Consider the following 110,636-nt stretch of genomic DNA (forward strand, 5'->3'; position numbering starts at 1 on the left):
CACCTCCCCCCACGACCGCGCCCCGGCCGCCGACCCCGTCTGGGCCAGGTCGCCGACGACGGTCAGCGACTTCGCCGGCACCCGCCGCATGATCATCCGCCAGGCCATCGCCGACAGCTCCTGCGCCTCGTCCACGATCACGTGGCCGTACGCCCACGTCCGGTCCGCCGCCGCCCGGTCGGCCGTCGTCAGCCCGAGCCCGTCGTCCGCGTGCCGCTCGGCCAGTACGTCGGCCCGATCGAAGATGCCCTCCTCCAGCACCCCCGTGCTCTGCAGCACCTCCAGCGCGTACAGCTCCTCCGACGCCAGCTCCTCGGACGCCCGCCTGGTCGCCACCCGGCGCTCCGAGTCGTCCTCGCCCAGCAGCTCGGCCGCCTCGTCCAGCAGCGGCACGTCCCCGGCCGTCCACGGCGCGTCCACCGGGCGGACCAGCTCCTGCCAGTCCAGCCCCGACGGCGCCACCGACCACAGCGTCTCCGGCGAGGCCAGCACCTCCGAGATCAGCCGCCGCGGCGTCAGCTCCGGCCACAGGTCGTCCACCGCCCGCCGGATCCCCGGCTCGCCCCACAGCCGCCGCGAGGCCAGCTCCAGATCCAGCTCGTCCAGGTCGCCTTCCAGGTCGAGCGGCTGCGACAGCTCCGGCTCGTCCTCGATGACCAGTTCCTCGATGTGCAGCGACTCCTCCAGCGCCCGCGCCTCGGCCTTGGCCAGCTCCTTGAGCAGCTCGGTGACGTACAGCTTGCGCGCCATGTTGTGCGGCAGCCGCACCGCCCGCGCCCGGTCGCGCAGCCGCACGCACGTCGCGTGCGGCACCCGCAGGTTGAGGCCGTCCAGCTCGACCACCAGGTCGCCCTCGGGCGCGCGCTGGCGCAGCTCCAGCGCGCGGGCGACCACGTCGGCCATCCGCGCGTCGCCCTTGACCACCGCCGTCGCCGGCCCGTCGGCCGCGCTCGCCCGCACCCCCGGGAACATCTCCCCAACCGTGGTCATCACCACCTGCGTCTCCCCCAATGCCGGCAGCACCTGGCTGATGTAGCGCAGGAACATCGAGTTGGGGCCCACCACCAGCACGCCGCGCCGCTCCAGGGTGTCGCGGTGGGTGTAGAGCAGGTACGCCGCCCGGTGCAGCGCCGCCACGGTCTTGCCGGTGCCCGGGCCGCCCTGCACCACCAGCGCTCCCTGCAGCGAGGCGCGGATCACCCGGTCCTGCTCGGTCTGGATGGTGGCCACCACGTCGCCCATCCGGCCCGTCCGGCCCCGGCGCAGCGCCGCCAGCAGCGCCGCCTCGCCGACGAGCGCGCGCCGGTCGCCGTCGCTCATCCCCTCCAGGTCGAACACCTCGTCGTCGATGCCGACCACCGTGCGGTCCTTCAGGTGCAGGTGCCTGCGGCGCACCAGCCCGCCCGGGTCGGTGGCCGTGGCCACGTAGAACGGCCGCGCGGCCGGCGCCCGCCAGTCGATGAGGACCGACTCGTGCTCCTCGTCGCGCAGCCCGATCCTGCCGACGTACGTGCTCTGCCCCGCGCCGTCGTCGATGCGGCCGAAGCACAGGCCCCGCTCGACCGCGTTCAGCTGGGCCAGCCTCCTGGCCTGCTCCGAGGCCATCGCCTCGCGTTCGACCATCGCCTGGCGGGTGCCGCCGGCCCTGGCGTACACGTCCCGCAGCGCCGCCTGGGCCCGCCCCCTGGCGACGTCGAGCCGGCCGTACAGCCACGACACAGTACGCTGTTCGCTGTCAAGGGCTTCCGCAAGACCATCTTGACGATTAGCCATTCGCTGGTATACTCCTAACGGGAGGCTTGTGAAGCCTTTGCCTAAATTGGGCAATCGAGCTTAACGCCGTACGTGCGTGCGCGCAATCTCCTCATTGGGTTATTCGGGCAGCATGCCGGAAGGTGCCGGGATCGCCGGGAACGGGTTGTCCGGCAGCAGGATCATCCGCCGTCCCCGCCCCACCGCCTCCAGATGCAGCAGCGCCGTGCCGATGCCCGCCGCGCCCGCCATGTACCCGGTGTCCGCGCTCACCACGCCGGGACGTACCCGTTCGAAGGCCTGGTACCACCGCAGGCCCCCGCCGTCGCCGCTCGCCCTGCCCGCCAGGTGCTCGCCCAGCGTCCGGGCGAAGCCCAGGTACGCCTCCCGCCCCGTCACCGCCCACAACCCGACGAACAACTCCACCAGCCCTGCCAGCCCGCAGCACTGGCAGGCCGTGTCCCACAGCCCGGGCACCCGCCGGCCCGGCACGCCGCTCGTCACGATCCCCGTGGCCAGCCGCTCGGCCCACTCCAGGTCGGCCGGGTCGCCCCCGGCCCGGTACAGCTCCACGAACATCCGCGCCACCCCCGCGGAGCCCGAGCAGAACCCCAGGTAGTGCAGCCCCCGCCCCTGCGGCAGGTGGTGCGGCACCAGCGCGCGCCGGCCGCTCAGCGCGCTGACCGAGCGCACGAAATCCGCGCCCCTGCGCGCCGCCTCCAGGAACCGGGCATCCCCGCTCACCCCGTACAGGCGGGCCAGCAGGAACGCCGTCCCCGCCGTACCGGCCAGGAAGCCCGGCGTGACCGCGTCCGCCGGCAGGCCCTCGCAGTCGCCGAAGCGGTGCCCCGGCACCGCCAGCCGCGCCGCCCGCAGCCCCGCCTCGGCCGCCAGCTCCGCGTACGACGGCACCCCCAGCATCGAGGCGCCGTGCAGCAGCGCCAGCACGACACCGCCGTCGCCCCGCTGCGCCGGATCCCCCGACCAGCCGGGACCGCCGTCCATCGGCCGCGCCGCCCGCGCCACCCGGTCCAGCGCCGCCAAGGCCGCCTCCTCGGCCACGCCGTCGCCCAGCACCCACCCGGCCTCGCACAAGGCGACCGCGATCCCGCCCAGCCCGTGGTGGAACGTCACGTCGCCGACCCCGGGCCCGGCTTCGACCAGGTAGCGCACGCCCGCCCGGGCGTCCTCCAGGTACTCCTCCCGCCCGGTCGCGGCGGCCAGCTCCAGGAAGAACAGCACGATGCCGGCCGCGCCGCCGTACAGGGAGGCGGGCTCAGGCGTCAGCGCGGAGCGGCCCCGCGGGTCGGGGTTGCCCACCCAGTGCCGCGCCCGCGCGTCACCCGCGGCGGCCGTCCTGATCCACCGCGCGGCCCCGAGCGCGGCACTCAGCGGGGCTCCGGCGGACGCGCGGGTCGGATCCAGGCTCATGACGCACCCGAGGGCTCTTCCCGATCAGTGAACGACCTCAATTCTCCCCCATCCCACCCCGCCCGCCAATCGGCCGGTTCTTGTGGTACCCCATCACCACGCCTGGCCGATGTCGCCGTGGACCCTGCGGTAGGCGTCCTTGACCCGGATCCGGTCTCCGTCGAACTCGAACAGGTCGCAGCCGGCGAGCGCTACGGCGCCAAGCGCATGTGGATCACCGCCGTGGCGCTGTTCACGGTGGGCTCGGCCCTGTGCGGCCTCGCCTGGTGCTGCCCGCGCTCATCGGCTTCCGGCTGCTCCAGGCGCTGGGCGGCGGTCTGATCTACGGCTTGTCCCTGGCGGGCGAACACGGCGGACCAGGATCGTCCGTCGCCACCACCGTCCTCGGCGCCGGGCTGCTGCTGATCGGCGGTTACGTCATCCACGCGCTGCGGGCCGGCGACGCGGCGATGATCGACGTGCGGCTGTTCGCCCGCCGTGGCTTCGCGGCGGCGACCGCGACCTCGTTCCTGCTCGGCGCCGCGCTCTACAGTTCCATGGTCCTGCTGCCGCTCTTCTACCAGCAGGTTCATCACACGGACGCGTTCCGTACCGGCCTGCTCCTCATCCCGCAGGCGCTCGGCGCCGCCGTCGGCGCGTTCGCCGCAGGACGACTCGCCCACCGTTACGGCGCGCGCGCCGTCGTAGTCACCGGCCTGCTGCTCATGGCCGCGGGAACGGCCGTGTTCACCCAAGCGGGCGCGGGACCGGCGGCGTGGTCACTGAGCGTGTCTCTGGTGGTCCAGGGGCTCGGTCTCGGCAGCGTGATGGGCCCGACGATGGGAGCCGCCTACGCGTCCGTCGACGAGCGGGAAACGCCGCGGGCCGCGAGCGCCTTGAACGTCCTCAACCGGATCGGTGGATCACTGGGCACCGCGATCTTCCTGATCGTGCTGGAGAATCAGCTCTCCGGCGCCCACGCCGGTCCCGAGTCCGCGTTCGGCGTCACGTTCGGCTGGGCGCTGGCCCTGGCAGTGCTCGCCCTCGTCCCCGCGGCGCTGTTCCCCCGGAGGAGAACGTCGCCGTCCTGATCCGGCTACTTCGGTCCCGCGCTTCCGCGATCCTGTCGCAGGGATCGGAGCACCGCATGGATGGACGGCCGCCGGTCGGCATCGGTGCGCCACACCGCGTAGATGTGGCGGGTCAGGCGTGGCCGCACCTCGACGAAACGGACGCCATCGGGGACGGGGTCACGGCCGAGTCTGGGAATGATCGCCACACCGAGGCCGGCGGCGACGAGGGCCAGTTGGGTGTGGTGTTCGCCGGCGGTGTAGGCGATGTCCGGTTCGGCCCCGCGAGAACGCAGCGTTTCCACCAGCCAGGAGTTGCAGATCCAGCCGTCACTCCAGGTGATCCACGGCTCGCCGGCGAATCGCTCGATCTCCACGGTGGTCCGCGAGGCCAAGGGGTGCCCCTCCGGCACCGCGATGTCGGCGACGTCGTCGAGCAGCCTGGCCCTGCTCAAGTTGCCGGGCAGGGACAGGGGAGAGTCCCACCAATCCTGGACGATGGCCATGTCCAGATCGCCGCGGCTCACCCCCGGCACCGCTTCGTGCGGCTCGCACTCCTGCAACATGATCCGCAGCCGCGGGTGATCACGACGGAGATCCCGCAGCGCGGGCGGGGCCAACCCGCGCGCGGCCGTCGCGAAGGCGGCCAGCGTCAGCTGCCCGGCGACGACGCCACGGCAGGCCTCCAGGTCCGCCTCGGCCCGTTCGGCCAGCGCCAATATCTGCCCCGCGTGGACGGCGAGCAACTCGGCGGCCTCGGTGAGACGCACGCCGCGGCCCTTGCGCTCCAGCAGGCGCTGCCCGACCTCTTGCTCCAGTTTCGCCATTTGCTGGGAGATCGCCGAGGTGGTGACATGCAGGATGTCCGCGGCCGCGGTGACCGACCCGTGGGTGGCGATCACGTGCAGAGTACGAAGCCGATCCAGATTCAACATCTTAGCAATGCTACGCAATACGTCGCAGAAAGAGTCGCTTGTCCTTTGTAATTGCGTACGGCAAGGTGCTGGCTATGGCTGACGAGACCATTGACATCGGTGGAGACCTGTCCGTGCGCCGGCTGGGGTTCGGCGCGATGCGGCTGACGGACTGGGGGCCGCCCAAGGACAGGCCCGCCGCGATCGCGGTGGCGCGGCGAGCCGTCGAGCTCGGCGTCACCCTTGTCGACACCGCCGACGCGTACGCCCTGGGCGCCAATGAGGAACTGCTCGCCGAGGCGTTGCACCCGTACCCATCCGGCCTGGTCATCGCCACCAAGGCGGGGCAGAGTCGCCCGGGGCGCGACCGTTGGAAGCCGCTGGGCCGCCCGGAGTACCTCATCCAGCAGGCCGAGCTGAGCCTTCGCCGCCTCCGGCTGGAGCGGATCGAGCTCTTCCAGCTTCATCGTGTGGACCCCCAGGTCCCCTTCGCCGAACAGCTGGGGGCGCTCAAGCAACTGCGGGACGACGGCAAGATCCGCCACATCGGGCTGTCGGAGGTCGGCGTCGCCCAGCTTGAGGAGGCCCGCCGGACGGTGCCCATCGCCAGCGTGCAGAACCTCTACAACCTCGCCGACAGGCGGCACGAGGACGTGCTCGACTACTGCGAGGCCGCGGGCATCGCCTTCATCCCCTGGTTTCCGGTGGCCGGCGGAGCGCACGCCCTCGCTGGAGGACCGCTTGCCCAGGTCGCGCAGCAGATCGGTGGCACTCCCGCGCAGGTGGCACTCGCCTGGCTGCTGGCCCGCTCACCCGTCACCTTGCCGATCCCCGGCACCAGCTCCGTCGTGCACCTGGAGGAGAACATGGCGGCCATGGACATCAGGCTGACCGGTGAACAATTCGGCCGCCTGGATGCGGTGTGGCGCGAGGCTCAGAGCCTGGAGCCGGCCGGTTGACCGGTCCGTTCGCCTGGCGAGGACACGGGCGGGCTGTTCATGGGCGGGCTGCCCGCCGAGCCCGGCCGATCCAGGCCTGTCTACGCGGGGTGGAGCTCCGCCAGGCCGAAGCCGAGGTGGCTGTACAGCTCCAGCTGGTCGTAGTACTCGCGGTGCGAGATGATCTTCCCGTTCTCGACGAACGTGGCGCAGGTGGCCCGGACGGTGATACGGCGGCCCGTTCCCGCGATCTCTCGCCCGTCGGGCAGCAGCAGGGGGCCCTTGTGGGTGCCGGTGTACGTCCATTCCGTGACGGCGGGGTTCTCGCAGTCGCCGAGTTCGTACCAGGCCGTCATGTGGAAGTCGGGGAACGCCTTGAGAATCTGCTCGTGGAGCCACGCGATCTGGTCATGTCCTTCCGCGACGCCCGCGGGCGAGACGTACACGGCGTCCGGACTGTAGCAGGCGAGCACCCTCGGCAGGTCGTGCGCATTGACCGCGTCGGCCAGCTGGTGTTTGAGAGCCCAGAAGGTGGACATGGGGCCTCTGAAGTGGGTCGGGGTCGTAGGTTGACCACTCACGTTACCGAGAGGCAGGTCAGCCGTCGGTCATGGCCGCGTGAGATAGGGGCCAAGGCGGCATATGCCCGATCCATCCGCGGTCGTCGTTCCGAGTGCTGCCGCGCGTACACTCTGTGACCTGGGGTTTTGCCGGCGGCGAGGCGGCCGGCGGTGCCGAGACGGGGCCCGCGGCAAGGTGATGGCGACAGAGACCAGCAGGACTCGGTCGGGACAGGTTCATGGTCTACCGGCCGAGGCGGCCGGTTTCGTGGGACGTCGACGCGAGATGGCCGACGTCAGACGCCTCCTGTCCGGCTCGCGGATGGTCACGCTGACGGGGGTCGGCGGGGTGGGGAAGACCCGGCTGGCCATTCGCGTCGGCACAACGCTGCGGCGGGCGTTCCCGGACGGGGTGTGGCTGGTGGAGCTGGCCGATCTGCGGAGCCCGGAGTCGCTGGCCGCCGTCGTCTGCGAGGCGCTGCAGATTCGCGATCGCTCCGCGCGACCGGCACTGGAGCTGCTGATCGACCGGCTGCGCGACAAGCAGACCCTGCTGATACTGGACAACTGCGAGCATCTGCCGGCCGACTGCGCGGTGATGTGCGACGCGCTGTTGCGTTCCGCTCCTGGGCTGCGGATCCTGGCGACGAGCCGGAAGTCCTTGGGGATCGACTCGGAGCAGATCGTGGAGGTCCCGCCGCTGACGCTCCCGAACGCCGGCACCGCCCGGGCCGACGGCTCCGACGCCGTTCAGCTCTTCGCCGAACGCGCCCAGGCCGCGATGCCCGGCTTCGCCGTCACCGATGCGAATCGCGAGGCGGTGGAAGGGATCTGCCGGCGGCTCGACTGCCTGCCCTTGGGCATCGAGCTCGCGGCGGCCCACCTGCGGGGACTGTCGGTGCGGCAGCTGCTGAGCCGGCTCGACGACCGGTTTCGGCTCTCGGCCTTCGGGTCGCGGGCCGTGCTGCCTCGCCATCAGACGCTGCGGGCGCTGATCGACTGGAGCTACGCGCTGTGCACCGACGCCGAGCGAGCGTTGTGGGCACGCGTGTCGGTGTTCGCCGGCGGGCTGGATCTGGAGGCCGCCGAACAGGTGTGCGCGGGAGACGGCATCGCCCGCGCAGATGTCCTCGACCTGGTGGCGGGCCTGGTCGACCAGTCGATCCTCATCCGGGAGGAACACCCGGGTCACGTCCGCTACCGTCTGCTGGAGACCATCCGCCAGTACGGACGTGAACGCCTGACCGAGTCCGGGACAGAGACGGACTTTCTCCGCCGCCATCGCGACTATTTCCAGGATCTTGCCGTCCGCGGCGAACAGGAGTGGTTCGGTCCTGATCAGCTGGCCTGGTTCACCCGGCTGCGGGCCGAACACGGCAACATTCGGGCCGCGCTGGAGTTCTGCCTCTGGGAACGAAGTGACGCCGCGGCCAGGGCCGGGATCCCGATCGTCACCTCGCTGCCCTCGTACTGGCTCGCGTCGGGCCTGTTGCACGAGCCGCGGCGCTGGCTCGACGGCCTCCTGGCCGCCGCCTCTGCACCGACCCCGGAACGCGCCATCGGATTGTGCGTCAACGCGTGGCTGGCCATCGTGCAGAGCGACCTGACGAAGGCGGACGAGCTGCTGGCGCAGGGCCGGGTCCTGGCCGACCGGCTCGGCGATCCGATGGCCACGGCTCATGCCGCCTTCGTTTCCGGCCATGCCATGCTGCTGTCGGGGCGCGATCCGGGGCAGGCCGCGGCGTTCTTCGCGGGCGCGCTGGACCGCTACCGGAGCCTGGGGCACCGTGAGTTCACGGCCAAGGCGCTGTGTTTTCAGGCCCTGTCGCTGTCGCTGCTCAGGCGTTCCGACCAGGCGGCCGCGCTGTTCGAGGAGTCACAGCGGATGTGCGAGGCGCACGGCGACAGCTGGCTCATGGCTTCCCTGCTGGCCGTCTACGGGGTCGAGCTCTGGCGGCAGGGCGACATGAGCCAGGGCCGCCGTGGAACGCCGGAGCATCCGGCTCAAACAGCCGTTCAACGACCTGCCGGTCATCGGCATCAGCATCGAGGTCCTGGCGTGGGTCGCCGCTGACGGCCGCGAGGATCGACGCGCGGCCCGCCTGCTGGGGGCGGTGCGCGCGCTCTGCCAGGTCTTCAGCCGCACGCCGATGAGCGGAAACCTGCTGCCGGTGATACACGGAGCGGACGCTGTCGACACCTCGACGATGGCCCTGACCGCCCGCCGATTCCTGCAGCCCGAGACGTCGTTTCTCGTGGCCTCTGATGACCCTTGGTGCGACTAGTGGTGACGTCGCCCTCCTCGATGGTGAGCGCCGTTGATGAGTGGTCAGGTGGGGAAATCGGTGTCGCGGCCGAGGGGCTCCAGGCGGTCGAGTTCGTCGAGGCGGGCGCGCAGCTTGGCGCGGATGCGGTCGAAGGAACGGGCGCCGAGGGGAAGCCGCAGCGGCGGGGTGTCCAGGTTGACGGCGGCGACGATCGCACGGGCGGCGCGAACCGGGTCGCCCGGCTGAGCGCCGTGCTGGGCGACGAAGGTCGCCTTGGCAGGTTCGATGACGGGCCGGTAGTCGTCGATGGGAGCGGCCCAGCGGAACGAGCGGCCGGCGAAGTCGGTGCGGAACGGGCCGGGTTCGACGATGGTGACGCCGATCCCCAGATGCTCCAGCTCGGCGGCGAGCCCCTCGGAAAGTCCCTCCAGCGCGAACTTGGTCCCGCCATAGGCGGTGCCGCCCAGCATGGTGGTCACGCCGCCGACCGAGGACATCTGCACGATGTGCCCGGATCGCTGGGAGCGCATGGCCGGCAGCACCGCGCGGGTCACGTCGATGGCGCCGAAGACGTTGGTGTCGAACTGGCGCCGCAACTCCTGATCGGTGATCTCTTCCAGGGCGCCGCGCATGGCGTATCCGGCGTTGTTGACGAGCACGTCGATCCGGCCGAACGCCTCCAGCGCGGCATCGACGGCGCGGCGGACGGCGGCCGGATCGGTGACGTCCAGGTTCAGGGCGAGGACCCGGTCGGCCGCCTGCTCGGTCAGGCCGGTGAGGGTGGCGCGGTCGCGCGCGGTGGCCACCAGCCGGTCACCGTGCTCCAGCACGACGTGGGCGAGCGCTCGGCCCAGCCCGGTGCTGGTGCCGGTGATGAACCACACCTTGCCGGAAGAGGCTGAGGTGGTCATGTGAGGGTCCTTTCCAGGTCGTGATCGGGCGGGGTGAGCATCCCGGTAGACTTTGCTTTGGGACTCAAAGTTTGAGACTCAAAGCAAAGTAGCTTGATACTCAAAGGACGTCAAACGTGAGACCTGACCCCACACCCGCAGGCGACTCGGTCGCCGCCGAGATCGACGCCTGGATCTCCCAGATGGCCGACGCCGACCCCGTCACCGAGGCCGCCCGGCAGCGCATCGGCCGCATCTCCCGCCTGTTCGAACACCTCCTGGCCGACGTCGCCACCGCCAACGACCTCACCCCCGGAGACTGGACCGCCCTGTCGGCCCTGCAACGCTCCGGCCCGCCCTACGAGCGCACCCCCAAGCAACTGGCCGACGAACTCGGCGTCACCGCCGGGACCATGAGCGTGCGCATCGACCGCCTCAGCAAGGCCGGGCTGGTCGAGCCCGTCCCCGCCGTCGACGGCCGCAGCCGCCCGGTCCGCCTCACCGAGCTGGGCCGGCGGCGCTGGAGCCAGGCCACCCGTGACCGCACCACTCGCGAACGGCGCCTGCTCACCGACGCATTGGCGTCCGACGACCTCGATCAGCTCAATCGACTGCTCGCCCGACTGCTGGCCCGCCTGGAGGACGAGTTCGGCCCGGCGCCTCGCCATCAACAAGCTCGGTAAATGTCCGGTCGGCGACGTGTGCGGTCCCATCCAAGAGGCTTCAACCGCTGCTTCCCGCACCACCGGCGGCTGGATTCCCGGGAGTGAACGCACCCTCTGGGATCGGGCGACGGCGTGCTTCGCCGGCGATGGCCTGCCGGAGCCCCGCGTCGTGCCGCTCCGGGCCGTGGACAGGAGCCGGAAGGGGACGGCTCTCGGTCCTGAGAGTCCGCCTGACACCACTCACTGCGCCCCGAGACGCCCAGCCGCGTCCCGCCCGAGTTCACCCAGACCATCCCGGTCACGCCGACCGCCAGAATCTGGAACACGAACGCCGGCATGAGCATCCCCGTGCCGGCCACCGCCCCGGTCTGCCCGAGGGTGCGCGGCAACGAGAAGGCCCCGGCGCCGACCATCGAGCCGGCGACCATGGCCGTCAGCATCGTCAACGGGAGCCGGCTGGTCGCGGGCGCGTCAGTGGTAGTCATGGCCGCACGGTCATTCCGCCTGGGAGCCGCCCCGCGCAATCCTTTGCCGAACGATGTGCCGGCGGGGGCCAGCTGGTGGTGGCCATGGCCCGCTCGACGCGGTCGTACCCCTCGGGTGCTAGCTTGGCCGATCATGTCTGACTATCTGCGGGAGCTGTTCTCCCTCGACGGCCGGCGCGCCCTGGTGACCGGCGGCAGTTCCGGCATCGGGTACGCCATCGCCGAGGCGATCGGCCGGGCCGGAGCCGAGGTCGTGCTGGTGGCTCGCAGGGAGAGCGAGCTCGACAAGGCCGTCTCCCGCCTGAGTGAGCACGGCGTCACCGCCTCGTGGATCAGCGCGGACCTGGCGGACCGCGACGACGTCCGGCGCGTGTGCGCCACGGCGGGCGATGCCGACATCCTCGTCAACGACGCCGGCAACAACATCCGCAAACCCATGGCCGACCTCACCGTCGAGGACTACGAGCGCACCATCGCCGTCAACCTCACCGCCCCCTACCTCCTCGGCCAGCACTTCGGGCCGAAGATGGCCGCCCGTGGCTGGGGCCGCATCATCAACCTCGGCTCCCAGCAGTCCATCAGCGCCTTCGGCGACAGCGGCGCGTACGGCACGGCCAAGGCCGCCATCGCCGGCCTGACCCGCTCCCAGGCCGAGGCGTGGTCGGATCGCGGGGTGTGCGTCAACACGATCATCCCCGGCTTCGTGCTGACCCCGCTGACCGAACCCGCCCAGGCCATCCCGGGCCGCGTCGAAACGCTCGCCGCCCGCCACATGGTCGGCCGCAACGGCGTGCCCGGGGACTTCGCGGGCGCGGCCGTCTTCCTGGCCGGGGACGCCTCCGCGTTCGTCACCGGGCAGATGCTCTTCGTGGACGGGGGCTTTTCCGTCCACTAGCCTCATCCGGCGCCGAGGACTCACCCCAGGGGGAACGGCCGTCGCGGAAACGGCGTCTTGCGGCCGGCCCATCGCGGGAACCGTCCCCCCGAAACCGCCCGGCCCTCGCGCAGGCGAGCCCGCCGTGGGCCGCTGCGGCCGTGAAGTCCAGCGGGCCTCGGAGGTGCGGCTGGGAACGAAGGCTGGGTGGTCGGGCGGGTCTTTACTTGCGGCGGATCCGGCGCAGCCCCACCCCTTCGCGCCAGGAGTCCATGACGATCTCGTCGCCCTCGACCCGCGTCCACACCACCTCCGTCAGCTCGATCCGGAACAGGTGCGACTCCTCGCCCGGCAGCCCGAACGACGCCAGCACCTCCCGATCGGTGATCTCCACGGCCCGCCCGGCCAGCTTCACGTCGCCCTCCCACGACGACGGATCGTCCCCCTCAGGGGCGCTGGAGGTGACGTGGATCGCCATCCGCGGGTCACGGCGCAGGTCGGACGCCTTGACCGCCCCCGGCATCGACCCCGTCCACAACTCGCCGTCCCGGAAGCTGGTCTCGATGCCGCTGACCCGGGGCGAGCCGTCCTTGCGCAGCGTGGCCAGCACCTTGTGCCGGTATGCCTCCAGCAGCCGCCGCGCCACCCCGGCCAGCTCCGCCGCCTGCTGCTCGAACTCCTGCCAAGAAGCCATGGCCGCCATCATGCCCGCCGCCACCGACAGAACACCGACAGAACGGGCGACGCCGAGCGCGTGCCCAGGGTCCCGTGGTCAGGCGCGGCGGCGGGCGCGGTAGGCGCTGGCCTTGGCGCGGTTCTGGCAGGACAGGCCGCAGAACCGGCGCGAGGCGTTCCTGGTGACGTCGAAGAAGACCAGCTCGCACCCGCCCGCCTCGCAGGTCCGCAGCCGCCGGCCCTGGCCGACGCCGATCACCATGGCCAGGGCCGTGCCGGCGTCGGCGGCCCAGGCGTCGACCAGGTCCGCGCCGGGGCCGTGGAAGGCCAGGACGGGCGGGTCGCCGTGCAGGTTGGGCACGGCCGCGTGGCGCACCAGGGCCGCGTTGAGGGCGGCGACGTCGCCGGTGAAGGCCGGGTGGAGCTCGGCGGCCACGTCCGCGAGCCGGTCGGCGTCCGCGCCGGTCAGCGCGCGGCCGGCGGGCCGCCCCTGCCGGTCGAACGCCGCCTCCAGCGCGGCCCGGCGGTCGGCGGGCGGGTCCACCGGGCGGCCGCGGGCCTGGGTGACGGCCAGCTCGTTCACCAGCAGGACGGCCAGCTCCGCCCACCTCCCGACATAACTGTCTATTTGCGATTGACCAGTGATGCGCCAAGCCTCTATCGTCACTGGCATAGCTTACCTAGACAGTGAGGGATTGCGATGAGCGCATCGTCCAGACTTGCCCGCCGCATGTGGCACCAGCTTGAGCCGATCCACGCGGTGCTCTACTTCTCGCCCCAGGCGTTCGAGGAGGCGGGCGCGCTCGGTTACGACGTGGAGTCGCGCTGGCCGAGCTATTTCGCCTACCGCACGGCCCCGCTCGGGCGCGCCGGCAGCCGGCTGGCCACCGCCGCGTACTACAGCTTCAGCCCGCGGATGATCGCCGAGCACATGCCCGCCGTGTGGGAGGTCGCCTCCCCCGAGCGGGTGCTCGAGGCCCGGATGACCGCCGTCGACCGCACGTACCGCGCTCTGCTGGGCGACAAGGTGACGGCGGACGCGGCGGTGGAGGCGGCGGAGCTGGCCAGGCGGGCCGCCGAGAGCGTGAGCGTGGCCGGGCGGCCGTTGGCCGCGGCCAACCTGGACCTGCCCTGGGCCGACGAGCCGCACCTGGTGCTGTGGCAGGCCGCCACCGTGCTGCGCGAGCACCGCGGCGACGGCCACCTGGCGGCGCTGCAGGCCGCGGAGCTGGACGGTTGCGAGTCGCTGGTGTCGTTCGCCGCGATCGGCGCCGCCCCCGCGGCGAACTTCGCCGGGCGCGGCTGGAGCGAGCAGGAGTGGGACGCGGCCCAGGAGCGGCTGGCCGCCCGCGGGCTGGCCGGCCCCGACGGGCGGGCCACCGAGCGGGGGCGGGCGCTGCGCGACCAGGTCGAGCGGATGACCGACCAGCTGGCCGCGGAGCCGTGGCGGCTGCTCGGGGAGGAGCGCGCCGAGCGGCTGGCCCGGCTGGCTTCGCCGTTCCTCGGCGCGGTCTTCGAGGCCGGGCTGCTGCCGATGACCAGCACCCTCGGCATCGCCACCGTCAAAGCCCCCGACTAGTCGAATCCGGGGGCCGGCTGCCAGAGGCTGATCTCCGTGCCCTGGTCGTCGGTGCAGGTGCAGCCGCGCCCCGACTTGCTGTCGTACAGCTCGCCGGTGCCGCCGCCCAGTTCCCGCACCCGCTCGACGGCCGCGTCGATGTCGGTGACGTGGTAGTAGATGTTCGGCTGCGAGGAGGGCCCGCGCGCGACGAAGCCCATCGGCACGGCGGTGTTCGTGACGTGCAGGTACGTCTCGTGCTCGCGCCTGAACTCCCAGCCGAACAGCGCCCCGTAGAAGGCGGCCGCCCGATCCAGGTCCGCCACGGACAGCGTGTAGTAACCCAGCTCGACACTCATGTACGAACCTCCGCAATAATTGCCTCTAGCGTTAAGGGTTAACAGCTTAACGGAAGCAGGTAACAATTAACACCAACGTTAACGAAATCGACGCGACGCTGGCCGCGCTCGCCGATCCCACCCGCCGCAAGGTCATCGACCTGCTGCGCGAAGGCCCGCGACCGGCCGGCGAGCTCGCGCAGGCCGTCCAGATGAGCGCCCCCGCCCTCAGCAGGCATCTGCGCGTGCTGCGGGCGGGCGGTCTCGTGCAGGCGGAGGCCGGCGGCGCCGACGCCCGCCTGCGCCTCTACACGCTGCGCCAGGAGCCGTTCACGGCGCTGCAGGCCTGGCTGGACCAGGTGCAGGCGTTCTGGGCCGAGCAGCTCGGCTCGTTCAAGGACCACGTGGAGCGCAGCCGGTGAACTCGGTCCAGGCCAGCGTCACCGTGCCCGTCGACCCGGCGACCGCGTTCCGGATCTTCACCGACGAGATCGACAGCTGGTACGTGCGCGGCCGCCACAGCTGGGTCGACCCGGCCCGCGCGGTCGCCATCCGCTTCGAGCACGGCTTCCTGCGCGAGCTGTGGTCCGACGGCGGCCACGTCGACACCGGCAGGATCCTCGCCTGGGAGCCGCCGCGCCGCCTCGTCTGGGCCGACCTGCTCAACGAGGACGGCCGGATGGAGATCGAGGTGGCCTTCAGCCCGGTCGAGGGCGGCACCGAGGTGCTGCTGGAGCACCGCGGCCTGGACACGCTGCCCCCGGACGTGGCCGGGCGCATCCGGCGCGGCTACTCCTGGAACATCGCGCTGCGCTGGTTCGCCGGCACGTGGGCGGGCTAGCGGCGGCCGTACTTCTTGTGCACGGCCTGCTTGCTCACCCCGATCGCGTCGGCGATCTGCGCCCAGGCCAGCCCCGCCACCCTGGCCCGGCGCACCTGGACCGCCTCCAGACGCTCGATCTCGCGGCGCAGGGCGGTCGTGGCGTGCAGGGCCAGCAGCGGGTCGTCGTCCTGCGCCTGCCGAAGGAGGGTCGCCAGGTCGTTCGTCATGCCCTAAAGGTAGTCCAGGAGCAGCCGGTTGATCTCCTCGGGACGTTCGAGGGCGGGCAGGTGCCCGGCCCAGTCCAGCTCGACCAGCCGCGCCTGTGGCAGCTCGCCGGCCAGGTGGCGGGCGCTCTCCCGGAAGTACGGCAGGTCGTGGGCGCCGGCCACGACCAGCGCCGGCACGTCGATCTCCGCCGGCGTGAACTCCTTCTCGACCTGCGACGGCTCCGGGTCGGCGGCCAGCTGCACCTCGAACGCGTGCCGCTGCATCTCCACCACGCGCCCGAACGTCTCCCGCGACGCCTCGGGCCCGAGCAGGGTGCGCGCGTTCAGCTCCGCCGCGCCCTCGACGTCGCCCGCCTCGAGCAGGCGCCCCTCCTCGTCCCAGTACGCCCGCAGGTCCGGCGTGGGCGCCAGGTCGGAGAGGGGGTTGAGCAGCACCAGCCGGCCGGCGAGCCCGGCCGCCGCCAGCTCCAGCGCGACCCGGCCTCCGCCCGACGAGCCGACCAGCGCCGCCCGGCTCACCTCCAGCGCGGCCAGCAGCCGCGCCACGTCGTCGCTGTCGCTGTACGGGCCGTCCGACCGGTAGGGGCTGCGCCCGTACCCCCGGAAGTCCACCGTGATCACCCGGAAGCGCTCGGACAGGGCCTCCACCTGCGCGTCCCACATGCCCGAGTCGACCGCCGGCGAATGCAGCAGCACGACGGGCTCGCCCGAGCCCCGCTCGGAATGCCAGATCGTCATCGTGACTCCACCGCCAGCCGCACGCCCAGCCCGATCAGCACCACGCCGGAGATCTGCTCCAGCCGCCGGCGCACCGCAGGCCGTCCCAGCACCGCCTTGGCCCTGGCCACCGTCCAGATGAGCAGCCCGTACCAGGCCAGGTCGACCAGCACCCACACGACGGCCAGCGTCGCGAGCGTGACCGGCACGTTCTGCCCCGGCGCGACGAACTGCGGCAGGAACGACATCGCGAACACCGCCGCCTTCGGGTTGGCCAGGCACGTCCCGAGGCCCGCCAGGTACGGCCCGCGCCAGCCCGGCACCACCGCCCCCTCGACCTCGGTCGTCGGGGTGCTCTTACGGGCCTGCCACAGCGCCTGCGCGCCCATCACGACCAGCACCACGGCGCCGACCACGCGCATCACGTCATAGGCCAGCTGCGAGGCCACCAGCAGCGCCGACAGGCCGAAGGCGGCCGCCAGCCCCCACAGCAGGATTCCGGTCTCGTTGCCCAATGTGGCGGCCATGCCGGAGCCGCGGCCCGCGCGCAGCGTCTGGCGAAGGATGATGGCCGTGCTGACCCCGGGCGCCATGGCCACCAGGACGCACGCGCCCACGAAAGCGAGAAGATACATGCGCGGCATGTTCCCAGAAACCGCGCCGGGAAGTCTCCTGATTATCGGCCTACTCGTACAGTTTGCGCAGCTCTGCGACCGCCTCGCCCATCAGCGCCCGCAGCTCCGGCGGCCCCAGCACCTCCACGTCGGCCCCCATCCGCAGCAGCAGCCAGCGCGCGTGCGTGATCGACTCGATCGGCACCGTCAGCGTCAGCCAGCCCTCCGGATCGGGCTCGCCGGCCGCGGCCAGCGCGGCGCCGACCACGTCGGAGCCCATCGTGTACGCCAGCAGCTCACCCCGGCCGGGAGCGAGCCTGATGACGGCCTCGGCGGTGTACATCCGCTCGCGGAACTCCTTGGCGTAGCCCTGCCAGAACTCGCCCAGGTCGAACCCCTCGGGCCGGGGGAAGCGGCCGGGCAGCGTCTCCACGGTCAGGATCCGCGCCACCCGGTAGGTGCGGGCGCTGCCGCCCGGCGGCGCGGCCACCATGTACCAGGAGCCGCCCTTGAGCACCAGCCCGTACGGGTGGATCACCCGGTCGACCTCCTGCTGCCCCCAGCGCCGGTAGGTCATGTGCAACGGCCGCTGGTCCCACACCGCCTCGGCCACCTCGCTCAGATGCGGCACGTCGTCGGCCGAGCGATACCAGCTCGGCACGTCGAGCAGGAACCGCTCGCGCATCCGCGAGGCCTGCGAGCGCGGCTCGGGCGGCAGCGCGGCCAGCAACTTCAGCTCCGCGGTGGCGGCCACCTCGGCCAGCCCCAGCTGGGCCGCCGGGCCGGGCAGCCCCGCCAGGAACAGCGAGGAGGCCTCCTCCGCGGTCAGCCCGTTGAGCCTGGTGCGGTAGCCGTCGAGCAGCTGGTAGCCGCCCGCGGGCCCCCGGTCGGCGTAGACCGGCACGCCGGCCGCCGACAGCGCCTCCACGTCGCGGTAGACCGTGCGGACCGACACCTCCAGCTCCTCGGCCAGCTCCGGCGCGGTCATGCGGCCGCGCGACTGCAGGAGCAGGAGCAGCGAGAGCAGGCGGCTGGCACGCATGGCCCCATTGTAGGAAAGCGGCCTGCGGGAAAGCGGCCGTTCAGCGGGCGGCGTACTCCTCTCTGGAGGACATCACCTGGGGCATGCGCCCCTCCACCCACTCCAAGAGCGGGATGAGCCGCTCGGCGGCCTCCCGGCCCAGCTCGGTGAGGCTGTACTCGACCTTGGGCGGGATCGAGGACTCGGCCACGCGCAGCACCATGCCGTCGCGTTCGAGCGCGTGGAGGGTCTGGGACAACATCTTCTCGCTCACCCCGTCGACCCGGCGGCGCAGCGCGTTGAAGCGGTAGGGCCCCTCGTACAGGGCCACGAGCGCCAGGATCGCCCAGCGACCGGTGATCGTCTCCAGCACCGAGCGCGAGGTGCACCGGCGCGAGAAGACATCGGCCACCAGCTCTTCGAACTCCTCCATGGGAACCAGCGTACGCGTTCGTGGGTACTTTCTGATAGAAAGTACTAACCAAAGCGCTGGTACTGAATAGGAGAAATCATGATCGTGGTGACCGGAGCCACCGGACAGCTGGGCCGGCTGGTGATCGAGGAGCTCAAGAAGCGCGTCCCCGCCGAGCAGGTCGTCGCCGCCGCGCGTACCCCGGAGAAGGGCGCCGACCTCGGCGTCGAGGTGCGCCAGGCCGACTACGACCGGCCCGAGACGGTCAGGAGCGCGCTGAGGGGCGCCACCAGGGTGCTGCTCATCTCCGGCCTGGACCCCAACCGCCTGCAGCAGCACTCGACCGTCGTGGACGCCGCCAAGGAGGCCGGGGCCACGCTCGTCTACACCAGCGCGCCCGGCGCCGACACCACCGAGGCCCTCCTGGCCGCCGACCACCGGGCGACCGAGGAGTACATCAAGGCGTCCGGGGTGACGTACACGATCCTGCGCAACAACTGGTACAACGAGGTCTACGCGCCGGCGATCACGGCCGCCCCGCAGCTCGGCGCCGTGCACGGCGCCGCCGGCGACGGCCGGGTGGCCTCTGCCTCCCGCGCCGACTACGCCGCCGCCGCGGCCGCCGTGCTGACCGGCGAGGGCCACGACGGCAAGGTGTACGAGCTGTCCGGCGACACGACCTGGACCCGGGCCGACCTGGCCGCCGAGATCGCCGCGGTCACCGGCAAGGAGGTCGTCTACCAGGACCTGCCGAAGGACGAGTACGCGGGCGTGCTGGCCGGCGCCGGCCTGCCGGTGCCGTTCGCGGAGATGATGGCGGACGTGGACGTCAACATCGCCCGCGGCTGGCTCTCCCACACCCCCGGCACGCTGCGCGACCTCATCGGCCGCCCCACCCAGCCGATCGGCGAGTACGTCCGCTCCCTCCTGGCCTGACCCCGCGGCGCGCCGTCAGCCGCCGAACTGCTGCCACGCCAGCCTGGCCACCAGGGCCACCACGACGCACAGCAGCACGATCCGCACGAAGCCGGTGCCCCGCTTGAGCGCCATCCGCGCGCCGAGCTGGGCGCCGGCCACGTTGCACACGGCCATGCCGAGCCCGAGCCCCCAGTTCAGGTGCCCCTGGAGCCCGAAGACCACCAGCGCCCCGAGGTTCGTCCCCACGTTGATGATCTTGGCGGACGCGGAGGCCGAGACGAAGTCCAGCCCGAGGATGGTGGTGAAGGCGATGATGAGGAACGTTCCCGTGCCCGGCCCCATGATGCCGTCGTAGAAGGCGATCCCGACCCCGGCCACCGCCACCGCGGCCAGCACCCGGCCGCGGGTCCGCAGGTGCGGCACCGGCACGGCCCCGAGCGCGGGCCTCAGCGTCACGAACGCGGCCACCCCGAGCAGCACGACCATGACGACGGGCCGCAGCACCTCGGCCGAGATCGCCGCCGCCGCCGACGCCCCGAGCCCGGCGCTCAGCACGGCCAGCCCGGCGCCGGGGAGCGCCACCTGCCGATCGATCTTGGTGGAGCGGGCGTACGCGACGGCCGCCGAGGTGGTGCCGAAGATCGACGACAGCTTGTTCGTGGCCATCGCCTCGACCGTGGGCAGCCCCGTCATCAAGATCGCGGGGAGCTGCACCAGCCCGCCCCCGCCCACGACGGCGTCGACCCATCCCGCCCCTGCCGCCGCGACCAGCAACACCAGGACCTGCTCCAGCGGCACGCCACTCCCCCGATTTCCCCCAAGAAACCCCAAGAGTGTACAAGTCGCACAGCAGGTGGCCTTGAGGGAGGGGTGACGTCAGGGGATCCGGGAGCCGAACAGCACCGCCGCGCCCGCCACCAGCAGCCCGGCCAGGATCGCGGCCACGATGAACCACTGGGTGATCTCCTGGTTGACCAGCTTGTAGCCGAGCGAGGTGCCGATCTGCTCGTAGACCTCGCGCAGCTCGCTGCCGGACTCGGCGGTGTAGGCCCGCCCGCTGGTCCCGTCGGACAACGACTGCAGGGTCTGCTTGTTGACCGGCACGTTCACCGGGCGGCCGTCGATGTTGACGGTGCCCTCCTGGGTGCCGTACGCGATCGTGGAGACCGGCACGCGGGCCTGCTGGGCGGCGTCGATGGCCTCGTTCACGGACCTGCCCGAGGTGTTGTCGCCGTCGGACAGCAGCACGATCGCGGCCGGCGGCGGGTCGGTCGCGGCCTGCTGGTCGAACGAGCGCAGCGAGTCGAGCGAGTTGAAGACGGCCTCGCCGATCGCGGTGCCCGGGCGGGTGGTGAGGGTGCCGATGGAGGTGACCACGGCCTGGTGGTCGGTGGTGGGCGAGATGACGACGTTGGCGGAGCGGGCGAAGGACACCACGCCGACGTTGAAGCGGTCCGGCAATTCCCTGACGAACGCCTGGGCCGCGGCCTTGGCGGCGTTGATCCGGTCGGGCTGGACGTCGTCGGCGTCCATGGACAGCGACACGTCCAGCGCGATCATGATGGTGGCGCGGTCGCGCGGCACGCGTACCTGGTCGGCGGGTTTGGCGGCGCCGACGACCAGGAGCGCCATCATGAGGAGGAACAGCGCGGGGCCGACGTGGCGGCGCCAGCCGGGGCCGGCGGGGGCGACGAGGTCGAGCAGGGCCAGGTTCGTGAAGCGCACGGTGTAGCGGCGCCGGGCGAACATCGACACGATGTACCCGGCCACCAGCAGCCCCACCAGCAGGAACAGCCAAAGCCAGCCGGGGGCCAAGAAAGTCACGTAGGTCTCCTGTGGGCGAGATGGCTCATGCGGCGCTGGCGGAGGACGAACTGCGCGATGTCGAACACCCAGTCCCGGTCGGTACGCAGCACGAGGTGCGCGATGCCGGCGCGGCGCAGCGCCACGCGGGTGCCCTCGCGCTGCAGGGCGGCCGCCTCCGCGTACGCTTGCCGAACCTTGGGTGAAAGATGCACTTCGCGTACTTTCCCGCTCTCGGGGTCGGTGAACGCGACCCGCCCCACGTCGGGCAGCTCCAGCTCGCGCGGGTCGATCACCTCGACCGCCAGCACCTGGTGACGGGCGGCCAGCCGCCTGATGGGGCGCTCCCAGGGGCGTTCGGCGTCGGGGTCGAGGCTGGGGCGGGCGTCGAGGAAGTCGGAGACGATCAGCCGCACTCCGCGCCGCCTGCGGCTGGCCGACAGCACCTCGATGCCCTCGGCCAGATCGGGCGCGTCGGGCACGATCCGGCCGCGCGGGGCGTCCATGAGCGAGTGCAGCAGCCCGTAGAGGGCCGGGCGGCCGGTGCGCGCGGGCATGCGGTGCACGTACTCGTCGTGCAGCACCAGCGCGCCGAACCTGTCGCCCAGCCTGCTCGACAGGAACCCGATCGCGCCGACCGCCGCGACGACCAGGTCGCGTTTGTCGGTGTCGGCGGTGCCGAAGTCCATGCTGGGCGACAGGTCGGCCAGCGCCCAGGTCTCCAGCTCGCGGTCGGCGATCAGGTCGCGTACGTGCGGGACGGTCGTGCGCGCGGTGACCGCCCAGTCCATGCGGCGCACGTCGTCCTCGCCGGGCACGTACACGCGGCTGTCGCCGGCCTCGCTGCCCGGCCCCGGCAGCAGCCCCCGGTGGGCGCCGTGCAGCAGCCCGTCCAGCCGCCGGGTGACCGTCAGCTCCAGCCGCCTGAGCGCCTGTTCGGCCGTGTTCACAGGCCGCTCACCGGTTCTGGTTCCAGACGACGAGGGGCGGGGGCACGGCTTGCAGGATCTGTTTGACGACCTGCTCCGGGTCGACGCCGTCGGCCAGCGCGTCGAAGGTGAGCATGAGCCGGTGCGACATCACGTCCACCGCCACGTCGCGTACGTCGTCGGGCAGCATGTAGTCGCGGCCGCGCAGCAGGGCCAGCGCCCGCCCGGCCGAGACCAGGCCCAGCGTGGCCCGGGGGCTGACGCCGATCTCGATGGTGTCGATGAGGTCGGGCAGGCCGTAGTCGGCGGGGCTGCGGGTGGACATGACCAGCCGCACCACGTAGTCCGCGACGAGCTGGTGCACCGAGACCTGCTCCGCCGCCTCCTGCAGGGCCAGCAGCTTGTCGGGGTCGAGCACCCGCTCGGGGACCGGCGGCTTGACGCTCATCCGGTGGAGGATCTCCAGCTCCTCGTGCGCGCTGGGGTGCGGCACCCGTACCCGGAACAGGAACCGGTCGCGCTGCACCTCCGGCAGCGGATAGACGCCCTCGGACTCGATCGGGTTCTGGGTGGCGAGCACGATGAACGGCCTGGGCAGCGGATGGGTGACGCCGGCGAGGGTGACCTGCCGCTCGGCCATCACCTCCAGCAGCGCGGACTGGACCTTGGCGGGGGCGCGGTTGATCTCGTCGGCCAGCAGGAAGTTGACGAACACGGGGCCGAGCTCGACATCGAACTTCTCGTTGGAGGGGTGGAAGACGCGGGTGCCGATGATGTCGCTCGGCACGAGGTCGGGGGTGAACTGGATCCGGGCGAACGTGCCGCCCACGACAGTGGCCAGGGTGGAGGCGGCGAGGGTCTTGGCGACGCCTGGGACTCCTTCGAGCAGGCAGTGCCCGCGGGCCAGCAGGGCCACGATGAGTCTTTCGACCATGTGGTCCTGGCCGACGATGACACGCCGGACCTCGTCGAGACTTTGACGCAGCAGTGCCGCGTCGTTTCCGCCTGGCAACTCTTCGGCGACGCTCATGACGCCATTCCACCAAACGCGCCGCAAACGTGCACGACGCCACGTCTGTGCTTTCATGGCAAACGTGGCAAGTCCCCTGCAGTACGGCGATCCACCCCGGCTGGGACCTTACGTGGTCCAGGCCCGCCTGCACACTGCCCCGGCCGGCTTCGTGTACCTCGGCCAGGCACCCGACGGGCGCGCGGTGTCCGTCGCCGTGCTCACCCGAGGGGCCGCGCTCGACGCCGCCGCCCGTGACCGGTTCGTGACCGCGGTCAGGGAGGCCAGGGGCGAACGGTCCGGATTCCGCGGCTGGCTCGGACGTTCTGGGCGGTCGCGGAGCGCGGTGCTGGACGACACGCCCGACGTGCTCGCCTTCGACGGCGGGCACGCGCCCTGGGTGGCGGTCCCGTACGTGCCCGGCCGGCCCGGGGCCGAGCGTTTCCTCGATCCCGTCATGGTGGGCGGGACGTTCATCGGCGAGGCGCACGGGCCCGACTTCGTGCCGTACTGGCTGACCGACCGCGCACCGGCGCTGCCCGGCCCGACGCGGCAGCGCAGGCCGCTCACCGAGACCCGCAAGCGGGTCCTGATGGCCGCGCTGGCGCTGGTGTTGCTGCTGATGCTGGTGACGGCGATCCTGCTGCTGCTGTTGCTGGGCCGGCGCGACAGCGAGCCGCAGCCCCGGCAGCTGCCGCCGACGGTGTTCGTGCCGACGCCGCCGCCCACGCCGGCCAGCCCCGAGCCGCGGCCCTCGCCGTCGACGTCGCCCTCCCCGTCGGAGAGCGGGCAGGTCACGCCCGGTCAGACCCCGGGCGACGAGATGGGTGAGGAGTCCCCGCTGTTCCATTAGTTTGAGCCTGACGTAACAGGAGGCTTTAGCTTCCGCGGCATGGAATTCATCGTTCACGACACCCTCACGCCGATGACCGCCCTGCTGCGCGAGCCGCTCGAACGGCGGCCCGGCGCGCTGCGGGACATCCTGGAGCCGACGCGCTCGGAGATCCCGATGCCCGGCGACATCGTCGACATCCATCACCAGGGCGGCGGCTTCCGCGTCGACGCCGACGACCCGCGCTACCTGCCCGCCGTGCAGCGCATGATCGACGCCGACGTGCTCGGGCAGGTGCGGCGGGAGCTGGAGCGCGCCTCCGACCGGCTGCGTGACGCCAAGCAGCGGGAGTCGGTGCAGGTCATGTTGATGTTGGGCGATCCGGACAACGAGCACCTGATGAAGGTGGGCGGCGGCTACTACGGCATGGGCGGCTCGCCCGGCTGGCTCTACCTGCTGGCCTGGCCGTCGGACGAGGTGATCGGCCGGATCGGGCATCTGGCGGTGCACGAGTTCCACCACAACGTCCGCTACACCAACGTCGAGTGGAACCCGATGACCGTGACCGTGGGCGAGCACGTGGTGGCCGAGGGGCTGGCCGAGGCGTTCGTTCGGGAGCTGTCGGGGGCCGAGGCCATGGGGCCGTGGTCGTCGATGGTGAGCGGGGAGGCGTACGAGCGGGCGTACGAGCTGATCATGGCGGACTTCTCGCTGGCCGGGATGCAGCACACGTCGAAGTACGTGGTGGGGGACAGCGTGGCGCGCATGTTCGGGCAGGAACCGCGCGGCATCGCCGACATGGCGGGGTACGCGGTGGGACTGCACCTGGTCGACCGGGCCCTGGCCGCCACCGGCCTCACGGCCACGGAGGCGACCGTGCTGCCCGCGGCCGAGCTCCTGCGCCGCGCCGCCATCCACCCCTGACCTCGTCGCCCGCCCCCGAAGGACCCCACGGGGCCCCTCGGGGGGCGCCGTCTCAGCGCGGTGAGACGAAGCCCGACTCGTACGCGGCGATCACGGCCTGGGTCCGGTCCCGGGCGCCCAGCTTGGCCAGCACGTTCCCCACGTGCGTCTTGACCGTCTCCTGGCTGACGACCAGCTCGGCGGCGATCTCGTGGTTGGACAGGCCCTTGGTCATCAGCCGCAGCACATCGCCCTCACGGCCGGTCAGCCGGTCGATCCCGGCCACCCGTCCCGGGCCCGGGGACCGGCGCCCGGCCAGCGCCCGGATCGCGGCCGGGAACAGCAGCGACTCCCCCGCCGCGACCAGCTTGACCGCCTTGATCAGATCGTCCGGCCTGGTGCGCTTGAGCAGGAACCCGCTGGCCCCGGCCCGCAGCGCGTCGTAGACGTAATCGTCGTTCTCGAACGTGGTCACCACCAGCACCTTCGGCGGCGCGTCCAGGGCCAGCAGGCGCTCGGTGGCCTGGATGCCGTCGAGCGCGGGCATGCGGACGTCCATGAGGACGACGTCGGGCCGCTCACGGCGGACCAGGGGCAGGACGGCGGCACCGTCCGCGGCCTCGCCGACCACGGTCAGGTCCGGCTCGGCGTCGATGATGATCCGCAGTCCGGCGCGGATGAGGTCCTCGTCGTCGGCGATCACGACTCTGAGCGTCATGGGCTCGACCGTAGCGGCAGACGTACCGTGACGCTCCATCCGGCCTCCGTGGGGCCCGCGTCCAGTTCGCCGCGCAGCAGCCGGACACGCTCGCGCATCCCCGTCACGCCCCTGCCTCCGGGGCCGCCGCCGGTCCCCCGTCCCGGGTTGGTGACCTCGAGCCTCAGGTCGTCGTCCTGTACGGCGGCGGCCAGGCGTACGGGGCCGTGGCCGTGCTTGATGGCGTTGGTGAGCGCCTCCTGGAGGATGCGGTACGCCTCCCTGGAGACCACGGCGGGCACGGCGGACAGGTCGCCCACCTCCTGCCGCACCTGAGCGCCCGAGGCGGCGACGAGCTCGTCGAGGTCGGCCAGCGTGGCCTGCGGCGCCCTGCCCCGCCCCGGATCGCCATCACTCCGGGAGCCACCGGCCCGGTCGTCTTCGCGGAGCACTCCCAGGACGTGGTCGAGGTCCTCCAGGGCGGTGCGGGCCGACTGCTCGATCGCGGCCAGGGCCCTTCTGGCGATCTCCGGGTCACGATCGAGGACCCGCCCCGCGGCGGCGGCCTGCAGGGTGACGACGCTGAGCGCGTGCCCGACCGAGTCGTGCAGCTCGCGGGCCAGCCGGTTGCGTTCGGCGAGCGTACGGGCCTGCTCTTCGGCGGCGGCCAGGCGTTCGGCCGGGGTGGGGCCGAGCAGGACGGGAGCCAGCCTGGCCAGCAGCTCGCCCGCGCCCGCCACCGTCGCCACCAGCGCCCCCAGCAGCGCCAGCCCGCCCAGCGGCCACAGCACCGCGGGCCATCCCGGCTCCACGACGACGCCGATGACCGGGGTCGCCCGCCCGGCGAACGGCAGCGCGAGCGTGACCAGCGTGAACGGCACGATGGCCAGCGTGGAGCCGCTGAGCAGCCCGCCGATCGCCAGGTGCAGGGTGAACCAGGCGGCGGTCCTGCGCCGCTCCTGCCAGGTGCGGCCCGCCTGCCTGGGCGGGGTCTCGACGTGCGCCCCGAGCAGCCCCTGCGCCGCGTTCACCTCCAGGGCCCGGATCGGCAGGAACAGGCCGGTGACGGCCACCACCGGCAGCACCGCCACGAACACGCCGATCTGGATGGGCAGCAGCAGGTTGGCGCTCTGGCCCTGCCACTGGGCCGCGATCAGGACGCCGGTCATCATGTACGGCATCAGCAGCGCGCCGCCCAGGACGAGGCACGCCCATCGGCGGGGCAGGTTCCTTCTCACATCCGCGATTGTATGTCGATGGATATTCGCTCTCGGTGGAATGCGCCCTTAGAGAAATGCGCCCCCAGCGAAATAATTCCAGAATTCACACCCGCCGGGTCTAGCGTTTTTCTCGGAAATACCCAGCACAGAAAGGCGACCGGCGATGACGGAGACCCAGCGTGCGGCCTGGCCAGACCAGCTCAGCCAGCGCCTGCTGAAAGAGCGGATCGTCGTCCTCGGCCAGGAGGTCGACGACGAGATTTGCAACCGGCTCTGCGGGGAGCTCCTATTGCTGGCGGCCGAAGACCCACACCGCGACATAACGCTTTACATCAATTCGCCGGGCGGGTCCGTGACCGCCGGGATGGCGCTCTACGACATGATGCAGTTCATTCCGTGCGATGTGGCGACGGTGGCGATGGGGTTCGCCGCCTCCATGGGGCAGGTGCTGCTGACGGCGGGCGCCAAGGGCAAGCGCTACGCCCTGCCCAACTCCCGCGTCGTCATGCACCAGCCGCTCGGCGGCATCGGCGGCTCGGCCAGCGACATCCAGATCCAGGCCGACAACATGCTCTACACCAAGCGCCGGATGGCCGAGATCATCGCCCACCACACGGGCCAGCCGCTGGAGCGCATCCAGGCCGACTCCGACCGCGACCGCTGGTTCACCGCCCAGGAGGCGCTGGACTACGGCATCGTCGACCACATCGCAGAAGGGATGAACTGATATGAGCGGCCGCTATGTGCTGCCCTCGTTCACGGAGCGCACGTCGTACGGCATGAGGGAGATGAACCCGTACAACAAGCTCTTCGAGGACCGGATCATCTTCATCGGCGCCCCCATCGACGACACCGTGGCCAACGACGTGATGGCGCAGCTGCTCACGCTCGAATCGCTCGATCCCGACCAGGACGTCAGCCTCTACATCAACTCCCCCGGCGGCTCGTTCACCGCCATGATGGCCATCTACGACACCATGCAGTACATGCGGCCGGAGGTCCACACCGTCTGCATCGGCGAGGCGTCCTCGGCCGCGGCGGTCCTGCTGGCGGCGGGCTCGCCCGGCAAACGCGCCGCCCTGCCGCACGCCCGCGTCCTGCTGCACCAGCCCCACACGGAGGGCGGCCGCGGGCAGGGCAGCGACCTGGAGATCCACGCCAGGGAGATCCTGCGCATGCGCGACCAGCAGGAGGAGATCCTTTCCCGGCACACGGGGCGGGGGATCCTGGAGATCAGGAAGGACATCGAGCGGGATCGGATCTTCACGGCGGAGCAGGCGCGCACGTACGGGCTGGTGGACGACATCTACGCCTCCAGAAAGCGCACCCTGACCCCCACCCGCTGACCACCACCCCTCCCCCGGCCCCCGCCCCAGGCGCACAACCAAGCACCGAAACCCAAGGCTGGAGCCGGGGGCCAGGGGTCCGGGCCGGAGGTAGGGACCCGAGACCGGGAGCGGGGTGATGGTACCGGCGGGGTCGCCTCCGAAGGCCCCGCGTCCGAACACCCCACATCTCCGGCCGACGCGCCGTGAGGCGGGGTGCCCCACGGCGGCGGCGGTCATGGTCGCGGCAGGAGCTTCAGGGTCGTGGCTCGGGCCTGGGCGGCGACCATGGGCACCACGTAGGTGCTGCCGTAACGGTGGTATTTGGTGCGGTACGCCGCATCGATCCGGTCGTTGACGCCCGGATCGTTCTCCTCGGCCAGGGCGACGTCCTTGTCGATGCCGCCGGCGGTGATGTGGGCGTGGTGGCCGGCCCGGGCAGTTCGGTACCAGGCCCCGTCGCCGCCTCGGTAGGAGCGGATGTAAAGATCGTCGCCGTCACGGACGACCCAGATGGGCACCGGTGTGCGCGGCGTGCCGTCGTCGCGGACGGGCGCGATCCGCAGCTCCTCCGCGGTGCCGATACGGGCGAGCTCGTCGCTGGTCCATGAAGTCATGACGGATGTCCTTTCCTTCTGGTGGTGCGTGGCGGCGGGTCACAGGCCGGTCATGCGTTCCAGGTGTTCGGGATAGCGGGCGCCCTGGATGTCGATCTTCGCGGCGGCGTCGTCGATGTGTTCGAGGTCGTCGGTGGTGAGCTCGACGTGGGCGGCGGCGACGTTCTCCGCCAGTCGCTCCGGCCGGCGGGTGCCGGGGATCGGGACGATCCAGGGCTGCTGGGCCAGCAGCCAGGCCAGCGCGATCTGTGCGGGTGTGGCGCCCTTGCGCCGGGCGATGGCGCCCAGGAGATCGACGAGCGCCTGGTTCGCCTTCCTCGCCTCGGCGGCGAAGCGCGGGATGCTCGCGCGGATGTCGGCGCGGTCGAAGGTGGTGGCCGCGTCGACGGTGCCGGTGAGGAATCCTTTGCCGAGCGGGCTGTAGGGGACGAAGCCGATGCCGAGTTCTGCCAGGACCGGCAGGACCTCCTGTTCGGGCCTGCGCCACCACAGGGAGTACTCGCTCTGCACGGCGGTCACGGGCTGGACGGCGTGGGCGCGGCGGATGGTGCCGGCGGCTGCCTCGGACATGCCGAAATGCCGGACCTTGCCGTCCTGGACGAGCTCCTTGACCGCTCCGGCGACGTCCTCGATCGGCACCTGCGGGTCGACGCGGTGCTGGTAGTACAGGTCGATCACGTCGACGCCGAGCCGCTGGAGCGAGCCGTCGACGGCGTGCCGGATGTGCTCGGGCCGGCTGGACAGCCCGGTCTGGCGGCCCTCGGCGTCGAACGCGAATCCGAACTTGGTGGCGATCACGACCTGATCGCGGACGGGGGCCAGGGCTTCGCCGACCAGTCGCTCGTTGCGGAACGGCCCGTAGACCTCGGCGGTGTCGAACAACGTGACGCCGCGCTCCACCGCTGCCCGGATGAGCGCGATCATCTCCTGCCGGCTGCCGGGGTTGGGGCCGTAGCTCTGGCTCATGCCCATGCAGCCGAGGCCGAGCGCCGAGACCTCGAGATCACGGCCGAGAGTGCGCCTGTCCATGGTCAACTCCTTCCTCGATCGTTTCACCGCTGATCATGATCATCTGTCGCATCGCCGTCCGTACGTCCCGTCGTCGCTGTGAGGGCGGGTCCGAGCAGCCGGCTTGCGGCTGCGGCGGCCAGCGTGGCCGCGGCGGCAATGAGCAGGCTGGTACGCAGGCCGTGCAGGAAGCCGGCCGGTTGGGCGAGCAGCGCGCCGAAGACCGCGACGGCCAGGGCACCGCCGACCTGCCGGCTGGTGTTGAACACGCCGCCGGCGACCCCGGCACGGTGGGTTGGGACGGCGTCCAGCAGGGCGGCGGTCATCGGCGGCATCACGAGCGGACCGCTCAGTCCGATCGGGACCATCAGGGCGGCCAGGGCCCAGACCGGGGTCGAGGCGGGCGCGAGGGCGAGGATCGTCAGGCCCGCCGTCATGAGGGCCAGGCCGGTGGTGATGAGTGCCCGCGTGCCGATCCTTTCGGTGATGCGCGCGCTGAAGAGGGTCAGGATGGCGCCGACGAGCATCATCGGGGCGAACGTCGCTCCGGCGGCCAGGGCGGACAGGCCCCGCAACTGCTGGAGGTACAGGCTCATCACGAACGGCAGCCCGTAATAGCCGACGACGAACGCGAAACCGACGACGACGCTGACCGTCGCGGTCCGGGAGGCGAACAGGTCCAGCGGCACCATCGGGTGGGTGCGGAGCGCCTGGGCCGCGAGGAAGGCGGCGAGCGCTACCCCCGCCACCACGAACGCGGCGATCACCCGGGGCTCGGCGAACCCGGCGGCGCCGGCCTCGATCGCGCCGTAGGTCAGCCCGCCCATCGCCAGGACCGCGCTGACCTGGCCCGGCCAGTCGAAGGGGACGCGCCGGTGGGGCGAGCGTTGCGTACGGGCGAGCAGGATCAGGGCCGCCGCGGCGACGGGCAGATTGATGAAGAAGATCAGCCGCCAGCTGAGCATGGTCAGCAGTCCGCCCAGGACGGGGCCGCACGAGGAGGCGACGGCGCCGCCCATCGCCCACACCGCGACCGCCCGTCCCCGCCGGACCGCGTCGGGGTAGGCGTGACCGATCAGCGCCATCGAGGAGGGCATCATCACGGCGGCCGCCGCGCCCTGGACGAGGCGGGCGACCACCAGCGCGCCCAGGTTCGGCGCCAGACCGCAGGCTGCCGAGGCGAGGGCGAAGATCGTCACCCCGATGCCGAAGGCGCGGCGCGCACCGACGCGGTCGGTCAGAGAGCCGGAGGACAGCAGCAGCGCGGCGAACATCAGCGTGTAGCCGTCGACGACCCACTGCAGCCCGGTGATGCCACCGCCGACGTCGTACCGGATCGACGGCAGGGCGACGTTGACGATGACCGCGTCGAGGGTGATGACGAAGAAGCCGAGCACGGCGGCGGCCAGCGCGCGGCCGGCAAAGGCCCGCGGCCGGTCGGCGCCGGCGGCGATGGTCGGGCAGGCGGTGCGCGCGGTGGGCATCAGCGGTGATCTCTTCGCAAGGCGGAGCGGGCAACTGGACGGGCTGCTCAGGGCTGCGGCCACACCGTGACGGGCGAGCCGTACATTGATGGCGGGGCCAAGGCGGGCAGCCGCTCCTCAGGACCTGGGCATCAACCAGGAAACCGCAGGTGGGCGCGGTGAGGGAGTCCCTGTCGTTGCCTGTACTGGCAGAACACCCCACGCCGGGTTTGAACCGGCCGGATGCATCCCGTACGACGACGAGCCCTGCACCGCTCCCGCGACGAACACCCGGCCCCGGACGGCCGCCGCGCTTCTGGGTGCCCGCGTTGTTGAACACCGCGTCCGGCAAGGTCTTCACCGTCGTGTCCACCATGGCGGCGGCAGCACGTACGACCGGCACCAGCCGGAAAAGAGCCGATGAGACAGCCGCAAAGAGTTCCTGCTGTTCCCTGTACTGGCAGAACACCCCACGGCACCGAGATCCGGCCTACCCTGCGAAGACATGGACAACCGCAGTGAGGTTCGCGAGTTCCTGATCTCGCGGCGAGCCAAGATCACCCCGCGGCAGGCCGGGCTGCCCGCCTACGGCGGCCACCGGCGCGTCCCCGGGCTGCGCCGCGAGGAGGTCGCCATGCTCGCCGGCGTCAGCGCCGAATACTACGCCCGCCTGGAGCGAGGCAATCTCAGCGGCGTCTCCGAAAGCGTCCTGGAATCCCTCTCCCGCGCCCTGAAGCTGGACGAAGCCGAACGCGCCCACCTGTTCGACCTGGCCCGAACCGCCAACGCCGGCCCCCGCACCCGCCGTCGCCCCACCCAGCAGCAGATCCGGCCGGGCATCCAGCGCCTCCTGGACTCCATGACCGACGCGGCCGCCTATGTCCGCAACGGACGCCTGGACATCGTGGCCGCCAACCGGCTCGGCCGGGCCCTCTACGCGCCCGTCTTCGACGATCCGGTCCGGCCCGTCAACCTCGCCCGGTTCCGCTTCCTCAACCCCCGCGCCCACGACTTCTACCCCGACTGGGACGAATCCGCCCACACGACCGTGGCCCTGCTGCGTACCGAAGCAGGCCGCGACCCCTACGACCGGGCACTGACCGACCTCGTCGGCGAACTCGCCACCCGCAGCGAGGAGTTCCGCGCCCTGTGGGCCGCCCACAATGTCCGCCTGCACCACACCGGCGTGAAGAACTTCCACCACCCCGTCGTCGGCGACCTCAGCCTCCCCTTCGAAGCCATGCCCCTGCCCGCCGACCCCGGCCTGACCCTCACCGCCTTCAGCGCCGAACCCGGCACCCCGGCCCACGACGCGCTCACCCTCCTCGCCAGCTGGGCCTCCACGCTCGAACAGACCGAACCAGCCCGCGAAAGCGACCAACCCCGCACCACGGACGCCTGACCCGCGCCGACCAAGAACCAGCCCCCACCCGTGGCAGACCCACACCACGGACGACGCCTGACCCGCGCCGACCAAGAACCGGCCCCACCCGTACCCCCGAATGCGCCGCGCCGTTTCCTGCGTATTCCGGCTCACCTCCCTTGGGGCGGTGATCCGAAGTGTTCCGGACAGCCGCGACGGCCGGGCACCGGTCGGCCGCGTGCGTCGGGGATCCGGGCCGGTCCGGTAACGTTTTGCGACGTGGCCCACTACTTCTCCGAACAGCCGAAGGCAGCGAGCAAGCCGGGCTCCGTCGACCTGGTCCTGCCCGATCTGCACCTGCGGCTGGAGACCGACAGCGGCGTGTTCTCGCCGGAACGGGTCGACGTGGGCACGCGCATCCTGCTGGAGACCGTCCCGCCGCCACCGCAGGAGGGCGATCTGCTCGACCTGGGCTGCGGGTACGGGCCGGTCGCGCTGACCATGGCCTCCCGGGCGCCTGAGGCGACCGTGTGGGCCGTCGACGTGAACCGGCGCAGCCTGGAGCTGACCGCCAGGAACGCCCAAGCCGCCGGCCTTTACAAAGTACGGTCAGCACATATCGATGAAGTACCAGATGACGTGAAATTTCGGGCAATCTGGTCTAATCCTGCGATCCGTATTGGGAAGCAGGCCCTGCACGACATGCTCACCAGGTGGCTGACGCGGCTGACTCCCGACGGCGTCGCCTACCTGGTCGTCCAGAAACACCTCGGCTCGGACTCCCTGCAGCGCTGGCTCGGCGAGCAGGGCTGGCACGCCTCCCGCGAGGCCAGCCGGGCCGCCTACCGCATCCTGAAGGTGACCCGATGAGAAGGCAACTGCGCCCCACCGACGTCAAGCGGCTCAACCGCACCTGGCGCAGGAACACCCAGAACCGCCTCGCCATGATCATCGAGTCGGTCACCGGCCCGTTCAACATCGGCTCGATCTTCCGCAGCGCCGCCGCGTTCGGCGTGGACGAGATCTGGCTCGCCGGCAACGCCACCCCGCCGACCAACCCCAAGGCGGGCAAGACCGCGCTCGGCACCGAACGCCTGGTCACCTGGCACGAGCCGATCCTGGCCACCGAGGCGGTCAAGGCCGCCAAGGCGGGGGGCTACACCGTGCACGCCATCGAGCTGACCGCCGAGGCCGTGCCGCTGCACCGCGCCGACCTGGGCCGCGACGTGTGCCTGGTGGTCGGCAGCGAGGACCACGGCTGCTCCCCCGCGCTGCTCGAGGCCGTGGACGGCGTCTGCTACATCCCGCAGGTCGGGCGGGTCGGGTCGTTCAACGTGGCGGTGGCCGCCGCCATCGCGCTGTCCGAGGCTCGCCGCCAAGAGTGGGAGAATCTCCTCGAACCGTAACCGAACCGTTCACCCACGGAAGGCATACTCAGGACGTGCTGAGCCGTCGATTCGCCTTTCTCGACCATCCGGGCCCGCTGGCCTTCGCACATCGCGGAGGCGCCGCCGAGGGCGCGGAAAACTCCATCGCGGCCTTCGAACGGGCGGTCGGGCTCGGCTACACCTATCTGGAGACCGACGCGCACGCCACGTCCGACGGCGTGCTGCTCGCCTTCCACGACCACACGCTCGACCGGGTGACCGACCAGCGGGGCCGCATCTCGGAGCTGCCCTACCGGGCGGTCAGGCAGGCCCGCATCGGCGGGGTTCACGAGATCCCGCTGCTGGAGGACCTGCTGGGCACCTGGCCCGAGGTCCGCTTCAACATCGACGTCAAGGAGGCCGCCGCCATCGCGCCGCTGGCCGAGGCGATCCGGCGTACCAACTCCTATGACCGCATCTGCCTGACCTCCTTCTCCGACGAGCGGCTGACGCTGGCCAGGGCGGCGATGGGCAGGGAGGTCTGCTCGGCGCTCGGCCCGCGCGGCGTCGCCGCGCTGCGCGCCGCCGCGTCCACCTCCGGCTACGGCCGCCTGCTGGCCCGCCTGTCACGCGCCGGCGTCCCGTGCGCGCAGGTGCCGGTGGGCTTCCGCGGGCTGCGGGTGACCACCCGGAGTCTGGTACGTACGGCGCACGCCATCGGCATGCAGGTGCACGTGTGGACCGTCAACGACCCCGTACGCATGGAACACCTGCTCGACCTGGGCGTGGACGGCCTCATGACCGACAACGTCTCCGGTCTGCGTACCGTCCTGGAGCGCCGCGGCCAATGGCATCCCGGCAGTTTGGCCGCGTGACCCGGCCGGACGGCCCGGGCTCCGCGGCACGAGCGAGCATCCAGAGCACGGCGTACCAGCCCAAAGAAGCCAAGAAAGCCCCATAAGCCTGCAGGCCGGGCCGCCCGGCCGCATAGGAGCGACTCGACACCATGCCCGTACCCGCACCCCCCGCGGCCCTCGACGACTCCCCCGCAGCCCGCAGGCGCGAGCAGCGCGGCTGGTACTTCTACGACTGGGCCAACTCCGCCTTCTACACCACGATCATCTCGGTCTTCCTCGGCCCGTACCTCATCCCGGTCGCCAAGACCGCGGCCTGCGCCAAGGACTTCCCGAACATCGTCTCCGGCACGTGCGTGGCCGACTTCGACAAGCTGGTCGACAGCAACCCGGGCCTGGGGTACGTCGACGTGCTCGGCGCCGACATCAGGCCGGCCGCGTTCTTCGCGCTGACGCTGACGATCGCGGTGTTCCTGCAGATCGTGGTGCTGCCCGTGGTGGGCGCGCTGGCCGACCACACCGGGCGCAAGCGGGAGCTGCTCGGCGGCTTCGCCTACGTCGGGGCGCTGGCCACGATGGCCCTGTACTTCGTCGAGGGCGACCGCTACATGCTGGGCGGGGTGCTGTTCATCCTGGCCAACCTCGCCTATGGCTCCTCGGTCGTGGTCTACGACTCGTTCCTGCCGCAGATCTCCACCCCGGCCGAGCGCGACAGGGTGTCCTCGCGCGGCTGGGCCATCGGCTATCTGGGCGGCGGCCTGCTGCTGGCTCTCAACCTCGTCCTCTACACCCAGCATGAGGCCCTGGGGGTTGCCGAGGGCATGGCGGTGCGCATCAGCATGATGTCGGCCGGCCTGTGGTGGGCGATCTTCACGATCATCCCGCTGCTGCGGCTGCGCAACCGTCCCGTGCCCGCCCACGAGACCACGGCGCTGCGCTCGGTCGGCGGCAGCTTCCGCCAGCTCGGCCGCACCCTGGCCGAGCTGCGCCGCTATCCGCTGACGCTGCTGTTCCTGGTGGCGTACCTGATCTACAACGACGGCGTGCAGACGGTGATCGGCAACAGCGCGGCCTTCGCCTCCGAGGCCCTCAAGCTCGACAAGACGGTGCAGATCACGGCCATCCTGATGGTGCAGTTCGTGGCGTTCTTCGGCGCGCTGCTGCTGGGCCGGCTGGCCCGCAGCATCGGCACCAAGCGCGCGGTGCTGGCCAGCCTGGTGCTGTGGACGGCGATCGTGGTGGCGGCGCTGTTCGTCCAGGAGGGGCAGGAGCTGCAGTTCTACCTGATGGCGTTCGCGATCGCGATCGTGCTGGGGGGCACGCAGGCGCTGTCGCGCTCGCTGTTCTCGCAGGTGATCCCGAAGGGGCGGGAGGCCGAGTACTTCAGCCTGCTGCAGATCAGCGACAAGGGCTCGGCGTTCATCGGCTCCTTGACGGTCACGATCGCGCTCAATCTGAGCAACAGCTACCGGATCGCCATCGTCTCCATGATCATCTTCTTTATCATCGGCTTCGTCCTCCTGGCCCTGACCAACCTCCCCAGAGCGATCCGCCAAGCCGGAAACGAGGTCCCCGACCGCATCTGACCCATCCCCCGGGCAAACCCTTCGCGCCCGCTCGCTGAGAGTTCAGTCGCTTGGGTTGTGTGGTGGATCGGGGCTGGAGTCAGGCAGGGGTTCAGAGCTCGGGTCGGCCGGAGCGTCGGGGCGCGGGCCGAGCTTGTGGGCGATCCAGAAGGCCGTCCCTGCGAGGGCGGCCGTGCCCACGATGGCGAACAGCACCCACCACCCCCGATGAGCGTTGCCATACGAGTCGCCGGTGGTGCGCCCGGCATCGGAACCCGGCACGCCTGTACCATCCGGCGTGCCAGTACCGCCTGGCGCGCCCGTACCGCGCGGCTGGGATCCGCCCGGGGGCAACCAGCCTCCGTCGCCAGGTGAGGCTGGTGAGCCGCCGGTATCGGGCAGAACGGACGAGCCGCCGTCGCCGGGGCGAGTCGCCGCGTCGTCAACATCGTGCGAGGGCGGCCATCCCTCGGCTCCATCGAGGGACGACCAGCTTCCATGGCCCTCAAGCGGCCCCCAAGCCCCGCCGTCCGACGACCAGCCCCCGCCGTCCGACGACCAGCCCATGCCGTCTGACGACCAGCCCATGCCGACAGGCAGCGAGCCTCCCCCACCAGGCGACCAGCCTGCGGCACCAGCCGGCGAGCCTGTGCCGGGCTGCGCGGTCGAGCTGTCGGAGTGGCCAGGTCCTTGGGGAAGCATGGCGGCGTCTCGAGACGGCGAGTCCACGCCGGAGGGCGGCACCCCGTGGGACGGCGTCTGTGAGCCGCCGGCGCCGCGTTGCGCGGGCCCGCTCCCGCCTTTCCAGGTCGGTGAAGTGGCGCCAGCTGACGCCTGTGATTCCGGTCCGCCTCGGGGGTGTAAATCCGACCCGCCTCGCGCCAGTGAGCGTCCGTCGCGCTTCTGCGGCTCTCCGCCGGCACGCGGTGGTGACGGACCTGCGATGCCCCGGAAGGTGCGTGTCCCGTCATCGGTGCCCGAGGGCCCGGGGCCGTGCGAGGCACTCTGCCCTTCGCCGCCCCCCAACCCGCTGGAGGCGGACGGTTGCGCCTCCGCCCCACCCTGTGATCGTCCGTCGTCCGAGCGAGGCTGCGAGCCCTTGCCTGGTCTTGAGCTCCCGCCTGATCCGGCGCCTGGGCGGTCCCTCTCCGGACCCGTGCGCGCCGCTTTGCCGTCCCCATCGTCGCTCTCCCCGTCATCGTCATCGCCCCCGTCGCCATCCGCGGAGGCGGCGGCGGCCTGGACCGTGCCGAGCGGCGTCGCCGCCAGGGCCTCCCGCCGTCCTGGTAGCGCCGCCGTGGTGCCCAGGACGAGCGCGATGGTGACGGCCAGCAGGAGCCATCGTGGTCCCCGTCTCATCGGCGTCTCCCGTCGGTAGGTCCCGTACGCTGCCGGTTCTCAGCCTGCGGGCCTACGATGGCGCCTTCGTTAGCGGCGGATGAGAGATCTCTCATCGACAGGCGGACGCCCGCTCCTGGAAGCCGTCCAAGGCGGCACACCAGTCACGGCAGTCCGGGCGGCTCTGATCGCTACAGCCAGGGGCTGGCGCAGGCATGGCGGTGCGGCCAGTGATCTGGTCACGGCACCCCGGGACGCCTTCCGGGTGCAACGGAGCGGCCGACGTCCTCGTCACGACGTTCGGGGGCTCAGGCCGGTCACGGCGGTGCAGTGGGGAGCTCGCCGCAGCGGACGGCGGCATGCCCGGTCACCACAGTACGGCCGGTGGGATGGTCACGGCAGACGGCGGCGTGCCCGATCACCACAGTACGGCCGGTGGATGGTCACGGCGGACGACGGCGTGCCTGGTCATGACGGTGCTGCGAGGAGCATGGTGCCGGGGCCCTGGGCCGCTCCAGGGCCGCGTACGGCTGAGACCGTGTCCGCGGTGGCCTCGCCACCGCAGTGTGGGCAGGTGACGACGGGGGTGAAGCGCTCGCCGCAGGAGTGCACCAGGAGCGCGGGCGGGCCGCCCGGGGGCGTGGACCAGCGGTCGCCCCAAGCCATCAACGTCAGCAGGGCCGGCACGATGTCGCGGCCCGCCTCGGTGAGAACGTACTCGTGGCGCACAGGACGCTCCTGGTACGGCCGCTTCTCCACCACGCCGGCCGCCACCAGATGCTCCAGGCGGCGGGTCAGGAGGTTGCGCGAGATGCCCAGGTCCTCCGCCAGGTCGTCGAACCTGCGCAGGCCCAGGAACAGGTCACGCAGGATCAGCGGTGTCCACGGCTCGGCGACCACGCCGACGGCCTGGGCGATGGAGCAGTGCATCTCACCGAACCTGTTCATGGACCCAGGATAGTGGGTTGATAAAGTGAACCCATGACAGTTCACATTCAGGACTCACCCGCTGCCGCCTACCGCCGGGCCGGCGAGGCACACGACGTCGATGCTCTCGTCGCCACGCTGGCCGACGACGTGGTCTTCCGCTCGCCGCTCAGTGCCAATGCCGCCTTTCAGGGCAAGGAGCAGGTACGGGAGCTGTTCTCGGTCGTGTTCGGCGTGCTGTCGGACCTGCGCTATCAGAGGGACATCGGCGACGAACGTACGCGGGCCCTGACCGCGACCGCCCGGCTGGGACGCCAGGAGATTCACGAGGCGGCGCTGGTCGAGGTGGGCGAGGACGGGCTGATCAAAGAGATCACCATGTGGATCCGGCCCCTGCCGGGGCTGACGGCGATGATGGCCGCGCTCGGCCCCGGCATGGCGCGCACCACCGGCAAGCCGGGCCTCCCCTGGCTTGTTGCCGCCGCCGTCAAGCCGCTGGCTGTGATGACCCGCTTCGGCGACAAGACCCTGGTCCCGCTCCTGACCCGCAGGCGTCCCCGCTAGAGCCCAACAAGGGCGCCCGTCTCGTGCCCGCTCCGCCCCGGGGCGGCCTCGTCCCACGCCACCCGCCCCACGCCGACCTGCCTTGTCCGTGCCCTCCGATGGCGGGCACCCGCGGGAGGGCGGAATGTACCTGTCCCACCCCGCCTCGCCCGGGCCGGCCCACGTTGCCCGTCCCAGGCCGACCTGCCTTGCCCACACCACCGACAGCGGGCGCACGCGGGAAGGGCGGGAAGGTCGCCTGTCCCACCCACCCCGCCCGGTTCCGCCCGGTCCCAGGCCAACCTTCCTTGCCTGCGCCACCGATGGCGGGCACCCGAGCGAGGACGGGGATGTCACCTGCCCCACCCGCCCCGCCCGGTCCCACGCCGCCTGCCCCACCCCGCCATGCCCAGTTCCACCCCGCCCGGTCCCTCGCTTCCCGTCCCAGGCCAACTCGCCTTGCCCGCGCCCACCGATGGCGGACGCCCGCGGGAGGGGCCGGAATGTCGCTTGCCCCGCCCGCTCCGCCCCCGCGCCCCGCCCGGCCTGCCCGGAGGATGGTCGCGCTCGCTGGGTTCAGGAAGCCCGGTCAAGCCGTATGAGAGCCCACGATCCGCCACGTCACGCACCGGCCTGGAGGTTCACTGATCCGAAGAGAGAGCAGTGCTCTTGACAGTGCTTCCCTGAAGCGAGAGCATTGCTCTCACTAAAGAGCAACGCCCTCTTCAAGGAGCACTGATGGCCTCCAGGCTCACCTCTCTGGCCTTCGCCGCCGCCGGCATCCTTTTCCTCGCTTATCCCGCGATCCGCCCTTCCGGCGACGACGCCACGGCCATGGCCTCCACGGCGTGGGTCGCCGGGCACGCGGCCGCCATGCTCGGTTTCGTGCTGCTCGGTCTGGCCGTGCTCGGGCTGCACCAGGTGCTCGGCGACCGCCTCTCCCTGCGTGCCACCGCTGTGACCTGGGTGGGTGCGGGACTGACGCTCCCGTACTACGGCGCCGAGGACTTCGGCCTGAACGTGATCGCCCGGCGCTCCCTCCACGACCAGGCGCCCGCGCTGATGGAACTGGCCGAGGAGTTCAGGTACGGGCCCGTCGCGATCACCATGTTCGCCGTGGGGCTCGTTGTTCTGGCCGTCGGCGCGGTGATGGCGGCGATCGCCGTCTGGCGGTCCGGAACGCTGCCCAAGTGGAGCGGGACGGCTCTGGCGCTGGGGTTCGTACTGTTCATCCCGCAGTTCTTCGGCCCGTACCCGCTGCGGATCGCGCACGGCGCACTGATCATGATTGGCGGGCTCTGGCTGGCGGGGGCCCTGGTCAGGGCCGGAACGCGGGCCCGATCGGCGACTGTGTGAAGAACCGACGCCCCAAGCGCGATTGGATCACCCCGCAGGTGGGAATCCCATCACGGTACCAAGCGTTAGACACCGTGGGAGACAGACCCCCCACGCAAGGGGGCCCTGTAGGAGGCATTTAGACATGGGCGAGCGCGCGCTTCGTGGCACCCGGCTCGGGGCAACCAGCTACGAGAACGACCGTAACACGGATCTGGCCCCGCGCCAGGAGGTGTCCTACACCTGTCCTAAGGGCCATCGCTTCGAGGTTCCGCTTGCAGCCGAGGCTGAGATCCCCGCGACGTGGGAGTGCCGCATGTGCGGCGCGACCGCGGTGCGGGTGGACGGCGAGCAGCCGGAGTCCAAGAAGGTCAAGCCCCCGCGGACACACTGGGACATGCTCCTGGAGCGGCGGTCGATCGAAGATCTTGAGGAGGTGCTCAACGAGCGGCTCGCGGTTCTGCGGGCCCAGCGTCGTAAGAGCGCCTGACCTCCTCTCACGGTGAAACCCCCGGGCTACCCGCCCGGGGGTTTCTTCATGACCGCAGCACGAGATGCCCACACCACGAAGGTGGTGCCAGGTCAGGTCAGGACAGCAGGGCCTGGGGGCCGAGTCCTTGAGGGTGGCATTTGCCCGCCGCAGTTGCCGGAGTGCCGGCGGGTGGCGGAGTTGCGGCAGCGCGAGCGGTTTTCCCTGTTTCGCCGCCTGAGGAGTAGGCCGGGCTCGGAGCGGCGGACGAGCCGCTCCGGGGCCTTCTCGCGCAGGCGTTCCGCGACGGAGATCTCATCGGAGGGGTCCAGGCCTTAGGCCTTGCCCGCCTCGGCGTGTTCGCGGACGCGGCCCAGGTGGCTGGTGCCGATGCCCCATGCGCGATCAGAGCGAGCGTGTAGGGCTCCCCCAGGAACAGCCGGCCGGTGTGTAGACGCCGATCGCGCTGGGGCCGTGCTCGTCGAGGAGCCGCCGGCGGTGGGTGCATCACGGGGGCCCAGTTCGGTCTCGACCAGCCGCCCGTTCTCGCGGATGAGGGGGCGTACGAGCCGGTCGGGCGCGTTGACGGCCTGTCAGCCGCACAAGTCCCTCGGCCCGAGGCGGCCGTGGTTGACGCAATCCGGCGTGCACGGGCGCACCCCGACGCGATCCGGCGCACGCCCGCGCACCCCAGCGCGATCTAGCGCGATCTAGCGCCCGCGCACCCCGACGACACGCCCGTCCTGGACCGCGAGGTCCAGGACGTCACCGTTGCCATGTAGGATCGTCACGCTCCGCGCCCGGCGCTCCCCGTCCTGCGCGCCCAGCCCACTCTCGAGAAAGGAGCCGACGCGGACCGGCCAGGGCTCTCCCGGCCCGTACGGCATGCGCGCCCCGGGAGCCGATAGATCCCGAACGCACACCCCCCACCGGGACGATCAGTCGCGGTCCTCGCGGATGACCTCGCCGTGCACCACCCGGCCGCCGTCCGGCACCCTCACGTCCTGATGGGGCGGGAAGAGGTTCGCATACGGGGAGCTCGCGGCCAGCCGCTTGACCCGGCGGTCGAAGAACCAGGCGCCCAGGCGGCGCATCAGAGGCCGCGTGAACGGCAGGATGCACAGGAACCCGAAGACGTCGGTGAAGAAGCCCGGCGTCAGCAGCAGCGCGCCGCCCACCAGGACCAGGCCGCCGTCGGCGAGCTCGCGCTCGGGCATCCGGCCGGACCCGATCGCCTCCTGGAGCGCCCGCCAGGCCCTGCGGCCCTCGCGGCGTACCAGCCAGGCGCCGAGCACGCTGTCGGCGATGAGCAGGGCCACGGTGGCGGGCCCGCCGATCACCGAACCCACCTGGATGAGCAGCCAGATCTCCAGGACGGGGACGACCAGGAAGGCCAGGAAGAGCAGCAGCCGCATCGTTTCCTCGATTCCGCACCAGCGCGTTACACCAGGAACAACGGCCGACGGCCCCAAAGCGTTCCAGGCTGTCAGCGCGCCCTGGGCACCGAGTCGAGCAGCAGCCTGGTGTAGGGATGCTCGGGCTCCGCCAGCACCCTCGCGACGGGCCCCCGCTCGACGACCACCCCTCTGTGCAGCACCAGCGTGTCCTCGCACAGGTGGCGTACGACGGCCAGGTCGTGGCTGACGAACAGCAGCGCGACGCCGGATTCGGCGCGCACCCGGTTGAGCAGTTCGAGGATCTGCGCCTGGATGGAGACGTCCAGCGCGGCCACGGCCTCGTCGAGCACGAGCACCGACGGTTCCACGGCCAGCGCCCTGGCGATGGCCAGGCGCTGCCGCTGCCCGCCGCTGAGCTGGTGGGGCCGGGCCCCGGCCTCGCGGGTGCCCAGCCCGACCTGGTCGAGCAGCTCGGGGACGCGCGAGCGGTCCCCGCCGTGCAGCCTGAGCGCCACCTGCAGACACTCGGCGGCGGTGAGCCGCGGGTCGAGCGACAGGTAGGGGTCCTGGAACACCATCTGGATCTCGCGGGCCCGCCGGAGCCGCGCCGCCCGGCCGCGTTCCCTGGCCGAGCGCGCCCGCCCGTCCACGGTGATCGTGCCGGAGTCGGGGGTGACGAGGCCGACGAGCATGCGCGCGATCGTCGTCTTCCCCGACCCGGACTCCCCGACCAGGCCCAGCGAGCCGCCCGGCGGCAGCTCGAAGGACACCTGGTCGGCGGCCACCGAGCCGTGGAAGGACTTGCACAGATCGTGTACGCCGAGCATCACGCCTCCAGCAGTCGGCAGGCGGCGGAGCCGCCGGACACGGTCACGGGCCGCGGCGACCACTCCTCGCAGGCGTCCGCGGCCCGCGGGCACCGCGGCGCGAACGGGCAGCCGGCGAACGTGTCGTCCAGCGAGGGCGGGCGGCCGGGGATGGGCCGGAGGGGACGGGGATCGTCCAGCTCCGGCGTGCAGGCCAGCAACCCGGCCGTGTACGGGTGCCGGGGGTCCTCGAACAGCTCCTTGGCCGGTCGCGACTCGACCACCGTGCCCGCGTACAGCACGTGCACCCGGTCGCAGAAGGACGCGGCGAGGTGCAGGTCGTGGGTGATGAACAGCATGCCGAGCTCCCGCTCCGCCTGGATCTCGCGCAGCAGGGCGAGCGTCTCGGCCTGGGTGGTGACGTCGAGCGCGCTCGTCGCCTCGTCGGCCAGCAGCAGCGCGGGGTCGGCGGCCAGCGCGGCGGCGACGACCACCCGTTGCAGCATGCCGCCGGACAACTCGTGCGGGTACTGCCGCATGCGCAGCTCGGGATCGCGCAGGCCGACGGCGGCCAGCAGCTCCACCGCCCGGGCGCGCGCCTCGGCCTTGGGGCGGCCCAGCGTGTGCACCATGCGCTCGGTCAGGAAGTCGCCGACCCGGCGGACCGGGTTGAGCGAGGAGCGCGGGTCCTGGTAGATCATCGACACCTGCGAGGCCCGCAGGTCCCTGAGCCGGCCCGGGTCCATCGCGAGCACGTCCTCGCCCGAGACCAGCACCCTGCCGGAGGCCGCCGCCCCGGCGGGCAGCAGCCGCAGCACCGCCCGGGCCAGCGTGGACTTGCCCGACCCCGACTCGCCGACCAGGCCCACGATCTCGCCCTTGCCGACGGCCAGCGACACCTCGCGCAGGATCGGCCGCCGGCCGCCCGCCGCGATCGTCAACTCCTCCACGGAGAGCAGCATCAGGTCCCCCTCACGCCCATGCGGTCGGCCAGGCGTACGCCGATCACGTTGAACGACACGACCACCAGCGCGATGGCCGCGCCCGGCACCAGCACCGGCAGGAACGCGCCCTGCACGATCGCCGGTTGCCCTTCCTTGACCATGAGCCCCCAGTCGGACGACGGCGGCTGCGCCCCGAACCCGAGGAAGCTCAGCGTGGCCAGGCTCATCAGCCCCTCGCCGAACAGCACGACCAGGTAGCCCACGATCGAGCGCGCCATGTTGGGCACCAGGTGCCGCACGCAGATCGCGAACCCGCCCATGCCCTGGACCCGGTAGGCGTCGATGTACGGCTTGCCGCACTCGCCCAGCGCCACGCTCCTGGTGTAGCGGGCGATCGTCGGCGTGTAGGCCAGCCCGAGCGCGACCACGGCCGTGGTCATCCCGTTGCCGAACACCGCGACGACCAGCACCACGAACAGCAGCCCGGGGAAGGCGTACATGACGTCGGTCAGCCTGGACACGACGGCGTCCACCCAGCCGCGGTGCCAGGCGGCCAGCGTGCCGAGCGCGACGCCGAGCACGGAGGCGATGGCCAGCAGCGCCAGGGGGCCGATCAGGGAGGTGCGGGCGCCGTACAGGACCCTGGTGAACAGGTCGCGGCCCGACTGGTCGGCGCCGAGCAGGTGCTCGGGCGACATCGGCGCGAGCGTGGCGGCGAAGTCGACCCCGTCCGGCTCGTACGGGGCCACCAGCGGCGCGCACACCGCCGCCACCACGACCAGCACCAGGAAGGCGCCGGCCAGCCGGTAGCCGAGCGGTCGGGCGGCCTTCGGAGAGAGTGTGGCGACCATCGTGGTCATGCGGGCCTCCGCACCCTGGGGTCGATCAGCGGCTGGGCGAGATCGACGAGCGTGGTCACGAGGATGTACGCGCTCACCATGAGCAGCATCACCGCCTGCGTCACCGGGAAGTCGTGCGTGTTGATCGCGTTGACCAGCAGCGAGCCGACGCCGTTGAGCCCGAACGCGGTCTCCACGGTCACCGTGCCCGCCAGCATGCCCGCCGTGACCAGCCCGCACATGGTCACGATCGGCCCCAGCGCGCCCCTGAGCACGTGTCTGACCACGATCAGCCGCTCGGACAGCCCGGACGCGCGGGCCACGGTCACGTGGTCGAGCTCGCGCTGCTCCACCATGGACTGCCGGGTCACCCGGCTGATGATGGCCAGCGCGCCGAGCGCCAGCGTCACGGCGGGCAGCGTCAGGTGCCACAGCGACCGGCCGCCCATGACGGGGAACCAGCCGAGCTGCACGCCGAACAGCGAGATCAGCGCCGTGGCCACCACGAAGGGCGGCACCGAGGTGGCGAACGTCGTGCCCGCCACCACCGCCGAGTCGGTGCGCCCGCCGCGCACCGCGGCCAGCACCCCGAGCGCGACCCCGAACACCACGAACAGCACCGCGGCGTACGCCACCAGCCCGAGCGTGCTCGGCAGCCGCGCCATCAGCAGGTCGAAGACCTGGTCGTTGTACTGGGTCGAACGCCCGAGGTCGCCGGTGGCCGCGTCGCCGAGCCATCGTGCGTACTGCACCAGGAACGGGTCGTCCAGGTGGTATTCGGCCCGGACGGCGGCCAGGTATTCGGGCGTGAGGTTCTCCTTGCCGCCCGCCAGGAACGTGACCGGGTCGCCGGGCGCCGCGTAGGACGCCCCGAAGATCACGAACGAGGTGGCGAGCAGCGTGACGAGCAGCCCGGCCAGCTTGCGCACCATGGACTCAGCCCTTGGCCCCGAGGTCGGCCGCCCACGGGTAGCCCATGTTCACCTGCGAGGCCGGGGGCCCGGTCACCTTGCTGCCGAGCACGACCGCGTTGGGCACCTCGACCAGCGAGATCCACACCATGTCGGCGGTGAAGCGGCGCTGCAGCTCGATGACGTCCTTGGCGCGGGCCGCGTCGTCGGTGGCGCTCAGCGCCTTGGCGACGAGCTCGTCGTACTCGGGCGAGCTGAACTTGACCCAGTTGTTCGCCGAGCCGGTCAGGCCGTTGTCGTAGAAGCCGATCGGGTCGGACTTGGTGATGTACCAGTCGTCGGGCACCAGGTCCACCTGCGCGCGCAGCGACTCGTCGGTGTAGAAGCTGCCGAACTCCGAGGCGGGGACGGTCTTGATCTGCGCGGTCAGCCCGATCTTCTTCGCCGCGTCGACCACCGCGTTGGCGATCACCGTACGGGACTGCTCGCCGTTGGTCGCCACGATGATCGGCTCCTTCGGCGCCCCGGCCTCCTGTACGAGCTTCTTGGCCTCCTCCAGCCGCGGCGACTCCGGCGCCCCCTGCAGCTGGTCGTAGGCCGCCTGGAACGCCTCCTTCTCGTAGGACCACGCCCCCGCCCCGACCGGCACCTTCCACGGCCTGGCCAGCCCCGCGAACCCGGACTTGGCGATGCCCGCCCGGTCCACCGCCAGCGACAGCGCCCGCCGGATCCGCGCGTCCTTCATCACGCCGCGGTCGGTCGGCAGCAGCACGTACACGCGCGTGGTCGCGCCGTAGGCCACGCTCACCGCCTGGTTGCTCTGCAGCGCCACCGCGGGCCCGGTGTCCGACAGGTACGCCCCCTGCGCCGCCCCCGTGACCAGGCTGTTGACCAGCGCCGTGTCCTCGGCCCACTGGAAGGTGACGCTCTTGGTGAGCGGCTTGACGTCCTTGTTCCAGTACGCGTCATAGCGCTCGATCGTCAACTGGCTGCCGGACTTCCACTCCTTGAGCCGGTAGGGCCCGCTGCAGGCGTCTTCGTGCCCGGGTGTGCCGAAGTCCTTGCCGAGCTCGTCCACGACCTTCTGGTTCAGGACGATGCCCGCGCCGCCCGCGAGGGCCTGCACGAACAGCGCGTTGGGCCGCTTGAACGCGATCGTGACCTCGTGGTCGCCGGTCTTGGTGACCGACTGCACGTCCTCGAATTCGTCGGACTCGTCCTTGCCGTCACTCGAGTGCCGCTTGAGGCTCCACACGACGTCGTCGGCGGTGACCGGCGAGCCGTCGTGGAACGTGGTGTCCTGGCGCAGCGTGAGGACCATGGTCTTGGGGTCGGGTTGCTCGGCCTTCTCGGCCAGCCACGGCTTGACCGTCATGTCGGGCTGGGTCTGCATGAGGCGCTCGCAGACGTTGGCCATGACCGTGCGGTTGTCGGTGCCGCCGTCGAGGTCGAGGTCGAGGGTGCCGGGCTCCTGGCCGAGCAGCCAGACGGCGTTGTCGAGCGGGCCTGCCGCCTTCGGCGTGCGGTCGACCAGCGTGAGCGTGGCCGGGTCGGGCGCCTTGGTGGTGGCCGCGGGGCCGCCGCAGGCCGCGGTGAGAGCGGCGAGCCCGAGCAGGGCGAGGGTCTTCTTCACGGGGTCACTTCTCCATGCGGTCCGTCGTAGAGGTTCCAGGGCACGCGCTCGTACTCGTGGTCACAGGGCGTGCCGGCCGCGATCAGGTAGTCGCCCGTGGTGAGGTCGACGCAGCTCGACAGCAGGGTCGCCCACCGTTTGACGGCGGGCTGGGTCTCGTCGGGGTGGGTGCAGAGGGACTCGGGGTAGCCCAGGTGGTCGGACATGGCGAGCCTGATGCGCTTGCGGGCCTCGTCGGTGCCGGACGCCTCGGCCACGGCACGCAGCCCGCCCTCGGCCCTGGGCACCCGGAACAGCGAGTCGGCCGAGCCGGGCCGGTAGGTCGCGGCCAGCTGCGGCGGCACGAACGCCTGGTAGTGGTTGCCGTGCACGAGCAGCCCGTCGGTCGGGTACATCCAGCCGATCGCGCCCGGGGTCGTCTCCAGATCGATGGCGAACCCGTCGCGATGGGTGACCAGCGCGTTGCTGGCGATGTGGGCCCGCGACTTGGTCAGCGCCTCCAGCGCCGAGTTGAGGTTGCCGCTGTCGAGCACCTTGCGCCTGATCAGCGTCTGCGGCACGCCCACCGAGTCGTCGAAGCGGCCGCCGAGCCCGTTGGCGTTGAGCGCGATGCCCGCCGAGTTGGCCCCCTGCCGCCCGACCTGCCCCGCCTCCACGTGCATGATGACCGTCGGCCGGCCGGGCTGCACCACTCTGAGCACCATCACCGTGTCGGAGACGCCGTCGCGCCAGTCCCAGTTCTGGCCCGCGTAGACGTGGCCGTCGCCGGAGGCCTGCGGCATCAGCGCGAACGACGTGCACCCGTCGGGCTCCATGGAGCCGAACGTGGTGTCGTAGATGATCTCGCCGCGGGCGTTGAGCGCCAGGATGTCGAGGAAGCCGACGCCGGCGCCCTCGGCGATGCCCTCCATCTCCTCGACCAGCTCCGGCGCGAACTCCTTGCTGGGCTCGACCCAGCGCGCCGCACGCGCGCCGACCTGCTCCCACGACAGGCCGCTGGAGTGCGCGAACGCCTCGGCGTAGTAGGCCAGCGCGCGGTGCACGCGGTCGCGGGCCTGCTCGCCGTACTGGCGCCCGCGCTCGCGCGGAGCGCCGGAGATCTCGACGAGGGGCAGGGATGTGAGGCTCAATGGTGCTCCTTGGACCGGCCGGCGTCCTGTAACGTTCATTTCAAGGGACGGCAAGTCTGTAGCGGTCGTTTCCAAAGACAGAGTAATGAGCGCTACACGGGAGTCAAGAGTCGTAATGGAAAATACACACAGCCCGATCGAGCAGCTCAGGGCCATGGTCAGGCAACTGTGGGACGAGCTGTCACCGGCTGAGCGGGCCGTGTGCCACTATTTGATCTCGGCCTCGCCCGAGCAGATCCTCTTCGCCAGCGCCCAGGAGCTGGGCAGCGCGACCGGCACCAGCAACGCCACCGTGGTGCGCACCATGCAGCGGCTGGGCTTCGGCGGCCTGCCCGGGCTCAAGCGGGCGCTGGCGGCCGAGTTCACCTCGTCCGTGGCGCCCGACGTCCGGCTCAAGCGGCGCATCGGCCACGTGGGCCAGGACCTGTCGGCCATCTGGGAGCGGGTCTTCGACGAGGCCCGCGAACGGATCGACCACTGCCGCCGCCTGCTCGACCCCGAGGCGTACAAGAAGGCCGTGGAGCTGCTGGTCAACGCGCCAGGAGTGCTCGTCTACGGCGCCGGCGCGTCCGACCCGGCGGCCCGCCACCTGGCGCTCAAGCTGGGCCGCCGGGGCCACCGCGCCCGCGCCACCTCGGCCACCGGCTTCGCGCTCGCCGACGACCTGCTCTCGCTGGCCCACGACGAGGTGCTCGTCATCTTCCAGCCCGGCCGCCGGCTCAAGGAGATCACCGTGCTGATCGAGCGGGCCCACGCGGTGGGCGCGGGCATCGTGCTGATCTCCGACGAGCTCGGCGGCGAGTTCGCCGAACGCGTGGACGCGGTGCTGGCCGCGCCGCACACCCCCACCGGCATCACCGGCGAGCCCCTGGCCGGCATCCTCGTGGCCGACGCGCTGCTGCTGGCGCTCGACTCGCTCGACGAGCCGCGATCCGTCGAGCACTCCCACCAGCTCAACGCGCTGCGCGAGCAGCTGCTCGGCCCGCGTTTCCGCTAGTGAGGGCCGCCGCTCCGCTAGTGGGGGCCGCGGCGCAGCCGCTTGGGCAGGCCCGTGACGCCCCACAGGCCGATGCGCCACAGCGCCTCGGACATGACCTTGCCGCTCATCTTGCTCTTGCCCACCGTCCGCTCCACGAACGTGATGGGCACCTCCACCACCCGTAGCCCGTTCCTGGACGTGCGTAGCGTGAGGTCGACCTGGAAGCAGTAGCCCTGCGACTCGACGCCGGACAGGCCCACCTTCTCCAGGGTGGCGGCGCGGTAGGCGCGGAACCCGGCGGTCGCGTCGCGCACGGGCAGGCCGAGCATCACCCGGGTGTAGAGGTTGGCGCCCTTGGACAGCAGCTCGCGCCGGTGCGGCCAGTTGACGACCTTGCCGCCGGGCACGTAACGCGACCCGATCGCCAGGTCGGCGCCGTCGGCCAGCGCCTCGAGCAGCTTGGGCAGCTCCTCGGGCTGGTGGGAGCCGTCGGCGTCCATCTCGACCAGGACGTCGTAGCCCTCCCGCAGCCCCCAGCGGAACCCGGCGATGTACGCCGCGCCGAGACCCTGCTTGGTCTCCCGGTGCAGGACGTGGACGTGGTCGTCGCCGTCGGCCAGCCCGTCGGCCACCTCGCCGGTCCCGTCGGGGCTGTTGTCGTCGGCCACGAGCACGTGGACCTCCGGCAGCGCCGCCCGGATCCGCTCCACGATCATGGGCAGGTTGTCGCGCTCGTTGTAGGTCGGTACGACGACGAGCACCCGGCCGAGAGTCTCCATCATCAGTCGTTCCTCATCCGATCGCCTCGCCGCCTGCCCCGCCACGCGGCGACTCCTGCCGCCGCCGCTCCCATCACCATCAATGCCCACTCAGGAACCGCGCCCACCGTGGTGGCGATCGTTTCCTGGGTGCGTACGGGCACCTTGACCACGTTCATGTCCGCGACCAGTTCGCGGGTCTGCCAGGAGACCTTACCGTCAGGTCGGATGTAGGCGGAGATCCCCGTGGTGGCGGCGGCCACGACCGCCCTGTTGTGCTCGACGGCGCGCAGCTTGTACATGGCCAGCTGTTGTGTCGGCAGATTCGACAGCGCGTACGTGGCGTTGTTGGCCTGCATCGCCAGGACCGTGCCCCCGGCGCGCACGGTGCCGCGCACGGTGTCGTCGTAGGCCACCTCGTAGCAGTTGACCGCGCCGATCGTGATCGGGCCCAGCTTCAGGTCGCCCGGCTTGTCCCCCGGGACGGACTGCCGTCCGACCAGGCTCGCCCGCTCCCACAGGGCCAGGACGATCTCCTTGAACGGCGTGTACTCCCCGAACGGGACCAGATGCTGCTTGTCGTAATAAGCGCCGGGGCCGGTCACCGGGTCCCAGACGAGACTGCGGGTGGCGCGGGAGTCCTCGCCGATCGCGACCACGGCTCCGATCAGCGTCGGGACGCCGACGTCGCGGACGGAGTCCTGGATGATCTCGCGGGCGTACGGGTCCCGGTAGGGGTCGATGTCGGTGGAGTTCTCGGGGAGGACGACCGCGTCGGGTTTGGGGAGTTTTCCTTCGCGTACGGCCTGGGCCAGGCGCTTCGTCTCATTGGCATGATTTTTCAGGACAACGGCGGGTTCGTCCCCCAGGAAGCCCATGCCCCTGCCCGGGACGTTCCCCTGGACGATGCCGACGTTGACCGTCCGCCCCTCGTCGCCCGGCCTGGGGAGCGCCAGCGTCAGCACCGGCACGGCCAGCGCCAGGATCGCCGGCACGGCCCTGCGCCACCCGCCCTCGACCTTGGGCCGGACCAGGGCCGCGTAGGCCAGCAGGGCGCCGCACAAGGCCACGGCGAACGACACCAGGGGCGCGCCGCCCAGCGCGGCGTACTGCGTGAACAGCGACTCGCTCTGACTGAACGCCAGCCGCGCCCACGGGAACCCGCCGATGGGCACCTGGCTGCGGGCCCACTCCATGGCCACCCACAGCCCGCCGAACCACAGCGGCCACGCGCGCAGCCTGAACACCAGCGCGGCCAGGGCGGCCATGACGGCGTAGAACACGCTCTCCGTGGCGACCAGCATCAGCCAGACGTCGTCGCCGATGGGCCGCACCCAGGCGAGGGTGGGCAACAGGAACACCAGGGCGATCAGGTAGCCGAGCCAGGCGGCCCTCCTGGGCCGGGTGCCGTAGAGCGACGCGACGATCAGCCCGACGCCGATCGGGGCGGCGGGCCACCAGTTGAGCGACGGGAACGCGGTGTACAACGCCACCCCGCCGACCACACCCGCCACGACGCGGGCCCACAGCACCCGCCCCGGCTCCCGGCTTCCCGGACTCACCGTCTCGGACGCAGCCGGCCCCTTGGACGCGGGTGCGACGTCGGCGGCGGCGGCGGATGGCGCAGCGGGCTCGGGCGCGGAGGCGGTGGGGGATGCGGTGTCAGGCGAAGGCGTCTCTTCGGGCGAGCCTTCGCGGGCAGAGGCGGCGGTGGACGGTGGCGTGGGCTCGGGTCCGGCCGCAGGCGCCGCGTCCGTGAGGGCCGTGTCCGTGAGGGCTGCGTCCGCGAGCGTCGTGTCCGGGGCGTCGGCGCGAGCCGGCTCACGCCCGGGGGTGGGCGGTAGGCTCGTTCTCTCCTGAACCACTCCGGGGTCTCCTCCGCCGAATCGCACGCCTGCTTGCGAAAACGCTACCGCCCCGCAAGGGCGGTCGAAGCCAGCGCAGCACCGGAAGATCGAAAGAATCGGCGTTTCACGCCCGGAGGCGGCAGGGTGATCCCGCGACCTACGGGACCACCCGGCGCACATGTCGGTCCTGCGCACGAGAGCGGGAAGAGGGCCCGGAAACCCTTCGGACCGGACCCGTCTCGTCGGCGGCGAGCTCGGAATTCCGTTGTCTACTGGGCTCCCGGACCCGTCCCGGGTCCAACCCCCCGCCCGGTTGGGGTGCCCCGACTCGACGGACCGACGGCCCTGCACCTGGCTGTGTGGACGGAGTCACACTCCGTCACGGACGCAGGATCCGACGATGTCAGAGACGGCCAACCGGCCAAGTCCCGTGCTGGACTGCGCAGCAAACTACCGACTCCACCTCAGATGTCAACCGTGTCCCGATCAGCAGAAACATCAAGTTTTCGCAGGTAGGACATGGGGGCGTAAGCCGGTCAAAGGTCATTAGCGGACGCCGGAGAGCGGCTCGGCAAGCCTCTCAGGGCCTGCGACAGCGGCCGCTCGTGCACCACTCCGAGCCTTTGCGTGGCGCGGGTGAGAGCAACATACAGGTCGCTCGGACCCCGTGGCGACTGGGCGGCGATGAGGTCCGGCTCGGCCACGATCACCGAGTCGAACTCCAGCCCCTTCGCGTCCGCCACCCCCATCACGGCCACCGGCGCGTCGAGGGCCGCCGCCGCCCCGGTCCGCCCCACGCCCGTCGCCACCGCCCCGGCCGGGTCCGTGCCGGACGGCGCCGCTCCGCGTCCCGCCCCGGATCCCGGCTTCCCGGCGCGGCCCGGGCCGGGCGTCACCACCACCGCGCCCGTCACCGTGGCGGCCACCTCCGCCCCCAGCGACTCCAGCAGCGCGTCCGGCACCACCACGGCGACCTTGCCGCCCTCCCCCACCTCGGCCTTGACCAGCTCCGCCAGCGCCGGCAGCGGCGCCGACCACGGCTCCACGCCGAGCTCGCGCACGGACGTGGGCGCCCGCAGGGCCGGGTCGATGGTGGCCAGCACCCGGGCGGCCACCGCCATCAGCTCCACCGGCGTGCGGTAGTTGACGGTGAGCCTCTCCTGGCGCCACCGCCCGGCCACGTACGGGTCGAGGACCTCCTCCCACGACCGAGCCCCGGCCGCCGACCCGGTCTGCGCGATGTCGCCGACGATCGTCATCGACCGCGTCGGGCACCGCCGCATGACCGCCCGCCACGCCATGTGCGACAGCTCCTGCGCCTCGTCCACGATCACGTGCCCGTAGGCCCACGTGCGATCGGCCGCCGCGCGCTCGGCGGTGGTGAGGTAGGGGCCCTCGCCGCGCTGGCGCTCGGCCAGGCGCTCGGCCTCCATGACGTCGGACAGCCCGGTCAGCTCCAGGACCTCGCGCGCGTAGGCGAGCTCGGCCTCGCGCTCGCTCTCCTCGGCCTGCCTGGCGGCGGCCAGCTCCTCCTCGGCCTGCATCGCGCTGGCCCGCAGCACCTGCTCGTCGATCTCGCCGAGCAGCTCGGCGGCCTCGTCCAGCAGCGGGACGTCCGACTCGGTCCACTCCCCGCCGTCGCGCCGCAGCAGGGCGCGTTCCTGCGGGCTCAGCTCGGAGGCGGCGTAGCCGAGGCGCTCCGGGGAGCCGTACAGGCCGAGCAGCAGCCGCTGCGGCGTCAGGTACGGCCACAGCCGGTTGAGCGCGGACTTGACCACCGGCTCGGTACGCAGCTCCTCGCGCAGGTCGGCCAGCTCGTCGTCGTCGATGAGCCCCTTGCCGATCTTGCGGGCCTGCTGCCTGGCCAGGGCGTTCAGCAGCGACCGGACGAACACGGCGCGCGCCTGGTTGTGCGGCCGCCGGGAGCGGGTGGCCTTGTTGCGCGCGCCGTCGAGCATGGAACGGTCGATGGTGAGCGTGATGCGCCCGATGGTGAGCTCGACGGGCTTGCGCGGCACCCGCTGCCGGTCGCGTACGGCCTTGGCGATCACCTCGGCCATGCGCTCGTCGCCCTTGAGCGCGGCCACCTCGGGCCGCTCCCTGGCGGTGGCGGTCACGCCCGGGTACAGCTCCCCGACCGTGGACAGCAGCACGTCGGTCTCACCGAGCGAGGGCAGCACCTGCTCGATGTAGCGCAGGAAGGTGAGGTTGGGCCCGAGGATGAGCACGCCGCGCCGCTCGAGCCGTTCGCGGTGGGTGTAGAGCAGGTACGCGGCGCGGTGCAGCGCGACGACCGTCTTCCCGGTGCCGGGCCCGCCCTGGACGACCAGCACGCCGTTCAGGTCGCTGCGGATGACGCGGTCCTGCTCGCCCTGGATGGTCGCCACGATGTCGCGCATGCGGCCGGTGCGCCGCTCGTCGAGCGCGGCCAGCAGGGCCGCCTCGCCGTTGAGCGTGGCGCGGTCGTCGTCGGTGAGCGAGTCGAGGTCGAGCAGGTCGTCGTCGACGCCGATCACGGCGCGGCCCTTGGTCTGCAGGTGGCGGCGCCTGGTCAGGCCCATCGGAGCGGCCGGGGTGGCACGGTAGAACGGCTGCGCGACCGGCGCGCGCCAGTCGATGAGCAGGCGCAGCTGCTCGTCGTCGGTCATGCCGAGCTTGCCGATGTACAGCCGGCCCTCGTCGACATGATCGAGGCGACCGAAAATCAGGCCGCGCTCGACCGCCCAGAGCCGGGCGAGCCTGGAGGCGTACATCTCGGCGAACGTGTCGCGCTCCGACCTGTTCTGCATCGTGCCGACGGCGCCCGTGGCCAGCACCTCCTTGAGCTGCCGCTGGGTACGCTCGCGCAGCTCGTCGAGGCGGTCGTAGAGTCGGGTGACGTACGCCTGCTCCCTGGCGAGCTCTGTTTGACGAGTTGCCGCCTGACCGTTATTGTGGTTAATGAGACACTCCGGGCCATTCTGCTTGTTGTTACGACAAACGACGACATTAGCACGCCTGTTGAGGCACTCCCACTTGCTTTCTCTCTCCGATCTCTTTCCTTGTTACGGCTTGGTTTCACCTGCATCCGGCTCTTGACCCACGGGGCCGGACTCCCTATGTTCCGAGTTAGGAAAGTTTCCTAACTCGCAAGGAGTCCATCCGTGAGCGGTCCGGTACCGGGGACCCCCAGTCTGCTACGTGCCATCAATGATCGCGCCGCCCTGCAGGCACTCCTCGAACGCGGTCCGCTGACCCGCCCCGAGATCGGCACCCTCACCGGGCTGTCCAAGCCGACGGCGTCCCAGCTCCTCGCCCGGCTGCAGGAGGCCGGGCTGGTGGTGCTCGACGGCATCAGGGAGGGCCTGCCGGGGCGTACGGCGGAGGTCTACCGGATCAACCCGGCGGCGGCGTACGTGGCCGCGCTGGACGTCACGCCCGACCGGATCGAGGCCAAGGTGGCCGACATCACCGGCACGATCGTCGGCGAGCACACGCTCCCGACCCCGCGCCGGCCCCCCGGCGAGCTGGTGGACCGCCTGAACGCGGCCCTGGAGGGCGCGAGCCCGCCGGACAAGCTGCGCCGGGTCGTGATCGGCGTGCAGGCCGCGATCGACCCGTCCACCGGCAGGCTGGGGTACGCGGCCGCCAAGGACGTGCCCGGCTGGCAGCTCCCCGACCTGGTGCCGACCCTCAGCGCGGGCCTGGGCGTGCCGGTGGACGTGGAGAACAACGTCAACCTGGTCGCCGTGGCCGAGCAGGCGCACGGGGCGGCCCAGGGCCATCAGGACTTCGTGCTGCTGTGGGCCGACGAGGGCATCGGCTCGGCCATCGTGCTGGGCGGCCGGATGCACCGGGGCGCCACGGGCGGCGCGGGCGAGGTGGGCTACATGCCGACCCCGGGCGCGCCGACGGCCCGCGAGGCGGGGCGCTATGCCAACCACGGCTACCAGGCGCTCACCGGCGGCCCGGCGGTGCTGAAGCTGCTGCGCTCGTACGGCGTGCGCGGCGGCGACTTCCCGCACGCGGTCGCCAACGCCGTGCGGGCGGCCGAGGGGAAGGGCCAGAAGGCCGACGACGCCAGGGCGGGGCTGCGCGACATCGCCGCCCGGCTGGCCGTGGGCCTGGCCGCGATCACGTCCGTCGTGGACCCCGGACTGATCGTGCTGACCGGCGGCGTCGTGCTGTCGGGCGGCGAGACCCTGCGCGAGCTGGTCGAACACGAGCTGCACGCGCTCACCATCCCGCAGCCCCGGGTCCGGCTGTCGAGCGTCGAGGGCAACCCCGTCCTCGCCGGCGCCCTCGATCTGGCTCTTGCCACCGTACGCGAAGAGGTTTTCAGCTCAACCGTTCCGACATGATCCACCACGGCAGGAGGCACCCCCCGTGCGCTTCGTCCCTCTGTCGGTCGCCGCGGCTCTCGCGCTGACCGCCTGCACTCTGAGCGGGTGCACCGCGAACAAACAGGCAGGGCCGTCGCTCGGCGCCCAGCCCAAACCTTCGGGCTCGGCCTCGCAGGCGCTCCCGGCGGCCACGCTGGAGCTGTGGCACGGGTTCAACACGGACGCCGAGGTCAAGGCGTTCGAGGAGGCCATCGCGGGCTTCAATAAGAAATTCCCGCAGATCACCGTCAAGGCCGTCAAGAACGTCCAGGACGACCAGATCACCCAGGCCATCCGGGGCGGGAACGCGCCCGACGTGGCGGCCTCGTTCACCACTGACAGCGTGGCCCAATGGTGCAAGTCGGGAGCGTTCCAGGATCTCACCCCGGTGATCAAGCAGGACGGGATCGACCTGTCGGTGCTGCCCGAGGTGGCGCGCTCGTACTCGGGCTTCGAGGGCAGGCAGTGCACGCTGCCGCTGCTGGCGGACGCGTACGGGCTCTACTACAACAAGGCGCTGATGAAGGGCGGTCAGCCGCCCAAGACGTTGAGCGAGCTGACCGCGCTGGCCAAGAAGCTCACCGTGCGCGACGCCGACGGCACGATCAAGGTGGCCGGGTTCATCCCGAGCGTCCAGTACTACGAGAACAGCCCCACCCACCTGGCCCCCATGGTCGGCGCCAAGTGGTACAACGACGACGGCACCTCGGCCATCGGCTCCGACCCGGCCTGGAAGCGGCTGCTGACCTGGCAGAAGGAGCTCGTCGACTGGTACGGCTACGCCAACCTGGAGAAGTTCCGCAAGAGCCTGGGCGACGAGTGGAGCGCCAAGCACCCGTTCTACCAGGGCAAGGTGGCCATGGTCCTGGACGGCGAGTGGCGTAACGCCATGATTGCCAACGAGGCGAAGGACCTCGACTACGGCACCGCTCCCCTGCCCGTCGCCGACGACCGGCCCGACCTGTACGGCAGCGGCTTCACCGCGGGCACCGTGATCGGCGTGCCGAAGGGGGCCAAGCATCCGCAGCAGGCGTGGGAGCTGGTCAAGCACCTCACCACGGACACCTCCTCGCTGGTGACGCTGTCGAACGCGCTGCGCAACGTGCCGACGACGAAGGCGTCGATGGAGTCCCCCGAGCTGGCCAAGGACGCCAATTTCACGACGTTCCTGAACATCTTCGCCCACCCGAAGACCTCGACCATCCCCGCCAGCGTGAACAGCGTCTTCAACCAGGAGGTCATGGGCACGTTCGTGACCAAGTGGGAGAAGGGCGGCGTACCCGATCTGGACGCCGGGCTGAAAGGCGTGGACAAGCAGATCGACGACAAGCTGAAGCTGTCCGGGGGCTGAGGTGGCCGCGCTCGCTGACGTGTGGCGGCGCCGCGAGGGCCTGCGGGCCCTCGTGTGGCTGTCGCCGTGGATCGCCGGGGTGTCGATCTTCTTCGTCTACCCGCTGCTGTCCACGGTGTACTTCTCCTTCCACCGCTACGACATGTACACCCTCGAGTTCGCCGGCCTGGACAACTACCGCTACCTGTTCGCGGACCCCAGGGTGCTGACCTCGGCGAAGAACACGCTGTGGCTGGTGCTCATCATGGTGCCGGCGACCGTGCTGTGCTCGCTGGCGCTGGCGCAGCTCGTGGTGCGGCTCAAGGCCGGCGTCGGGCTGTTCCGCACGATCTTCTACCTGCCGTCGCTGGTGCCGCTCGCGGCCGGCACGATCACGTTCGTCTTCCTGATGAACCCGGCGACCGGGCCGTGGAACCAGTTCCTGGCCCTGTTCGGGGTCCGGGGGCCCGACTGGTTCGGCGATCCGGCCTGGTCGAAGCCGAGCCTGACGCTGCTGTCGCTGTGGAGCTGCGGCCAGCTCGTCGTGATCTTCATGGCGGCGCTGCTGGACGTGCCCAGGCACCTGTACGAGGCCGCGGCCATCGACGGGGCGGGAGCATGGCGGCAGTTCCGCAGCGTGACGCTGCCCGCGATCGCGCCCGTGCTGATGTTCTCCCTGGTCACGAACGTCATCTACGCCCTGCAGTACTTCACGCAGGCGATGATCGCCTCCCGGGTGGCCTCGGGCGAGACCGACTCGCCGGGCAGCTCGTTCTCGCCCGGCTATCCGGACGAGTCGCTGCTGACGCTGCCGCAGTGGCTGTTCCAGGTCGGCTTCCGCGACTACTCCATGGGGTACGCGTGCGTGCTCGCGCTGCTCCTGTTCGCCACCTCGATGATCTTCACGCTGATCCTGCTGCGGCAGTTCCGCAAGGCCGAGGAGGCGTCATGAGTGCCACGATCGTCGACCCGGGCACCGCGCCGCCCCGTCCGGTGGCCGCGCACGCCCGGCGGGACGGCGTCCGGGCCCGCAGGCGGCGGGTGCTGGTGTGGATCGCCACGCACGCGCTGGCCGTCGCGCTGGCGCTGATGTTCCTGGCGCCGGTGGTGTTCATCGCGCTGACCGCGCTGATGACCGACCAGCAGGCGCTGACCAGCGACCTGTGGCCGCACAGCTGGAACTGGGACAACTTCGCCGTGGTGTTCGAGAAGTCGATGCTGCTGCGGTGGGCGGCCAACACGCTCCTGTACGCGGTGCTCGGGACGCTGTTCACCGTGGTGTCGTCGGTGCCGGTGGCGTACGCGCTGGCCAAGTTCCGCTTTCGCGGGCGGCGGCTGGCGTTCCTGCTGGTGATCACGGCGATGATGCTGCCGCCGCAGGTCATCGCGGTGCCGATCTACCTGGTGTGGGCGCGGCTGGGGCTGACGGACAGCCTGTGGCCGCTGATCCTGCCGATGCTGCTCGGGGACGCGTTCTCGATCTTCCTGCTGCGGCAGTTCCTGGTCACGATCCCGCGCGACTACACCGACGCGGCCAAGGTGGACGGCTGCTCCGACTTCACGACCCTCGTCAGGGTGGTCCTGCCGATGGCCCGCCCGGCCATCGCGGCGGTCGCCCTGTTCCAGTTCTTCTACTGCTGGAACGACTACTACGGGCCGCTGCTGTACGCCGGCGTCGAACAGGACCACCTGACGCTGTCGCTCGGCCTGGCCACGTTCAAGGCGTTCCACAGCGTGCAGTGGAACCTCACCATGGCCGCCACGCTGCTGGTGACCGCACCGGTGATCATCGTGTTCTTCTTCGCCCAGCGAGTGTTCATCGAGGGCGTGACTTTGACGGGAGTGAAGGGTTGAAACTGGCCGTGGTCGGGGGCGGCTCGACGTACACGCCTGAGCTGGTCGACGGCTTCGCGCGGTTGCGCGACGAGCTGCCGGTGACGGAGATCGCCCTGATAGACCCCGACGCCGCGCGCCTGGAGCTGGTGGCGGGCGTGTCGCGGCGGATGCTGGCGCACGCGGGGCATCCGGCGCGCGTGCTGGCCACCTCCTCGGTGGAGGAGGGGGTCGCGGGGGCGCAGGTGGTGCTGTTCCAGCTCAGGGTGGGCGGGCAGGCGGCTCGGGAGGTGGACGAGACGCTGCCGCTGCGCTGCGGGTGCGTGGGGCAGGAGACGACGGGCGCGGGCGGGCTGGCCAAGGCGCTGCGCACGGTGCCGGTCGTGCTGGAGATCGCCTCGGTGGTCCGCGCGCTGGCGCCGCAGGCGTGGATCGTGGACTTCACGAACCCCGTCGGCATCGTCACCCGGGCCCTCCTGGACGCCGGGCACCGGGCGATCGGGCTGTGCAACGTGGCGATCGGCTTCCAGCGCAGCTTCGCCGGGTGGCTGGGGGTGGAGCCCTCGCGGGTCTCGCTCGGCCACGTCGGCCTGAACCACCTGACCTGGGAGCGGTCCGTCCACCTGGACGGCGAGGACGTCCTGCCGGCCATCCTGCGCTCGCACGGGCAGGAGATCGCCGACAGCCTCGGGCTGCGGCCGGAGCTGCTGGAGCGGCTGCGCTCGGTCCCCTCCTACTACCTGCGCTACTTCTACGCGCACGACGCCGTGGTGCGCGAGCAGCGCGCCAAGCCGTCGCGGGCGGCCGAGGTGGCGGCGCTGGAGCGGCGGCTGCTGGAGATGTACGCCGACCCGGCCGTGGTGACCAAGCCGGAGCTGCTGTCGGAGCGCGGCGGGGCGTTCTACTCGGAGGCGGCGGTGGCGCTGATCGCGTCGCTGCTCGGGGACCGGGGTGACGTCCAGGTGGTGAACGTCCGGAACGGCGGCACTCTGCCGTTCCTCGACGACGCGGCGGTGATCGAGGTGCCCGCGGCCGTCGGGGCCCGGGGCGCGGTGCCGCTGCCGGTGCCGCCGGTCGAGCCGCTGTACGCCGGGCTGATCGCGCACGTGTCCGCGTACGAGAGCCTGGCCCTGGACGCGGCGCTGCACGGCGGCGCGGACCGGGTGCGGGACGCCCTGCTCGCCCATCCGCTGGTCGGGCAGGACGAGATCGCCGAGGAGCTGACGGGCCTGCTCCTCGAGGCGAACAGCGCGCATCTGCCGTGGGCGGTGGGCTAGTGGGGCGCCCGCGGCTCGTGCTGGCGGTGGACGGCGGCAACAGCAAGACCGACGTGGCGGTGATCTCGGAGCACGGCGAGGTGCTCACCACGGGCCGCTCGGGGCCGTTCGCGCCGCAGCGCGACGGGGTGGCGGCGGCGGTGGGCGTGGTCCGGGACGCGCTCGCCGCCCTGGGGCCGGAGGCGGGGGCCGACGCGGGTCCCGAGGGCGGGTTCGACCACGTGTCGGCCTGCCTGGCGGGGGCGGACCTGCCGGTCGAGGAGGAGGCGCTGGCGCGGGAGTTCGCGGCCAGGGGGTTCGGCCGGGACGTGGTGGTGCGCAACGACACGTTCGCGCTCCTGCGGGCCGGGGCGTCGGCCGCGTGGGGGGTGGCGGTGGTGTGCGGGGCCGGCATCAACGCGGTCGGCGTCTCCCCCGCGGGCGCGGTGGCCCGCTTCCCCGCTCTCGGGCGGATCAGCGGCGACTGGGGCGGCGGCCAGGGCCTGGCGGAGGAGGCGCTGTGGCACGCGGTCCGAGCCGAGGACGGGCGCGGCGTGCCGACCGCGCTGACCTGGCTGATCACGTCCTACTTCGGCACGGCGACGGTCGAGGAGCTCGTGCTGGAGGTGCACTTCGGCCGGCTGAGCGAGGAACGCCTGCACGAGCTGTCGCCGGGCGTGCTCGCGGCGGCCGCGGACGGGGACGCGGTGGCCAGGTCGCTGGTGGAGCGGCAGGCGGAGGAGGTGACGGTGATGGCGGAGGTGTGCCTGCGCCGCCTCGGCCTGCTGGAGACGCCGACCGAGGTGGTGCTGGGCGGGGGCCTGCTGACGGCCCGGGATCCGCTGCTGACGTCGCTGCTGGACTCCTCCTTCGCGGTACGGACGCCGCGGGCGAAGCCGGTGCTGGCCGACGTGCCCCCGATCGTGGGCGCGGGCCTGCTCGGCCTGGAGCACCTCGGCGCGGCGGAGAGCGCCAAGGCCCGCCTGCGCGCCCTCTACGAGCCGCCTGGCCGGGGCTGAGCGCCCGGCGGGCCGCTCCGGGGGTGGATGGTCAGGCGTCCGGGCCGGCGGGGAGCTCGCCGGCCACCTCGGGGGCCCGGTGCTCGTACGGGGTGCTCAGCACGACCGTGGTGCGGGTCGAGACGTTGGCCGAGGCGCGGATCTGCTGCAGCAGGTCCTCCAGCGCCGTCGGCGAGCCCACCCGGACCTTGAGGATGTAGCTCTCGTCGCCCGCCACGCTGTGGCAGGCCTCGATGGCCGTCAGGTGGGCCAGCCGCTCGGGGGCGTCGTCGGGCGCGGCCGGGTCGATCGGCTTGATCGACACGAACGCGGTCAGCGGCAGCCCGACCGCCTCATGGTCGATGATCGCGGCGTATCCGCGCACGACCCCGCGCTTTTCCAGACGGCGTACGCGCTGGTGCACCGCCGAGACCGAGAGGCCGGTCTCCCTGGCCAGGTCGGTGAAGCTCATGCGGCCGTCGCGGGCGAGCAGCGTGACGATCCGGCGGTCGATCTCCTCCATCGCCAAAAGGTTAGCCGGTCATGGTCACGACATGGTCCCGACGGGCGAGGCCCCCATGCGCATCGCGTGCTCGACGAGCGTGATGAGCACTTCCCGGCCCGAGTCCTTCTTGCGGGCGTCGCAGCGCACGATGGGGATGTCCGGCTCCAGGCCGATCGCCGAGCGCACCTCGCCGACCGTGAACGGCCTCGAGCCCTCGAAGCAGTTGAGCGCCACGATGAACGGCTGCTCGCGCTTCTCGAAGTAGTCGACGGCCGGGAAGCAGTCGTCGAGGCGGCGGGTGTCGGCCAGCACGACGGCGCCGAGGGCGCCCATGGCCAGCTCGTCCCACACGAACCAGAACCGCTCCTGGCCGGGCGTCCCGAACAGGTAGAGCATGTAGTCGTTGGCGATGGTGATGCGGCCGAAATCCATGGCCACGGTGGTGGTGAGCTTCCTCTCGACGCCCGACAGGTCGTCGACGTGGGTCCCTACCTGGGTGAGCGCCTCTTCCGTACGCAATGGCCGGGTTTCGGACACGGCACCGACCATGGTGGTCTTGCCCGCACCGAAACCACCCGCGATCAGGATCTTGATCGCTGTCGGCAGCCGCCAACGGTCAGAGCGACCGAATTCCATCCAGCACCGCCTGTACCTCTCCCGCGCATGCACAACCCCGCCCCTGAGGTGCCGTGGTCAGTGGTACCTGTCAAGGTGCATTGAGAGGGTCGCTCCACATGCCTGGCATCCAGACACCCTAGCAACGCCACATTTTCCACTCAAGCCGCAATCTTTTACAAGAATCAAAATGTCACGGTTTGTCGTGCGACGCGCCCTTATTCGTGGATCTGACGGTCAAGGTGTCAAGCCAATGTGTCAGGTAATCCGACAAGCACTTTAACGGGCCGGTCCTCAGCCCGAAATACCGACGAAACCCGCGTTGAATCCGATCTGTCTGCGCAGGTAGGCGGCGGTGCGGGGGCTGCCGGCCCGTACCGGCTCGATGAGCCCGGCGGCCTCGCGGGCCAGGGCGGCCATCGCCCCGGTGACCTCGGCGCGGCTGACGCCGAGCGCCAGGACGTTCAGGTCGCCCCAGCTCATGTCCTTGCGGTACGAGGCCACGTCGCCGAGCAGGTGCAGGTAGCGCTGGACCTGCCTGCTGACCGCGCGGAGGTCGTCGAGATGGGTCCTGGCCCAGTCGTCGGCGGTGTAGATCCAGTGCGAGACGTCCACGAAGCACGAGCCGCGGCTGTCGGCGTTGTCGAGGAAGCGCTCCAGCGTCAGGACGGCCCGCGTGTCCCGCCACACCCAGGCCCTGCCCATGCCGGTCAGCGTCTCGGCGAGCTGGTCGCGCCAGATCCACCGCAGGTCGTCGAACTCCTTCACGGTGCCCAGCTCGTCCCGCAGGTCGGCCAGGAACCGGGTCGCCGCCGAGCGGGGCACGGCGCCGTCGGCGACCGACAGGCATTCGCGGATCAGCCGGTCGACCTGCTCGCGGGTGGTGGCGGTGTGGTCCACGAGACGCTCCACGGCCAGGACCCACAGGGCGGCCCGGTTGGCCACCTTCAGGTGCTCGGCGCTGGCCCAGGGGGCGCTGAAGGCCGTGGACAGGGTCAGGGTGGCGTAGAACTCCGCGCCGAAGGCCGCCACGGGGAACAGCCCGCTGTACATCTGGGCGCAGCGCCGCAGGTCCCTGCCGCATTCGGCGGCCAGCGCGCACGTCCTGCCGAGCTCGAACGCCTCGTCCAGCTCGTCGTCCGGCATCCTAAGGCCGCTCGATCAGCTCGCGGATCATGGGCGACCGTCCCCCAAACCCCGATATCCATCTGTTAGGGAATTGTTTCATGATCGCGCGCTTCCCATCAATGGCCCGTTCAGCCTGCCCCGATGGCGATGAACGACACGTCGTCGCCCCTGGCCCGGCAGAGCGCCTCGGCCAGGCCGAGCCCGCGGCGCAGGCCGTCGTGCAGGCCGAGCATGACGGGTACGGCGGTCTCGTCGTTCACGGGGACGACGCTGGCGACGATCCCGGCGGTGCCGAGGCGGAGCAGGGCGGTGGCCAGGCCCAGCAGCTCGTCGGCGCCGACGGCCGCCATCTGGCCGGAGTCGCAGCTCGACAGGACGAGGTGGTGGGGGGCGCGGCGCAGGCGTTCGAGGTCGTAGCCGGTCAGGGGGCCGTCGTCGAGGTGGAGCGAGGAGAACAGCGGGCTGTCGGCCCGGAACGTGCCGTGCGCGGCCAGGTGGGCGAGCAGACTGCCGTCGATGGCCGCCAGCACCGCGGGCGCGGTGGACCGCCCCGCTTCGAGGAGGGACACGTCCCAGGGCTGCTTTTCACCGCCAGCCTGGGCGTACAGGCCGGCGATCTCGCGTACCTCACGGTCGGCGTGGGCGACGCCCGGGCCGCGGACCAGGACGATGCGACCGCCGTCGGGGCGCGGCGCCGACCTGGCGCGCAGCCACGCCCCGGCGGAGGGGGCGACGGTGAAGGGCCGGCGGCGCAGGGACGGCAGCAGGCCCCAGGGGGTGGTGTGCAGGGTGCTGGGGGGCACCACGACCAGCGGCCCCTCCTCGCCGAGCAGGCCCGCCACCGGGCCGAGCACCGCCCGCTCCAGCCGGGCGCCCAGGTCGTGGAGCTCGCCCTGGTCGGGGTCGCGTTCGTAGGCGAGGCGGCGCAGCCTGGAGCGGGCGAACTCGACCTCCGCGACGGCCCGGTCCATGGGCCCGGCGGTGTGGCGGCGCACGGTCCCGTCGCCGCAGAGCAGGACGTGCAGCGTGCCGTCCACGGCGACCAGCTCGGCCAGCCGGCCCCCGCCGAGGGCGTCCAGGAGCCGCCCGGCCCGGTCGTCGTCCCGGCGCTCGCGCCCGCCGCGCGAATGCCCCTTGGCATGGAGCGTGGCGGAGCGCACGCGGGACTCCAGGCGGCTGCGGTCGCGTTCCAGGGCCGCGGCCGAGGCGGCGCCGTCCTGGCGTGCCTGGGCCAGCAGGTGCTCGGCCTGCCGCAGGGCGGCGAGCCGGGCCAGGAGCTCGCCGTCCTCGGGCGGGCTCACGGCGGGCACGGCGAGCGAGGTGGCCCGCCACCGCTCCGTCCAGGCCAGGAGCCGGCGGGGCCGCCCTTCGCGCAGCAGATGCCGCTGGGCGAGCGTGACCAGCTCCGCGCCCTGGGCGGTGGCCAGCGCGTGCAGCTCGGACGAGCCGAACGTGAGCCGGTGCTCCTCGATGAGCGCCAGACCGGCCCGGCAGGCGTGCAGCAGGCGGCGCGACTCCCCGGCCGCCTCCGCCCGGAGCGCCTCGGCCAGCCAGCCGCCCGCCCGGGACGTGGCGGGCCCCTTGTGCCGGACGTCGGCGGCCCTGGCGAGGTGCCGCTCGGCCACGCCCGGTTCGCCCAGGGCGAGCGCGATCCGTCCCGCCACCAGATGGGCCTGCCACACCTCGGGTGACCCCAGCCCGGCCAGCCGCGCGGCGAGCCGCCGGGCCTCGCCCAGCGCGGTCCGCCGCGCCGGGGTGTCCGGGGCGGCGTGTTCGGCCTGGAGGACGATCAGGCGGGCATGCTCGGACCACCACGCGCGGTGCTGGCGGGCGAACAGCCGCCGGGCCTCCCCCGCCCGTTCGCCGGCGGTGGCCGGGTCGCCGCTCTGGAGGGCGGCGCGGGCGGCGATGAGCAGCAGCTCGGCGCGCCGGGTCGCCTGGCCGCGCAGCCGGGCCAGCAGCCGCAGCCCTCCGTCCGCGTGCTCCAGCGCGTCGCGGGCCAGCCCGGCGGCGAGCAGGACCGCGCACCGGTCGCCGACCAGGTCGAACATCGGCGTGCCGAGCGAGCGGAAGCGCCGCTCCGCCTCGTCCAGCAGGGCGAGCGCCGCGGGCAGATCGCCCGTGCGGAACGCCGCCACCCCCCGGTTCTGCACGGCCACCGCCGAGTCGTGCTCCTGCCGGGTCGGGCCCAGCATGTCCTGCGCCGTGCGGAAGTCCGCGTCGGCGGGCCGGACGGCGCCCAGCGCGAGCTGGACGTGCCCGCGCAGGGTCAGCGCCCGCGCCGCCCACACCGTGTCGCGCGCCGCCAGCAGGGCGGGCACCGCGTCCCGCAGGTCGTCGAGGGCCGGCCCGTGCCGGCCCAGGATCCACCGGGCGCCCGCGCGGCGGAACAGCACCCGCGCCCGCGTCGTGCCGTCCGCCCGGGTCGCGGCCTGATCGAGCGCCGACAGGCCCGCCCGCGTACGTCCTGACTGCAGCAGCGCGATGCCCAGCGTGGCCAGCACGTCGGTCTCGCGGTCGGCCGAGCCGGAGCGCCGCGCCAGGCGCACGGCATGCCGCAGCTCCCCGATGGCCGCCTCGAGGTCGCCGAACTCACGGTGCAGGATCCCGAGCGCCTGCCTGGCGATCGAGGACTCGTACGGGCCCCTTCCGTCGGCCAGCAGCGCCCTGGCGGCCGCCAGGGCCTCCCGGGGTCTCGCGAAGACCATGGCCAGCAGGTCATGCGGATCTTCCCGGGACACGGAACGATCGTAGACCCCTGCTGTATCAGCGGCTCCGGTGATGGCTCCTACATACGTACATCGCAGGGAGGGACGCGAGAATGACCCCATCGGACAGCCGGTTCTGGGAGCAGCTGGAGATACTCAACGCGGCGCTGCCGGACGGCATGCGCGCCGTCGCGGGCCCCGAAGGGGCCGCGCCGGGATCCGCGGTGCAGCCGCGGTTCGCCCACCTCGCCGGGCACGTCCTGGTGCGCGACGCCGACGCGGGCCGGGCCGCCGCGACCGTCCAGCGCCTGCAGCCGGGCCCCGACACGGTCCGCGTGGCCGGGGCCCGGACCGTCGGCAGGACCTCCATGCGCCGGCTCTCCGTCGGCTCCAGGAACCTGCACAGGACCGTCGAGCATCTGGCCCGCGAGGACATCGCATCGAGCCTGGTCCACTTCGTCACCGTCGCGGGCGTCAACCTGTGCCCCGGCGACGAGCCGGTCCCGAGCGCCGGGCCGCTCAACCCGCCTCTGTCCGGCCGCGACCGGGGAGCGGGGGTGAGCGTCGCCGTCCTCGACACCGGCCTCGTCCACGACTACCTCGACCACCAGTGGCTGGCCGAGAGCTCGGGCATCCCGAACATCCCCAAGGTGGACGGCGACGTCACCGACCCGGGCGACGAGCTCGACCCCGACGGCCTGATCAAGCCGTACGTGGGCCACGGCACCTTCATCGCCGGCGTGCTGCGCTGCGTGGCGCCCGCCGCCGACGTGCGCGTCTACAACGCCTTCCCGTACGCGGGCGCCGCCCTGGAGGACGAGCTGGGCCAGACCCTGCTGCACATCCTGGACGAGCACGGCTGGCCGGACATCGTCTCCCTCTCGGCCGGCACCAGGACCGCCGACGCGAGCGCGCTGCTCGGCCTGGCCGACTTCGTGGACGAGCTGGCCGCCCACCCCGGCACGCTCCTGGTGGCCGCGGCCGGCAACGACGGCGAGACGCTGCCGTTCTGGCCGGCCGCGTTCGCCACGGAGCCGGTCAACGCCTCCGGCGACGTGGTGCTGTCGGTGGGCGCGCTGCGCGAGGACGGGCTCGGCCGGGCCTGCTTCAGCAACCACGGCGACTGGGTCACGGTGTACGCGCCGGGCGAGCGCCTGGTCAACGCCTTCACCTCCGGCCCCTACCAGTACGGCTACCCGCACCGCACCACCTGCCGCTTCGCCGACCCGGCCCACTACCCCGGGTGCACCTGCATGGCCACGCTGCAGGAGGGCGACAAGGCCACTTTCACCGGCCTGGCGGCCTGGAGCGGCACGTCGTTCGCCACGCCGATCGTGGCCGGGATGATCGCGGCCCGCATGGCGCAGGAGCAGGTGTCCGCGCGGGAGGCCGCGGCGCAGCTTCTCGCGGGGCGGCTGGCCGTACCGGATCTGAGCGGTTTCCTCCGATGATGGCGAGTTACCCGCCCGGCGGCGGTATGCGAAATATATTGGGCTTCCCGCCCAGATATAGGGAGCCGCCGCAGTGGACGACACCGCAACCCTGGTCGCGGCTGCCGCGGACGGCGACGCTGGGGCGTGGAAGGAGCTCTACCAGCGCTACAGCGGGCTGGTGTGGGCCGTGGCGCGAGGCTACCTCGTGAACGACTCCGACGCCCAGGACGTCTGCCAGACGACGTGGTACCGCTTCGCCGAGCACCTGACCAGGCTCCGGGAGCCCGAGCGGGCCGGCTCCTGGCTGGCCAGCACCGCCAGGCACGAGGCGCTGCGGGTCCTGCGCACCAGCGGCAGGGCCCTGCCGGTCGGCGACCTGGAGCTGATGGGCCTCGACGCCGACGATCGCTCGCCCGAGTTCCTGCTGCTGGAGGCGGAGGAGGCGAACGAGCAGGCCGAGCGCGAGCAGGAGCTGTGGAGCGCGTTCGAGGAGCTGCCGGAGCGCTGCAGGCGGCTGCTGCGCGTCCTCATCGCCGAGCCGCGGCCGAGCTATCAGGAGATCGCGGACGGGCTGGACATGCCGGTCGGCAGCATCGGCCCGAACAGGGGGCGCTGCCTCAAGCGGCTGGCCGTCCTGATGAACCGGCGCGGCGTGAACGGCATCAGGGGGTGAACGGCGTGGACGACGCGATGGACGACGCCAGGGACGACGCCATCGATGACGGGGACCTGGAGCTGGAGGAACGGCTGCGGGCGGCGGCCGAGCGGCTCGACCCGGTCCCGGCGAGGCTGTTCGAGGAGGCGATGCTGGCCTACGCGCTCAGGTCCCTGGACGCGGAGCTGGCCGAGCTGACGTTCGACTCGTGGGAGGAGCTGTCGGCCACCCGGGTGCGCGGCGGGGGGCGGGCGCGGCTGCTGTCGTTCGCCGCCGGGGAGGTCGTCGTGGAGCTGGAGGTGACCGGCCGGCGGCTGGTGGGGCGGGTGTCGGGCGGCACACCCGCCGAGATCGTGGTGCAGCGGCGAGACGGTGGCACGCCGGTGTGCGCGGACGAGCTGGGCCGGTTCACCACGGGCGAGCTCGCGCCCGGCCCGCTGCGGCTGCGGGTCAGCCCCGACTGCGGCGGCCCGGTGGTGACCACCTGGATCCTCATCTGACGCCCTCGCATTCCCAGAGGGTGGGCGGCGGGCCCTGATACACCTCAGGGCCGGGCGCCGACCCGGGTCCAGGCGGCGGTGGCGTCGTCGTGCCGTTTCCCGTATACGGGCCCCCGGTCCCGCTCCAGCTCCCTGACCGCCGCGATCACCGCTTCGGGCCCCGGCCCGTCCAGCGCCGCCACGAGGTCGCGCCAGCTCCACCCGTACCAGTCGACGAGCCGCGACACCCCGTCGGTGAGCACGCCCACGCCGCGCGCGTCGGCCACGACGCCGCACAGCCCCTGCCGGGCCGCCTCCGGGCGGCTGCCGGCCACCCAGAACCCGCCGGGCGCGTTGCGCATGCGCCGCACCAGCTCCACCGTGTACGGCCGCCCGCCCGGCAGGCCCTCGACCCGGTCGTCGCTCACCGCCCGGACGCCGCCGCCCGCCAGGGAGAAGACGACGGGCGAATCGCCCAGCACGAGATATTCGACCCCGTTCCGGCCGGTCCGCACCATGGCCACCGTCGAGGACGGCGAGTCGGGATCGTCCAGGTCACAGGTGCCGGCGTGGGCGGCCATCGTCGTCCCGATGGCCGCCTCCAGGATCTCCGCCAGCGGTGAGTCCTGATCGGCGCTCAGCCCCGCCGCCAGCGCGTCCCCGAGCCGCCGCACCAGCCACGGCACGTCGTGCGCGCACCCGCCGGCGACCCCGGGAGGGGCCGTCGCACCGTCGAGCACGACGATCCACGACGGCCCGGCGATCACCAGGTCCTCGTTCGGCCGCCCGGACCCGGGCCTGCTGGCGCAGGCGACCTCCGCGAACACGCGCCTCCTACACGATGACGAGGTCGCGCGGGGTGTTGTTGAGCCGCTCGGCGCCCGTCTCGGTGCAGACCACGATGTCCTCGATCCGCGCCCCGTGGCTGCCGGGCAGGTAGATCCCGGGCTCCACGGAGAATGCGAAGCCGGCCTCCATCGGCTCGCCGTTGCCGGAGACGATGTACGGCTCCTCGTGCGTCTCGATCCCGATGCCGTGGCCGGTGCGGTGGATGAAGTAGTCGCCGTATCCCGCCTCGGCGATGATGTCGCGGGCGGCCGCGTCGATCGACTCGCAGGAGACGCCCGGCCGCACCGCCGCGCAGGCCGCGTCCTGGGCCCGCCGCAGCACCTCGTAGTACGCGGCGAAGTCCGCGGGCGGCTCCCCGACGCTGTACGTGCGCGTCGAGTCGGAGCAGTAGCCGTTGTGCAGCTGCCCGCCGATGTCCACCACGACCGGCTCCCCGGCCTGGATCACCCGGTCGGAGACGTCGTGGTGGGGGCTGGCCCCGTTGGGCCCGGAGGCGACGATGACGAAGTCGACGGTCGCGTGGCCCGTCGCCAGGATCGCCTCCGCGATGTCCCGGCCCACCTCGCGCTCGGTGCGCCCGGCACGCAGGAACTCCGGCACCCGCCGGTGCACCGCGTCGATCGCCTCCCCCGCCTCGCGCAGCGCCGCCACCTCGGCGGCCGACTTGCGCATGCGCAGCTCCCGCAGCACGGTCCCGGCCAGCACCTGCTCCGCGCCCGGCAGCACCTCGCGGAAGCGCAGCGACGACATGGCCCACATCCGGTCGGCCAGGCCCACCTTCTCGACCTGGCCGAGCCGCGCCGCCGCGATGGCGTACGGGTCGTCGGTCTCGTCCCACGCCACGAAGTCCAGCCCCAGCCGCGAGGCGGGCGACGCCTGCGCCGCGGGCAGCTCCAGCCGGGGCACCATCATGTACGGCTCGCCCGAGGCGGGCACCACGAGACACGTCAGCCGCTCCAGCGGCTTGGCCTCGTATCCGCTCACATAGCGCAAGTCGGGGCCGGGCGTCAGCAAAAGGGCGTCGAGACCGGCCTTGGCGGTGGCCTCCTGGACGGCGGTGAGACGGGACACGGGATACAGATCTGAGGACGTCACAGCCCATAATCTACTCGGACCGCGCCGCCTAAAATCCGCGAAAAGCTCTCACAACACGGCAAGCCCCCGCTACACTCCGTTCAAGATTGATCACGTAGTGTAGGGTCAATTGTCCATCTTTGAAAGTGGGACCATGGTCGACGTCGCAGGCGCGGCCGAGCCGCTCGGTCACAAGAGCAACAAAGGCCACACTGACCACCCGGGCTCCGAGAACGACGCCGAGATGCTCGCCGTACGGCTGGCGCACGCCCAGCGGCTCGGCAACATGGGCTGGGCGGAATGGCACATGCACAGCGGCGAGACGATCTGGTCCGACCAGGTCTACCTGATCTTCGGCCGCGACCCGGCCGACGGCCCGATCGCCCTGCCCGACCTGGCCAAACACGTCGAGCAGGCGGACATGGGCACGCTCGACCGGCTCCTGTGGTCGGCCGTGGAGAGCGTCGAGCCGGTCCAGTCCGAGTTCCGCATCCGCCGCCGCGGCGAGCTGCGCGACCTGCGCGTCGTCCTCGAACCCCTCATGGCCCCCGGCGGCCCCATCGGCCTGCACGGCGTCATCCAGGACATCACCGGCCGCCGCCGCGCCGAGCGCCTGATGTCGGAGTCGCGCCGCCAGCTCCTCGAGGCCCGCGAGCAGGCCGCCGAGGAGCTCCACGTCATGCTCGCCCTGCGCGAGGCCATCCTCCCCGAGCACCCCGGCTGCCTCGACCTGCCGTACGCCACCATCGCGGTCCGTTACGTGCCCGCCGAGAAGACCGCGAGCCTGGGCGGCGACTGGTTCGAGGCCGCGCCCGCCCCCGACGGCCGGCTGCTGCTGGCCATCGGCGACGTCTCCGGCCACGGCCTGCCCGCCATCGCCCACATGGCCCAGCTCCGCCACGCCCTCGTCGGCCTGGCCATGACCGGCCAGCCCGCCCACCGGCTGCTCACCTGGCTGAACGACCTCGCCATGCACCAGCTCAAGGAGACCACCGCCACCGCGATCATCGGCCACCTGGATCCGGAGACCCGGGTGTTCGCCTGGGGCCAGGCGGGCAACCTGGCGCCCATCCTCGTGCGCGACGGCGTCGCCCGCCAGCTCGACCAGCCGCGCGGCGTGCTGCTCGGCGCCGCCTCGGGCCGCCCCTACGAGCTGGCCACCACCCGGCTGCTGCCCGGAGACCTGCTGCTGCTGTTCACCGACGGGCTGGTCGAGCGGCGCACCCGCGACATCGACGTCGGCCTCGACCTGGTCCTGGCCGCCGCCCGCGACGTGCCCGCCCGCGACCTGGACGCCGGGCTCGACCACCTCCTGGCCGACATCGGCGGCCCGAACCCCGAGGACGACGCCTGCCTGCTGGCGGTCTCCATACCGGCACAGAGCACGGAACCGCTCGTCAAGAGTGCGACCATAGACCCGTGCTGATGCTTCTCGACACCCCGTCGCTCTACTTCCGCGCCTTCTTCGGCATACCGGAGTCGATCAAGGGCCCGGACGGCTCTCCGGTCAACGCCGTGCGCGGACTCATCGACATGATCGCCACCCTTGTCCGCCAGCACTCCCCCACCGAGCTCGCGGCCACGATGGACGCCGACTGGCGGCCCGCCTTCCGCGTCCAGGCGATCCCGACGTACAAGGCCCACCGCGTCGCCCACGGCGACACCGAGGAGGTCCCCGAGGCGCTCGTCCCGCAGATCGCCGTCATCCAGGACGTGCTCGACGCGCTCGGCATCGCCCGCCTGGAGTCGGCCGGCTACGAGGCCGACGACGTCATCGGCACCCTCACCCACCGGGCCCCGGGCGCCGTGGACATCGTGACCGGCGACCGCGACCTGTTCCAGCTCGTCGACGACGCCCGTCCCGTACGCGTCCTCTACACCGCCCGCGGCATCCGCAACCTGCAGATCGTGGACGAGGCGTTCGTCACCGCCAAGTACGGCATCCCCGGGCGCGCCTACGCCGACTTCGCCACCCTGCGCGGCGACCCCAGCGACGGCCTGCCCGGCGTGTCCGGCGTCGGCGAGAAGACCGCCGCCGCCCTCATCACCCGCTTCGGCTCGCTCGACGCGCTGCTGCAGGCCCTCGACGCGGGCGTCACCGACGGCTTCCCCGCGGGCGCCCGCACCAAGCTGGGCGCCGCCCGCGACTACCTGAGCGCCGCCCCCGCCGTCGTCCAGGTGGCCCCCGACGCGCCGCTGCCCGACGTCGACCTCACCCTGCCGGCCAAGCCGCGCGACCCCGAGGCCCTCGTGGCCCTCGCCGACCGCCACGGCCTCGACGGCCCGCTCAACCGCCTGCTCGACGTGCTGAGCCGCTAGCTCTCCAGGTAGGAACGGACGGCCTCCTGCGCGGCCTCGCGCAGGCGGGCGTGCATGATGACGTTCTCCTCGCGGTCGGTGCGCACCTCAACGATGCGCGGCCCCTCGCCGCGCATCGCCTTGGAAAGGTCGGCGATGTCCTCCACCAGCGTGTACGGCGTCCGCGTGGCCGCCGCCACGTAGGCGAGGTCCACCCCGTGCGGCGTGCCGAACACCCGCTCGAACGGGTCGCGCACCGCCGCCTGGGGCAGCAGCGAGAAGATCCCGCCCCCGTCGTTGTTGACGACCACGAAGCACAGGTCGGGCCGGGGCTCGCGGGGCCCGAGGATCAGCCCGTTCTGGTCGTGCAGGAACGACAGGTCGCCGATCAGCGCGTAGGAGGGGCCGTTGTGCGCCAGCGCCGCCCCCATCGCCGCGGACACCACGCCGTCGATGCCGGAGGCGCCCCTGCTGGCCATCAGCCTGATGCCGCGCCGCGGCCGCATCGCCTGGTCCAGGTCGCGGATCGGCATCGAGGAGCCGCAGAACAGCAGCGCGCCGTTGGGCAGCGCGTCCACCAGGTCCCTGGCCAGGCGCGGCTCGCTCGTGCCCGAGGCGTCCAGCACCGCGTCCGTGGCCGACCGGACCACCGCGTCCGCCTGCCGCCAGGCGTGCAGCCACGAGTCGTCGCCGGCCGCCACCGGGATCTCCACGGCCTGCGCCACCTGCGTGGCCGAGCGGGTGGGGTCGGGCCAGCGGCCCAGGTCGGGCGCCACCACGATGTGCTCGCCGGCCCGCTTCAGCCATGACAGCAGCGGCCTCGACAGCCCCGGCCGCCCCAAGGTCACGATCACGTCGGGCTGGTGGGCGTCCGCGAACTCCGGCGTGCCCAGCAGGTAGTGGTAGGTGGAGATCGCGTGGTCGCCGTAGCGGCCGCCGCCGTTGGGCTCCGACAGCACCGGCCAGCCCGCCATGCCCGCCGCGGCCACGTACCGGCGCACGTTGGCCGCGCCGTCGCCGACCACCAGCACGCCGCGCCTGGTCGGCGCGATGTGCAGGGCGACGGGCGGGGGCGCGACCCTGGCGCGCACCCACGGGCCGTTGCCGCCGCCGTCGAGCGGCTCGGACCAGGCGGTGTCGCCGTCGGGGATCAGCGGCTCCCTGAAGGCCAGGTTGAGGTGCACGGGACCGGGGTCGGACGGGCCCGACGCGCGCTGGTAGGCGCGGCAGGCCAGCGAGCGCCAGTAGGCGACCTGCCCGGGACGGTCCTCCGGCACCCCCACCTCGGCGAACCAGCGGGTCGAGGAGCCGAACAGCTTGATCTGGTCGATCGTCTGGTTGGCGCCCGTGCCGCGCAGCTCGGGCGGCCGGTCGGCGGTCAGCAGCAGCAGCGGCACGCCCGACTCGCTCGCCTCGATCACCGCGGGGTGGAAGTTCGCCACGGCGGTGCCGGACGAGCAGATCAGCGCCACCGGCCGCTCGCCGCGCTTGGCCAGCCCCAGCGCCAGGTACGACGCCGACCGCTCGTCGATGCGCACGTGCAGGCGCACCCGCGACTCGGCGTGCAGCGCCAGCGCCAGCGGGGCGGAGCGTGAGCCGGGGGCCAGCACCACGTCGGTGAGGCCGCAGCGCACCAGCTCGTCGACCAGGACTGTGGCCAGTGCGGTAGCGGGGTTCAAAGTGACGCCTCCTGCATCCGGCGAAGCCACTGGGGAGATTCAATCTCAAAAGTCGACAAATGCTGAAAATCCACCGGGGGGCGCCGTACCGTCAGAGATCCCTCCACCGGCACCAGGGAGTCGTCCACCACGTCGCCCGCCAGCAACGCCATCGTGCCCAGCCCGCACGCGTACGGCAACGCCGGCAGCGCCGCCGCCAGCGCCAGCCCCGCGGCCAGCCCGACGGACGTCTCCACGGCGCTGGAGACCACGGCGGGCAGCCCGCACGCCTCCACCACCTTGAGCGCCTCGCGCACCCCGCCGAGCGGCTGCACCTTGACCACCGCGATGTCGGCCGCCTCGGCCGCCCGCACCCGCAGCGGGTCCTCCGCCCTGCGGATGGACTCGTCGGCCGCGATCGGCACGTCGCAGGCCCGCCGCACCGCCGCCAGCTCCTCCAGCGTGGCGCACGGCTGCTCCGCGTATTCCAGGTCGAACCGGTCGAGCCGCTTCAGCCGCCGCACCGCCTCGTCCACGGTCCACGCGCCGTTGGCGTCGATCCGCAACCGGCCGCCCGGCCCGAGCGCGTCGCGTACGGCCTCCACCCTGGCCACGTCGTCGTCGAAGGTCTGGCCCCGCTCGGCCACCTTGACCTTGGCCGTGCCGCAGCCCGAGCGCCGGACGATGTCATGGGCCTGCTCGGGCCCCACGGCGGGCACGGTCGCGTTGACGGGGACGCTGTCGCGCACCGGCTCCGGCCAGCCCTCGAAGGCGGCCTCGCGGGCGCACGCCAGCCAGCGGGCGCACTCGCGCGGGCCGTACTCGGGGAACGGGGAGAACTCCCCCCACCCGGCGGGACCGTGCAGCAGCACGCCTTCCCTGACGGTCTGTCCACGGAACCGGGTGCGCATGGGGATGCGGAAGACCACGGGAGAACGCGTCACGACCCTCCCTGCGCCTCTATCCGACCTGTCGCCACTAACCTTACGAGCATGTGGAGGAACCCGTCGCATCCGGACCGTCCGCTGCATGCCATTGTGCAGCCTCCCGGACCCGCCCTCTACACGGCGATCCGCGACGCGCTGAGCGGCGAGGGACCCGCCGTGCTCCCCCTGGCCCCGGGCCAGTCCGAGGCCGCCCTGACCGCGCTGCGCCCCACGCACGTCGACGCCGCGCCGCAGAGCGACGGCGAGGGCGTCCCCTCCGACGTGGCGGTCGTGATCGCCACCAGCGGCAGCACCGGCGCCCCCAAGGGCGTGATGCTCTCGGCCGCCGCCCTGCGCGCCTCGGCCGCCGCCTCCCTGCGCCACGTGGCGGCCGCCAAGGGCGAGCGCTGGCTGTGCTGCCTGCCCGTCGCCCACATCTCGGGCCTCCAGGTCCTGGTACGCGCCCTGCTGTCGGAGAGCGAGCCGATCATCCACGCCCGGTTCGACCCGCACGAGGTGCTCGGCTCGGGGGCCGACCACGTCTCCCTCGTCCCCACCCAGCTGCACCGGCTGGTCGAGCTGGGGGCGGATCTGTCGGTGTTCCGCACGATCGTGCTCGGCGGCGCCGCGCCCCGGCCGGGGCTGCTGGAGCGGGCCCGGGGCCTCGGCGCCCGGATCGTGACGACGTACGGGATGAGCGAGACGTGCGGCGGCTGCGTCTACGACGGCCGGCCCCTGCACAACGTGGAGGTCAAGATCGGCGAGGACGGGCTGATCAGGATCGCCGGCGCCGTGCTGTTCTCCGGCTACCGCTTCGGCGCCGCCGACCCGTTCGACGGCGACTGGTTCCGCACCTCCGACCTGGGCGAAATGGCCGGCGGCCGGCTGCGGGTGCTGGGCCGGGCCGACGACGTGATCAACACCGGCGGCGAGAAGGTGGTGGCCGCCGCCGTGGCCCAGGTGCTCGGCACCCACCCGGAGGTGGCCGACGTGGCCGTGATCGGCACGCCCGATGCCGAGTGGGGCGAACTGGTCACCGCCATCGTGGTGCCCGCCAATCCCGACACGCCACTCACGCTTCCTCAATTGAGGGCGTTCTGCCGCGATAGGCTTCCCCCTCATGCCGCCCCGCGCAGCCTGCGCCTGGTGCCCGAGCTGCCGCTGCTGCCGAACGGGAAGACCGACTTCGTCCGGCTCCGGGCAGGAACCTGATGAGTTGCGGCTGCGTCTTAGTTGGGGAGAGGGAGGGAGCCTTCATGGATCAAACCCGCAAGATGTGGGCATCCGCGGCCGTCGTCGGCGTCATCGTCGTCGGAGGCGCCTCAGTCGCGGCGGCCGCCTCGGCGGGCAAGCTCGACCAGGTCGCGAAGGAGACCCGAGCCGTGGTGGAGAAGGCACCGCCGACTTCGAGCCCGACGCCCACGACCAGCGACGACGGCATCGTGGTCTCCCGCGATGTCAACCCCGACCCCGACGCGGTCGTCGACTACTGGACGGACCAGCGTCTGCAGGACGCCCAGCCGATGCCCATGCCCGAGGTGTCGGCCGGGGAGATCAAGATCCGGGAATAGGACTGACGGGAGGGGCGGTTCGTCTATCGGGCGATCCGCCCCTTTTTCGTCCCACCGGGAACAAATGACAGCGATTGGCGTTATTGATACTGGTGCGCCGTGCGGACCGAAGCCGCCCCACCACAACCTGCCTGATCGCTTCGACTCCGTACGGAGGAGGTGTCCTCATGCCCAGAACCGCCGTAGCGACCCCATCTGCGACTCTCGACCAACTCATTGAACGAGGGCGAGCCCAGGGTCACCTTTCTCTCGCGGAGCTGCGTGACGCGTTCGCCGACGCCGGCATCAGCCCCTCTGAAGGCCGCACGATCCTGCGCGAGCTCTCGGAGAGCGGTGTGAGCCTGGCCGCCGAGAACGAGCCGTCTCTCAGCAAGACCGCCCCGAAGAAGACCCCCAGGAAGCCCGCGCGTGCAAAGACTACCGGCCGCAAGGCGGCGGAGGCAAAAACCGCCCCGTCCAGGAACGGCACGGTGAAGAACGCCCCGGTCAACCCCACAGAGGCGGCCGCCAAGGCCGTGACCCGCCCCGAGCCCAAGCCGGAGCACGAGGAGGACGTGCCGGAGGACCTCGAGCTGAGCGCCGAGGACTCCGAGATCGAGAACGAGCAGATCGACCTGGACGACACCCAGTCGGCCATGGGCGACTCCGTGCACACCTACCTCAAGTCCATCGGCCGCCGCACGCTGCTCACCGCGGCGCAGGAGGTCGAGCTGGCCCGGCGGATCGAGGCGGGCCTGTACGCCGAGTACAAGCTGGAGACCGAGCCCGATCTGTCCGTCTCCGCCCAGGATGACCTCCTCCTGGTGATCGAGGACGGCAAGCGGGCCAAGGACCACATGCTGGAGGCCAACCTCCGGCTCGTGGTGTCGGTCGCCAAGAAGTACACCGACCGCGGCATGTCGCTGCTGGACGTGGTCCAGGAGGGCAACCTGGGGCTGATCAGGGCCGTGGAGAAGTTCGACTACACCAAGGGCTTCAAGTTCTCCACGTACGCCATGTGGTGGATCAGGCAGGCCATCCAGCGTGGTTTCGCCGACTCGGCCCGTACGATCCGCCTGCCCGTGCACGTGCTGGAGATGCTGTCCAAGCTGTCGCGCGTCGAGCGTGACATGCACCAGCGCCTGGGGCGCGAGCCCACGCCCGAGGAGCTGGCCGTCGAGCTCGACAAGACGCCCGACCAGATCGAGGAGCTGCTGCGCACCAGCCGCCAGCCGATCTCGCTCAACGCCACGATCGGCGAGGACGGGGAGACCACGATCGGCGACCTCATCGAGGACGTGGACTCGCCCGAGGCTTCGGAGATCGTCGACCGTCAGCTGCTGGGCGACCAACTGCGCGGCGTGCTCGACAACCTCTCGCCCCGCGAGGCGAGGATCATGGCGCTCCGCTTCGGCCTGGTGGACGGCAAGCCCCACACGCTGGACGAGATCGGCAAGCACCTGGGGCTGACCCGGGAGCGGATCCGCCAGCTGGAGAAGGAGTCGCTCTCCAAGCTCCGCCACCCCAGCAACACCCGCCCGCTGCTGGACTGGGCGAGCTGAAAACCGAAGCCCCGGCACAACGAGGGAGGCTGTGCCGGGGCTTCTTCATGCCCGTGTTCATGCCCGTGGGTTTTATGCCCGTGGGACGGGCGGGGCGTCAGAGGGTCGCGGGCACCGGGCGCGGCACGCGCGGGATCCCCCACATCCGGTTGTCCTCGCGCAGCGTGCGCAGCCGGTCGACCTCGGCCGTCCACATCGACCCGGCGGGCGTCGCCTTGGCCTTGCGGCGCGCGATCCGGTCGTCGTAGGCCTTCACCCCGAACGTGGCCCGCTGCCCCGCCTCCGCGGCGCGCAGGGCGTCGGTCAGCGCGCGGTCGAAGGCCCGCCCGGCTGCCATCAGCTCGATCTCATCGGCCGCCGCGGCCCGCAGCACACGCAGCGTCTCCTCGGCTTCTCGGGCCTTGTCGAGCAACTCGGGGAAGCTCTTGGAGATCTCCTGGTCCGCGTGGTAGCGAACCTCGGCCTCCCGGCTCACCCGCGGACGGAAAAACGCCATCGACCCTGCCCTTTCACACAGCCGGCACTCGTTCAACCGCCAAGGGTACGCCGTCGTACGACACAGCGGGAAATCGACCCGGCGCAACCGGCTTTACGAAGTAAGATGATCTCCATGCCCGCCAAGAGACCGCCGGTCCCGCTCTCCCGCGAGCGCATCATCGAGGCCGCACTCCACATCGCCGACAGCCAGGGCCTGCGCCGGCTCACCATGCGCCGTCTGGGCGACGCCCTGGAGGTGGAGGCCATGGCCATCTACCACCACCTGCCCCGGGGCAAGGAGGCGCTGATGGACGCCCTGGCCGAGCACGTCACCGCGGTCCGCGTCGAGCAGGCGGCCACCTGGCAGGAGACGGCCAAGGCCTGGTGCCGGGCGGGGCGGGAGCTGCTGCGCGAGCATCCGGGCGTGCTGGCGCTGGCCCTGACCAAGCCCCCCAAGGGCGCCACGGCCATCGCCATCAGGGAGCAGACGGAGCAGCTCGCCGACGGCGGGCTGCCCGACGCCGCGGAGGCCGTACGGGCGCTGAGAGCCTTCGTGTTCGGGAGCGTGGCCGTCGAGGTGCAGCAGTCGGGCTGGGCCGATCCTGAGGTTGATGAATGGGTCAGGCGGGACGAAAGGGCTGATATCGATTTCGAGCGCGGACTCGACGCTCTGCTCAAGGGATTGCAAACGTAGTGCGCGTGTCGCGCTTGGACCGTTATCCTGCATACGGCACGCTGTGTCGAAGGTCACACGAACGGGGATCCCTTCTGTAACAGTCCTGATGGACTATGTCCGGGAGTGTGACATCCGTCGCACACTTGCCAGAACAATTACCCGAGCCGGCTCCCGCCCCTCCCAACGGGAGCATCCCACGAGATATCGGAGGCACGCCGATGTGCCCGCACGACCCGGCCTGTCCGGATGCCGAGGCGCCCGACCGCGAGAAGGCACGCACTCTCGCCTGCCACCCCGAACAGGGGTGGAGCCTGCTCTGCAACGGTGTCGTCCTGTTCGAGGACACCGGGGAGCTGCTGCCCAGCGGCGCCGCCATCGCACCACACCGACCCGTGGTCGGCGCGGCGTGAACTAGGCGTAGTGGACTATCCACTCCGCCACGACCTCGCCCACTCGGGCGGGGTCCTTCTTGAGGTCGTGTCCCTCCCCCGGCAGCACCACCAGGCGTGCCGCGTCAGCGGCGTCCGGCACGCCGAACGGATCCCGGTCCCCGTTGACCACCAGCACGTCCACCCCGGCGCCGCGTAGCTCGTCGGCCCTGGAGCGTTCCGGCTTCCCGGGCGGGTGCAGCGGAAAGGCCAGCGCCACCACGGCCGCCGCGCCGACCGCCCCGGCCGTACGGCAGGCGACCCGCGCCCCGTTGCTCCGCCCTCCCTGCACCAGCGGCAGCCCCGGCCAGAGCGTACGCACCTCCTTGAGGACGATCTCCCACGCCTCGTCCTGTTTGACCGCCGACCCCGGCGCCCGCGCCCCCGCCACCCTGAACGCCTGCGTCACCCTGGCCACGACGGCCCCGGCCTCGATGGCGGCGTCCCGTACGGCGAGCAGGTCGGGAGCGTCCACTCCCCCGGCCGAACCGTGGGTGAGCACCAGTAGCAGCCGCGGGTCCGCCACCTCGTCCACCTGGACGAGCGCGGGCCCTCGCGGGGTCATGACCTCCATGCCAGCACCGTACCTGGGGAGGATCGCGCCCTAGCCCTCAGGTTGGATGACGGCGTGGCGTCGGGGATGGATGATTGCTGTCATGCCAGATAAGCGCCCCATCCGGGATGATCTCCAGGCCACCCTGGACGCCCGCCGGGACCTCGGTCCCGAGTACGAAGCCGCGCTCGTCGAGTCGTTCGTGGAGCGGCTCGACGCCACGATCTCCGCCCGCGTACGTTCCGAGCTGGATCACCACGGCGCCACTCCGCACCGGCAGAAGAGCCCTCCCGGCGCGGCGATGATCCCGATCGCGCTGGGCTCGATGGGCATCGGCATCCCGTTGACGGCCATCGCGGCCGGCAACGCGGGGCTGGTGGGGCTGACGATCACGTGGATCGCGATCGTGGTCATCAACGTGGCCTCGGCCGTGGCCATCATGCGCCGCAACTGACCCCGGCGGACAGACGGCGGAGGCCTACGGGAGCGCCCCCGCCCTTCCCCCTGCCCGGACGCCTCTGTCCGGTCGAGGGCGCCGAACGGGCTCAGCAGGCGGGCGTGCGTCAGGCGGGCACAGCCGGCCGGCGCGTCAGGCGTCGCGGTGGTAGCGGAGGCGGACCTCGGCGGCGAGGGTCTCGTCCTCGTGCTCCAGCCCGTACGACCACACCCGCCCCGCGTCGTCGGCGCGCCCGCGCAGCGGCAGCGTCCGGGCCAGGAGCTCGATGGCCAGGGCGCTGGTCTGCGGGTCCGCCCCGTACTCGACGGTCTCCGCGAACTCCGCGCAGGCCAGCTCCAGATGCGTGATCCCGAGCTGGACCCGCAGCCCCGGCACCTCCTCGGCCGGGGCTTCCTCCAGCGCGTCCAGGAGCACGTCGGCCGCCGCCCCCGGCTCCCCGTGCGCCAGCAGCAGGTCGGCCAGCTCCTGGGCCGCCCGCGCGCCGACGCCCGGGTCGCCGCCCTCCATCGCGGCCCGCAGCTCCTTCTCGGCCTCGTCCAGGTCGCCGGCGGCCGTCGCCAGCCGGGCCAGCGCGAGGTGGGCCAGCGGCACATATGCGGCCGTTCCGACCCCCAGGACGGCCTGCCAGGCGGCCCTGGCCTGCTCGGCGCGGCCCTCCCGTTCGAACCCCTGGGCCAGGTGGCAGGCGGCCTGGGCGGCGTACTCGGGGTGCCCGGTGGCCAGCGCGGTCCTGGCGGCGGCCCTGGCGGCCTCGACGTCGCCGCGCTCCTCCAGCACGACGGCGAGCCCCACCGCGGCCTGGGCCCGGTCCGGGCCGTGGGGGTCGGCGGCCAGCTCGGCGAGGATGGCGGCGGCGCCGTCGAGATCACCGCGTTCGGCCAGGCGGCGGGCGGCGTCGAGGGGCGGGGTCTCCAGCTCTGAGGACGTCAAGAGAGCTCCTTCTGGCGACGGTCGCACCGAGCCTAACCATTTCTGTCGATCATGTCTGCTCAGTTGACGCGGAAGGACTGATCGGCTTCGGACCCCTGCGCAGCAGCACGCGTACGGTCCTGATCATGACCAGCCCGAACGCGAGCTGGAACACCGCCTGCCCCACCACCAGCGGCCCCTCGGCCAGCACGACCGACACGCCGGAGGCCACCCCGGCGGCCACCTGTAAGCCGACCAGCATCGCCCCGGTGGACGCCCACGACACCATGCGCACCGCCAGCACCAGCTCGTGCAGGAACAACGCCGCCCCGAACGACCTGTGAACCCAGTGCACGCCGCTCCCGAGGGTGTAGGGCGTGAGCAGGATCCCTACCAGCAGCACCGCGAACGAGTCCCCAGCCGCCGCCACGAACCGCGGCGCGGGGAGGGCGGGCGCGGCGGCCCGCAGCGCTCTCCGGGTGTAGAGGGCCGCGCCGAGGAACCCGACGGCGTACGGGACGACCGTGCGCCAGTGGACGCCGAAGTCGCTCATCCCGCAGTTGAAGGAGAGGCACCCGGGCATGATCACCAGGCAGACGGTCAGCCCGGATAACAGGCACACCTGCCCCTTGACCAGGTCGCCCACCGCGCCGTCGCCCATCACCGGCCTCCCAGCCGATGATCCCACGCCAACCCGGCCCCCGCGATGCCCGTGGTCGGCGCGGGCGCGGTGGTGAAGCCGCGCCCGCGGTGAACCTCTAGTCCTCGTACGCCTCCAGCGGCGGGCAGGAGCAGACCAGGTTGCGGTCCCCGTAGGCCTGGTCGATCCGGCGCACCGGCACCCAGTACTTCCCGTCCCGCACCGACGGCAACGGATAGGCGGCCTCGCCGCGCGTGTACGGGTGGGTCCACTCGTCGGCGCTGACCGACTCGGCCGTGTGGGGCGCGTTCCGCAGCGGGTTGTCCGCCGGGTCATAGGCCCCCGACGCCACCTTGTCGATCTCGCCGCGGATGGCGATCAGCGCGTCCACGAACCGGTCGAGCTCCCCGAGGTCCTCGCTCTCGGTCGGCTCGATCATCAGCGTCCCCGCCACGGGGAACGACATGGTCGGCGCGTGGAAGCCGTAGTCGATGAGCCGCTTGGCCACGTCGTCCACGGTGACCCCGGTCTCCTTGGTGATCTGCCGCAGGTCGACGATGCACTCGTGGGCCACCAGCCCGCCGCGCCCCGTGTAGAGCACGGGGTAGTGCGGGGCGAGCCGCCTGGCCAGGTAGTTGGCCGACAGGATGGCCTGCTCGGTGGCCGCCGTGAGCCCCTCGGAGCCCATCATCCTGATGTAGGCCCACGAGATCGGCAGGATCCCCGCCGAGCCGTACGGGGCCGCCGAGACGGGACCCACCGGCGTGCCGTCGTGCAGCGGGTGACCGGGCAGGAAGGCCGCCAGGTGGCCGCGGACCGCGACGGGGCCGACGCCCGGACCGCCGCCGCCGTGCGGGATGCAGAACGTCTTGTGCAGGTTGAGGTGGGACACGTCGGCCCCGAACTCGCCCGGCTTGGCCAGCCCGACCAGCGCGTTGAGGTTGGCCCCGTCCACGTAGACCTGGCCGCCGGCCTCGTGCACCTTGGCGCACACCTCGGTGATCGTCTCCTCGTACACGCCATGCGTCGAGGGGTACGTCACCATGATCGCGGCCAGCGCGTCACGGTGCTTGTCGATCTTGGCGTCGAGGTCGGCCAGGTCCACGTTGCCGTCGGAGTCGCAGGCCACGACCACGACCCGCATGCCCGCCATGATCGCGCTGGCGGCGTTGGTGCCGTGGGCGGAGGACGGGATGAGGCAGACGTCGCGCTCGCCGTGGCCGTTCGCGCGATGGTAGGCGCGGATGGCCAGCAGTCCGGCGAACTCGCCCTGCGAGCCGGCGTTCGGCTGGATGGAGACGCGGTCGTAGCCGGTCACCTCGGCCAGCCAGCCCTCCAGCGTGCCGATCAGCTCGCGGTAGCCCTCGGCCTGGTCGTCCGGCGCGTACGGGTGGATCGCGGCGAACTCGGGCCAGGTGATCGGCTCCATCTCGGTGGTCGCGTTCAGCTTCATCGTGCAGGAGCCGAGCGGGATCATGGAGCGGTCGAGCGCGATGTCCTTGTCCTGCAGCTTGCGCAGGTAGCGCAGCATGGCGGTCTCGGAGCGGTGGCTGTGGAAGACCGGGTGGGTGAGGTAGCCGGACTCGCGCGCCAGCGAGGCGGGCAGCGCGTCCGCGTCCAGGGCCACGTCGGCCTGCTCGACGCCGAAGGCGGCCCACACCTTGGCGACCTCGGCGGCGCCGGTCTTCTCGTCGCAGGAGATCGACACGTGGTCGTCGTCGACCCGCCAGAGGTTCACGCCCTGCTCGACGGCGGCGGCGACCACCTCGGCGGCCCGGCCGGGCACGCGTACGAGCACGGTGTCGAAGAACTCGCGGTGCACGACCTCCAGGCCCGCCTGGCGCAGCCCTTCGGCCAGGGCCACGGCGTGCCGGTGCGCCCGGTGGGCGATCCGGCGCAGCCCCTCGGGGCCGTGGTAGACGGCGTACATGCTCGCGATGACGGCGAGCAGGACCTGCGCGGTGCAGATGTTGCTGGTGGCCTTCTCGCGGCGGATGTGCTGCTCGCGGGTCTGCAGGGCCAGCCGGTACGCGGGGTCGCCGTCGGCGTCCACCGACACACCCACCAGGCGGCCGGGGAGCTGGCGCTGCAGGCCCTCGCGTACGGACATGTAGGCCGCGTGCGGCCCGCCGAACCCGAACGGCACCCCGAACCGCTGCGAGGACCCGATCGCGATGTCGGCGCCCAGCTCGCCGGGCGCGGCCACGAGGGTGAGGGCCAGCAGGTCGGCGGCGGCCACGACGAGCGCGCCCGCCTCGTGCGCGGCGGCGGCCACGGCGCGGAAGTCACGCAGCCGCCCGGACGCGCCCGGGTACTGGACGAGCACGCCGAAGCACTCGGGCAGCCCGCCTTCGAGGGAGTGCTCCACCAGCGTGATGCCCAGGGGCTCGGCCCTGGTGGCGAGCACGGCCTTGGTCTGCGGCAGCGCGTCGGCGTCCACCACGAACACGCTGCTCTTGGACTTGCCCGCGCGGCGGGCCAGGGTCATCGCCTCGGCGGCGGCCGTGGCCTCGTCGAGGAGGGAGGCGCCCGCGACGGGCAGGCCCGTGAGGTCGGAGACGACGGTCTGGAAGTTCAGCAGCGCCTCGAGGCGGCCCTGCGAGATCTCCGGCTGGTACGGGGTGTAGGCGGTGTACCAGCCCGGGTTCTCCAGCAGGTTGCGCCGGATGACGGCGGGGGTGATCGTGTCGTGGTAGCCCAGGCCGATCATGGAGGTGAGCACGCGGTTGCGCCCCGCGAGGGCGCGCAGCTCGGCGATGGCCTCGGCCTCGCCGACGGCGGCGGGCAGCTGGAGCCGGTCCTTGGCCCTGATGGCCTCGGGGACGGCCACGGCCACCAGATCCGCCACGGACTCGAAGCCCACGGCCTCGAGCATGCGCTGCTGCTCGGCCGCGGATGGGCCGATGTGCCTGGACGAGAACGGCGGAGCTGACAGGTCGGTCATGGAACAGTGCCTCCCGAGGCTATGGAGACCGGCGCCGTGGCGCGGGCGAGTGCCGGATCTCCCCCTCTGTCAGCGCGGCGACGCCGCGACCTGAGAGCTTCACCCCGGGAATGGGGCTTGCACCGTCGGTGAGGCGCGCCTGGCGGGTGCGCCTGCTTTCCAGAGTTGCCTCACCCGAGCGGTACAGGGTGCCTGAGAGATTCCGGGGAGGGTTGCTCCTTCGGCGCCCTGAGACCCGCGGGTCCCAGGGACTCTCCCGCACGGGGTCATCAGCCTTGCTGTCCTAGATTACAACCCTCCGCGTTACGCATGAATTTCCCCGTCGATGCGTTATGTGCGGATTGCCCGGTGGGCCGCGTCCGGCGGCCCACGGCAGAAGGGGGTGTGCTAGCTGAGGCGCCGCGCGCGGCGACGGCGGGCGAGCTCGTCAGCGGGGTGGTCGGCCGGGACGCTGTCCTCGACCGCCGCTCGTTCCCCCGGCAGCTCCGCGAGGGAGCCCTCGACCTCTCGCCAGACCCGGCCGAGCGCGATGCCGAACACGCCCTGACCGCCTTGGAGCAGGTCTATCACCTCGTCGGCCGAGGTGCACTCGTAGACGCTGACGCCGTCGCTCATGAGCGTGATCTGCGCGAGGTCGGCGACCCCGCGGTCACGCAGATGCTGGACGGCCGTACGGATCTGCTGCAGCGACACCCCGGTGTCGAGGAGCCGCTTGACGACCTTGAGCACCAGGATGTCCCGGAAGCTGTAGAGCCGCTGGGAGCCCGAGCCCTGCGCGGCTCTTATCGTGGGCTCCACGAGGCCCGTGCGCGCCCAGTAGTCGAGCTGCCTGTAGGTGATGCCGGCCGCCGCGCAGGCCGTCGGCCCGCGGTATCCGATGTCCGCCGGCAGCGACGCCGGCTGTTCGTCGAAGAGCAGGCCCTGCTCTCCGGCACGCTGCCGCGCGCTCTCGCGCCGAACCGGATCTTCCTGGCCGGCCGTCTTTCCCTCGCCGCTGCTGACCGCCACGCGGACCTCCGGCTTTCTCTCATCCCGCGGCCTGATCTGGGGGTTCGTAAAGGGCGACCACGGGTTTCACTTGCACCGTAGGACCGTGACCATGCTCAGTCAACGATCCGGCTCGGCGCGTCGTGAAGCGTAAATGCACCGAAATACCTACCCCGCCCTGCCGAAGTCTTCGGGAGTGATCGTGTCAAGGAACTCTCTGAACTTCTCCACCTCGTCTTCCTGGTCGTCCGGGATGATCACCCCGGCCTCCTGGACGACCTCCTCGCTGGCGAAGATGCGCGCTCCGGTGCGCAGGGCGAGCGCGATCGAGTCGGACGGCCGCGCGCTCACCTCCACGCCGTTGGAGAAGACCAGGTCGGCGAAGAAGATGCCGTCGCGCAAGGCGACGATGTTGACCGCTCGCAGGCCGACGCCCAGAGCGCTCAGCACGTCTCGGAAGAGGTCGTGGGTGAGCGGACGCGGCGGTGGCTCCTCCGCTTGGGCCAGCGCGATGGCCGTCGCCTCGGTCATGCCAATCCATATAGGAAGGAACCGCTCCCCGTGTGCCTCCTTGAGCAAGACGATCGGCTGATTTGTGGGCATTTCAACTCGAACGCCCACGACCTCCATCTGCAACACGGGCTGCTCCGTATTCCTGACCGGTCACCCGGCACAGCTATTTGCGGGTCGCTACTGCTGACTGGCTACTGCAATTCAACGTAACACCCGGCGGGCATGGAATGCGCCTCCGCCTCCCAGCTCGCCAGGGTCTCAACGCCCCAGCACGGACCGGATCCCCGACCGCACAAGGGATGCGTGCAGGTCGAGCAGGAGTGTGGAAAGCTCCCTGGCGACCTCGTCGGCCTCCCCGATGGCGCCGGGGGCCCGCCGTTTGAGTATGGGCGCGACCGCCTGCTCGACGAGCCCGCACTCGCGCTCGGCCGCGGCCTTGACCGCCCGCAGGTGGCGGGCGCGCAGGCCGAAGCGGGCCAGCGCGCCGATGCTGCGGGCCACGTTGAGCGCCTCTTCGTCGTAGCGCCTGGCCACCGGGGCGAGCAGGCCGTAGTCCTCGAGCTCGGTGAGCGTCTCGTCGTCGATCTCCGCCGCCTCGAGCAGCTCGGCCCGGCTGAGCCGGACCTCCGTCTTCTCCTGGACGGCGCGCGGGCGGCCGAAGCTCTCGGCCATCCTGTCCTTGATCACCCGCAGCGGCAGGTAATGGTCGCGCTGCTCGCGCAGGATGAAGCGCAGCTGCTCCACGTGCAGGTGAGTGAACTTGCGGTAGCCGGACGGGCTGCGCTCCGGCTCGATCAGCCCCTCACCCTCCAGGAAGCGGATCTTGGAGATCGTCACATCGGGGAACTCGCCCTGCAGGAGCGCGAGCACCTCCCCGATGCTCATGTGAGAGCGTGCCGCCTGGGAGGTCATGTGACCTCCCGGGACGGCGCGTCCACGAGTCGCTCGCTCGGCTCGATCATGCGCCGGCGTGGGTCCGCATCAGGAAGACGAGGCGGAACTTGCCGATCTGCACCTCGTCTCCGGAGTGCAGGGGAACCTCCTCGATGCGTTCCCTGTTGACGTAGGTGCCGTTGAGGCTGCCCACGTCGCGTACGGAGAACTGACCGCCGGGGTGGCGGTAGAACTCGACGTGGCGGCGGGAGACCGTGATGTCGTCGAGGAAGATGTCGCTCTCCGGGTGGCGCCCGGTCGTGGTGAGGTTCTTGTCCAGCCGGAAACGGCTCCCCTGGTTGGGGCCCCTGGTCACCGTGAGCAGCGCCGTGCCGGGCGGCAGCTGCTCGACCAGAGCCCGCTCCGCCAGGAGCATGTCGCCTGCCTCAGCCTCGTATGCCTCGATTCCCGCGATGGAGATCGTCGACGTGGTGTCCCCGGAGACCTCGGGTCTGGTCAGCGGTGACCCACAGCGGGAACAGAAACGGGCATCCTCGGGGTTGGCGTGCCCGCACTGCGTGCAGTAGACGCTCGGCATCGATCGGCTCGGCCTCCTACCGCGAAGACGCGGCGACGGTGCTCAAAGACGCGCCTCGCTTCGCTTTTTCAAGTTTGCGAATGCCGCAAGATACGCTGATCAGCGGCAAAGGTCAAGGCGGGGCACTGGACTGTGGTTTGGACGCAGACAAAGTTACCGCCGCTTCCGCCCCGTGGTCCATGCCGCCGCGCGTTTCTACATTACGATCTTGCGGCACTGTCTGGGCACGTCAACCCTAATGGCTTTTTTCCTCACCCTCCGCGACGATTGTTCACATGGCGGCCTGCTCCACGATGCGGGCCCACCGTTCGAGCAGGGCCTGGGCGCTGTCCATGTCGCCCGCCTCGGCCCACAGATCGGTCACGGGCTCGGTGGCCGCCGGCAGCACGAGCACCCAGCTCCCGTCGTCGTGGGCCACCCGCACGCCGTCGGTGGTGTCGATGCGCCGGCCCTCGTGCTCGGCCTCCGCCGCCTCGATGACCGAGCGCATGACGGCCCCCTTGGCCGCCCACGGCGTGGGGATCGTGCGCTTGAGCATCTTGACCTCGGGGATCCTGGCGTCGATCTGACTGAGCGACAGGCGGGTGCGGGCCACCAGCCCGAGCAGGCGCATGAACGAGGCCAGCCCGTCGATGGCCGGGCTGAACTCCGGCACCACGAAGCCGCCGCGCCCGTCCGCCGCGAAGATCATGTCGGGGCCGGCGGCGGCCGAGGTGAGGGCGTCGAGCGCGGTGGAGGTCCACTGCACCTGTACGCCGTGGAAGCGGCAGACCTGCTCGGCGACCCTGGTCGTGGTGACCGGCAGGGCCACCTGGCCGCCCCTGCGCTCGGCGGCGACGAGGTCGAGCACGACGAGCAGGGAGCGTTCGTCGTTGATGAGCTGGCCCATCTCGTCCACGAGGGCGATGCGCTCGCCGACCGGGTCGAAGCGGACCCCGAAAGCCGCCCGCGACGAGCTGACCAGCTCCGACAGGCGCTGCAGGTCGCGGCGGCGCTCGGCGAGCGTCTCGGTGGGCGAGACGTCGTCGAGGCGGGCGTTGACGGTGAGCACCTCGACCCCGACGCGGCCGAGCAGCGTGGGCAGCACCAGCGAGGAGGTGCCCCCCGCGCAGTCCACGACGACCTTCATGTCCCTGACGTCGCCCACGTCCACGTGGCGCAGGAGCTCGTGGGTGTAGTCCTCGACGGCCCTGGCCGGATACGTGAGCTCGGCGATCTCTCCCGGGAACGCGCGCCGGAACTCCTGCCGGGAGAAGACCCGCTCCAGCTTGCGCTGCGCGGCCGGGGGCAGGTCGGCGCCGCGACCGTCCATGATCACGATGTCCACGCTCTGCGGGTCGCCCGGCGTGGTGCGCAGGGTGATGCCGCCCGCGGCCGACTCGCGGGCCGTGTGGAAGCGCGTGACCGGCAGCGGGGCGGCCTCCAGGTCCAGGACGTTGATCGCGCCCGCGGTGAGCGCGCCGATGACGGCCCGCTTGAGCGCCCTGGCGGCCAGGGAGCAGTCGCGGGAGGTGACGACGTACTCGCCCTTCTTGAGGGTGGTGGCGTACGCGCTGGCCAGCCGGACGCACAGCTCGGCGGTGATCTCGACGTTGACCAGGCCGCTGACGCCCCTCGGGCCGAACAGGTTGCGCTGGCCGCGCGACTCCCAGATGACGCTGGTGTTGACGACCGCGCCGGCCTCGATGGTCTTGAACGGGTAGACCTTGACGCCGCTGGAGACGTACGCCTCGGGCTCGATGACGCACTCGTCGCCGATGACGGCGTTCTCCTCGATGCGGGCGCCGGCCATGATGTCGGTGCTCTTGCCGATGACGCAGCCGCGCAGGTGGGCGCCGGGGCCGAGGTAGACGTTGTCGTGGACGACCGCGCGGTGCAGGAAGGCGCCCTCGCGGACGACGGCGTTGTTGCCGAGCACGGTGTACTCGCGCAGCTCGGCGCCCGCCTCGACCTTGGCGTAGTCGCCGATGAGCAGCGGGCCCTTGAGCACGGCGTCGGGATCGACCGAGGCCGAGTCGGCGACCCAGACGCCCGGCGAGAGCTCGAAACCGCCGATCTCCAGGTTGACCCGGCCCGACAGGGCGTCGGCCTGGGCCTTGAGGTAGCTGTCGTGGGTGCCGACGTCCTCCCAGTAGCCGTCGGCCACGTAGCCGTAGATGGCGGCGCCCTGGTCGAGGAGGGCGGGGAAGACGTCCGAGGACCAGTCGACGGGCTCGCCCGCGGCGACGGCGGCGAGGACCTCGGGCTCCATGATGTAGATGCCGGTGTTGACGGTGTCGGAGAAGACCTGGCCCCAGGTGGGCTTCTCGAGAAAGCGCTGAACGCGTCCCCCGTCGTCCACGATGATGATCCCGAATTCGAGGGGGTTCGGGACGCGCTTGAGGCCGATTGTCACAAGTGCCGAATTTTCACGATGAAACCGGATCATGTCGGTTAAATCGATATCTGTCAGGGCGTCGCCGGAGATCACAAGGAAACGGTCGTCGCGGAGCCGGTCCTCGGCGTTCTTGACGCTGCCCGCCGTGCCGAGGGGCACGTCCTCGGTGGCGTACTGGAGGCTCATGCCGAGCTCGTCGCCGTCGCCGAAGTAGTTGCGGACGAGCGCCGCCAGGAACTGGAGCGTGACCACCGTCTCGGTGATGCCGTGGCGCTTCAGCAGGCGCAGCACGTGCTCCATGATCGGGCGGTTGACCACGGGCAGCAGGGGCTTGGGCTGGTTGGCGGTCATGGGACGCAGCCGAGTTCCCTCTCCGCCTGCCATGACGACCGCCTTCACCCGATCACTCCTTTTTGGCCGAGGTTACGAGTTGCAGCACCTGTACCACATACAACACCCCTGCCCACCAGTACAGGCCCGTTCCCCAAAGCGCGAATGCCCACCCGACAATTCGTGCTATATCGGCATACCACCCCGTATGGGAGGCAAGGAAGAGGAGAGGGAAGGCGTACATGAGGTTGAACATGGCAGCCTTGCCCAGGTAATGCACCTGAAGTGCCTTGTAGCCATGTTTGCGAAGTACGGGGATGAAACAGGCGACGAAGAGTTCGCGCCCCAGGATGACCACGACCAGCCACCACGGGATCACGTCGCGTAGCAGCAGGCCGATGATGGTGGCGAAGACGTAGAGCTTGTCGGCGGCGGGGTCGATGATCCGGCCGAGCCTGCTGGTCTGGTTGAAGGCGCGAGCGATCTTTCCGTCGAGCCAGTCCGTGAAACCGGCCACCGCGAGGATCACGATGGCCCATCCGTCCGCTTTGGGCCCGAGAACCAGCCAGAGGAAGACGGGGACGCCGAGGAGTCGCAGGAAGCTCAGCAGGTTGGGAACCGTCCAGATCCGGTCCTCGGCGGAAGTTTCGCTCACGAGCAGACCCTACTGCGTGGAACTCTGACACAGCGGCCCCGCATGGGGCGCTCACATTTCCACCCTTCCCGCCCACCCCGGACGGCTCACGGGCGGTGGGGTCAGGTCCGGAGGAAGGCGTGGGTGCGGCCCAGCTCCTCGAAGCCGAGCTTGGCGTAGAAGTCCTTCGGCCAGTCGGCCGCGTCGGCCACCAGGAAGACCAGCTCGGCCTCCGCCGCCCGCGCGAGCAGCGCGGTCATGAGGGTGCGCGCGTGCCCCTTGCCCCGATGATCCGCGCCGGTGAAGACGCTCTCGATCTGGGCCACGCCGCCGTGCTCGTACAGGTCGGCCCTGGCGGCGATCTCCCCGTCCGGGGCGCGTACCCCCCAGAAGCTCACCGCGTCGGCGCCGCGCAACCGGTCCTCCACCCGCCGGGCGAGCCCGTCGATCACCTCGTCCGGCGCCTGGGGCAGCGTGTGGCGCCAGTCGCGCCGCAGCACCGGCAGCAGCTCGGCCGGGGAGAGCCGCTCGGCCACCGCGGAGCCGGGCGGGGTCGCGCCGCGGAAGGCCATGATCAGGTTGGTCTCGTGCTCGTAGCCGGCGGCGAGGAACGCGGGCGCGAGCGCCGTACCGAGCCGGTCGTCGTCCACGCACACCAGCCGGTGCTCCCGCTCCGCGAGCACCTCGTCGGCCGCCCGCAGCAGCCGCTCCGCCGCCTCCCGGGCCTCCTCCGGCGTCTCCGGGACCGGCCCGGGGCCGACGATGAGCTTGTTGTCGTCGTGGGAGCCGGGATAGCGCCCGTCGAGCACCGCGAACCCGCCCGGGACGGTCAACTCCCGCGGAGTCCTGCGGCGCGCGAAGGCGTGCTGGAAGCCCACCGCGCGAGCCAGGTCCGCGGCGCCGGTGTCCAGGTCCGCGTCCAGGTCCGCGGCGGGCTCAGCCGGCACGCCGCGCCGTCTCGAGGAACGCCCGGATGAGCGCCGAGTCCTTCACCCCGGGCGAGGTCTCCACCCCGCTGGACACGTCGACGCCCCACGGGGCGGCCGCCGCGATCGCCTCCGCCACGTTCGACGGGGCGAGCCCGCCGGCCAGCAGCCACTGCCCCGACGCGCGGCCGCGGACGGCCGCCCAGTCCCACGCCTGCCCGGACCCGGCGTGCGGCGCGTCCACGAGGAGCAGGTCCTCGTCGTAGGCCCCGCAGCGCAGGTCGGCCTCCGCGTCGACGGCCCTGATCAGCCGGAGGCCGAGGTCCTTGAGCGCGGTGAAGTCGCCGTGCGGGTGCTTGCCGTGCAGCTGGATGGCCCGTACGCCGGACGCCAGCGCCGCCGCGCGCACCGTGTCAGGGTCCTCGCCGCGGAACACCCCCACGGTCAGCACATGGGCGGGCACCAGCGCGGCCAGCTCCGCGGCCCGCTCGGGCGCGATCCTGCGCGGGCTCCGGGTCATGACGAACCCGATCGCGTCCGCGCCCGCCTCCACGGCGGTGGTCACATGCTCGGGCTCGCTCAACCCGCAGATCTTCACATACACCACACCCCCGACCCTAGCGGCGGCGGGGGCCACCGGTGACCATGCCCACGCCGGTCCACCCGGAGGATGAGCGGCCGTCCCCCGTCCGGCGGACGAGCGAGGCGGCGTCAGGGGCGGGGTCAGGGGCGGGGCGGGCGTACCGGGCGGAAGGAGGCGTCCACGAGGCCGGTGCGGTGGGCCACGACGGCGGCCTGGATGCGGTTGCGCAGCCCCAGCTTCTCCATGGCCGCCGCGATGTGGGTCTTGACCGTCGTCACGCCCACGTGCAGCTCCTCCGCGATCTCCGCGTTGGACAGCCCGGTGCCGACCAGGGCGAGCACCTCCAGCTCGCGTTCGGTCAGCCCGGCGGGCGGGGGCGCGGCGGCCTGCTCCTCGGCGTCCAGGAACCGCTCCACGACCCGGCGCAGCACCGACGGGGCCAGGAGCTGCTCCCCCGCCGCCGCCCGGCGCACGGCGTCCACCATGCGCTCAGGTTCGTCGTCCTTGACCAGGAATCCGACCGCGCCGGCTCGCAGCGCCGCGTACACGTTGGCGTCCTCCGCGAACGTCGTCAGCACCACGATCCGGGCGCCCGGCCGGGCGGCGAGCACGCGTTTGATCGCCTCCAGCCCGTCGACCCTGGGCATGCGCAGGTCCATGAGGATCACGTCCGGCAGGTGGCGCTCGGCCAGGCGGACCGCCTCGGCCCCGTCCACGGCCTCCCCCACGACCTCCATGTCACCCGTGGCCTGCAGCAGCATCCGCACGCCCGCCCGTACGAGCGCCTGGTCGTCGGCCACCAGCACGCGGATCATGCGACGCTCCTGGCCGGGAGGCTGGCGGCCAGGAGCCAGCCGCCCTCGCCGTCGGGCCCGGCGGAGAGGGTGCCGCCGAGGGTGCGGACGCGTTCGCGCATGCCGGCCAGGCCACGCCCGGACGAGGGCAGGCGTTCGACGACGGTGGGCGGGCGGCCGTTGCGGATCCGTACGGACAGGCCCTCCGCCGAGGGGGTGACGCTGACCCGGACCTGGGTGCCGGGGCCGGCGTGTTTGAGCACGTTCGTGAGTCCTTCCTGGACGATGCGGGCGGCGGAGGCGCGGGCGATGAGGGGCGCCCGGTCGGTGGCGGGGTCGAGTTCGAGGTCGACGACGAGCCCGGCGGCGGCCATGCGTTCGGCGGACTCGCGGACCACGTCGGCGGGGTTGGCCAGCAGGTCGGGCTGGCGTTCGGGGTCGCGCAGCAGGTCGAGCAGGTCACGCAGGTCCTGCAGCACCTGGTGTCCCGTCTCGCGGATGTCGGTGAGCGCGTCGGCGACGGGGCCGTCGGGGGCGGTGTAGCGGGCGGCGCTGGCCCGCAGGACCATGGCGCCCACGTGGTGGGCCACGATGTCGTGCACGTCGCGGGCGATGCGCTCGCGTTCGGCGAGCTGGTCGGCGCGCACCTGGGCGACGGCCGCGCGGGCCGCCTCCTCGGCGCGCAGCCGCTCGGCGGCCGCCGCGGCCTGCCGCATGCCGAGGTAGCGGCCGATGGCGATCGGCGTGGCCACCAGCGTCATGAGGATCCCGACGCGGAACGGCGTGGTCTGGGTCTCCTGGCCGACGACGGCGATCGCGGTCAGCATGCAGCCGGCGGCGTAGGCGATGATCGTCCATGCCCAGGAGGTCACCCGCATCGCGAACACGCCGATCGCGATGAGCGTGAGGATCACGCAGGTGTTGACGACCTGGTTCAGATAGGTGTCGGCGGAGACGAGCAGCGCGCCCTGCAGCAGCAGCACCACCCCGGGCAGCCGCCGGGCGATGCCCAGCGACAGGCCGCCGACCACGGCGAGCAGGCCGACCACCCAGACGGGCTGGGTGCCCGCGTGCCAGGAGGTCCAGGTGCTGAGCACGGTGATCGCCACCCCGCCCGCCGCCAGCAGCGCGTCGGGGGTGACGTCCCGCTCCTCCAGCGGCCCCGCCGAGCCGCGCAGGTACGCCCCGAGCACGGCCGGGAAGACCGCCAGGAAGACCGAGTACACCCAGGTGTTCATGACGACCGGGATGCCGGGGTCGACGATGTTCAACGCGGTCGCGACCATCGCGGCGGCCACCGCGAGCGCGGTACCCCGCCAGCCGGAGCGGTACCCCACGACTCCGAGCGCCACGCAGACCAGGATCTGCGCCGTGTTGGACGTGAACGACCCGAGCTGGTCGGTCACCACCAGCAGTCCGGCCAGGTAGAGCGCGACGGGCACCGGCCGGCGCCGGACGAGCCCCATGGGCAGGCCCACCAGCAGCGCCATCGGGATGTTCATCTCGGCGGGCAGGTATCTGGTGTCGCCCGCATGCGCCGTCGTCAACAGGTCCAGGCCCACACCTGAGACCGCGAGCAGGACATCCAGCGGCAAACCACGCCAACGCATGGACTCACGGTATCCGTGGAGCTTGTCGGCGGGGGTCCTCCTTGCGGAGGACCCCGTCTCCTCCAAGTGGCCGGAGGTCCGCCCGGAGGGCGGAGCGGCCACCCGCGATCTTGCCTTAGGTTCGGGGCATGCCCAACGACTCCGCACTTTTTCTCGGCCAGTTCTTCCGGGCGCCGACCACGATCGGGGCGGTCGCGCCCAGTTCGCGGTGGCTGGCCTCGGCTGTCTGCGCGCCGATCCCCGAGCGCGGCGAACCGACCGTGGTCGAGCTCGGCCCGGGCACAGGCCCGTTCACGGCGGAGATCCAGCAGCGGCTGGGCGGGCGTGGTCACCACCTGGCCGTGGAGGTCAACGAGCCCATGGCGCGGCTCCTGGCGGCCCGGTTCCCGGCCGTCGACGTGGTGAACGCCGATGCGGCGCGGCTGGGCGAGTTGCTGGCCGAGCGCGGGTTGCAGCAGGCGGACGTGGTGGTGAGCGGGTTGCCGTGGGCGGCGTTCCCGCAGGAGTTGCAGCATGCGCTGCTGAGTGCCGTGACGTCGGTGATGAGCCCGGGTGCGGCGTTCACGACGTTCTCCTACATTCACGCCATCCCGCTGAGCTCGGCGCGCCGGTTCCGGGCGCTGCTGGCCGAGCGGTTCGAGGAGGTCGTGCCGGGGCGTACGGTGTGGCGCAACACTCCGCCCGGCTTCGTCTTCCACGCGCGCCGGCCCCGCCCATAAGAGGGCCCGTAAATCTCTGGCAAAGCTTCGGCGGAGGCGGCCGTGGTGCGCGCAGGCCGGGGTGAGTCTCTGCCTCGTCCCCGGAGCAACGTTCTCGGCCTCGGTGAACAAGCCCTCGGCATCCGCGCGGCGACCAGGCCGTCCCCGTCCACCCCCCGCTACCCGCGCGCGGGGGAAGCACACCCGCGGATCAGCCGAACGACGGCGGCCGCTTCTCCCGCACCGCGCGCACGCCTTCGACCACGTCGGGGCCGGTGAAACCGAGGAACTCCATGGCCAGTGAGGCGTCGAACGAGGGCCCCGCCAGGCGCAGCCAGTTGTTGAGCGAGTATTTGGTCAGCCTGATCGCCTCCTGAGAGCCGGAGGCGAGCCTGACCGCGATCTCCATGGCCTTGTGGTGCACCTGGTCGTCGTCCACGCACAGGCTGACCAGCCCCATCCGCTCGGCCTGCTCGCCCGTGACGGGCTCGCACAGCAGCAGGTGGTATTTCGCCTTGGCCAGGCCGCACAGCAGCGGCCACACGATGGCCGCGTGATCGCCGGCCGCGACGCCGAGCCTGGTGTGCCCGTCGATGATCCGCGCCGTGCGGCCCGCGACGGAGATGTCGGCCAGCAGGGCCACGGCGAGCCCCGCGCCGACCGCCGGCCCCTGGATCGCCGAGACGATCGGCTTGGAGCAGTTGAGGACGTTGTAGACGATGTCGCGGGCCTCGGCGAACACGCGCAGCCTGGTCGCGTGGTCGCGGGTCATCTCCTCGATCATGGACAGGTCGCCGCCCGCGGAGAAGGCCTCGCCCTCTCCCCTGACGACGACGGCCCTGACGCTGTCGTCCCGGTCGGCGTCGCGCCAGATCTCGCCCAGCTCGCGGTGGGCGGTCGCGTCCACGGCGTTGAGCCGGCCCGGCTCGCTGATCGTGACCCGCAGGACGCCGTCGGCCGGGGTGTCGATCTTGAGCTTGTCGTACGTCACCATGACCCCCGCAGCCGCTCCGCGACGTACTCGCGGGCCTCGACCGCCTGGTCGAACAGGCCCGGCAGGCCGAAGAAGCCGTGCACGGCGCCGTCCCACCTGCGGCTCTCCGCCGGCACGCCCGACTCCGCCAGGCGCCGGGCGTAGTGCTCGCCCTCGTCTCTCAGCACGTCGCACTCGGCCGTCACCACGGTCGCGGGCGCCAGGCCGGCGACGTCGGGCAGCCGCAGCGGCGACAGCCGCGGGCCGGCCAGGTCGGCGTCACCGGCGTACTGCCTGGTGTACCAGGCCAGCTCGGCGGCCCCGAGCGCGTAGCCCTTGGCGTATTCGGCGTGGCTGGGCGTGTCCATGGCCAGGTCGAGCACCGGGCAGACGAGCGCCTGGTGCGTGAGGCCCAGCCCGGCGTCGCGGGCCTGCCAGGCGGCGACGGCGGCCAGGTTGCCGCCCGCGCCCTCGCCGACGACCGCGACGCCGCCGTTGCCCTGGTAGAAGGCCGGCCGGGTGAACAGGTCGCGCACGACGGTCCACGCGTCGTCGGCCGCCGCCGGGAACGGGTGCTCGGGGGCGAGCCGGTAGTCCACGGACACCACCACCGCGCCCGTGCGGATCGCCAGGTCGCGGCAGAGCCGGTCGCTCCGCTTGACGCCGCCGTAGACCCAGCCGCCGCCGTGGAAGAAGACCGCGACGGGCAGCGCGCCGTCGCCGGGGTCGGCGCGGTAGATCCTGATGGGCACGCCCTCGGCCTGCTCGTCACGGACGAAGGGGAGCTTGGTGAGCGGACCGCGGTGGATCGCCACCCGGTCGGGCTGCGCGCGCGTCTCCCGGATCTCTTCCGGGCCGAACGCGTCGTAGTCGGTGCCCGCGTCCGGCACGTAACGGGCGAGGTAGTCCCGCGCCTGAGGATGCAGCGGCATGATCGCAGCCTATCGGGCCGCCTCGATGAACGCATCGAAGATCCGCGCATCTCCGTCACTCTCCGGATGCCATTGGACACCCACGCCGAACCTGTGCCCCTGCAACTCGATGCCCTCCACGATCTGGTCCTCGGCCCAGGCCACGGCCAGCAGGCCGGTGCCGAGGCGGCGTACGGACTGGTGGTGGGGGGCGCTGACCTCGACCCGGTCGCCCACGGCCTTGCCGAGCTTGCTGGAGACGCTGACCTGGATCGTGTGGGTCGCGCCCGGCTCGCCGTGGCGGTCGCTGTCGAGCACCTCGGGCAGCCAGGGGATCAGCGTGCCGCCCTGGGCGACGTTGAGCACGTGCATGCCCCTGGCGATGGCCAGGATCGGCAGGTCGGCGCGGACGGCGGCCCTGGCCAGGGCCAGCTCGAACCGGTCGCGGTGCTGCTGCGGCTCGGCCACCCGCTCGTCGGGCTCGCCGCCGTAGTTGCCCGCGCCGAGCTCCACACCGTCGGCCAGGACGATGCCCTGCAGGCCGCTGATGTAGTCCTCGATGGCGGGGGTGCCGATCGGCGGGAGCATCACGGGAGCGCCCCCGGCCCGCCCGACCGCCCTGGCGTAGGAGGGGGGCGACAGTACGGCCTCGCGTACGTAGTCGCTCCAGCGGGCGGCTTCGAAGTAGGCGGTGATACCGATGAGCGGTCGGGACATGCGATCTCCAGGGGGCAAGGTGGAGTCCGTGCCGCCATCAGCCTGTCAAGATGACGGCCGCACGCCCCATCATGGCGCAAGGTCTTTCCGATATGTCAGGTCTCCCAAAGATCTACCACTTCTGTCCCCACCCCGACGCCCCGCCCCCTCCACCAGCACGACGCAACGGGCCGGAGCGGGCGCGGCGTGGTCCGCCTTCGGCCGTCCGCACTCAAGCACCCACCTCGCCTCCAGCCACCCCACACCTTCGGTCCCGGCGGTGCTCGCGCAAGGGCTGGTGGGGGTGCGAGGCGCTGGGGTGCGGGGCGGGGCACCTCGGCCGGGCGGAGCGGCAGGGGGCGGCGGCGGGACGCTGGGTTGCGGGTGCGGGGCCCGGGAGGAGGCAGGCCAGGACGCGGGGAGGCGGGACGCCCAGGGGCCGGAGGAGCGCGCGTGGGTGGGGTCCGGGCGGGGCGCTGAGGGGCCGAGGACGGCGCGCGCAGGTTGGCCTGGAGCCGGGTCGGGCCCGGGCGGGTGCGAGGCGCCCAGGGGCGGAACTGCGCGTGAGTGGCCCGGGGTCGGGGTCGAGCCAGAGCGGGCGCGCGGGCGGGTGCGGGGGGCGGGCGCGAAGGGCTGGGGCGGCGCGCGTTGGCCTGCGGTGGGGTCAGGCCCGGGCGGGTGCGGGGGGCGGGTGCGGTTGGGGATGGGATGTTGCGGTGCCGGTGTGGCGCACTTGGGTGGCCCGGGGTGGGAGTCGGGCCAGGGCGGGTGCGGTGAGGAGTGCGGTGTTGAGGTGCAGGGGTGGCGGACCTGGGGGGAGCCCGGGGCGGGCCTTGGTTGGGGTTGGGGTGAGGTGGTGGGTTGAGGTTGGGGGGTGGAGTGGTGGGTTAGGTGAGGGTGGGGGTTACGTAGATCTCGGCGCCCGGGGGGAGGGCGCAGTCGAGGTAGCCGAGGCCGTGGGCGTTCTCGCCGCACACGATCATGTTGATGTGCCGGCGGATCCGCCCGTACTCGTCGCGTAGCCGCTCCTCCAGCAGCGGATGCGTACGCCGGAGCATGTCGAGGGCCGCTCCCAGGGTGGGCGGCGAGTCGCGGTCGGCGGCCACGGCGAAGACCTTGACCTCCGAGCGCCCGCTCACCCAGCGCCGCAGCATGCCCGGGAGCACGAAGACGACCATCGTGACCATCGGCTAGAGCACCGCCGCCCGGACGGTGAGCACGTCGGGCAGGTGGCGGACGACCGGCGACCAGGTCTCGCCGCCGTCGCGCGAGCCGTGGACCTCGCCGTCGCGCGTGCCGAAGAACACCCCCGCCTCCGAGGCCGTCATCGCGTCACGCAGCACGGCCGCGTGTACGGGGCCCTCGGGCAGGCCCGAGGTGAACGGCTGCCAGATCGTGCCCGCGTCGTCGCTGCGGAAGACGCGGTAGCGGTGGCCGACCGGGGTGCGGTCGATGTCGGCCGTCAGGGGCAGCACGAAGACCGTGTCCGGCCGCGACGGGTGGACCGCGATCGGGAAGCCGAAGTCGGACGGCAGGCCGGCGCCGATGTCGTGCCAGGCCCCGCCGAAGTCGTCGCTGCGGTAGACGCCGAAGTGATGCTGGAGGTAGAGCCGCTCGGGCCGGGAGGCATGCATGGCGACCTTGTGCACGCACTGCCCGAACTCCGGATATTGCGCCCCCTCGGGCAGGAACGCGGCCCGGATGTTGCGGTTGGCGGCCTCCCACGACAGCCCGCCGTCGAAGGAGCGGTAGAAGCCGCCGGTGGAGATCGCGACGCCCATGATCCGCGGGTCGGTCGGGTGCGGGACGATGGTGTGCAGGCACAGGCCGCCGCCGCCCGGCTGCCACTGCGCCCGGTGCGGGTGCTCCCACAACCCCTCGACCAGCTGGTACGTGACGCCGCCGTCCTCCGAGCGGAACAGCGCGCCCGGCTCGACCCCGGCCCACACCACCCCCGGCTCGGACGGCGAGGGCGCGAGCTGCCACACCCTGGTCAGGGTCGCCTCGGTCTTCTCCGGGAAGGCGATGGGCGGCTGCTCCGCCTCCTTCCACGTCTTCCCGAGGTCATCCGAATACATGACGGACGGACCGAAATGGCCGTATTCGATCCCGGCCAGGAGCCGGGGTGAGGGGCCTCTCGTGTCGATCGCCACCGAGTGCACCCCGACCGTCGAGAACTGGATCGGCTCGACGTCGAACGGACCGCCGCCGGTGGAGCGGGCGAGGAAGAGGCCCTTGCGGGTGCCGATCGCGAGCAGTGTGTCACTCATGGCGTGCTCCCTTGTTGGTCTGCGGCCATCGTGCCACGCAGGGCCGACAGTCTCAGAGGACTGGGAGTTTTCCGTCTGCGAAGCCGCATTACCTGGCGGGTAATCGTGACGCTTCCCTCCAGCGGCTACTGTGCCGGGCATGGGAGCAGTAGCCGTAAAAGACGAGACATTTGGTGAGTTGTTGCGTTCGTGGCGGCAGCGGCGCCGGGTGAGCCAGCTGGACCTGGCCATCGAGGCCGACGTTTCGGCCCGCCACATCAGCTTTCTGGAGACCGGGCGCGCCCGGCCGAGCCGCGAGATGGTGATGAAGCTGGCCGAGGAGCTGGATGTGCCGCTGCGGCAGCGCAACAGGCTGCTGATGTCCGCCGGGTTCGCTCCGGTCTATCCGGAACGCGAGGTCCGCGCCCCGGAGATGGAGGTCGTACGGCAGGCGCTGGACAAGATCCTGGCCGGGCACGAGCCGTACCCGGCGGTCGTGGTGGACGCGGCCTGGAACCTGGTGGCGGCCAACTCGGCGGCCGCGATGTTCATGGACGGGGTGCCCGTCGAGCTGCTGAAGGAGCCGATCAACGTGATGCGGCTCTCGCTGCACCCCGACGCGATGGGCGGCCGGCTGCTGAACCTGGCCGAGGTCCGGGCGCACCTGCTCTACCAGCTGCGCAGGCAGGCCGAGGGGTCGGGCGACCCGCGGCTGGCCGCGCTGTACGACGAGCTGGCCTCGTACGAGTATCCGGGGGTGGACCTGAACGTGGCGCACGTGCCGGGCCCCGCCGACATCCTGGTGCCGCTGCGGATCGCGGCCGGTGACCGGGTGCTGTCGATGTTCACGACGATCGCGACGTTCGGGACGCCGGTGGACGTGACGGTCTCCGAGCTGGCCATCGAGACGTTCTGGCCGAACGACGAGGAGACCGCCGCCGCGTTCCACCAGGGCCTGCGGGGTTAGCGGGCTGGGCCCCCTCCTCGCCTCCGGGGTTGGCGGGCGGGCCAGGCGCTCCAGCGGGCGGAGGCGGGCCGACTGGGCGTCTCAGCGGGCGGAGGCGGGCGGGCCGGGCAGGTCCTCGCCGGCGGCGATCGGCGCCTCGATGGCGAGCGTGGGGCGGCCTCCGCCGATGATCGGCAGCCCGCCCGTGACGGTGTACGTACGCATGTCGAACGCCCCGCCCGCCGACGCCGCCGCGGCGGTGAAGGCCACGTGGGCGTTGCCGCCGGGGACGACCGAGGTGGAGATGTAGTCCCCCGCCATGCGGCCGTGCGCGGAGTCGGCGAGCCAGCCGAGCTCCATCGGCCCGTGCAGCTCGACGGGGGCCGACCAGCTCGCGCCGCCGTTGGCGGAGGAGGTGTAGCCGACCGTGAGGCGGCAGGTGGCGGCCGTGCAGGCGGCGGACGGGTAGCGGTAGTAGGCGAGCGCCAGCCTTGCCGTCTCGCCCGCGCCGGCGGGGTCGACGCCGAGGCCGGGGATGAAGTGGTCGCCGCCGTCGTCCGTGACGCGCAGGATGTGGCTCCACTCCGCGCCGGTGGCCGAGGTGCTCATGACGATGTCGTTGCCGCCGCAGCTGAGCTGGAAGCGGCAGTCGGACCAGGCGACGTACACGGTGCCGGCGGCGTCCACCTCGGCCGAGGGCAGGGGCGCGGCCCGCAACCCGCCCGCGACCTTGTGCCGCTGCACGGTGGCGACGAGGACGCTGCGGCCCCAGCTCTCGCCGCCGTCGCGGGAGCGCAGGGAGCGGATCCGGCCCTCGTCGCTCAGGTACGGCACGACGAGGGCGCCGTCCGGCCGCACGACCGGCTGCCCGCCCAGCCCGGTCGCGGACGTGCCGGTCTCGGCCCAGGTCAGGCCGCCGTCGGAGGAGCGGGCCACCTTGATCGCGTTGCCCGCGGCGACGTCGTCGTAGACCGCGTAGCAGCGGCCGTAGTACGGGCTGCGGACGCCGTTGTCGCAGACGACCCAGCTCTTGTCCAGGTCGCCCCCGCCCGCGACGGCGGTCGTGACGGGATCGCCCCAGGTCAGGCCGCCGTCGGCGGAGCGGCTGGCGAGCACCGCCGCCCCGGTGACCCCGTCCTGGTCGGTGAGCGCCAGCGAGGAGATCAGCCAGACGCCGTGCCGGGCGTCGTAGGCCACCGACGGGTCGCTGGCCCGCCCGTACACGCCGCCGCCGGACGTGGTGATCCCCGGCAGCACGCCCCTGGTCCAGGTGGCGCCGTTGTCGGCCGAGGTCGCGTACGCGATGCCGGACGCCCCGCCGTCGAAGAACCTGCCGACCTGCTGGGCGGCCACGATCGTCGTGCCCGCCTGGAAGGTGTCGGGCCCAGCCTGAGTGCCCGCCTGGAACGTGTCCGGCCCAGCCTGAGTGCCCGCCTGGAACGCGTCGGCCCCCGCCTGGGCACCGGTCCCCAGTTCCGTCAGCGGGGCGGCCTCCGACGACGCCAGGGCGGGCAGCGGGGTCAGGAGGAGCACCAGGGTCAGCAGCCCGCCGATTCCTCGGCGCCGGGCGGGGGATGGCACAGTCCACCTCCACGTTGGCGTGTCATCCTCCACCTCGCACCTTTCGACCCGAAGTGTCAAGATCTGTCAGCGTTCGGCCTGGACGATGTCCCGGTGAATGCGTGACAGTGGCACGCCGTCGATCTGGAGGCGGCGTACGGTCTCGTTGACCATGCCGGGCGGGCCGCACACGTACACGTCGTGCTCGGCCCAGGAGTGGAAGCGCTGCACGACCTCGGGCAGGTGGCCGCGCATCCCGCCGTACCCCGGCTGGTCGGACACCACGGGCAGCACCCGCAGCCAGGGGAACGACGACTCCATCCTGATCAGGTCGGGCAGGTCATAGAGCTCCTCGACCGTGCGCGTGCCGTACAGCAGGTGGATGTTGGGCCGGCGGCCCGAGGCGATGATGTGCTCGATGATCGCCTTCAGCGGGGCCAGGCCGGTGCCGCCCGCCACGCACAAGACGTCGCGCAGGCTGCTCTCGCACGGCCCCATCGTGCCCATCGGCGGGCCCAGCAGGAGCGTGTCCCCGATGCGGGTGTGCCTGATGAGCGCGCTGGACACCCAGCCGCCGGGGACCGAGCGGACGTGCAGCCTGAGCGTGTTGTCGGCGCGCGGCGCGTTCGCGATGGAGAACGTGCGCCAGACGCGCGGCCAGCGCGGGGTCTGCACGTTGAGGTACTGGCCCGGCGTGTACGGCAGCCGCTCGGCCGGCCGCAGCGTGAGGACCGCGATGTCGAGGTGGCGCCGCTCATGGTCGATCACCTCGGCCGGCCACCAGGCGGGCGAGACCCCGGAGTCGGACGCGGCGGACTCGATCATGAGCTTGGCGGCCGCCGTGTAGGCGGCGACCCAGGCGGCCTCGATCTCGTGGTTCCAGATCTCGGCGGCGAAGCGGCGGATCGTGGCGAGCAGGGCGTTGCCGACGGCGGTGTAGTGCTCGGCGATCACGCCGTACTTGCGGTGGTCCCTCCCCAGCTGGCCCAGGTACGTCGCGAGGCTGCCCGGGCTGTCCAGGCTCCACACGATGCGGGTCAACGCTCTGAACAGGCGGTCCCGCTGGACGTCCATGGCGGGCGGGAACATGCCCCGCAGATGCGGGCTCTCGGCGAACAGCCGGCCGTAGAAGTAGGCCGTCGCCTTGTCGGCCACCGGTTCGATGACGGAGAAACTCTCTTTTACCAGGCGCGGATTCAACGACATTTACCAACCCCACCTATGGACCGGAATCGGGTTCCGGTCGTGTCGTTCACCTCCCTGACGGCTCCGGGTCTTGAGCGCGCGGCCCCTCCCCGGTACAACCGATGCGCTCAAAATTGAGTCTTACACCACTGATGACGCGTCACAACCGTTTCTCCTCAATACGGTGCGAAGCCAACCATCTGTAGTTACCTCGTTATGTCTCGCATACGAATTTCGGTCGGAAAATGCGAGAAAGAATCGTATTTGCCGGTGGAGTCGGCGCTGGGAGTCATTCCCGTCCCAGCGCGAGGGGCGTACCATCCGGCCATGGCAGCCCTCCATCCCAGGCGCGTGGCCTGGGAAGGCGCCCGGACCTTCGTCTCCGCCGCGAACACGGACGCCTACTGGTGGCTCAGCGACACGGTCGGCCACTACCTGGGGCTCATGTACCAGTTGGAACTGTGCGAGACGCGGCTGCGGCTGCAGGCGGCGGCGGAGGTGGACGCGATCTACGCGGAGGCGGGCGCGTGGCGGGCCCGCCTGGACGAGCTCCTCGACACCCACCCCGCGACCGCGTCGATCCTCACTCAGATGATCAGCGAGACCACGTCCCGCCTGCCCTGAGGCGAGGTCAGGGGCAGACCCGCCCGTTGGCCTCGAACGCCGCGTGGGTCAGAGGCATGAGCTCCGCCCACAAGGCCTCCATCTTCTCGGCGACCATCTCGATCTCACGCTGCGGGAACGACGGGAACGTGGAGTCCTCGCGCTTGACCCGCAGCGACAGGAAGTTCATCAGGGCGCGGGCGTTGCAGGTGGCGTACATCGAGGAGTAGAGGCCCACCGGGAGCACCGTACGGGCCACCTCGCGCGCCACCCCGGCCTCGAGCATTTCCAGATAGGCCCGATAGGACTGCCGGTAGCTCTCCTGGGTCGCCTCGGTCACCAGCTTGTGCTGCTCGGCGGTGCCGTCCAGGAACACGTACTTGCCGGGTTTTCCTTCCTGCACCAGCTTCCGCTCGGGCCCGGGCACATAGAAAACCGGCGTCAACTTCCGGTACCTGCCGGACTCCTCGTTATAGGAAAAGGTCCGGTGTCTCATGAATTCCCGGAAAACGAAGATCGGCGCACTGACGTAGAAGGTCATGGAAGAGTGTTCGAACGGCGTGCCGTGCCGGTCGCGCATCAGGTAGTTGATGAGTCCCTTGGAACGCTGGGGATCGGCCTCGATCTCCTCCAGAGAGCTCTCACCCTTCGTGGAGACGCGTGCGGCCCACAGCACGTCGGCGTCCGACGCGGCGGCCTTGACCAGCTCCACGTCCACGTCGCTGCGGAACGTGATCTCGGCCTCGGGTTCGACAGTGCCCACGAAGAGCCCCCCTGCTCAGGTCGGGTGTTGTGACGGCCCCCAGCAAACCAGGTCGGGGCCGCGCGGCGCGAGTCGGCCCCCCGGGACTCACAGGCGGTAGACGCGGCGGGCGTTCCCCGAGCCGATCATGTGGGCGATCCGGGCGGCGTCCGCGGCGCTCCACTCCCCCGCCGCCAGCCGCGACCCGAGCGCCGCGCCGAGCGCCTGCCGGTAGTAGAGCGCGCCCAGGTAGCAGGTCTCGGCCACCCCGTGGCAGCCGGAGCTGAACAGCAGCTTGTGGAACGGCGCCAGCTCCAGCAGCTCGTCCACGACCCTGGCCGAGGCGGCGGCGGTGTGCGGGAGCGCGAGGCCGACGTCCACGTAGACGTGCGGGTGGACGCCCGCGAGGTAGGCGGCCTGGCGGTGGAACGGGTAGCAGTGCAGCAGGATGAGCGGCACGCCGACCGGCTGCAGCATCCTGGCGAACGCTCCCAGCCGGCCCGGGTCGGTGCGGTGCAGGTCGGGCCCCGAGCCGCCGAAACCGGTGTGGAACTGCACGGGCAGCCCCCGTTCCCTGGCCACGTCGACCGCGCTCCAGAGCAGGTGGCGCAGCAGGACCTCGTCCGTCAGCGGCTGCTTCGGGTCCGCCAGCCGCCGGTTGGCCGCCGCGATCACCGCTCCCCTGGTGGGCCTGGCCGGGTCGAAGTCGAGGCCGTACAGCGACGCGACGACGGTCTTCAGCCCGACCGCCCGGGCGGCCCTGGCGGTCAGCTCCTCGCCGACGCCGTCCAGGTAGTCCACGGCCAGCGGCGCGTCCTCGGCCACGTCCCGCTCGATCTGCTCGATCCGTACGAGCTCGTCGGCGGCGGCCCCGCCGTGGCGGCCCATCTCGGTGGCGGTCAGCAGATCGACGTCCCCCGGGCCGATGTCGGCGGGCGCGGTGTCCACCAGGAATGCCACCACCCCGGCCCCGGCCAGCAGCCGCCGGTTGACCTCGGCCGCGCCCAGCTCCTCCCGGCGCGAGACGTAGACGGCCGGCGGGGCGTGCGGCTCCAGATCGAGCAGGGGCGCGCACCAGCGGCGCACGGCCACCCCGAGCGGCGCGTCGAAGTGGGTGGTGCCGGGCGGCGCCGGGCTGCCGCCCTCGTTGATGAGCAGCTCGAACTCGGCTCTGCTCAGGTCGTCCCGCCGCACCCCGTGACAGTGGTGGTCGACGAGCGGGGCCAGCAGCGCGTCACGCACCGTGCCGGGCAGGTCTACGGGGAGCATGCGGAGACTCTAGGGGAGCTCCGCACGCTCCCGCGGCGGTTTTACCGTAGTTATCTGCGGGACAGGCGCAGCACGTTCGCGATGACCTTCGCGCCCGCGCCGCCCTCCTGCGTGAGGATCGACTCGGGGTGGAACTGCACGGCGAAGCGCCGCCGCTCGACGTCCTCGATCGCCATGACGTTGCCGTCGGGCGTGAGCGCGGTCGCGGCGAAGCCGACGACGCCGGGCTGCTTGGCGTGCAGCGAGTGGTAGCGGGCCGCGGTGAACTCGTCGGGCAGCCCCTCCAGCAGCGCGCTGTCGGCGATCCGCGAGACCTGGCCGCGCTTGCCGTGCTCGGGGTAGCCGAGCAGCTCCAGCGTGCCCCCGGCCTGCTCGACCATGGCCTGCAGGCCCAGACAGACGCCGAAGACCGGCAGGTCGCGGGCGTAGATCTGGTCGATCAGCGCCGACATGCCGAAGTCGGACGGCCAGCCGGGCCCCGGCGAGAGCACCACCAGGTCGGGCGCGATCTCGTCGATCATGTGGGCCGGGAAGCCGTGGCGCAGCGTCACCACGTCGGCCCCTTCCTGGCGGAAGTAGTCGGCCAGCGTGTTGACGAAGGAGTCCTCGTGGTCGACGAGCAGCACCTTCATGCCCTGGCCCGGCTGCGGCCTGGGCTCGGGGACCGGGACGGTGCCCGGCCGGTTCACCGCGGCCAGGGCGCCGAGCAGCGCGCTGGCCTTGAGCTCGGTCTCGCGCTCCTCCGCTTCGGGGTCGGAGTCGAACAGCAGCGTCGCCCCGGCCCTGACCGTCGCCACGCCGTTCTTGATCTGGGCGGTACGCAGGGTCAGGCCGGTGTTCATGGAGCCGTCGAAGCCGATGAAGCCGATGGCGCCGCCGTACCACCTGCGGGTCGTGGCCTCGTGGTCCTCGATGAACTGCATGGCCCACGTCTTGGGCGCGCCGGTGACCGTCACGGCCCACATGTGGGTGAGGAACGCGTCGAGCGCGTCGAACTCCGGCCGCAGCCGCCCCTCGATGTGGTCGACCGTGTGGATCAGGCGGGAGTAGAGCTCGATCTGGCGGCGGCCGATGACCTTGACCGTGCCGGGCACGCAGATGCGCGACTTGTCGTTGCGGTCGACGTCGGTGCACATGGTCAGCTCCGACTCCTCCTTGACGCTGGACAGGAGGGTGCGGATGGCCTCGGCGTCCTCGACCGGGTTGCTGCCGCGGGCGATGGTGCCGGAGATGGGGCAGGTCTCGACGCGGTCGCCGCTGACCCGGACGTACATCTCGGGCGAGGCGCCGACCAGGTGCTCACCCTCGCCGAGGCTGATGATGAACTCGTACGGCGCCGGGTTGCTCTGCCGCAGGCCGCGGTAGAAGGCCGACGGGTCGGCGCAGACGGAGTGGAAGACCTGCCCGGGCACGACCTCGAACAGGTCGCCGCGCTTGAACCTCTCCTTCGCGGCCGCCACGACCTTGGCGTACGTGCCCCTCTCCGGGTTCTCGGGCAGCTCGCCGGGGGTGACGGGCTCGGCGGTGGCGCCGGTGCGCTCCAGGCCGCGGGTGGTGGCGCCGTCGACGGTGAACTCGTAGCGGAACTCGACGCTGGACTCGCGCTGCCGGTCGATCACGATGATGCGGTCGGGCAGGTGGAGGACGAGGTCTCGCTGGTCGTCGGGGCGGACGAGCTCCTGCCTGATGGGCTCGAACTGGAAGGCCAGGTCGTAGCCGAACGCGCCGTACAGGCCGAGGTGCGGGTCGTCACCCTTGAAGGCGGCGATGACCTCGCGGATCGCGGTGAACACCGTGGGCCGGCGGCTGCGCATCTCCTCCGGCAGCAGGTCCGCCGGATCATTACCGGGTTCGGGGACGTACACCTCGACGCGGTCCGGCGTCGGCTCGGCGACCGGCTTTCCGGCGGCCAGCAGGCAGGAGGCGACGGCGGGCAGCACGACCCTGCCGCGCTCGTTCAGCGCGGTCGCCGAGATGACGCGGCCCTTGGCGACCAGCTCCAGGCACGGGTCGACATAACCGAAGGCCCATCGGCTGTAACGGCCCGGGTAGTCCATGCCCGAGGAGAACGCGCCGCCGCGCCTGTGCCCGAGCGAGGTCACGATCTCTTCGAGTGCGGCCTCGTCCACCTCGCGCGCCTCGCGCTCGACACCGATGCCCCCGGCGGTGGTATATCCGCTCGTCTCCACTTCCTGCCCCTTTACCACGTCAAATGATCGAGCCCCGGGGGCGGACACGCGAAAGGCCGCCATCCGGGGCGGCCGTCCGTTGAGGAATGCGAAACACGCGCCGCCTAGGAGCGGCGCCACCACTGGAGCTGAGCGTGACTTCGCATGCG

At 71.8% G+C, this 110,636-nt stretch carries 110 protein-coding genes and 1 riboswitch (1 of these 111 cut by a window edge); of the genes, 43 read left to right on the forward strand and 67 right to left on the reverse strand.

The genetic code is table 11. The features are described from left to right. Positions 1-1,773, reverse strand: the 5' portion of a protein-coding gene (locus AB0L65_RS06860; protein WP_364241257.1) for an ATP-binding domain-containing protein. The gene continues 522 nt to the left of window position 1, outside the view; 1,773 of the gene's 2,295 nt are visible here — the first part of the coding sequence; it begins with the start codon at positions 1,771-1,773; its stop codon lies off the left edge, out of view. A 99-nt stretch (positions 1,774-1,872) separates the two neighbouring features. Continuing rightward, complete coding sequence (locus AB0L65_RS06865; protein WP_364241260.1) at positions 1,873-3,183, reverse strand: lanthionine synthetase LanC family protein; 1,311 nt, start codon at positions 3,181-3,183, stop codon at positions 1,873-1,875. Between the two features lie 117 nt (positions 3,184-3,300). Here AB0L65_RS06865 and AB0L65_RS06870 point away from each other — a divergent pair, with 117 nt between their 5' ends. Together AB0L65_RS06870 and AB0L65_RS06875 are read left to right on the forward strand one after the other, a co-directional pair. Next, on the forward strand, positions 3,301-3,504 hold the full coding sequence (locus AB0L65_RS06870) for a hypothetical protein (RefSeq protein WP_364241263.1): 204 nt from the start codon (positions 3,301-3,303) through the stop codon (positions 3,502-3,504). Next, positions 3,435-4,253, forward strand: a complete 819-nt coding sequence (locus AB0L65_RS06875; protein ID WP_364241266.1) for an MFS transporter — start codon at positions 3,435-3,437, stop codon at positions 4,251-4,253. Before AB0L65_RS06870 ends, AB0L65_RS06875 begins: the two co-directional genes overlap by 70 nt. A 5-nt stretch (positions 4,254-4,258) precedes the next feature. Here the strand turns inward: AB0L65_RS06875 and AB0L65_RS06880 are convergent, their stop codons facing one another. Continuing rightward, a complete protein-coding gene (locus AB0L65_RS06880) occupies positions 4,259-5,167 on the reverse strand; it encodes a LysR substrate-binding domain-containing protein (RefSeq protein WP_364241269.1) in 909 nt (302 codons plus the stop codon). 74 nt (positions 5,168-5,241) lie between these two features. Here AB0L65_RS06880 and AB0L65_RS06885 point away from each other — a divergent pair, with 74 nt between their 5' ends. Continuing rightward, positions 5,242-6,105 (forward strand): aldo/keto reductase, encoded by an 864-nt coding sequence (locus tag AB0L65_RS06885; RefSeq protein WP_364241272.1) that lies wholly within the window; start codon positions 5,242-5,244, stop codon positions 6,103-6,105. 80 nt (positions 6,106-6,185) lie between these two features. Here the strand turns inward: AB0L65_RS06885 and AB0L65_RS06890 are convergent, their stop codons facing one another. Continuing rightward, on the reverse strand, positions 6,186-6,623 hold the full coding sequence (locus tag AB0L65_RS06890) for an ester cyclase (RefSeq protein WP_364241275.1): 438 nt from the start codon (positions 6,621-6,623) through the stop codon (positions 6,186-6,188). 289 nt (positions 6,624-6,912) lie between these two features. On the opposite strand from AB0L65_RS06890, the gene AB0L65_RS06895 reads away from it, so the two are divergent. Further along, complete coding sequence (locus AB0L65_RS06895) at positions 6,913-8,718, forward strand: AAA family ATPase (RefSeq protein ID WP_364241278.1); 1,806 nt, start codon at positions 6,913-6,915, stop codon at positions 8,716-8,718. Positions 8,719-8,973: 255 nt separating this feature from the next. Here AB0L65_RS06895 and AB0L65_RS06900 read toward each other — a convergent pair whose 3' ends face one another. Further along, positions 8,974-9,822 carry an oxidoreductase gene (locus tag AB0L65_RS06900; RefSeq protein ID WP_364241281.1) on the reverse strand — a complete coding sequence of 283 codons (849 nt, stop codon included), beginning with the start codon at positions 9,820-9,822 and terminating at the stop codon, positions 8,974-8,976. 116 nt (positions 9,823-9,938) lie between these two features. On the opposite strand from AB0L65_RS06900, the gene AB0L65_RS06905 reads away from it, so the two are divergent. Further along, positions 9,939-10,484 (forward strand): MarR family winged helix-turn-helix transcriptional regulator, encoded by a 546-nt coding sequence (locus AB0L65_RS06905; protein WP_364241284.1) that lies wholly within the window; start codon positions 9,939-9,941, stop codon positions 10,482-10,484. Between the two features lie 600 nt (positions 10,485-11,084). After that, positions 11,085-11,846 carry an SDR family oxidoreductase gene (locus tag AB0L65_RS06910; RefSeq protein ID WP_364241287.1) on the forward strand — a complete coding sequence of 254 codons (762 nt, stop codon included), beginning with the start codon at positions 11,085-11,087 and terminating at the stop codon, positions 11,844-11,846. Positions 11,847-12,048: 202 nt separating this feature from the next. Here the strand turns inward: AB0L65_RS06910 and AB0L65_RS06915 are convergent, their stop codons facing one another. Next, positions 12,049-12,519, reverse strand: a complete 471-nt coding sequence (locus AB0L65_RS06915; protein WP_364241290.1) for a pyridoxamine 5'-phosphate oxidase family protein — start codon at positions 12,517-12,519, stop codon at positions 12,049-12,051. A 78-nt stretch (positions 12,520-12,597) separates the two neighbouring features. Beyond that, the gene (locus AB0L65_RS06920; protein ID WP_364241293.1) at positions 12,598-13,167 is read right to left on the reverse strand and encodes a CGNR zinc finger domain-containing protein; all 570 of its coding nucleotides are present in this window, start codon (positions 13,165-13,167) and stop codon (positions 12,598-12,600) included. 33 nt (positions 13,168-13,200) lie between these two features. Between AB0L65_RS06920 and AB0L65_RS06925 the strand changes: the two genes are divergently transcribed. Continuing rightward, complete coding sequence (locus AB0L65_RS06925) at positions 13,201-14,079, forward strand: hypothetical protein (protein ID WP_364241295.1); 879 nt, start codon at positions 13,201-13,203, stop codon at positions 14,077-14,079. Here AB0L65_RS06925 and AB0L65_RS06930 read toward each other — a convergent pair. After that, positions 14,076-14,417 (reverse strand): VOC family protein, encoded by a 342-nt coding sequence (locus tag AB0L65_RS06930; protein WP_364241298.1) that lies wholly within the window; start codon positions 14,415-14,417, stop codon positions 14,076-14,078. The genes AB0L65_RS06925 and AB0L65_RS06930 overlap by 4 nt on opposite strands. A 98-nt stretch (positions 14,418-14,515) precedes the next feature. Between AB0L65_RS06930 and AB0L65_RS06935 the strand changes: the two genes are divergently transcribed. Together AB0L65_RS06935 and AB0L65_RS06940 are read left to right on the forward strand one after the other, a co-directional pair. Further along, positions 14,516-14,818 carry a metalloregulator ArsR/SmtB family transcription factor gene (locus tag AB0L65_RS06935; RefSeq protein ID WP_355199317.1) on the forward strand — a complete coding sequence of 101 codons (303 nt, stop codon included), beginning with the start codon at positions 14,516-14,518 and terminating at the stop codon, positions 14,816-14,818. Next, positions 14,815-15,237 (forward strand): SRPBCC domain-containing protein, encoded by a 423-nt coding sequence (locus tag AB0L65_RS06940; RefSeq protein WP_364241301.1) that lies wholly within the window; start codon positions 14,815-14,817, stop codon positions 15,235-15,237. Before AB0L65_RS06935 ends, AB0L65_RS06940 begins: the two co-directional genes overlap by 4 nt. Here AB0L65_RS06940 and AB0L65_RS06945 read toward each other — a convergent pair. Genes AB0L65_RS06945 through AB0L65_RS06965 form a run of 5 tightly spaced genes read right to left on the reverse strand, consistent with a single transcriptional unit; the run spans position 15,234 to position 18,231 of the window. After that, positions 15,234-15,446, reverse strand: coding sequence for a hypothetical protein (locus tag AB0L65_RS06945; protein ID WP_185074419.1), 213 nt, complete (start codon positions 15,444-15,446; stop codon positions 15,234-15,236). The two genes, AB0L65_RS06940 and AB0L65_RS06945, sit on opposite strands and share 4 nt — an antisense overlap. 3 nt (positions 15,447-15,449) lie before the next feature. Then, positions 15,450-16,184, reverse strand: coding sequence for an alpha/beta hydrolase (locus tag AB0L65_RS06950; RefSeq protein ID WP_364241304.1), 735 nt, complete (start codon positions 16,182-16,184; stop codon positions 15,450-15,452). Further along, positions 16,181-16,798, reverse strand: coding sequence for a LysE family translocator (locus AB0L65_RS06955; protein WP_364241307.1), 618 nt, complete (start codon positions 16,796-16,798; stop codon positions 16,181-16,183). Before AB0L65_RS06955 ends, AB0L65_RS06950 begins: the two co-directional genes overlap by 4 nt. Positions 16,799-16,847: 49 nt before the next feature. Next, positions 16,848-17,819, reverse strand: a complete 972-nt coding sequence (locus tag AB0L65_RS06960; protein ID WP_364241310.1) for a YafY family protein — start codon at positions 17,817-17,819, stop codon at positions 16,848-16,850. A 40-nt stretch (positions 17,820-17,859) separates the two neighbouring features. Next, positions 17,860-18,231, reverse strand: coding sequence for a helix-turn-helix domain-containing protein (locus tag AB0L65_RS06965; protein WP_364241313.1), 372 nt, complete (start codon positions 18,229-18,231; stop codon positions 17,860-17,862). 78 nt (positions 18,232-18,309) lie between these two features. Here AB0L65_RS06965 and AB0L65_RS06970 point away from each other — a divergent pair, with 78 nt between their 5' ends. Continuing rightward, a complete protein-coding gene (locus tag AB0L65_RS06970; protein ID WP_364241316.1) occupies positions 18,310-19,146 on the forward strand; it encodes an SDR family oxidoreductase in 837 nt (278 codons plus the stop codon). Positions 19,147-19,161: 15 nt separating this feature from the next. Here the strand turns inward: AB0L65_RS06970 and AB0L65_RS06975 are convergent, their stop codons facing one another. From AB0L65_RS06975 to AB0L65_RS06990, 4 genes are all read right to left on the reverse strand, one after another. Further along, on the reverse strand, positions 19,162-19,926 hold the full coding sequence (locus AB0L65_RS06975) for a TSUP family transporter (RefSeq protein ID WP_350734297.1): 765 nt from the start codon (positions 19,924-19,926) through the stop codon (positions 19,162-19,164). A 78-nt stretch (positions 19,927-20,004) separates the two neighbouring features. Beyond that, positions 20,005-20,952, reverse strand: coding sequence for a VWA domain-containing protein (locus tag AB0L65_RS06980; protein ID WP_350734295.1), 948 nt, complete (start codon positions 20,950-20,952; stop codon positions 20,005-20,007). Then, on the reverse strand, positions 20,949-21,881 hold the full coding sequence (locus AB0L65_RS06985) for a DUF58 domain-containing protein (protein WP_364241319.1): 933 nt from the start codon (positions 21,879-21,881) through the stop codon (positions 20,949-20,951). The genes AB0L65_RS06980 and AB0L65_RS06985 overlap by 4 nt, the downstream gene beginning before the upstream one ends. Positions 21,882-21,888: 7 nt before the next feature. After that, positions 21,889-22,890 carry an AAA family ATPase gene (locus tag AB0L65_RS06990; RefSeq protein ID WP_355198869.1) on the reverse strand — a complete coding sequence of 334 codons (1,002 nt, stop codon included), beginning with the start codon at positions 22,888-22,890 and terminating at the stop codon, positions 21,889-21,891. A gap of 55 nt (positions 22,891-22,945) precedes the next feature. Between AB0L65_RS06990 and AB0L65_RS06995 the strand changes: the two genes are divergently transcribed. Continuing rightward, complete coding sequence (locus AB0L65_RS06995) at positions 22,946-23,722, forward strand: hypothetical protein (RefSeq protein WP_364241321.1); 777 nt, start codon at positions 22,946-22,948, stop codon at positions 23,720-23,722. A gap of 39 nt (positions 23,723-23,761) precedes the next feature. Continuing rightward, entirely contained in the window at positions 23,762-24,625 is an 864-nt protein-coding gene (locus AB0L65_RS07000; RefSeq protein ID WP_364241324.1) for a DUF2268 domain-containing putative Zn-dependent protease, read from the forward strand. Positions 24,626-24,677: 52 nt separating this feature from the next. Here AB0L65_RS07000 and AB0L65_RS07005 read toward each other — a convergent pair whose 3' ends face one another. Together AB0L65_RS07005 and AB0L65_RS07010 are read right to left on the reverse strand one after the other, a co-directional pair. Then, positions 24,678-25,322 (reverse strand): response regulator transcription factor, encoded by a 645-nt coding sequence (locus AB0L65_RS07005; RefSeq protein ID WP_364241327.1) that lies wholly within the window; start codon positions 25,320-25,322, stop codon positions 24,678-24,680. Then, positions 25,319-26,539 (reverse strand): histidine kinase, encoded by a 1,221-nt coding sequence (locus AB0L65_RS07010; RefSeq protein ID WP_364241330.1) that lies wholly within the window; start codon positions 26,537-26,539, stop codon positions 25,319-25,321. The genes AB0L65_RS07005 and AB0L65_RS07010 overlap by 4 nt, the downstream gene beginning before the upstream one ends. Positions 26,540-26,684: 145 nt before the next feature. Between AB0L65_RS07010 and AB0L65_RS07015 the strand changes: the two genes are divergently transcribed. Next, positions 26,685-27,248: an ATP-dependent Clp protease proteolytic subunit gene (locus AB0L65_RS07015; protein WP_192783338.1), complete on the forward strand. Its 564-nt coding sequence runs from the start codon at positions 26,685-26,687 to the stop codon at positions 27,246-27,248. Between the two features lies 1 nt (position 27,249). Continuing rightward, a complete protein-coding gene (locus AB0L65_RS07020; protein ID WP_364241333.1) occupies positions 27,250-27,867 on the forward strand; it encodes an ATP-dependent Clp protease proteolytic subunit in 618 nt (205 codons plus the stop codon). A 215-nt stretch (positions 27,868-28,082) separates the two neighbouring features. Here AB0L65_RS07020 and AB0L65_RS07025 read toward each other — a convergent pair whose 3' ends face one another. Genes AB0L65_RS07025 through AB0L65_RS07035 form a run of 3 tightly spaced genes read right to left on the reverse strand, consistent with a single transcriptional unit; the run spans position 28,083 to position 30,955 of the window. Continuing rightward, positions 28,083-28,463: a DUF2255 family protein gene (locus AB0L65_RS07025; protein WP_364241336.1), complete on the reverse strand. Its 381-nt coding sequence runs from the start codon at positions 28,461-28,463 to the stop codon at positions 28,083-28,085. A 39-nt stretch (positions 28,464-28,502) separates the two neighbouring features. Further along, positions 28,503-29,492: an aldo/keto reductase gene (locus AB0L65_RS07030; RefSeq protein ID WP_364241339.1), complete on the reverse strand. Its 990-nt coding sequence runs from the start codon at positions 29,490-29,492 to the stop codon at positions 28,503-28,505. Positions 29,493-29,515: 23 nt separating this feature from the next. Further along, complete coding sequence (locus tag AB0L65_RS07035; RefSeq protein WP_364241341.1) at positions 29,516-30,955, reverse strand: MFS transporter; 1,440 nt, start codon at positions 30,953-30,955, stop codon at positions 29,516-29,518. A gap of 484 nt (positions 30,956-31,439) precedes the next feature. On the opposite strand from AB0L65_RS07035, the gene AB0L65_RS07040 reads away from it, so the two are divergent. From AB0L65_RS07040 to AB0L65_RS07060, 5 genes are all read left to right on the forward strand, one after another. Beyond that, the gene (locus tag AB0L65_RS07040; protein WP_363968654.1) at positions 31,440-32,336 is read left to right on the forward strand and encodes a helix-turn-helix transcriptional regulator; all 897 of its coding nucleotides are present in this window, start codon (positions 31,440-31,442) and stop codon (positions 32,334-32,336) included. A 240-nt stretch (positions 32,337-32,576) separates the two neighbouring features. Further along, positions 32,577-33,167 carry a methyltransferase gene (locus AB0L65_RS07045; protein ID WP_350734570.1) on the forward strand — a complete coding sequence of 197 codons (591 nt, stop codon included), beginning with the start codon at positions 32,577-32,579 and terminating at the stop codon, positions 33,165-33,167. After that, the gene (locus AB0L65_RS07050) at positions 33,164-33,703 is read left to right on the forward strand and encodes a TrmH family RNA methyltransferase (RefSeq protein WP_350734572.1); all 540 of its coding nucleotides are present in this window, start codon (positions 33,164-33,166) and stop codon (positions 33,701-33,703) included. Before AB0L65_RS07045 ends, AB0L65_RS07050 begins: the two co-directional genes overlap by 4 nt. A 38-nt stretch (positions 33,704-33,741) precedes the next feature. Beyond that, positions 33,742-34,539 carry a glycerophosphodiester phosphodiesterase family protein gene (locus tag AB0L65_RS07055; protein WP_364241828.1) on the forward strand — a complete coding sequence of 266 codons (798 nt, stop codon included), beginning with the start codon at positions 33,742-33,744 and terminating at the stop codon, positions 34,537-34,539. Positions 34,540-34,670: 131 nt separating this feature from the next. Beyond that, positions 34,671-36,104, forward strand: coding sequence for an MFS transporter (locus AB0L65_RS07060; protein ID WP_364241345.1), 1,434 nt, complete (start codon positions 34,671-34,673; stop codon positions 36,102-36,104). Positions 36,105-36,146: 42 nt separating this feature from the next. Here the strand turns inward: AB0L65_RS07060 and AB0L65_RS07065 are convergent, their stop codons facing one another. Together AB0L65_RS07065 and AB0L65_RS07070 are read right to left on the reverse strand one after the other, a co-directional pair. Next, positions 36,147-36,365 (reverse strand): hypothetical protein, encoded by a 219-nt coding sequence (locus AB0L65_RS07065; RefSeq protein ID WP_364241348.1) that lies wholly within the window; start codon positions 36,363-36,365, stop codon positions 36,147-36,149. A gap of 1,524 nt (positions 36,366-37,889) precedes the next feature. Beyond that, a complete protein-coding gene (locus AB0L65_RS07070; RefSeq protein WP_225963174.1) occupies positions 37,890-38,369 on the reverse strand; it encodes a winged helix-turn-helix transcriptional regulator in 480 nt (159 codons plus the stop codon). Between the two features lie 33 nt (positions 38,370-38,402). Between AB0L65_RS07070 and AB0L65_RS07075 the strand changes: the two genes are divergently transcribed. From AB0L65_RS07075 to AB0L65_RS07085, 3 genes are all read left to right on the forward strand, one after another. Continuing rightward, positions 38,403-38,912: a nuclear transport factor 2 family protein gene (locus AB0L65_RS07075; protein ID WP_364241351.1), complete on the forward strand. Its 510-nt coding sequence runs from the start codon at positions 38,403-38,405 to the stop codon at positions 38,910-38,912. A gap of 717 nt (positions 38,913-39,629) precedes the next feature. Beyond that, positions 39,630-40,247, forward strand: coding sequence for a hypothetical protein (locus AB0L65_RS07080; RefSeq protein ID WP_364241353.1), 618 nt, complete (start codon positions 39,630-39,632; stop codon positions 40,245-40,247). A gap of 124 nt (positions 40,248-40,371) precedes the next feature. After that, complete coding sequence (locus AB0L65_RS07085; RefSeq protein ID WP_185074387.1) at positions 40,372-40,716, forward strand: RNA polymerase-binding protein RbpA; 345 nt, start codon at positions 40,372-40,374, stop codon at positions 40,714-40,716. A gap of 917 nt (positions 40,717-41,633) precedes the next feature. On the opposite strand, the gene AB0L65_RS07090 is transcribed toward AB0L65_RS07085, so the two are convergent. From AB0L65_RS07090 to AB0L65_RS07120, 7 genes are all read right to left on the reverse strand, one after another. Further along, a complete protein-coding gene (locus AB0L65_RS07090) occupies positions 41,634-42,110 on the reverse strand; it encodes an FxsA family protein (protein WP_364241356.1) in 477 nt (158 codons plus the stop codon). A 71-nt stretch (positions 42,111-42,181) separates the two neighbouring features. Continuing rightward, positions 42,182-42,919 (reverse strand): ATP-binding cassette domain-containing protein, encoded by a 738-nt coding sequence (locus tag AB0L65_RS07095; protein WP_350734585.1) that lies wholly within the window; start codon positions 42,917-42,919, stop codon positions 42,182-42,184. After that, positions 42,919-43,860: an ABC transporter ATP-binding protein gene (locus tag AB0L65_RS07100; RefSeq protein WP_364241359.1), complete on the reverse strand. Its 942-nt coding sequence runs from the start codon at positions 43,858-43,860 to the stop codon at positions 42,919-42,921. The genes AB0L65_RS07095 and AB0L65_RS07100 overlap by 1 nt, the downstream gene beginning before the upstream one ends. After that, positions 43,860-44,702: an ABC transporter permease gene (locus AB0L65_RS07105; RefSeq protein WP_364241362.1), complete on the reverse strand. Its 843-nt coding sequence runs from the start codon at positions 44,700-44,702 to the stop codon at positions 43,860-43,862. Before AB0L65_RS07105 ends, AB0L65_RS07100 begins: the two co-directional genes overlap by 1 nt. Beyond that, entirely contained in the window at positions 44,699-45,613 is a 915-nt protein-coding gene (locus tag AB0L65_RS07110) for an ABC transporter permease (protein WP_364241365.1), read from the reverse strand. Before AB0L65_RS07110 ends, AB0L65_RS07105 begins: the two co-directional genes overlap by 4 nt. 4 nt (positions 45,614-45,617) lie before the next feature. Beyond that, positions 45,618-47,225 (reverse strand): ABC transporter substrate-binding protein, encoded by a 1,608-nt coding sequence (locus AB0L65_RS07115; RefSeq protein ID WP_364241368.1) that lies wholly within the window; start codon positions 47,223-47,225, stop codon positions 45,618-45,620. Beyond that, complete coding sequence (locus tag AB0L65_RS07120; protein ID WP_364241371.1) at positions 47,222-48,355, reverse strand: C45 family peptidase; 1,134 nt, start codon at positions 48,353-48,355, stop codon at positions 47,222-47,224. The genes AB0L65_RS07115 and AB0L65_RS07120 overlap by 4 nt, the downstream gene beginning before the upstream one ends. 115 nt (positions 48,356-48,470) lie before the next feature. On the opposite strand from AB0L65_RS07120, the gene AB0L65_RS07125 reads away from it, so the two are divergent. Further along, positions 48,471-49,352: a MurR/RpiR family transcriptional regulator gene (locus AB0L65_RS07125; protein ID WP_364241375.1), complete on the forward strand. Its 882-nt coding sequence runs from the start codon at positions 48,471-48,473 to the stop codon at positions 49,350-49,352. A gap of 17 nt (positions 49,353-49,369) precedes the next feature. Here AB0L65_RS07125 and AB0L65_RS07130 read toward each other — a convergent pair whose 3' ends face one another. From AB0L65_RS07130 to AB0L65_RS07140, 3 genes are all read right to left on the reverse strand, one after another. Next, positions 49,370-50,116: a polyprenol monophosphomannose synthase gene (locus AB0L65_RS07130; protein WP_364241378.1), complete on the reverse strand. Its 747-nt coding sequence runs from the start codon at positions 50,114-50,116 to the stop codon at positions 49,370-49,372. Beyond that, positions 50,116-51,654 carry an apolipoprotein N-acyltransferase gene (lnt, locus tag AB0L65_RS07135; protein ID WP_364241381.1) on the reverse strand — a complete coding sequence of 513 codons (1,539 nt, stop codon included), beginning with the start codon at positions 51,652-51,654 and terminating at the stop codon, positions 50,116-50,118. The genes AB0L65_RS07130 and lnt overlap by 1 nt, the downstream gene beginning before the upstream one ends. Before the next feature lie 821 nt (positions 51,655-52,475). After that, positions 52,476-54,755, reverse strand: coding sequence for an ATP-binding domain-containing protein (locus tag AB0L65_RS07140; protein WP_364241384.1), 2,280 nt, complete (start codon positions 54,753-54,755; stop codon positions 52,476-52,478). Positions 54,756-55,082: 327 nt separating this feature from the next. On the opposite strand from AB0L65_RS07140, the gene AB0L65_RS07145 reads away from it, so the two are divergent. Genes AB0L65_RS07145 through AB0L65_RS07170 form a run of 6 tightly spaced genes read left to right on the forward strand, consistent with a single transcriptional unit; the run spans position 55,083 to position 61,738 of the window. Continuing rightward, complete coding sequence (locus tag AB0L65_RS07145; RefSeq protein ID WP_364241387.1) at positions 55,083-56,279, forward strand: ROK family transcriptional regulator; 1,197 nt, start codon at positions 55,083-55,085, stop codon at positions 56,277-56,279. A 25-nt stretch (positions 56,280-56,304) separates the two neighbouring features. Beyond that, positions 56,305-57,651, forward strand: a complete 1,347-nt coding sequence (locus AB0L65_RS07150; protein WP_364241391.1) for an ABC transporter substrate-binding protein — start codon at positions 56,305-56,307, stop codon at positions 57,649-57,651. Position 57,652: 1 nt separating this feature from the next. Further along, positions 57,653-58,582, forward strand: coding sequence for a sugar ABC transporter permease (locus tag AB0L65_RS07155; RefSeq protein WP_355198912.1), 930 nt, complete (start codon positions 57,653-57,655; stop codon positions 58,580-58,582). Then, positions 58,579-59,484, forward strand: a complete 906-nt coding sequence (locus AB0L65_RS07160) for a carbohydrate ABC transporter permease (protein ID WP_364241394.1) — start codon at positions 58,579-58,581, stop codon at positions 59,482-59,484. Before AB0L65_RS07155 ends, AB0L65_RS07160 begins: the two co-directional genes overlap by 4 nt. After that, a complete protein-coding gene (locus AB0L65_RS07165) occupies positions 59,481-60,740 on the forward strand; it encodes a 6-phospho-beta-glucosidase (protein WP_364241396.1) in 1,260 nt (419 codons plus the stop codon). Before AB0L65_RS07160 ends, AB0L65_RS07165 begins: the two co-directional genes overlap by 4 nt. Beyond that, positions 60,740-61,738 carry a BadF/BadG/BcrA/BcrD ATPase family protein gene (locus AB0L65_RS07170; protein ID WP_364241398.1) on the forward strand — a complete coding sequence of 333 codons (999 nt, stop codon included), beginning with the start codon at positions 60,740-60,742 and terminating at the stop codon, positions 61,736-61,738. Before AB0L65_RS07165 ends, AB0L65_RS07170 begins: the two co-directional genes overlap by 1 nt. A gap of 31 nt (positions 61,739-61,769) precedes the next feature. Here the strand turns inward: AB0L65_RS07170 and AB0L65_RS07175 are convergent, their stop codons facing one another. The 4 genes from AB0L65_RS07175 to AB0L65_RS07190 all read right to left on the reverse strand — a co-directional run bounded on the left by AB0L65_RS07175 (position 61,770) and on the right by AB0L65_RS07190 (position 66,706). Then, complete coding sequence (locus AB0L65_RS07175; protein ID WP_350734614.1) at positions 61,770-62,240, reverse strand: Lrp/AsnC family transcriptional regulator; 471 nt, start codon at positions 62,238-62,240, stop codon at positions 61,770-61,772. 24 nt (positions 62,241-62,264) lie between these two features. Continuing rightward, positions 62,265-62,858: an ATP/GTP-binding protein gene (locus AB0L65_RS07180; protein ID WP_350734616.1), complete on the reverse strand. Its 594-nt coding sequence runs from the start codon at positions 62,856-62,858 to the stop codon at positions 62,265-62,267. Between the two features lie 273 nt (positions 62,859-63,131). Further along, positions 63,132-63,983: a terpene synthase family protein gene (locus AB0L65_RS07185; RefSeq protein ID WP_364241401.1), complete on the reverse strand. Its 852-nt coding sequence runs from the start codon at positions 63,981-63,983 to the stop codon at positions 63,132-63,134. Between the two features lie 110 nt (positions 63,984-64,093). After that, a complete protein-coding gene (locus AB0L65_RS07190; protein WP_364241404.1) occupies positions 64,094-66,706 on the reverse strand; it encodes a CHAT domain-containing protein in 2,613 nt (870 codons plus the stop codon). An 80-nt stretch (positions 66,707-66,786) separates the two neighbouring features. On the opposite strand from AB0L65_RS07190, the gene AB0L65_RS07195 reads away from it, so the two are divergent. The 3 genes from AB0L65_RS07195 (at position 66,787) to AB0L65_RS07205 (ending at position 69,261) form a co-directional block, all read left to right on the forward strand. Beyond that, the gene (locus AB0L65_RS07195; RefSeq protein ID WP_364241407.1) at positions 66,787-68,124 is read left to right on the forward strand and encodes a S8/S53 family peptidase; all 1,338 of its coding nucleotides are present in this window, start codon (positions 66,787-66,789) and stop codon (positions 68,122-68,124) included. A gap of 73 nt (positions 68,125-68,197) precedes the next feature. After that, complete coding sequence (locus tag AB0L65_RS07200; protein WP_364241410.1) at positions 68,198-68,779, forward strand: sigma-70 family RNA polymerase sigma factor; 582 nt, start codon at positions 68,198-68,200, stop codon at positions 68,777-68,779. 5 nt (positions 68,780-68,784) lie between these two features. Further along, entirely contained in the window at positions 68,785-69,261 is a 477-nt protein-coding gene (locus AB0L65_RS07205) for a hypothetical protein (RefSeq protein WP_364241413.1), read from the forward strand. Positions 69,262-69,305: 44 nt separating this feature from the next. Here the strand turns inward: AB0L65_RS07205 and AB0L65_RS07210 are convergent, their stop codons facing one another. Together AB0L65_RS07210 and AB0L65_RS07215 are read right to left on the reverse strand one after the other, a co-directional pair. Next, positions 69,306-70,067, reverse strand: a complete 762-nt coding sequence (locus AB0L65_RS07210; RefSeq protein ID WP_364241416.1) for a protein phosphatase 2C domain-containing protein — start codon at positions 70,065-70,067, stop codon at positions 69,306-69,308. Positions 70,068-70,074: 7 nt separating this feature from the next. Beyond that, positions 70,075-71,184, reverse strand: a complete 1,110-nt coding sequence (locus AB0L65_RS07215; RefSeq protein ID WP_364241419.1) for a Xaa-Pro peptidase family protein — start codon at positions 71,182-71,184, stop codon at positions 70,075-70,077. Between the two features lie 133 nt (positions 71,185-71,317). Here AB0L65_RS07215 and AB0L65_RS07220 point away from each other — a divergent pair, with 133 nt between their 5' ends. After that, positions 71,318-72,589 (forward strand): SpoIIE family protein phosphatase, encoded by a 1,272-nt coding sequence (locus AB0L65_RS07220; RefSeq protein WP_364241422.1) that lies wholly within the window; start codon positions 71,318-71,320, stop codon positions 72,587-72,589. After that, complete coding sequence (locus tag AB0L65_RS07225; protein ID WP_364241831.1) at positions 72,589-73,482, forward strand: 5'-3' exonuclease; 894 nt, start codon at positions 72,589-72,591, stop codon at positions 73,480-73,482. Before AB0L65_RS07220 ends, AB0L65_RS07225 begins: the two co-directional genes overlap by 1 nt. Here the strand turns inward: AB0L65_RS07225 and menD are convergent. Both menD and AB0L65_RS07235 read right to left on the reverse strand, forming a co-directional pair. After that, positions 73,479-75,140, reverse strand: a complete 1,662-nt coding sequence (gene menD, locus AB0L65_RS07230) for a 2-succinyl-5-enolpyruvyl-6-hydroxy-3-cyclohexene-1-carboxylic-acid synthase (protein WP_364241425.1) — start codon at positions 75,138-75,140, stop codon at positions 73,479-73,481. The genes AB0L65_RS07225 and menD overlap by 4 nt on opposite strands. Further along, the gene (locus AB0L65_RS07235; protein WP_364241428.1) at positions 75,137-76,063 is read right to left on the reverse strand and encodes an o-succinylbenzoate synthase; all 927 of its coding nucleotides are present in this window, start codon (positions 76,061-76,063) and stop codon (positions 75,137-75,139) included. The genes menD and AB0L65_RS07235 overlap by 4 nt, the downstream gene beginning before the upstream one ends. A gap of 93 nt (positions 76,064-76,156) precedes the next feature. Between AB0L65_RS07235 and AB0L65_RS07240 the strand changes: the two genes are divergently transcribed. The 3 genes from AB0L65_RS07240 to AB0L65_RS07250 all read left to right on the forward strand — a co-directional run bounded on the left by AB0L65_RS07240 (position 76,157) and on the right by AB0L65_RS07250 (position 79,157). After that, complete coding sequence (locus tag AB0L65_RS07240; protein WP_364241430.1) at positions 76,157-77,257, forward strand: AMP-binding protein; 1,101 nt, start codon at positions 76,157-76,159, stop codon at positions 77,255-77,257. 44 nt (positions 77,258-77,301) lie between these two features. Then, entirely contained in the window at positions 77,302-77,616 is a 315-nt protein-coding gene (locus AB0L65_RS07245) for a hypothetical protein (RefSeq protein ID WP_350734642.1), read from the forward strand. 167 nt (positions 77,617-77,783) lie between these two features. Further along, positions 77,784-79,157, forward strand: coding sequence for an RNA polymerase sigma factor (locus AB0L65_RS07250; RefSeq protein ID WP_364241433.1), 1,374 nt, complete (start codon positions 77,784-77,786; stop codon positions 79,155-79,157). Between the two features lie 97 nt (positions 79,158-79,254). Here the strand turns inward: AB0L65_RS07250 and AB0L65_RS07255 are convergent, their stop codons facing one another. Then, complete coding sequence (locus tag AB0L65_RS07255) at positions 79,255-79,653, reverse strand: hypothetical protein (RefSeq protein WP_363968718.1); 399 nt, start codon at positions 79,651-79,653, stop codon at positions 79,255-79,257. Positions 79,654-79,767: 114 nt separating this feature from the next. On the opposite strand from AB0L65_RS07255, the gene AB0L65_RS07260 reads away from it, so the two are divergent. Together AB0L65_RS07260 and AB0L65_RS07265 are read left to right on the forward strand one after the other, a co-directional pair. After that, positions 79,768-80,328, forward strand: a complete 561-nt coding sequence (locus tag AB0L65_RS07260) for a TetR/AcrR family transcriptional regulator C-terminal domain-containing protein (protein ID WP_364241435.1) — start codon at positions 79,768-79,770, stop codon at positions 80,326-80,328. A gap of 200 nt (positions 80,329-80,528) precedes the next feature. Further along, positions 80,529-80,720, forward strand: a complete 192-nt coding sequence (locus AB0L65_RS07265) for a DUF5999 family protein (protein ID WP_185074362.1) — start codon at positions 80,529-80,531, stop codon at positions 80,718-80,720. Between the two features lies 1 nt (position 80,721). Here AB0L65_RS07265 and AB0L65_RS07270 read toward each other — a convergent pair whose 3' ends face one another. Then, complete coding sequence (locus tag AB0L65_RS07270; protein WP_364241438.1) at positions 80,722-81,312, reverse strand: alpha/beta family hydrolase; 591 nt, start codon at positions 81,310-81,312, stop codon at positions 80,722-80,724. A gap of 82 nt (positions 81,313-81,394) precedes the next feature. On the opposite strand from AB0L65_RS07270, the gene AB0L65_RS07275 reads away from it, so the two are divergent. Beyond that, positions 81,395-81,745, forward strand: a complete 351-nt coding sequence (locus AB0L65_RS07275) for a hypothetical protein (protein WP_364241441.1) — start codon at positions 81,395-81,397, stop codon at positions 81,743-81,745. A 135-nt stretch (positions 81,746-81,880) separates the two neighbouring features. On the opposite strand, the gene AB0L65_RS07280 is transcribed toward AB0L65_RS07275, so the two are convergent. The 13 genes from AB0L65_RS07280 to AB0L65_RS07340 all read right to left on the reverse strand — a co-directional run bounded on the left by AB0L65_RS07280 (position 81,881) and on the right by AB0L65_RS07340 (position 96,466). Beyond that, on the reverse strand, positions 81,881-82,678 hold the full coding sequence (locus AB0L65_RS07280) for a tetratricopeptide repeat protein (RefSeq protein WP_364241443.1): 798 nt from the start codon (positions 82,676-82,678) through the stop codon (positions 81,881-81,883). Between the two features lie 49 nt (positions 82,679-82,727). Beyond that, a complete protein-coding gene (locus AB0L65_RS07285; protein ID WP_364241446.1) occupies positions 82,728-83,318 on the reverse strand; it encodes a hypothetical protein in 591 nt (196 codons plus the stop codon). 97 nt (positions 83,319-83,415) lie between these two features. Further along, on the reverse strand, positions 83,416-86,241 hold the full coding sequence (gcvP, locus tag AB0L65_RS07290; protein WP_364241449.1) for an aminomethyl-transferring glycine dehydrogenase: 2,826 nt from the start codon (positions 86,239-86,241) through the stop codon (positions 83,416-83,418). Between the two features lie 169 nt (positions 86,242-86,410). After that, positions 86,411-86,510, reverse strand: a riboswitch (glycine riboswitch). A 118-nt stretch (positions 86,511-86,628) separates the two neighbouring features. Next, entirely contained in the window at positions 86,629-87,249 is a 621-nt protein-coding gene (locus AB0L65_RS07295; protein WP_350734655.1) for a MerR family transcriptional regulator, read from the reverse strand. A 147-nt stretch (positions 87,250-87,396) separates the two neighbouring features. After that, positions 87,397-87,867, reverse strand: a complete 471-nt coding sequence (locus AB0L65_RS07300) for a bifunctional nuclease family protein (protein ID WP_090771501.1) — start codon at positions 87,865-87,867, stop codon at positions 87,397-87,399. Between the two features lie 132 nt (positions 87,868-87,999). Next, positions 88,000-88,626, reverse strand: coding sequence for a MerR family transcriptional regulator (locus AB0L65_RS07305; protein WP_364241452.1), 627 nt, complete (start codon positions 88,624-88,626; stop codon positions 88,000-88,002). Positions 88,627-88,699: 73 nt separating this feature from the next. Further along, a complete protein-coding gene (locus AB0L65_RS07310) occupies positions 88,700-89,212 on the reverse strand; it encodes an FHA domain-containing protein (RefSeq protein ID WP_185074355.1) in 513 nt (170 codons plus the stop codon). Between the two features lie 271 nt (positions 89,213-89,483). After that, complete coding sequence (locus AB0L65_RS07315) at positions 89,484-91,988, reverse strand: mannose-1-phosphate guanyltransferase (RefSeq protein ID WP_364241455.1); 2,505 nt, start codon at positions 91,986-91,988, stop codon at positions 89,484-89,486. Positions 91,989-91,992: 4 nt separating this feature from the next. Next, the gene (locus AB0L65_RS07320) at positions 91,993-92,574 is read right to left on the reverse strand and encodes a CDP-alcohol phosphatidyltransferase family protein (protein WP_364241458.1); all 582 of its coding nucleotides are present in this window, start codon (positions 92,572-92,574) and stop codon (positions 91,993-91,995) included. A gap of 101 nt (positions 92,575-92,675) precedes the next feature. Then, complete coding sequence (locus tag AB0L65_RS07325; RefSeq protein ID WP_364241460.1) at positions 92,676-93,500, reverse strand: GNAT family N-acetyltransferase; 825 nt, start codon at positions 93,498-93,500, stop codon at positions 92,676-92,678. Then, complete coding sequence (locus AB0L65_RS07330) at positions 93,490-94,086, reverse strand: phosphoribosylanthranilate isomerase (RefSeq protein WP_357741735.1); 597 nt, start codon at positions 94,084-94,086, stop codon at positions 93,490-93,492. The genes AB0L65_RS07325 and AB0L65_RS07330 overlap by 11 nt, the downstream gene beginning before the upstream one ends. A gap of 116 nt (positions 94,087-94,202) precedes the next feature. Continuing rightward, positions 94,203-94,877 carry a response regulator transcription factor gene (locus tag AB0L65_RS07335; RefSeq protein WP_364241463.1) on the reverse strand — a complete coding sequence of 225 codons (675 nt, stop codon included), beginning with the start codon at positions 94,875-94,877 and terminating at the stop codon, positions 94,203-94,205. Next, a complete protein-coding gene (locus tag AB0L65_RS07340) occupies positions 94,874-96,466 on the reverse strand; it encodes a histidine kinase (protein WP_364241466.1) in 1,593 nt (530 codons plus the stop codon). The genes AB0L65_RS07335 and AB0L65_RS07340 overlap by 4 nt, the downstream gene beginning before the upstream one ends. A 128-nt stretch (positions 96,467-96,594) precedes the next feature. Between AB0L65_RS07340 and AB0L65_RS07345 the strand changes: the two genes are divergently transcribed. Then, entirely contained in the window at positions 96,595-97,185 is a 591-nt protein-coding gene (locus AB0L65_RS07345; protein ID WP_364241469.1) for a methyltransferase domain-containing protein, read from the forward strand. Between the two features lie 190 nt (positions 97,186-97,375). On the opposite strand, the gene AB0L65_RS07350 is transcribed toward AB0L65_RS07345, so the two are convergent. The 5 genes from AB0L65_RS07350 to AB0L65_RS07370 all read right to left on the reverse strand — a co-directional run bounded on the left by AB0L65_RS07350 (position 97,376) and on the right by AB0L65_RS07370 (position 102,014). After that, positions 97,376-98,158 carry an enoyl-CoA hydratase/isomerase family protein gene (locus tag AB0L65_RS07350; protein WP_364241471.1) on the reverse strand — a complete coding sequence of 261 codons (783 nt, stop codon included), beginning with the start codon at positions 98,156-98,158 and terminating at the stop codon, positions 97,376-97,378. Then, on the reverse strand, positions 98,152-99,069 hold the full coding sequence (locus AB0L65_RS07355; protein ID WP_364241474.1) for an alpha/beta hydrolase fold domain-containing protein: 918 nt from the start codon (positions 99,067-99,069) through the stop codon (positions 98,152-98,154). Before AB0L65_RS07355 ends, AB0L65_RS07350 begins: the two co-directional genes overlap by 7 nt. A gap of 9 nt (positions 99,070-99,078) precedes the next feature. Next, positions 99,079-99,765, reverse strand: coding sequence for a gamma-glutamyl-gamma-aminobutyrate hydrolase family protein (locus AB0L65_RS07360; RefSeq protein WP_363968746.1), 687 nt, complete (start codon positions 99,763-99,765; stop codon positions 99,079-99,081). An 866-nt stretch (positions 99,766-100,631) separates the two neighbouring features. Continuing rightward, a complete protein-coding gene (locus AB0L65_RS07365) occupies positions 100,632-100,931 on the reverse strand; it encodes a molybdopterin synthase sulfur carrier subunit (protein ID WP_192783282.1) in 300 nt (99 codons plus the stop codon). A gap of 3 nt (positions 100,932-100,934) precedes the next feature. After that, positions 100,935-102,014 carry an exo-alpha-sialidase gene (locus tag AB0L65_RS07370; RefSeq protein WP_364241476.1) on the reverse strand — a complete coding sequence of 360 codons (1,080 nt, stop codon included), beginning with the start codon at positions 102,012-102,014 and terminating at the stop codon, positions 100,935-100,937. 139 nt (positions 102,015-102,153) lie between these two features. On the opposite strand from AB0L65_RS07370, the gene AB0L65_RS07375 reads away from it, so the two are divergent. After that, complete coding sequence (locus tag AB0L65_RS07375; RefSeq protein ID WP_364241479.1) at positions 102,154-102,960, forward strand: helix-turn-helix transcriptional regulator; 807 nt, start codon at positions 102,154-102,156, stop codon at positions 102,958-102,960. Between the two features lie 81 nt (positions 102,961-103,041). On the opposite strand, the gene AB0L65_RS07380 is transcribed toward AB0L65_RS07375, so the two are convergent. Together AB0L65_RS07380 and AB0L65_RS07385 are read right to left on the reverse strand one after the other, a co-directional pair. Then, a complete protein-coding gene (locus AB0L65_RS07380) occupies positions 103,042-104,520 on the reverse strand; it encodes a sialidase family protein (protein ID WP_364241482.1) in 1,479 nt (492 codons plus the stop codon). Between the two features lie 66 nt (positions 104,521-104,586). After that, positions 104,587-105,705, reverse strand: coding sequence for a globin domain-containing protein (locus tag AB0L65_RS07385; protein WP_364241485.1), 1,119 nt, complete (start codon positions 105,703-105,705; stop codon positions 104,587-104,589). 306 nt (positions 105,706-106,011) lie between these two features. Between AB0L65_RS07385 and AB0L65_RS07390 the strand changes: the two genes are divergently transcribed. Continuing rightward, complete coding sequence (locus AB0L65_RS07390; RefSeq protein WP_364241488.1) at positions 106,012-106,308, forward strand: hypothetical protein; 297 nt, start codon at positions 106,012-106,014, stop codon at positions 106,306-106,308. Between the two features lie 7 nt (positions 106,309-106,315). On the opposite strand, the gene thyX is transcribed toward AB0L65_RS07390, so the two are convergent. The 3 genes from thyX to AB0L65_RS07405 all read right to left on the reverse strand — a co-directional run bounded on the left by thyX (position 106,316) and on the right by AB0L65_RS07405 (position 110,487). Continuing rightward, positions 106,316-107,050, reverse strand: a complete 735-nt coding sequence (gene thyX / locus AB0L65_RS07395; RefSeq protein WP_350734682.1) for an FAD-dependent thymidylate synthase — start codon at positions 107,048-107,050, stop codon at positions 106,316-106,318. An 87-nt stretch (positions 107,051-107,137) separates the two neighbouring features. Continuing rightward, complete coding sequence (locus AB0L65_RS07400) at positions 107,138-108,298, reverse strand: amidohydrolase family protein (RefSeq protein WP_364241492.1); 1,161 nt, start codon at positions 108,296-108,298, stop codon at positions 107,138-107,140. 50 nt (positions 108,299-108,348) lie between these two features. Then, on the reverse strand, positions 108,349-110,487 hold the full coding sequence (locus tag AB0L65_RS07405) for an anthranilate synthase component I (protein ID WP_364241494.1): 2,139 nt from the start codon (positions 110,485-110,487) through the stop codon (positions 108,349-108,351). Between the last annotated feature and the right edge of the window lie 149 nt (positions 110,488-110,636).

It is taken from the genome of Nonomuraea sp. NPDC052116, from assembly GCF_040680035.1.
In the GTDB taxonomy this organism is placed as follows: Bacteria; Actinomycetota; Actinomycetes; order Streptosporangiales; family Streptosporangiaceae; genus Nonomuraea; species Nonomuraea angiospora_A.

Excerpts from the sequence above, each read along its gene's own strand:
- AB0L65_RS07100 (WP_364241359.1), bottom strand. The coding sequence starts at position 43,860 with ATGCTGCTCTCCGTGGAGGAGTTGACGATCGCGGCGGGCGGCCGGCGG.
- AB0L65_RS07350 (WP_364241471.1), bottom strand. The coding sequence starts at position 98,158 with ATGGTGACGTACGACAAGCTCAAGATCGACACCCCGGCCGACGGCGTC.
- AB0L65_RS07390 (WP_364241488.1), top strand. The coding sequence starts at position 106,012 with ATGGCAGCCCTCCATCCCAGGCGCGTGGCCTGGGAAGGCGCCCGGACC.
- AB0L65_RS07360 (WP_363968746.1), bottom strand. The coding sequence starts at position 99,765 with ATGTCCCGACCGCTCATCGGTATCACCGCCTACTTCGAAGCCGCCCGC.
- AB0L65_RS07355 (WP_364241474.1), bottom strand. The coding sequence starts at position 99,069 with ATGCCGCTGCATCCTCAGGCGCGGGACTACCTCGCCCGTTACGTGCCG.
- AB0L65_RS07020 (WP_364241333.1), top strand. The coding sequence starts at position 27,250 with ATGAGCGGCCGCTATGTGCTGCCCTCGTTCACGGAGCGCACGTCGTAC.
- AB0L65_RS07075 (WP_364241351.1), top strand. The coding sequence starts at position 38,403 with ATGACAGTTCACATTCAGGACTCACCCGCTGCCGCCTACCGCCGGGCC.
- AB0L65_RS06915 (WP_364241290.1), bottom strand. The coding sequence starts at position 12,519 with ATGGCTTCTTGGCAGGAGTTCGAGCAGCAGGCGGCGGAGCTGGCCGGG.
- AB0L65_RS07305 (WP_364241452.1), bottom strand. The coding sequence starts at position 88,626 with ATGAGCATCGGGGAGGTGCTCGCGCTCCTGCAGGGCGAGTTCCCCGAT.
- AB0L65_RS06965 (WP_364241313.1), bottom strand. The coding sequence starts at position 18,231 with ATGGAGGAGTTCGAAGAGCTGGTGGCCGATGTCTTCTCGCGCCGGTGC.
- AB0L65_RS07245 (WP_350734642.1), top strand. The coding sequence starts at position 77,302 with ATGGATCAAACCCGCAAGATGTGGGCATCCGCGGCCGTCGTCGGCGTC.
- AB0L65_RS06960 (WP_364241310.1), bottom strand. The coding sequence starts at position 17,819 with ATGCGTGCCAGCCGCCTGCTCTCGCTGCTCCTGCTCCTGCAGTCGCGC.
- AB0L65_RS07265 (WP_185074362.1), top strand. The coding sequence starts at position 80,529 with ATGTGCCCGCACGACCCGGCCTGTCCGGATGCCGAGGCGCCCGACCGC.
- AB0L65_RS07050 (WP_350734572.1), top strand. The coding sequence starts at position 33,164 with ATGAGAAGGCAACTGCGCCCCACCGACGTCAAGCGGCTCAACCGCACC.
- AB0L65_RS06900 (WP_364241281.1), bottom strand. The coding sequence starts at position 9,822 with ATGACCACCTCAGCCTCTTCCGGCAAGGTGTGGTTCATCACCGGCACC.
- AB0L65_RS06930 (WP_364241298.1), bottom strand. The coding sequence starts at position 14,417 with ATGAGTGTCGAGCTGGGTTACTACACGCTGTCCGTGGCGGACCTGGAT.
- AB0L65_RS07260 (WP_364241435.1), top strand. The coding sequence starts at position 79,768 with ATGCCCGCCAAGAGACCGCCGGTCCCGCTCTCCCGCGAGCGCATCATC.
- AB0L65_RS06950 (WP_364241304.1), bottom strand. The coding sequence starts at position 16,184 with ATGACGATCTGGCATTCCGAGCGGGGCTCGGGCGAGCCCGTCGTGCTG.
- AB0L65_RS06955 (WP_364241307.1), bottom strand. The coding sequence starts at position 16,798 with ATGTATCTTCTCGCTTTCGTGGGCGCGTGCGTCCTGGTGGCCATGGCG.
- AB0L65_RS07225 (WP_364241831.1), top strand. The coding sequence starts at position 72,589 with ATGCTTCTCGACACCCCGTCGCTCTACTTCCGCGCCTTCTTCGGCATA.
- AB0L65_RS07385 (WP_364241485.1), bottom strand. The coding sequence starts at position 105,705 with ATGTCGTTGAATCCGCGCCTGGTAAAAGAGAGTTTCTCCGTCATCGAA.
- AB0L65_RS07160 (WP_364241394.1), top strand. The coding sequence starts at position 58,579 with ATGAGTGCCACGATCGTCGACCCGGGCACCGCGCCGCCCCGTCCGGTG.
- AB0L65_RS07035 (WP_364241341.1), bottom strand. The coding sequence starts at position 30,955 with ATGCCCACCGCGCGCACCGCCTGCCCGACCATCGCCGCCGGCGCCGAC.
- AB0L65_RS07015 (WP_192783338.1), top strand. The coding sequence starts at position 26,685 with ATGACGGAGACCCAGCGTGCGGCCTGGCCAGACCAGCTCAGCCAGCGC.
- AB0L65_RS07005 (WP_364241327.1), bottom strand. The coding sequence starts at position 25,322 with ATGACGCTCAGAGTCGTGATCGCCGACGACGAGGACCTCATCCGCGCC.
- AB0L65_RS07345 (WP_364241469.1), top strand. The coding sequence starts at position 96,595 with ATGCCCAACGACTCCGCACTTTTTCTCGGCCAGTTCTTCCGGGCGCCG.
- AB0L65_RS07370 (WP_364241476.1), bottom strand. The coding sequence starts at position 102,014 with ATGAGTGACACACTGCTCGCGATCGGCACCCGCAAGGGCCTCTTCCTC.
- AB0L65_RS07175 (WP_350734614.1), bottom strand. The coding sequence starts at position 62,240 with ATGGAGGAGATCGACCGCCGGATCGTCACGCTGCTCGCCCGCGACGGC.
- AB0L65_RS07060 (WP_364241345.1), top strand. The coding sequence starts at position 34,671 with ATGCCCGTACCCGCACCCCCCGCGGCCCTCGACGACTCCCCCGCAGCC.
- AB0L65_RS07125 (WP_364241375.1), top strand. The coding sequence starts at position 48,471 with ATGGAAAATACACACAGCCCGATCGAGCAGCTCAGGGCCATGGTCAGG.
- AB0L65_RS07180 (WP_350734616.1), bottom strand. The coding sequence starts at position 62,858 with ATGGAATTCGGTCGCTCTGACCGTTGGCGGCTGCCGACAGCGATCAAG.
- AB0L65_RS07255 (WP_363968718.1), bottom strand. The coding sequence starts at position 79,653 with ATGGCGTTTTTCCGTCCGCGGGTGAGCCGGGAGGCCGAGGTTCGCTAC.
- AB0L65_RS07085 (WP_185074387.1), top strand. The coding sequence starts at position 40,372 with ATGGGCGAGCGCGCGCTTCGTGGCACCCGGCTCGGGGCAACCAGCTAC.
- AB0L65_RS06995 (WP_364241321.1), top strand. The coding sequence starts at position 22,946 with ATGGCAAACGTGGCAAGTCCCCTGCAGTACGGCGATCCACCCCGGCTG.
- AB0L65_RS07110 (WP_364241365.1), bottom strand. The coding sequence starts at position 45,613 with ATGGTGCGCAAGCTGGCCGGGCTGCTCGTCACGCTGCTCGCCACCTCG.
- AB0L65_RS07375 (WP_364241479.1), top strand. The coding sequence starts at position 102,154 with ATGGGAGCAGTAGCCGTAAAAGACGAGACATTTGGTGAGTTGTTGCGT.
- AB0L65_RS07250 (WP_364241433.1), top strand. The coding sequence starts at position 77,784 with ATGCCCAGAACCGCCGTAGCGACCCCATCTGCGACTCTCGACCAACTC.
- AB0L65_RS07000 (WP_364241324.1), top strand. The coding sequence starts at position 23,762 with ATGGAATTCATCGTTCACGACACCCTCACGCCGATGACCGCCCTGCTG.
- AB0L65_RS06970 (WP_364241316.1), top strand. The coding sequence starts at position 18,310 with ATGATCGTGGTGACCGGAGCCACCGGACAGCTGGGCCGGCTGGTGATC.
- AB0L65_RS07275 (WP_364241441.1), top strand. The coding sequence starts at position 81,395 with ATGCCAGATAAGCGCCCCATCCGGGATGATCTCCAGGCCACCCTGGAC.
- AB0L65_RS06885 (WP_364241272.1), top strand. The coding sequence starts at position 5,242 with ATGGCTGACGAGACCATTGACATCGGTGGAGACCTGTCCGTGCGCCGG.
- AB0L65_RS07220 (WP_364241422.1), top strand. The coding sequence starts at position 71,318 with ATGGTCGACGTCGCAGGCGCGGCCGAGCCGCTCGGTCACAAGAGCAAC.
- AB0L65_RS06890 (WP_364241275.1), bottom strand. The coding sequence starts at position 6,623 with ATGTCCACCTTCTGGGCTCTCAAACACCAGCTGGCCGACGCGGTCAAT.
- AB0L65_RS07105 (WP_364241362.1), bottom strand. The coding sequence starts at position 44,702 with ATGACCACGATGGTCGCCACACTCTCTCCGAAGGCCGCCCGACCGCTC.
- AB0L65_RS07025 (WP_364241336.1), bottom strand. The coding sequence starts at position 28,463 with ATGACTTCATGGACCAGCGACGAGCTCGCCCGTATCGGCACCGCGGAG.
- AB0L65_RS07400 (WP_364241492.1), bottom strand. The coding sequence starts at position 108,298 with ATGCTCCCCGTAGACCTGCCCGGCACGGTGCGTGACGCGCTGCTGGCC.
- AB0L65_RS07335 (WP_364241463.1), bottom strand. The coding sequence starts at position 94,877 with ATGATCCGCGTGCTGGTGGCCGACGACCAGGCGCTCGTACGGGCGGGC.
- AB0L65_RS07270 (WP_364241438.1), bottom strand. The coding sequence starts at position 81,312 with ATGGAGGTCATGACCCCGCGAGGGCCCGCGCTCGTCCAGGTGGACGAG.
- AB0L65_RS07040 (WP_363968654.1), top strand. The coding sequence starts at position 31,440 with ATGGACAACCGCAGTGAGGTTCGCGAGTTCCTGATCTCGCGGCGAGCC.
- AB0L65_RS07095 (WP_350734585.1), bottom strand. The coding sequence starts at position 42,919 with ATGCTCGGCGTACACGATCTGTGCAAGTCCTTCCACGGCTCGGTGGCC.
- AB0L65_RS07030 (WP_364241339.1), bottom strand. The coding sequence starts at position 29,492 with ATGGACAGGCGCACTCTCGGCCGTGATCTCGAGGTCTCGGCGCTCGGC.
- AB0L65_RS07310 (WP_185074355.1), bottom strand. The coding sequence starts at position 89,212 with ATGCCGAGCGTCTACTGCACGCAGTGCGGGCACGCCAACCCCGAGGAT.
- AB0L65_RS07365 (WP_192783282.1), bottom strand. The coding sequence starts at position 100,931 with ATGGTCACGATGGTCGTCTTCGTGCTCCCGGGCATGCTGCGGCGCTGG.
- AB0L65_RS07285 (WP_364241446.1), bottom strand. The coding sequence starts at position 83,318 with ATGGGCGACGGCGCGGTGGGCGACCTGGTCAAGGGGCAGGTGTGCCTG.
- AB0L65_RS06910 (WP_364241287.1), top strand. The coding sequence starts at position 11,085 with ATGTCTGACTATCTGCGGGAGCTGTTCTCCCTCGACGGCCGGCGCGCC.
- AB0L65_RS06990 (WP_355198869.1), bottom strand. The coding sequence starts at position 22,890 with ATGAGCGTCGCCGAAGAGTTGCCAGGCGGAAACGACGCGGCACTGCTG.
- AB0L65_RS07090 (WP_364241356.1), bottom strand. The coding sequence starts at position 42,110 with ATGCGGCTGCTGCTCTTCCTGGCCTTCCTGGTCGTCCCCGTCCTGGAG.
- AB0L65_RS07080 (WP_364241353.1), top strand. The coding sequence starts at position 39,630 with ATGGCCTCCAGGCTCACCTCTCTGGCCTTCGCCGCCGCCGGCATCCTT.
- AB0L65_RS06865 (WP_364241260.1), bottom strand. The coding sequence starts at position 3,183 with ATGAGCCTGGATCCGACCCGCGCGTCCGCCGGAGCCCCGCTGAGTGCC.
- AB0L65_RS07130 (WP_364241378.1), bottom strand. The coding sequence starts at position 50,116 with ATGATGGAGACTCTCGGCCGGGTGCTCGTCGTCGTACCGACCTACAAC.
- AB0L65_RS07195 (WP_364241407.1), top strand. The coding sequence starts at position 66,787 with ATGACCCCATCGGACAGCCGGTTCTGGGAGCAGCTGGAGATACTCAAC.
- AB0L65_RS06925 (WP_364241295.1), top strand. The coding sequence starts at position 13,201 with ATGAGCGCATCGTCCAGACTTGCCCGCCGCATGTGGCACCAGCTTGAG.
- AB0L65_RS07070 (WP_225963174.1), bottom strand. The coding sequence starts at position 38,369 with ATGAACAGGTTCGGTGAGATGCACTGCTCCATCGCCCAGGCCGTCGGC.
- AB0L65_RS06880 (WP_364241269.1), bottom strand. The coding sequence starts at position 5,167 with ATGTTGAATCTGGATCGGCTTCGTACTCTGCACGTGATCGCCACCCAC.
- AB0L65_RS07185 (WP_364241401.1), bottom strand. The coding sequence starts at position 63,983 with ATGCCGGACGACGAGCTGGACGAGGCGTTCGAGCTCGGCAGGACGTGC.
- AB0L65_RS06945 (WP_185074419.1), bottom strand. The coding sequence starts at position 15,446 with ATGACGAACGACCTGGCGACCCTCCTTCGGCAGGCGCAGGACGACGAC.
- AB0L65_RS07340 (WP_364241466.1), bottom strand. The coding sequence starts at position 96,466 with ATGCGTTGGCGTGGTTTGCCGCTGGATGTCCTGCTCGCGGTCTCAGGT.
- gcvP (WP_364241449.1), bottom strand. The coding sequence starts at position 86,241 with ATGACCGACCTGTCAGCTCCGCCGTTCTCGTCCAGGCACATCGGCCCA.